The sequence below is a fragment of the Prochlorococcus marinus str. MIT 9201 genome (assembly GCF_000759955.1).
Lineage (GTDB): Bacteria > Cyanobacteriota > Cyanobacteriia > PCC-6307 > Cyanobiaceae > Prochlorococcus_A > Prochlorococcus_A marinus_G.
Genome location: NZ_JNAL01000007.1, coordinates 53,903 through 169,245, shown reverse-complemented (window position 1 = coordinate 169,245; position 115,343 = coordinate 53,903). Strand labels below are relative to the sequence as shown.

General features: G+C 30.8%; 120 protein-coding genes, 4 tRNA genes and 1 other RNA gene (2 of these 125 running past the window's edge). 68 read left to right on the top strand and 57 right to left on the bottom strand.

Annotated features, from left to right (window positions below; genetic code table 11):
- The 4 genes from EU95_RS06275 to EU95_RS06285 all read left to right on the top strand — a co-directional run.
- Positions 1-261 carry the 3' portion of an O-antigen ligase family protein gene (locus EU95_RS06275; RefSeq protein WP_052046856.1) on the top strand. 1,047 nt of this gene lie to the left of the window's left edge, so 261 of the gene's 1,308 nt are visible here — the last part of the coding sequence; its start codon lies beyond the left edge, outside the window; the stop codon is at positions 259-261.
- A gap of 71 nt (positions 262-332) precedes the next feature.
- Positions 333-1,511, top strand: a complete 1,179-nt coding sequence (locus tag EU95_RS09295; RefSeq protein ID WP_052046855.1) for a glycosyltransferase — start codon at positions 333-335, stop codon at positions 1,509-1,511.
- Positions 1,512-1,549: 38 nt separating this feature from the next.
- Entirely contained in the window at positions 1,550-2,203 is a 654-nt protein-coding gene (locus EU95_RS0108790; protein WP_032521744.1) for a sugar transferase, read from the top strand.
- 70 nt (positions 2,204-2,273) lie between these two features.
- A complete protein-coding gene (locus EU95_RS06285) occupies positions 2,274-4,082 on the top strand; it encodes an ABC transporter ATP-binding protein (RefSeq protein WP_032521743.1) in 1,809 nt (602 codons plus the stop codon).
- A gap of 43 nt (positions 4,083-4,125) precedes the next feature.
- On the opposite strand, the gene EU95_RS06290 is transcribed toward EU95_RS06285, so the two are convergent.
- The gene (locus EU95_RS06290; protein WP_193742448.1) at positions 4,126-5,199 is read right to left on the bottom strand and encodes a glycosyltransferase; all 1,074 of its coding nucleotides are present in this window, start codon (positions 5,197-5,199) and stop codon (positions 4,126-4,128) included.
- A 34-nt stretch (positions 5,200-5,233) separates the two neighbouring features.
- Positions 5,234-6,364 (bottom strand): UDP-galactopyranose mutase, encoded by a 1,131-nt coding sequence (locus EU95_RS06295; protein ID WP_032521741.1) that lies wholly within the window; start codon positions 6,362-6,364, stop codon positions 5,234-5,236.
- 32 nt (positions 6,365-6,396) lie between these two features.
- On the opposite strand from EU95_RS06295, the gene EU95_RS06300 reads away from it, so the two are divergent.
- Both EU95_RS06300 and EU95_RS06305 read left to right on the top strand, forming a co-directional pair.
- Positions 6,397-7,101, top strand: coding sequence for a DUF3431 domain-containing protein (locus EU95_RS06300; protein ID WP_032521740.1), 705 nt, complete (start codon positions 6,397-6,399; stop codon positions 7,099-7,101).
- Positions 7,102-7,130: 29 nt separating this feature from the next.
- Complete coding sequence (locus EU95_RS06305; protein ID WP_032521739.1) at positions 7,131-8,567, top strand: mannose-1-phosphate guanylyltransferase/mannose-6-phosphate isomerase; 1,437 nt, start codon at positions 7,131-7,133, stop codon at positions 8,565-8,567.
- 15 nt (positions 8,568-8,582) lie between these two features.
- Here EU95_RS06305 and EU95_RS06310 read toward each other — a convergent pair whose 3' ends face one another.
- The gene (locus tag EU95_RS06310; RefSeq protein ID WP_032521738.1) at positions 8,583-9,614 is read right to left on the bottom strand and encodes an NAD-dependent epimerase/dehydratase family protein; all 1,032 of its coding nucleotides are present in this window, start codon (positions 9,612-9,614) and stop codon (positions 8,583-8,585) included.
- Between the two features lie 61 nt (positions 9,615-9,675).
- Here EU95_RS06310 and galE point away from each other — a divergent pair, with 61 nt between their 5' ends.
- The 5 genes from galE to EU95_RS09340 all read left to right on the top strand — a co-directional run bounded on the left by galE (position 9,676) and on the right by EU95_RS09340 (position 15,994).
- Positions 9,676-10,767, top strand: coding sequence for a UDP-glucose 4-epimerase GalE (gene galE, locus EU95_RS06315; protein ID WP_032521737.1), 1,092 nt, complete (start codon positions 9,676-9,678; stop codon positions 10,765-10,767).
- A gap of 180 nt (positions 10,768-10,947) precedes the next feature.
- Entirely contained in the window at positions 10,948-12,312 is a 1,365-nt protein-coding gene (locus EU95_RS06320; protein WP_080728107.1) for a nucleotide sugar dehydrogenase, read from the top strand.
- Positions 12,313-12,426: 114 nt separating this feature from the next.
- Positions 12,427-13,554, top strand: coding sequence for a GDP-mannose 4,6-dehydratase (gene gmd, locus EU95_RS06325; RefSeq protein ID WP_032521735.1), 1,128 nt, complete (start codon positions 12,427-12,429; stop codon positions 13,552-13,554).
- 37 nt (positions 13,555-13,591) lie between these two features.
- The gene (locus EU95_RS06330) at positions 13,592-14,608 is read left to right on the top strand and encodes a GDP-L-fucose synthase family protein (protein WP_032521734.1); all 1,017 of its coding nucleotides are present in this window, start codon (positions 13,592-13,594) and stop codon (positions 14,606-14,608) included.
- Between the two features lie 414 nt (positions 14,609-15,022).
- Positions 15,023-15,994, top strand: a complete 972-nt coding sequence (locus tag EU95_RS09340; protein WP_193742447.1) for a sugar transferase — start codon at positions 15,023-15,025, stop codon at positions 15,992-15,994.
- A 24-nt stretch (positions 15,995-16,018) separates the two neighbouring features.
- On the opposite strand, the gene EU95_RS06335 is transcribed toward EU95_RS09340, so the two are convergent.
- Positions 16,019-16,924 carry a glycosyltransferase gene (locus tag EU95_RS06335; RefSeq protein ID WP_032521733.1) on the bottom strand — a complete coding sequence of 302 codons (906 nt, stop codon included), beginning with the start codon at positions 16,922-16,924 and terminating at the stop codon, positions 16,019-16,021.
- A 103-nt stretch (positions 16,925-17,027) separates the two neighbouring features.
- Between EU95_RS06335 and EU95_RS06340 the strand changes: the two genes are divergently transcribed.
- Complete coding sequence (locus EU95_RS06340; RefSeq protein ID WP_032521732.1) at positions 17,028-18,179, top strand: glycosyltransferase; 1,152 nt, start codon at positions 17,028-17,030, stop codon at positions 18,177-18,179.
- Positions 18,180-18,255: 76 nt separating this feature from the next.
- Here EU95_RS06340 and EU95_RS06345 read toward each other — a convergent pair whose 3' ends face one another.
- Positions 18,256-19,356 (bottom strand): sterol desaturase family protein, encoded by a 1,101-nt coding sequence (locus EU95_RS06345; protein ID WP_032521731.1) that lies wholly within the window; start codon positions 19,354-19,356, stop codon positions 18,256-18,258.
- 524 nt (positions 19,357-19,880) lie between these two features.
- Complete coding sequence (locus tag EU95_RS09810) at positions 19,881-20,018, bottom strand: hypothetical protein (RefSeq protein WP_193742446.1); 138 nt, start codon at positions 20,016-20,018, stop codon at positions 19,881-19,883.
- 695 nt (positions 20,019-20,713) lie between these two features.
- On the opposite strand from EU95_RS09810, the gene EU95_RS06355 reads away from it, so the two are divergent.
- From EU95_RS06355 to EU95_RS06375, 5 genes are read left to right on the top strand one after another with little or no spacing between them, the layout of a single operon-like run.
- Positions 20,714-21,619: a hypothetical protein gene (locus EU95_RS06355; RefSeq protein ID WP_032521729.1), complete on the top strand. Its 906-nt coding sequence runs from the start codon at positions 20,714-20,716 to the stop codon at positions 21,617-21,619.
- Positions 21,616-22,359, top strand: a complete 744-nt coding sequence (locus EU95_RS06360; protein ID WP_032521728.1) for a sulfotransferase domain-containing protein — start codon at positions 21,616-21,618, stop codon at positions 22,357-22,359. The genes EU95_RS06355 and EU95_RS06360 overlap by 4 nt, the downstream gene beginning before the upstream one ends.
- Positions 22,360-22,363: 4 nt before the next feature.
- A complete protein-coding gene (locus tag EU95_RS06365; protein ID WP_032521726.1) occupies positions 22,364-23,398 on the top strand; it encodes a hypothetical protein in 1,035 nt (344 codons plus the stop codon).
- Positions 23,395-24,171 (top strand): FkbM family methyltransferase, encoded by a 777-nt coding sequence (locus EU95_RS06370; protein ID WP_032521724.1) that lies wholly within the window; start codon positions 23,395-23,397, stop codon positions 24,169-24,171. Before EU95_RS06365 ends, EU95_RS06370 begins: the two co-directional genes overlap by 4 nt.
- 15 nt (positions 24,172-24,186) lie before the next feature.
- The gene (locus tag EU95_RS06375) at positions 24,187-25,518 is read left to right on the top strand and encodes a hypothetical protein (RefSeq protein WP_032521723.1); all 1,332 of its coding nucleotides are present in this window, start codon (positions 24,187-24,189) and stop codon (positions 25,516-25,518) included.
- 53 nt (positions 25,519-25,571) lie between these two features.
- On the opposite strand, the gene EU95_RS06380 is transcribed toward EU95_RS06375, so the two are convergent.
- From EU95_RS06380 to EU95_RS09580, 3 genes are all read right to left on the bottom strand, one after another.
- Positions 25,572-26,819 carry a glycosyltransferase gene (locus tag EU95_RS06380; protein ID WP_032521722.1) on the bottom strand — a complete coding sequence of 416 codons (1,248 nt, stop codon included), beginning with the start codon at positions 26,817-26,819 and terminating at the stop codon, positions 25,572-25,574.
- A gap of 266 nt (positions 26,820-27,085) precedes the next feature.
- On the bottom strand, positions 27,086-27,418 hold the full coding sequence (locus tag EU95_RS06385; protein WP_032521720.1) for a hypothetical protein: 333 nt from the start codon (positions 27,416-27,418) through the stop codon (positions 27,086-27,088).
- A gap of 48 nt (positions 27,419-27,466) precedes the next feature.
- Positions 27,467-27,865: a capsular polysaccharide synthesis protein gene (locus EU95_RS09580; RefSeq protein ID WP_275040485.1), complete on the bottom strand. Its 399-nt coding sequence runs from the start codon at positions 27,863-27,865 to the stop codon at positions 27,467-27,469.
- A 690-nt stretch (positions 27,866-28,555) separates the two neighbouring features.
- On the opposite strand from EU95_RS09580, the gene EU95_RS06395 reads away from it, so the two are divergent.
- The 8 genes from EU95_RS06395 to EU95_RS06425 all read left to right on the top strand — a co-directional run bounded on the left by EU95_RS06395 (position 28,556) and on the right by EU95_RS06425 (position 34,532).
- Positions 28,556-28,813 (top strand): hypothetical protein, encoded by a 258-nt coding sequence (locus EU95_RS06395; RefSeq protein ID WP_032521718.1) that lies wholly within the window; start codon positions 28,556-28,558, stop codon positions 28,811-28,813.
- Between the two features lie 6 nt (positions 28,814-28,819).
- Complete coding sequence (locus EU95_RS09805; protein ID WP_193742445.1) at positions 28,820-28,987, top strand: hypothetical protein; 168 nt, start codon at positions 28,820-28,822, stop codon at positions 28,985-28,987.
- Complete coding sequence (locus EU95_RS06400; RefSeq protein WP_032521717.1) at positions 28,968-29,309, top strand: hypothetical protein; 342 nt, start codon at positions 28,968-28,970, stop codon at positions 29,307-29,309. The genes EU95_RS09805 and EU95_RS06400 overlap by 20 nt, the downstream gene beginning before the upstream one ends.
- A gap of 217 nt (positions 29,310-29,526) precedes the next feature.
- A complete protein-coding gene (locus tag EU95_RS06405; RefSeq protein WP_032521716.1) occupies positions 29,527-30,186 on the top strand; it encodes a DUF4956 domain-containing protein in 660 nt (219 codons plus the stop codon).
- Positions 30,183-32,480, top strand: a complete 2,298-nt coding sequence (locus EU95_RS06410; protein WP_032521715.1) for a hypothetical protein — start codon at positions 30,183-30,185, stop codon at positions 32,478-32,480. Before EU95_RS06405 ends, EU95_RS06410 begins: the two co-directional genes overlap by 4 nt.
- Positions 32,477-33,088 carry a VTC domain-containing protein gene (locus tag EU95_RS06415; RefSeq protein WP_032521714.1) on the top strand — a complete coding sequence of 204 codons (612 nt, stop codon included), beginning with the start codon at positions 32,477-32,479 and terminating at the stop codon, positions 33,086-33,088. The genes EU95_RS06410 and EU95_RS06415 overlap by 4 nt, the downstream gene beginning before the upstream one ends.
- Positions 33,089-33,107: 19 nt before the next feature.
- The gene (locus EU95_RS06420; protein WP_032521713.1) at positions 33,108-34,025 is read left to right on the top strand and encodes a metallophosphoesterase family protein; all 918 of its coding nucleotides are present in this window, start codon (positions 33,108-33,110) and stop codon (positions 34,023-34,025) included.
- 258 nt (positions 34,026-34,283) lie between these two features.
- A complete protein-coding gene (locus EU95_RS06425; RefSeq protein ID WP_032521712.1) occupies positions 34,284-34,532 on the top strand; it encodes a DUF1651 domain-containing protein in 249 nt (82 codons plus the stop codon).
- On the opposite strand, the gene EU95_RS10240 is transcribed toward EU95_RS06425, so the two are convergent.
- From EU95_RS10240 to EU95_RS06440, 4 genes are all read right to left on the bottom strand, one after another.
- Complete coding sequence (locus EU95_RS10240; protein ID WP_275040482.1) at positions 34,533-34,661, bottom strand: hypothetical protein; 129 nt, start codon at positions 34,659-34,661, stop codon at positions 34,533-34,535.
- Between the two features lie 63 nt (positions 34,662-34,724).
- On the bottom strand, positions 34,725-34,943 hold the full coding sequence (locus tag EU95_RS06430; protein ID WP_032521711.1) for a hypothetical protein: 219 nt from the start codon (positions 34,941-34,943) through the stop codon (positions 34,725-34,727).
- Between the two features lie 200 nt (positions 34,944-35,143).
- Entirely contained in the window at positions 35,144-35,479 is a 336-nt protein-coding gene (locus EU95_RS06435) for a hypothetical protein (protein ID WP_032521710.1), read from the bottom strand.
- 237 nt (positions 35,480-35,716) lie between these two features.
- A tRNA-Ala gene (locus EU95_RS06440) sits at positions 35,717-35,789 on the bottom strand.
- A gap of 211 nt (positions 35,790-36,000) precedes the next feature.
- Between EU95_RS06440 and EU95_RS09335 the strand changes: the two genes are divergently transcribed.
- The 3 genes from EU95_RS09335 to EU95_RS0108775 all read left to right on the top strand — a co-directional run bounded on the left by EU95_RS09335 (position 36,001) and on the right by EU95_RS0108775 (position 39,805).
- Positions 36,001-37,083, top strand: coding sequence for a polysaccharide biosynthesis/export family protein (locus EU95_RS09335; RefSeq protein ID WP_052046853.1), 1,083 nt, complete (start codon positions 36,001-36,003; stop codon positions 37,081-37,083).
- Positions 37,084-37,085: 2 nt separating this feature from the next.
- Positions 37,086-38,675: a GumC family protein gene (locus tag EU95_RS06445; RefSeq protein WP_032521709.1), complete on the top strand. Its 1,590-nt coding sequence runs from the start codon at positions 37,086-37,088 to the stop codon at positions 38,673-38,675.
- 104 nt (positions 38,676-38,779) lie between these two features.
- Positions 38,780-39,805 (top strand): hypothetical protein, encoded by a 1,026-nt coding sequence (locus EU95_RS0108775; RefSeq protein ID WP_052046852.1) that lies wholly within the window; start codon positions 38,780-38,782, stop codon positions 39,803-39,805.
- Positions 39,806-39,808: 3 nt separating this feature from the next.
- Here the strand turns inward: EU95_RS0108775 and lexA are convergent, their stop codons facing one another.
- The 6 genes from lexA to EU95_RS06475 all read right to left on the bottom strand — a co-directional run bounded on the left by lexA (position 39,809) and on the right by EU95_RS06475 (position 45,252).
- Positions 39,809-40,426, bottom strand: coding sequence for a transcriptional repressor LexA (gene lexA / locus EU95_RS06450; protein ID WP_032521708.1), 618 nt, complete (start codon positions 40,424-40,426; stop codon positions 39,809-39,811).
- Between the two features lie 57 nt (positions 40,427-40,483).
- Entirely contained in the window at positions 40,484-41,410 is a 927-nt protein-coding gene (gene argF / locus EU95_RS06455) for an ornithine carbamoyltransferase (protein WP_032521707.1), read from the bottom strand.
- Positions 41,411-41,435: 25 nt separating this feature from the next.
- Positions 41,436-43,301: an ATP-dependent zinc metalloprotease FtsH gene (ftsH, locus tag EU95_RS06460; protein WP_032521706.1), complete on the bottom strand. Its 1,866-nt coding sequence runs from the start codon at positions 43,299-43,301 to the stop codon at positions 41,436-41,438.
- A 114-nt stretch (positions 43,302-43,415) separates the two neighbouring features.
- On the bottom strand, positions 43,416-44,510 hold the full coding sequence (gene ribD, locus EU95_RS06465) for a bifunctional diaminohydroxyphosphoribosylaminopyrimidine deaminase/5-amino-6-(5-phosphoribosylamino)uracil reductase RibD (protein WP_032521812.1): 1,095 nt from the start codon (positions 44,508-44,510) through the stop codon (positions 43,416-43,418).
- 15 nt (positions 44,511-44,525) lie between these two features.
- The gene (locus EU95_RS06470) at positions 44,526-45,026 is read right to left on the bottom strand and encodes a DUF3122 domain-containing protein (protein ID WP_032521705.1); all 501 of its coding nucleotides are present in this window, start codon (positions 45,024-45,026) and stop codon (positions 44,526-44,528) included.
- On the bottom strand, positions 45,001-45,252 hold the full coding sequence (locus EU95_RS06475) for a hypothetical protein (protein WP_032521704.1): 252 nt from the start codon (positions 45,250-45,252) through the stop codon (positions 45,001-45,003). The genes EU95_RS06470 and EU95_RS06475 overlap by 26 nt, the downstream gene beginning before the upstream one ends.
- A gap of 83 nt (positions 45,253-45,335) precedes the next feature.
- Here EU95_RS06475 and EU95_RS06480 point away from each other — a divergent pair, with 83 nt between their 5' ends.
- Positions 45,336-46,610: a bifunctional cobalt-precorrin-7 (C(5))-methyltransferase/cobalt-precorrin-6B (C(15))-methyltransferase gene (locus tag EU95_RS06480; RefSeq protein WP_032521703.1), complete on the top strand. Its 1,275-nt coding sequence runs from the start codon at positions 45,336-45,338 to the stop codon at positions 46,608-46,610.
- A 13-nt stretch (positions 46,611-46,623) separates the two neighbouring features.
- On the opposite strand, the gene EU95_RS06485 is transcribed toward EU95_RS06480, so the two are convergent.
- Both EU95_RS06485 and pheS read right to left on the bottom strand, forming a co-directional pair.
- Positions 46,624-47,532, bottom strand: a complete 909-nt coding sequence (locus EU95_RS06485; RefSeq protein ID WP_032521702.1) for an NAD(+) kinase — start codon at positions 47,530-47,532, stop codon at positions 46,624-46,626.
- Positions 47,533-47,602: 70 nt separating this feature from the next.
- The gene (gene pheS / locus EU95_RS06490) at positions 47,603-48,610 is read right to left on the bottom strand and encodes a phenylalanine--tRNA ligase subunit alpha (protein ID WP_032521701.1); all 1,008 of its coding nucleotides are present in this window, start codon (positions 48,608-48,610) and stop codon (positions 47,603-47,605) included.
- 68 nt (positions 48,611-48,678) lie between these two features.
- Here pheS and surE point away from each other — a divergent pair, with 68 nt between their 5' ends.
- The gene (surE, locus tag EU95_RS06495) at positions 48,679-49,488 is read left to right on the top strand and encodes a 5'/3'-nucleotidase SurE (protein ID WP_032521700.1); all 810 of its coding nucleotides are present in this window, start codon (positions 48,679-48,681) and stop codon (positions 49,486-49,488) included.
- On the opposite strand, the gene EU95_RS06500 is transcribed toward surE, so the two are convergent.
- On the bottom strand, positions 49,468-50,001 hold the full coding sequence (locus EU95_RS06500; protein ID WP_032521699.1) for a DUF3611 family protein: 534 nt from the start codon (positions 49,999-50,001) through the stop codon (positions 49,468-49,470). The two genes, surE and EU95_RS06500, sit on opposite strands and share 21 nt — an antisense overlap.
- Positions 50,002-50,069: 68 nt before the next feature.
- Between EU95_RS06500 and EU95_RS06505 the strand changes: the two genes are divergently transcribed.
- The 5 genes from EU95_RS06505 to EU95_RS10235 all read left to right on the top strand — a co-directional run bounded on the left by EU95_RS06505 (position 50,070) and on the right by EU95_RS10235 (position 52,732).
- Complete coding sequence (locus EU95_RS06505) at positions 50,070-50,993, top strand: bifunctional riboflavin kinase/FAD synthetase (RefSeq protein WP_032521698.1); 924 nt, start codon at positions 50,070-50,072, stop codon at positions 50,991-50,993.
- Between the two features lie 7 nt (positions 50,994-51,000).
- Positions 51,001-52,056 (top strand): thiamine phosphate synthase, encoded by a 1,056-nt coding sequence (locus tag EU95_RS06510; RefSeq protein WP_032521697.1) that lies wholly within the window; start codon positions 51,001-51,003, stop codon positions 52,054-52,056.
- Complete coding sequence (gene thiS / locus EU95_RS06515) at positions 52,046-52,255, top strand: sulfur carrier protein ThiS (RefSeq protein ID WP_032521696.1); 210 nt, start codon at positions 52,046-52,048, stop codon at positions 52,253-52,255. The genes EU95_RS06510 and thiS overlap by 11 nt, the downstream gene beginning before the upstream one ends.
- A 111-nt stretch (positions 52,256-52,366) precedes the next feature.
- Entirely contained in the window at positions 52,367-52,534 is a 168-nt protein-coding gene (locus EU95_RS09800) for a hypothetical protein (RefSeq protein WP_193742443.1), read from the top strand.
- Positions 52,535-52,600: 66 nt separating this feature from the next.
- A complete protein-coding gene (locus tag EU95_RS10235; protein ID WP_275040480.1) occupies positions 52,601-52,732 on the top strand; it encodes a hypothetical protein in 132 nt (43 codons plus the stop codon).
- Positions 52,733-52,736: 4 nt separating this feature from the next.
- Here EU95_RS10235 and larB read toward each other — a convergent pair whose 3' ends face one another.
- Genes larB through era form a run of 4 tightly spaced genes read right to left on the bottom strand, consistent with a single transcriptional unit; the run spans position 52,737 to position 55,959 of the window.
- On the bottom strand, positions 52,737-53,393 hold the full coding sequence (gene larB, locus EU95_RS06520) for a nickel pincer cofactor biosynthesis protein LarB (RefSeq protein ID WP_032521695.1): 657 nt from the start codon (positions 53,391-53,393) through the stop codon (positions 52,737-52,739).
- Positions 53,390-53,830, bottom strand: coding sequence for a TIGR03792 family protein (locus EU95_RS06525; protein WP_032521694.1), 441 nt, complete (start codon positions 53,828-53,830; stop codon positions 53,390-53,392). The genes larB and EU95_RS06525 overlap by 4 nt, the downstream gene beginning before the upstream one ends.
- On the bottom strand, positions 53,827-55,047 hold the full coding sequence (gene trmD, locus EU95_RS09575) for a tRNA (guanosine(37)-N1)-methyltransferase TrmD (RefSeq protein ID WP_080728104.1): 1,221 nt from the start codon (positions 55,045-55,047) through the stop codon (positions 53,827-53,829). The genes EU95_RS06525 and trmD overlap by 4 nt, the downstream gene beginning before the upstream one ends.
- Positions 55,048-55,959, bottom strand: a complete 912-nt coding sequence (gene era / locus EU95_RS06530; RefSeq protein ID WP_032521693.1) for a GTPase Era — start codon at positions 55,957-55,959, stop codon at positions 55,048-55,050.
- Positions 55,960-55,997: 38 nt separating this feature from the next.
- Between era and EU95_RS06535 the strand changes: the two genes are divergently transcribed.
- Complete coding sequence (locus tag EU95_RS06535; protein WP_032521692.1) at positions 55,998-56,525, top strand: hypothetical protein; 528 nt, start codon at positions 55,998-56,000, stop codon at positions 56,523-56,525.
- Positions 56,526-56,577: 52 nt separating this feature from the next.
- On the opposite strand, the gene EU95_RS06540 is transcribed toward EU95_RS06535, so the two are convergent.
- From EU95_RS06540 to EU95_RS06560, 5 genes are all read right to left on the bottom strand, one after another.
- Positions 56,578-57,315 carry a Bax inhibitor-1/YccA family protein gene (locus tag EU95_RS06540; protein WP_032521691.1) on the bottom strand — a complete coding sequence of 246 codons (738 nt, stop codon included), beginning with the start codon at positions 57,313-57,315 and terminating at the stop codon, positions 56,578-56,580.
- Between the two features lie 73 nt (positions 57,316-57,388).
- Positions 57,389-58,345 carry a PhoH family protein gene (locus tag EU95_RS06545; RefSeq protein WP_032521690.1) on the bottom strand — a complete coding sequence of 319 codons (957 nt, stop codon included), beginning with the start codon at positions 58,343-58,345 and terminating at the stop codon, positions 57,389-57,391.
- 33 nt (positions 58,346-58,378) lie between these two features.
- Positions 58,379-58,726: a 30S ribosomal protein S16 gene (gene rpsP / locus EU95_RS06550; RefSeq protein WP_032521689.1), complete on the bottom strand. Its 348-nt coding sequence runs from the start codon at positions 58,724-58,726 to the stop codon at positions 58,379-58,381.
- A gap of 54 nt (positions 58,727-58,780) precedes the next feature.
- Positions 58,781-60,241, bottom strand: a complete 1,461-nt coding sequence (ffh, locus tag EU95_RS06555) for a signal recognition particle protein (protein ID WP_032521688.1) — start codon at positions 60,239-60,241, stop codon at positions 58,781-58,783.
- Between the two features lie 47 nt (positions 60,242-60,288).
- Positions 60,289-62,400: an IMS domain-containing protein gene (locus EU95_RS06560; RefSeq protein ID WP_032521687.1), complete on the bottom strand. Its 2,112-nt coding sequence runs from the start codon at positions 62,398-62,400 to the stop codon at positions 60,289-60,291.
- Positions 62,401-62,513: 113 nt separating this feature from the next.
- On the opposite strand from EU95_RS06560, the gene pdhA reads away from it, so the two are divergent.
- Positions 62,514-63,587 (top strand): pyruvate dehydrogenase (acetyl-transferring) E1 component subunit alpha, encoded by a 1,074-nt coding sequence (gene pdhA, locus EU95_RS06565; RefSeq protein WP_032521686.1) that lies wholly within the window; start codon positions 62,514-62,516, stop codon positions 63,585-63,587.
- On the opposite strand, the gene EU95_RS06570 is transcribed toward pdhA, so the two are convergent.
- Positions 63,588-64,529, bottom strand: a complete 942-nt coding sequence (locus EU95_RS06570; RefSeq protein ID WP_032521685.1) for an RpoD/SigA family RNA polymerase sigma factor — start codon at positions 64,527-64,529, stop codon at positions 63,588-63,590. It lies immediately after the preceding gene.
- 139 nt (positions 64,530-64,668) lie between these two features.
- On the bottom strand, positions 64,669-66,234 hold the full coding sequence (locus EU95_RS06575; RefSeq protein ID WP_032521809.1) for a bifunctional ADP-dependent NAD(P)H-hydrate dehydratase/NAD(P)H-hydrate epimerase: 1,566 nt from the start codon (positions 66,232-66,234) through the stop codon (positions 64,669-64,671).
- Between the two features lie 47 nt (positions 66,235-66,281).
- Here EU95_RS06575 and mnmA point away from each other — a divergent pair, with 47 nt between their 5' ends.
- Positions 66,282-67,439 carry a tRNA 2-thiouridine(34) synthase MnmA gene (gene mnmA / locus EU95_RS06580; protein ID WP_032521684.1) on the top strand — a complete coding sequence of 386 codons (1,158 nt, stop codon included), beginning with the start codon at positions 66,282-66,284 and terminating at the stop codon, positions 67,437-67,439.
- Here mnmA and EU95_RS06585 read toward each other — a convergent pair.
- Positions 67,432-68,919 carry an acyltransferase gene (locus tag EU95_RS06585; protein ID WP_032521683.1) on the bottom strand — a complete coding sequence of 496 codons (1,488 nt, stop codon included), beginning with the start codon at positions 68,917-68,919 and terminating at the stop codon, positions 67,432-67,434. The two genes, mnmA and EU95_RS06585, sit on opposite strands and share 8 nt — an antisense overlap.
- A gap of 86 nt (positions 68,920-69,005) precedes the next feature.
- Here EU95_RS06585 and EU95_RS06590 point away from each other — a divergent pair, with 86 nt between their 5' ends.
- The 3 genes from EU95_RS06590 (at position 69,006) to sodX (ending at position 70,529) form a co-directional block, all read left to right on the top strand.
- Positions 69,006-69,578 carry an FKBP-type peptidyl-prolyl cis-trans isomerase gene (locus EU95_RS06590; RefSeq protein ID WP_032521682.1) on the top strand — a complete coding sequence of 191 codons (573 nt, stop codon included), beginning with the start codon at positions 69,006-69,008 and terminating at the stop codon, positions 69,576-69,578.
- A 76-nt stretch (positions 69,579-69,654) separates the two neighbouring features.
- On the top strand, positions 69,655-70,128 hold the full coding sequence (gene sodN / locus EU95_RS06595; protein ID WP_032521681.1) for a superoxide dismutase, Ni: 474 nt from the start codon (positions 69,655-69,657) through the stop codon (positions 70,126-70,128).
- Positions 70,128-70,529, top strand: coding sequence for a nickel-type superoxide dismutase maturation protease (sodX, locus tag EU95_RS06600; RefSeq protein WP_428844178.1), 402 nt, complete (start codon positions 70,128-70,130; stop codon positions 70,527-70,529). The genes sodN and sodX overlap by 1 nt, the downstream gene beginning before the upstream one ends.
- On the opposite strand, the gene EU95_RS06605 is transcribed toward sodX, so the two are convergent.
- From EU95_RS06605 to EU95_RS06620, 4 genes are read right to left on the bottom strand one after another with little or no spacing between them, the layout of a single operon-like run.
- Positions 70,488-71,159, bottom strand: coding sequence for a hydantoin utilization protein A (locus tag EU95_RS06605; protein WP_032521679.1), 672 nt, complete (start codon positions 71,157-71,159; stop codon positions 70,488-70,490). The genes sodX and EU95_RS06605 overlap by 42 nt on opposite strands.
- Positions 71,160-71,214: 55 nt before the next feature.
- Positions 71,215-72,102, bottom strand: coding sequence for an indole-3-glycerol phosphate synthase TrpC (gene trpC, locus EU95_RS06610; protein ID WP_032521678.1), 888 nt, complete (start codon positions 72,100-72,102; stop codon positions 71,215-71,217).
- Between the two features lie 12 nt (positions 72,103-72,114).
- Positions 72,115-73,554, bottom strand: a complete 1,440-nt coding sequence (lpdA, locus tag EU95_RS06615) for a dihydrolipoyl dehydrogenase (protein ID WP_032521677.1) — start codon at positions 73,552-73,554, stop codon at positions 72,115-72,117.
- Positions 73,555-73,561: 7 nt separating this feature from the next.
- On the bottom strand, positions 73,562-74,404 hold the full coding sequence (locus tag EU95_RS06620; protein ID WP_342665517.1) for an RNA methyltransferase: 843 nt from the start codon (positions 74,402-74,404) through the stop codon (positions 73,562-73,564).
- Between the two features lie 187 nt (positions 74,405-74,591).
- Between EU95_RS06620 and murA the strand changes: the two genes are divergently transcribed.
- The 4 genes from murA to EU95_RS06640 all read left to right on the top strand — a co-directional run bounded on the left by murA (position 74,592) and on the right by EU95_RS06640 (position 78,997).
- Positions 74,592-75,962, top strand: a complete 1,371-nt coding sequence (gene murA / locus EU95_RS06625; RefSeq protein WP_032521673.1) for a UDP-N-acetylglucosamine 1-carboxyvinyltransferase — start codon at positions 74,592-74,594, stop codon at positions 75,960-75,962.
- A gap of 528 nt (positions 75,963-76,490) precedes the next feature.
- Positions 76,491-76,572 (top strand) — tRNA-Leu (locus EU95_RS06630).
- Positions 76,573-76,577: 5 nt separating this feature from the next.
- Complete coding sequence (locus tag EU95_RS06635; protein ID WP_032521672.1) at positions 76,578-77,753, top strand: aspartate aminotransferase family protein; 1,176 nt, start codon at positions 76,578-76,580, stop codon at positions 77,751-77,753.
- Positions 77,754-77,764: 11 nt separating this feature from the next.
- Positions 77,765-78,997: a bifunctional folylpolyglutamate synthase/dihydrofolate synthase gene (locus EU95_RS06640; RefSeq protein ID WP_032521671.1), complete on the top strand. Its 1,233-nt coding sequence runs from the start codon at positions 77,765-77,767 to the stop codon at positions 78,995-78,997.
- On the opposite strand, the gene EU95_RS06645 is transcribed toward EU95_RS06640, so the two are convergent.
- Both EU95_RS06645 and EU95_RS06650 read right to left on the bottom strand, forming a co-directional pair.
- Complete coding sequence (locus EU95_RS06645; protein ID WP_032521670.1) at positions 78,994-80,349, bottom strand: FAD-binding oxidoreductase; 1,356 nt, start codon at positions 80,347-80,349, stop codon at positions 78,994-78,996. The two genes, EU95_RS06640 and EU95_RS06645, sit on opposite strands and share 4 nt — an antisense overlap.
- A gap of 36 nt (positions 80,350-80,385) precedes the next feature.
- Positions 80,386-81,621: an amidohydrolase family protein gene (locus EU95_RS06650; RefSeq protein ID WP_032521669.1), complete on the bottom strand. Its 1,236-nt coding sequence runs from the start codon at positions 81,619-81,621 to the stop codon at positions 80,386-80,388.
- 128 nt (positions 81,622-81,749) lie between these two features.
- Here EU95_RS06650 and EU95_RS06655 point away from each other — a divergent pair.
- The 6 genes from EU95_RS06655 (at position 81,750) to ftsZ (ending at position 86,797) form a co-directional block, all read left to right on the top strand.
- A tRNA-His gene (locus EU95_RS06655) sits at positions 81,750-81,822 on the top strand.
- A 72-nt stretch (positions 81,823-81,894) separates the two neighbouring features.
- Positions 81,895-83,289 carry a tRNA (N6-isopentenyl adenosine(37)-C2)-methylthiotransferase MiaB gene (gene miaB / locus EU95_RS06660; protein WP_032521668.1) on the top strand — a complete coding sequence of 465 codons (1,395 nt, stop codon included), beginning with the start codon at positions 81,895-81,897 and terminating at the stop codon, positions 83,287-83,289.
- Between the two features lie 11 nt (positions 83,290-83,300).
- Complete coding sequence (locus tag EU95_RS06665) at positions 83,301-84,365, top strand: D-alanine--D-alanine ligase family protein (protein WP_032521667.1); 1,065 nt, start codon at positions 83,301-83,303, stop codon at positions 84,363-84,365.
- Between the two features lie 10 nt (positions 84,366-84,375).
- Entirely contained in the window at positions 84,376-84,786 is a 411-nt protein-coding gene (locus EU95_RS06670; protein WP_032521665.1) for a hypothetical protein, read from the top strand.
- Entirely contained in the window at positions 84,783-85,508 is a 726-nt protein-coding gene (locus EU95_RS06675; protein WP_032521664.1) for a cell division protein FtsQ/DivIB, read from the top strand. Before EU95_RS06670 ends, EU95_RS06675 begins: the two co-directional genes overlap by 4 nt.
- A gap of 179 nt (positions 85,509-85,687) precedes the next feature.
- Positions 85,688-86,797: a cell division protein FtsZ gene (gene ftsZ, locus EU95_RS06680; RefSeq protein ID WP_032521808.1), complete on the top strand. Its 1,110-nt coding sequence runs from the start codon at positions 85,688-85,690 to the stop codon at positions 86,795-86,797.
- A 16-nt stretch (positions 86,798-86,813) separates the two neighbouring features.
- Here ftsZ and ffs read toward each other — a convergent pair.
- Positions 86,814-86,910, bottom strand: an RNA gene (gene ffs, locus EU95_RS09400) — signal recognition particle sRNA small type.
- Positions 86,911-86,957: 47 nt separating this feature from the next.
- Here ffs and panB point away from each other — a divergent pair.
- Positions 86,958-87,731 (top strand): 3-methyl-2-oxobutanoate hydroxymethyltransferase, encoded by a 774-nt coding sequence (gene panB, locus EU95_RS06685; protein ID WP_032521663.1) that lies wholly within the window; start codon positions 86,958-86,960, stop codon positions 87,729-87,731.
- Here panB and hemW read toward each other — a convergent pair.
- Positions 87,724-88,947 carry a radical SAM family heme chaperone HemW gene (gene hemW / locus EU95_RS06690; RefSeq protein ID WP_032521662.1) on the bottom strand — a complete coding sequence of 408 codons (1,224 nt, stop codon included), beginning with the start codon at positions 88,945-88,947 and terminating at the stop codon, positions 87,724-87,726. The genes panB and hemW overlap by 8 nt on opposite strands.
- A 97-nt stretch (positions 88,948-89,044) precedes the next feature.
- On the opposite strand from hemW, the gene EU95_RS06695 reads away from it, so the two are divergent.
- The 7 genes from EU95_RS06695 (at position 89,045) to EU95_RS10135 (ending at position 94,113) form a co-directional block, all read left to right on the top strand.
- Entirely contained in the window at positions 89,045-90,154 is a 1,110-nt protein-coding gene (locus EU95_RS06695) for a PIN/TRAM domain-containing protein (RefSeq protein WP_032521661.1), read from the top strand.
- Positions 90,155-90,194: 40 nt separating this feature from the next.
- Entirely contained in the window at positions 90,195-90,857 is a 663-nt protein-coding gene (locus EU95_RS06700) for an ATP-dependent Clp protease proteolytic subunit (protein ID WP_032521660.1), read from the top strand.
- Between the two features lie 26 nt (positions 90,858-90,883).
- A complete protein-coding gene (locus EU95_RS06705; protein WP_002807795.1) occupies positions 90,884-91,495 on the top strand; it encodes an ATP-dependent Clp protease proteolytic subunit in 612 nt (203 codons plus the stop codon).
- 110 nt (positions 91,496-91,605) lie between these two features.
- On the top strand, positions 91,606-92,595 hold the full coding sequence (ilvC, locus tag EU95_RS06710; RefSeq protein WP_032521659.1) for a ketol-acid reductoisomerase: 990 nt from the start codon (positions 91,606-91,608) through the stop codon (positions 92,593-92,595).
- Positions 92,583-93,608, top strand: a complete 1,026-nt coding sequence (cbiB, locus tag EU95_RS06715) for an adenosylcobinamide-phosphate synthase CbiB (RefSeq protein ID WP_032521658.1) — start codon at positions 92,583-92,585, stop codon at positions 93,606-93,608. Before ilvC ends, cbiB begins: the two co-directional genes overlap by 13 nt.
- A 44-nt stretch (positions 93,609-93,652) precedes the next feature.
- Complete coding sequence (locus tag EU95_RS06720) at positions 93,653-93,898, top strand: chlorophyll a/b-binding protein (RefSeq protein WP_032521657.1); 246 nt, start codon at positions 93,653-93,655, stop codon at positions 93,896-93,898.
- A 2-nt stretch (positions 93,899-93,900) separates the two neighbouring features.
- The gene (locus EU95_RS10135; protein WP_032521656.1) at positions 93,901-94,113 is read left to right on the top strand and encodes a hypothetical protein; all 213 of its coding nucleotides are present in this window, start codon (positions 93,901-93,903) and stop codon (positions 94,111-94,113) included.
- Here EU95_RS10135 and EU95_RS0108760 read toward each other — a convergent pair.
- The 4 genes from EU95_RS0108760 to EU95_RS06740 all read right to left on the bottom strand — a co-directional run bounded on the left by EU95_RS0108760 (position 94,108) and on the right by EU95_RS06740 (position 95,449).
- Complete coding sequence (locus EU95_RS0108760; protein ID WP_032521655.1) at positions 94,108-94,365, bottom strand: hypothetical protein; 258 nt, start codon at positions 94,363-94,365, stop codon at positions 94,108-94,110. The genes EU95_RS10135 and EU95_RS0108760 overlap by 6 nt on opposite strands.
- Positions 94,366-94,421: 56 nt before the next feature.
- A complete protein-coding gene (locus tag EU95_RS06730) occupies positions 94,422-94,667 on the bottom strand; it encodes a hypothetical protein (RefSeq protein WP_032521654.1) in 246 nt (81 codons plus the stop codon).
- 54 nt (positions 94,668-94,721) lie between these two features.
- Positions 94,722-94,979 (bottom strand): hypothetical protein, encoded by a 258-nt coding sequence (locus EU95_RS06735; RefSeq protein WP_241466705.1) that lies wholly within the window; start codon positions 94,977-94,979, stop codon positions 94,722-94,724.
- A 194-nt stretch (positions 94,980-95,173) separates the two neighbouring features.
- On the bottom strand, positions 95,174-95,449 hold the full coding sequence (locus tag EU95_RS06740; protein WP_011132955.1) for an HU family DNA-binding protein: 276 nt from the start codon (positions 95,447-95,449) through the stop codon (positions 95,174-95,176).
- 622 nt (positions 95,450-96,071) lie between these two features.
- On the opposite strand from EU95_RS06740, the gene EU95_RS06745 reads away from it, so the two are divergent.
- Positions 96,072-98,105, top strand: coding sequence for a glycogen debranching protein (locus EU95_RS06745; protein WP_032521653.1), 2,034 nt, complete (start codon positions 96,072-96,074; stop codon positions 98,103-98,105).
- A 1-nt stretch (position 98,106) separates the two neighbouring features.
- On the opposite strand, the gene EU95_RS06750 is transcribed toward EU95_RS06745, so the two are convergent.
- A tRNA-Gly gene (locus EU95_RS06750) sits at positions 98,107-98,177 on the bottom strand.
- 112 nt (positions 98,178-98,289) lie between these two features.
- On the opposite strand from EU95_RS06750, the gene EU95_RS06755 reads away from it, so the two are divergent.
- The 5 genes from EU95_RS06755 to plsY are packed head-to-tail and all read left to right on the top strand — an operon-like array spanning position 98,290 to position 102,453.
- Positions 98,290-99,636: an MFS transporter gene (locus EU95_RS06755; RefSeq protein ID WP_032521806.1), complete on the top strand. Its 1,347-nt coding sequence runs from the start codon at positions 98,290-98,292 to the stop codon at positions 99,634-99,636.
- A gap of 9 nt (positions 99,637-99,645) precedes the next feature.
- The gene (locus tag EU95_RS06760) at positions 99,646-100,401 is read left to right on the top strand and encodes an MlaE family ABC transporter permease (protein WP_032521652.1); all 756 of its coding nucleotides are present in this window, start codon (positions 99,646-99,648) and stop codon (positions 100,399-100,401) included.
- Between the two features lie 4 nt (positions 100,402-100,405).
- Positions 100,406-100,810 (top strand): DUF3119 family protein, encoded by a 405-nt coding sequence (locus EU95_RS06765; protein ID WP_032521805.1) that lies wholly within the window; start codon positions 100,406-100,408, stop codon positions 100,808-100,810.
- A 36-nt stretch (positions 100,811-100,846) separates the two neighbouring features.
- The gene (locus EU95_RS06770; protein WP_032521651.1) at positions 100,847-101,857 is read left to right on the top strand and encodes a DUF3086 domain-containing protein; all 1,011 of its coding nucleotides are present in this window, start codon (positions 100,847-100,849) and stop codon (positions 101,855-101,857) included.
- 5 nt (positions 101,858-101,862) lie between these two features.
- Positions 101,863-102,453: a glycerol-3-phosphate 1-O-acyltransferase PlsY gene (gene plsY, locus EU95_RS06775; protein ID WP_032521649.1), complete on the top strand. Its 591-nt coding sequence runs from the start codon at positions 101,863-101,865 to the stop codon at positions 102,451-102,453.
- On the opposite strand, the gene pyrF is transcribed toward plsY, so the two are convergent.
- Genes pyrF through EU95_RS06790 form a run of 3 tightly spaced genes read right to left on the bottom strand, consistent with a single transcriptional unit; the run spans position 102,440 to position 104,756 of the window.
- Complete coding sequence (gene pyrF / locus EU95_RS06780; RefSeq protein ID WP_032521647.1) at positions 102,440-103,168, bottom strand: orotidine-5'-phosphate decarboxylase; 729 nt, start codon at positions 103,166-103,168, stop codon at positions 102,440-102,442. The two genes, plsY and pyrF, sit on opposite strands and share 14 nt — an antisense overlap.
- Positions 103,169-103,174: 6 nt before the next feature.
- Positions 103,175-104,413, bottom strand: coding sequence for a tyrosine--tRNA ligase (gene tyrS, locus EU95_RS06785; protein ID WP_032521646.1), 1,239 nt, complete (start codon positions 104,411-104,413; stop codon positions 103,175-103,177).
- Between the two features lie 19 nt (positions 104,414-104,432).
- Positions 104,433-104,756, bottom strand: a complete 324-nt coding sequence (locus EU95_RS06790; RefSeq protein ID WP_002807348.1) for a DUF1825 family protein — start codon at positions 104,754-104,756, stop codon at positions 104,433-104,435.
- Between the two features lie 150 nt (positions 104,757-104,906).
- Between EU95_RS06790 and EU95_RS06795 the strand changes: the two genes are divergently transcribed.
- Both EU95_RS06795 and EU95_RS06800 read left to right on the top strand, forming a co-directional pair.
- On the top strand, positions 104,907-105,518 hold the full coding sequence (locus tag EU95_RS06795) for a hypothetical protein (RefSeq protein ID WP_032521645.1): 612 nt from the start codon (positions 104,907-104,909) through the stop codon (positions 105,516-105,518).
- A gap of 23 nt (positions 105,519-105,541) precedes the next feature.
- Positions 105,542-107,014 carry a leucyl aminopeptidase gene (locus tag EU95_RS06800; RefSeq protein ID WP_032521644.1) on the top strand — a complete coding sequence of 491 codons (1,473 nt, stop codon included), beginning with the start codon at positions 105,542-105,544 and terminating at the stop codon, positions 107,012-107,014.
- Positions 107,015-107,026: 12 nt separating this feature from the next.
- Here EU95_RS06800 and msrA read toward each other — a convergent pair whose 3' ends face one another.
- From msrA to purC, 7 genes are read right to left on the bottom strand one after another with little or no spacing between them, the layout of a single operon-like run.
- Positions 107,027-107,629 (bottom strand): peptide-methionine (S)-S-oxide reductase MsrA, encoded by a 603-nt coding sequence (gene msrA / locus EU95_RS06805; RefSeq protein WP_032521643.1) that lies wholly within the window; start codon positions 107,627-107,629, stop codon positions 107,027-107,029.
- Positions 107,630-107,644: 15 nt separating this feature from the next.
- Positions 107,645-108,823: a lipid-A-disaccharide synthase gene (gene lpxB, locus EU95_RS06810; RefSeq protein ID WP_032521642.1), complete on the bottom strand. Its 1,179-nt coding sequence runs from the start codon at positions 108,821-108,823 to the stop codon at positions 107,645-107,647.
- A complete protein-coding gene (gene lpxA, locus EU95_RS06815; protein WP_032521803.1) occupies positions 108,820-109,662 on the bottom strand; it encodes an acyl-ACP--UDP-N-acetylglucosamine O-acyltransferase in 843 nt (280 codons plus the stop codon). Before lpxA ends, lpxB begins: the two co-directional genes overlap by 4 nt.
- Before the next feature lie 4 nt (positions 109,663-109,666).
- On the bottom strand, positions 109,667-110,125 hold the full coding sequence (gene fabZ, locus EU95_RS06820; RefSeq protein ID WP_032521641.1) for a 3-hydroxyacyl-ACP dehydratase FabZ: 459 nt from the start codon (positions 110,123-110,125) through the stop codon (positions 109,667-109,669).
- Between the two features lie 17 nt (positions 110,126-110,142).
- Positions 110,143-110,979: a UDP-3-O-acyl-N-acetylglucosamine deacetylase gene (lpxC, locus tag EU95_RS06825; protein WP_032521640.1), complete on the bottom strand. Its 837-nt coding sequence runs from the start codon at positions 110,977-110,979 to the stop codon at positions 110,143-110,145.
- Entirely contained in the window at positions 110,980-113,112 is a 2,133-nt protein-coding gene (locus tag EU95_RS06830) for a BamA/TamA family outer membrane protein (protein WP_032521639.1), read from the bottom strand.
- A 38-nt stretch (positions 113,113-113,150) separates the two neighbouring features.
- Complete coding sequence (gene purC / locus EU95_RS06835; protein ID WP_032521638.1) at positions 113,151-113,879, bottom strand: phosphoribosylaminoimidazolesuccinocarboxamide synthase; 729 nt, start codon at positions 113,877-113,879, stop codon at positions 113,151-113,153.
- 136 nt (positions 113,880-114,015) lie between these two features.
- Between purC and purD the strand changes: the two genes are divergently transcribed.
- A protein-coding gene (gene purD / locus EU95_RS06840) for a phosphoribosylamine--glycine ligase (RefSeq protein ID WP_032521637.1) crosses the window boundary here: on the top strand, positions 114,016-115,343 show its 5' portion. The gene runs 4 nt beyond the window's last position; the window shows 1,328 of its 1,332 coding nt (coding positions 1-1,328); its start codon is at positions 114,016-114,018; its stop codon lies beyond the right edge, outside the window.

Sequence of the window (115,343 nt, the reverse complement as noted above, 5' to 3'; positions counted from 1 at the left end):
TATGGAGTCCCATCAACTATTATTTTTTTTACAACGATAAATATAATTCTTTTGAAGTCCGGAAAATTTATTTTTAACAAAAAAAGATTTGATTATATAGCTTTATATGATAAGGCGTTCTGGGCTGCTCTTTTTTTCTTTGTAATTTCACAGTTAGTAGATATTCAATACTTTGATGGCAAGATTAGTTTATTAATTTGGATATTAATTGCAGGACTTAAAAATATAATTGAGGAAAATAATAATAAAGCTTTATCTTAATTATCAAATAAGATAATATTAATTGTGTTGTATAAAATTGATTTCAATATAACAATTTAAAAGTACACCAAATGAATTTAGTAGATGCAAAGATAGCGCTTGTTCACGATTGGTTTTTGAAAAATTCTATTGGAGGAGCTGAAAAGGTTACTTTATTTATAGATAAATTACTAAACAAAAATTACTCACAACCTGATCTGTTTGCATTAGCTTCAAATATTGAAGAATCCAAAAAAAATATTTTTCAAAACAGAATAATTAAAAAAAGTATTATTGAATCCTTTCCATTTGGAAAGACAAAAGTGCAAAATTATCTTCCTCTACTGCCTTTTGCTATTGAACAAATTGATGTTAGTCAATATGATCTAGTAATAAGTTCCAGTCATGCATTTGCAAAGGGTATCATAACAAGTCCTGATCAACTTCATATAAGTTATATTCATACGCCCATGAGATATGCCTGGGATCAAATGAATACTTATCTAGAACAATCAAAATTATCTAATTATGGATTAAAATTTCCTATTAAATATGCTTTATACAAATTGAGGCAGTGGGATTTTTTGAGCTCTCAAAGAGTAGATTATTTAATATCTAATTCAAATTTCACAGCAAAAAGAATAAGAAAATACTGGGGCTTAACTTCAGAAGTAATTCACCCACCTGTTGATATTGAAAGGTTTAATTTCAAAAACATTAGGGAAGATTTTTATTTAAGTGTTAATAGACTAGTACCTAACAAAAGAATTGATTTACTTATAAATTCCTTTAACAAATTAAATCTTCCTCTAATAGTTATTGGAGATGGTCCTGAAAGATCAAAATTAGAAAAAATGGCAAACTCTAATATAAAGTTTCTAAAACAAGTATCAAATATGGAAGTAGAAAATTATATGAGTAGATGTAGAGCTTTTGTTTATGCTGGTTTGGAAGATTTTGGTATTGCACCAATTGAGGCAATGGCATCAGGTGCCCCTGTAATTGGATATGGTAAAGGTGGAATCTTGGATACAGTTATTTGTTTTAATGAATCAAATAAAAAAGATTTCTCAAATGGAATCCTTTTTAAGAAGCAAACGATATCGGATATGGTAGATACAATCGATTGGTTTGAAGATAAAAAAGTTTGGAAAGAGTTTGATCCGCAAGATCTAAATAATTATTCTGAAAGATTTAGTCCAGAAATTTTCAAAACAAAATTTGACTTTTTTATTAATAAAGTCTGGCAGGAATTTAAAATAAAATCATAAAAAATCAAACTAAATTTTTTATCAAAAAATAGTAAATTATGAAAAGAAAGAAAAAACAATATTCTAAAAAATATTTTTATAAAATTTTTAAAACTATTTTCGATTTATTTTTTTCATCAATTATTTTAATAGTTGGATTACCAATCTTTTTGATCATCGCTTTACTTATTAAATTAAGCTCAAGAGGACCCATATTCTATTTTCAAGAAAGAATTGGTAAAAATAAAAAGACTTTCAACTGCATAAAATTTAGAACTATGCATCCTGAAGCTGAAGATATATTAGAAAATTTAATTACAAATAATGAAAAACTAAGGAAAGAATTTGAAGAAACTCATAAATTAAAAAATGATCCAAGGATTACAAATATAGGCAAATTCCTAAGAAAAACTAGTCTAGATGAAATACCTCAATTTTTAAATGTTATCAAAATGGAAATGAGCATAATTGGTCCAAGACCAATTGTTAAAAACGAAATTCAAAAATATGGTGAGTCATACAATAAGGTAATTTCTTTAAAACCAGGCATAACAGGTTTATGGCAGGTAAGTGGGAGAAATAATCTAAGCTACAAAAGAAGGGTTATACTAGATTGCTTATATGTAGATAATATTAGTCCATTATTAGATTTAAGAATAATCATAAGGACATTCGGTGTTATTTTTTTTCCAAATGATAGAGGTGCATATTAAATAAATTATGCAGAAATTTAAGTGGTTACCTTAACCATAAAATTTTTAATAAATATGCTTTTATATATTTATGTATAGCAAAACTATCCAACTAGTTTTTAGATTGCTAAAAATTCTTTCTCAAGAGAGAAAGATATCATTGTATAAAATTATTCCATTAGCAATTATCACAGGGATATCTGATGTATTAGTTGTAGGATTAGTTTCTAGGTTATTTGTTGTTTTGGTAGGCAAAGAAAATAGACCTTCTATTCCTTACTCAAACTTATTTTCAACTGATCCTTTCTTAAAATTAGTAATTTTGATATCTATCTATGTTTTATTTAATTGGATAGCTTCATTTTTGCGCTTAACCTTAAGAGCATTTCAAGAAAAACTTAGGGCTTCAATATTTATTGATTTATCGCAAATCGCGCAAAGAAATATTTTTAATCAAAAATATGACTTCTTCTTAACCGAAAAGAGTGAAGAACTAAGTTCAAAAATTGTATTAAACATACAAAGAGTTTCCGAAAAATTTGTAAGGCCTGTCCTTCAAATTGTTAGTGGTTCTTTCATAGTTCTATTTATATTTATAGCAATACTAGGTTTTGCAAAAGCTGCTGCTTTTTACTTAGTTATTTTTTTAGTTCTTGGCTATACTTTTTTATCTTTAACAGTTACTCCATTCATAAGAAAAGCTACAAGACAAAGGATTGTATTAGAGTCAGAAATCAACAAAATCATGACAGAGTCAATGCGAACAATTATTGATGTCCATTTAACGGGTTCTGAAACTTTTTTTCAAGATAGATATTCTAAAGCGGGGAAAAAAGCTCTCCCTTTCCTTTGGAAAGGCGAAACTTTGCCTGAATTACCAAGATCTTTAATAGAACCTTTTGGTATTACATTAATTTTTTCAATAGGATTATTCCCTTACATAACTAATAGTAATCCTGAAAACTTTGTGGAGATCGTTCCCTTTTTAGCGACAATTGCAGTTGCATCTCTAAAATTAACACCTCCACTACAAGATCTTTTCAGAGGGATTACAGATCTGAGAGGAGGAATTCCAGATTTAGAAGAATCTTTGAAAATATTGGAATTATCTCCAATGAGAATTAATAGCAATTCAAAACTAAAAAATAGATTTGAGATGCCAAAAAATTCCATTAAGTTAAAATCGCTCTCTTACAAATATCCATCATCTGATAATTTCAATTTAAACAATATTGATATTGAAATCCCCATTGGTGGAAAAATTGCCTTTGTTGGCAAAACTGGAAGCGGTAAGAGTACAACAGCAAATCAAATCCTTTGTTTATTAAGGCCTACGTCAGGAAATATACTTTTAGATGATAAAGAGCTCACGAATGAACAAGTCCCCAATTGGCAGTCTTTATGTTCCTATGTTCCTCAATCCATAAATTTACTTAATGGAGACTTTATCACAAATGTTGCTTATGGATTAGAAAGTCATGAAATTAATGAACGTAAAGTAAAAGATTCGTTAGAGGCTGCTCAATTAAAAGATTTAATTAGTGGTTTACCCGAAGGATTAAGGACAAAAATTGGAGAAAATGGTATTAGATTATCTGGTGGGCAAAGGCAAAGAATTGCTATTGCTCGAGCATTTTATCTAGATGCAAAATTATTAATTTTAGATGAAGCTACTTCTGCTTTGGACAATAAAACCGAATCTGAATTAATAAATGCATTATCCCAAATGAAAAACAAGTTAACAATTATTTTCATAGCTCATCGATTAACAACAATCAAACAATGTGATTGTATCTATGAATTTGAAAATGGAGAAATAAAAGCAAAGGGGAAATTTGATGAACTAAAAGAAAAATCTAAAAGTTTTGCAGAAATGATAAAGATATCTGAAAAATATTAATTAATAATATCAAAAGATTTGTTTAAAAATCTTTATTATCTATTTATTTTCTATTAATTTGATCCCTATAAATTTGCATATATTGTTGCACCATAGAATTTCTTGAAAAAATACTTCTTTGCCTATTGAATGCAGAATTTCCTAACTTTTGTCTAAGGATTTTACTTTTAGATAACTTCTTAAGATAACGAACAGCCGTCTCAATATTTTCCAAATTGTATAAAAAACCTGATTTTCCATTTTCTATTGTATCCCTATTACCTACAACATTACTAGCTATTATAGGAAGCCCTACAGACATTGCTTCTAAAATACTTATTGGAAGACCTTCATATAATGAAGTAGATAAAAAAATGTCTGCAGAATATAAATACTTGTATACATCTTTCTTTTCCCCTAATAAATTAACATTCTTTATTTTTCTTTTTAAAATAATATTTTTTATTTCCTTCCAAAGAGGACCATCTCCAATAATATAAAAATCTAAACTTCTTATCTTTTCAGCTATCTTTAAAGTATCTTTTATATTTTTTTGACTCACAAATCTACATACTGATAGAACCTTAACTCTTTGAGCTTTTAAACTTTTATTTGTTAAATTATTCTTTGCTTCATAATTCTTCTTTAGCATATTATCTACACCATTATGTATGACTTTATATTTATCACCCAAATAAATATTTGATTTAAGTGCATAATCTTTCTCACTTTCCGAAACAAGAATTTTTATTGAATCTAGACCTCCTAATAAAAATTCATAAATAATGTATAGAAGCCTCATTAATTTGTTATGACATTTTAAGTGAATGCCATGAAAAGTATAAATTAATGGTCTTCGGATTAAAATTATAACTAATCTCGAAATTAATCCTGCTCCTTTTCCGTGTGCATGAATAATATCAATAGATTTAGATTTTATAAAATTAACTAATCTTAAAATATCAATAAAATTTAATTTTCTTTCAGATATTTCAATATTAAAATTACTATCTAAATAGTTTTCAAAATTACAATTTTTAGGAATTCCATAGAATGTATTAAATTCATTATTCAAATTTTGCCCTAACGTAAACATATGTTTTGTACCCCCACCTAGACTAGAGCTAGAAGAAATCATAAGAACATTTATTTTTTTTTTAATAAGCATCTAATTATTCTAGCCCTTTTAAAAAATCATTCGCTAATTTCAAATGGATATTAACTGCTGGAATCATATCTATATATTTAAATAAACCAGTTCTTCCACAGAAAGTGATTTTATCTTGCGATTGTGAAAGTCTTCTATAATTTTCGTATATTATTTTTGAATTTCTCGTTTTTATAGGATAATAATATTCTCCTGGATTTTCCTCAATAGAACAGGGCTTCTCAAAAGTTATTGTATTCAAATTATTTATTCTTCCAGGAGAATTAGGAAATAAATTCCATTGTGTTTTCCTGGTATAAATTGAATCATCCGTAAAATTTATAACAGGTGCTGGTTGTTCATATGAATCTTTCAAGATATTTCTAAAAATTATTGACCTGTATGGAAGTTTTCCATACTTAAATTGATAAAACTCATCAATAGGAATACAAAGAAATGCATGATCATATTGAAATTCGAGACCCTTATGATAAGAGGTATTTAAATTTACATTAATGTTTTTATGATCTAACATTCTTTCAATCATTTTTGAATATCCATCTTTTGGTAAGGCTTGAAAATTATCATTAAAATATCTAGTATCGTCATTTGTTCTAATTGGCAATCTTGCCCCAATACTTATTTCCAATTGTTTTGGATCTAAGCCCCACATTTTTTTTGTATATGGTCTGAAAAAAATATTTGCTAATTTATTACCAACATTTGCCTCGAAAAATTGATCCGTATTTTTTGGGCATAATGATTTATTTCTTATTTTATTTAAAAAATTTTTAACTTCATCCTCATTCTTAAAAGTGATACCATAAATATCCTGCAAAGTAATTTTATTAATAGGTAATGGAGTTGTTCGCCCATCTTTTAATAACGCTCTTACCCTATGTTCATAATTAATCCAATGAGTAAACCTGCTTAAAAAAGCTAACCCTTTAGAACTTACATTGCAATGAAGAAGGTGTGGCCCATATTTGTGTATTCTCTCATTATTAGAGTTTATATAATCATATATATTTCCTGCTATGTGGTTTCTTTTCTCTAAAATTTCAACTTTTACGTTATTTTCAGCTAATACTCTGGCAATTGTTGACCCTGCTAGTCCAGCTCCTGCAATCAATACTTTCTTAGAGGGAAGAGTCATTTACTATAATACCAAGAACTAATTTTTAAAATATGCGAAAAAGTTTAATAATTTCAAGGTTTAATGAGAATATTAGTTGGCTAGAAGAAATCAAAGAATTTAAAATCATAATATATAACAAAGGAAAACAATTATCAAACAAAAAGTTTCGGAAAATAATAGATCTGAATAATGTTGGGAGAGAATCCCATACATGGCTTTATCATATTGTTGAAAATTACAGGGACTTAGATGATATTAATATATTTTTGCAAGGCAGAATTGATGACCTTGGTTGTATGGCACATCAAGATCCCAATGATTACTTAAAGGGAATAGATAAAACTGGATTTTCTGCTAGTCGATACGGTTTATTAGGTCCCCTTCATTGGGGATGGAATGTTGGTATAGAAAAAAACAAAAAATATAAAAAACAATGGGATTCAAAAATGATATCAAGATCAAAAATTGGCTTTAGAAAGTTCGCAAAAGAATTATTCCCAGAAATCCCAATAATCGTTCCTACTTCATATGCAGGATGTTTTGCCGTAAAAAGAGAAATAATATTACAACACAATATTTCTTTTTACAGAAAATTATTAGATATTCTAAGTGAGAACAAGAATCCAATAGAAGGTCACTACATGGAGAGATTATGGTGTTATTTATTTACTCAAAATAAATTAAGAAATAAAGCAATTATTGATGTTCTTAAAACAAAAATTGAAAGATTAAAATTACGTAAAATGTATACTTAAAACATAAGAATTTTTTTATATTCACAATCATGGGGAAAAATATTATTCCAATTATTTTATGCGGAGGTTCTGGCTCAAGGTTATGGCCTTTGTCTAGGCAAAGTTTTCCTAAGCAATTTCTGGAATTAAGTGAAAATAAGAAATCATTACTTCAAAACACTGCATTAAGAATAAATGATTTGAAAAATGTAGTTGATCCAATATTAATTTGTAATGAAGAACATAGATTTTTAGCTGCCGAACAGATGAGAGAGATTAATATTAAGCCTTCATCGATTATTTTAGAACCAATTGGAAGAAATACAGGGCCTGCTATTGCTTTAGCAGCTTTAAAAGCACTTGCTAATGAAGACAATCCAATAATGATAGTATTATCTTCTGACCACGCGATAAGAGACGAACAAAAATTCCTAGAAATAGTTGAATTAGGTATTTCATTTGCCTTAGAAGAGAAAATAGTAACTTTTGGTGTTGTTCCTAATAAACCTGAAACTGGTTATGGATACATAAAATCCATAAATCCTTTTGTATTGAATCATATTAAAGGAGAAAATATCGAAAAATTCATAGAAAAACCTGATTTAGCTTCAGCAAAGAAATTTATTAAAGACCGCCGTTTTACATGGAATAGCGGAATTTTTATGTTTCAAGCTCAAACAGTAATTGATGAGATGAATAAATTTTGTCCTGATATTGTAAATCTCTGCACAAAATCGTTAGATAATAGTAGTAATGATTTAGATTTTCAAAGGATAGGTAAAGAATTCTTTAAAAAATGCCCTAATGTTTCATTTGACGTATCAATAATGGAAAAAACTAATAAAGGAATAGTTCTTCCTCTTGATGCACAATGGAGTGATGTAGGTAGTTGGCAATCCGTTTGGGAAACTGCAAATAAAAATAATGAAGGTAATACGATAATAGGAAAAGTTTTACAAGAGGATACTAAAAACTCTTATTTAAGAAGTGAAAAAAGATTATTAGTAAGTATTGGTTTGAGAGATATAATAGCGATTGAAACAAGTGATGCAATCTTAATTTCTGAAAAATCAAAGTCGCAAAAAGTAAAATATATTGTTAATCAACTTAAAGATAAAAATATTATGGAAGGCCAGAAACATAATAGAATTTACAGGCCATGGGGATATTATGAATCTTTAGCAGAGGATTTAAGATGGCAAGTTAAATTAATAAAAGTTAAGCCTGAAGAAAAACTTTCTCTACAAATGCATCACCATAGATCAGAACATTGGATCATAGTAAAAGGAACTGCAAAAGTTGAAATTGAAAAGAATATCGACATTTTAACTGAAAACCAAAGCATATATATACCACTTGGATCAAAACATAGACTTACTAACCCTGGCAAAATTCCACTAATTTTAATAGAAGTTCAAAGTGGCTCTTATGTAGGGGAGGATGATATCGTTAGATTTGAAGATATATATGGTCGTATTAACAAATAAATTCTTAATCAAAAATCAAATATTTTTTTTTTCAAAATAGTAATCCTTGTACCAATCTATAAATATTTCTATTCCTTTAATTAAACTTGTTTGAGGTATAAAGTCTATCCAATCATTTACTTTAGAACAATCAGCATAAGTTGTTTCAACATCTCCTGGCTGCATTTCAGAAAAGTTTTTAATGGCTTTAATGCCAATGATATCTTCTAAAACCTCTATAAATTTCATTATTTGAATTGGTTCTGAATTACCTAAATTAAATATTCTAAATGGAGCGAGTGATGTAGATGGATTTGGTTTACTTCTATCAAATTCATAATCTGGAGTAGCGGGTTTATTTGAACATCTAATTATGCCTTCTATAACATCATCGATATATGTAAAATCTCTTTTCATTTTTCCATAATTAAAGATATTAATTGCTACTTTTTCAAATATTGATTTTGCAAATATCATTGGTGCCATATCAGGCCTACCCCAAGGTCCATAAACTGTAAAAAGTCTTAATCCAGTTATCGGTATTTTAAAAAGATGACTATAACTATGAGCTATAATTTCATTTGATTTTTTTGAAGCGGCATAAAGACTTACTGGATGATCTACATTATGATCTTCATTAAATGGAACAAGGGTATTAGCCCCATAAACAGAACTGCTTGATGCAAATAAAAAATTTTCAATTGAATATTTTCTGCAACATTCCAAAATATTACCAAAACCGATAATATTACTATTTAAATAAATTTCTGGATTATCAATGGAATATCTAACTCCTGCTTGAGCAGCCAAATTAATTATTATTGAAGGCTTATAATTATTAAAAATCTTTTCTAATTTTAATTTATCAATTAAATCAACTTCAAAAAAATTCCAATTTTCAATATCAGAAGATAATTCTTCTAAAAATTTTATACGATTTTTTTTTAATTTAACGTCATAATAATCATTTAAATTATCTATACCAATAACTTTCTTGCCTTCAGAAAGTAATCTTTTACATAAATGAAAACCCACAAAACCTGCTGCACCTGTGATTAAATAGGTCATCTCACCTGGGAATACTAAGTTTATTATATGCTAGTGTTAGAAAATCTATCTTTGATGGAATATGCCAACAGTTTTTATTACGGGCGGTTCAGGTTTTATTGGCAGTCATACATGTTTAAGTCTTTTAGAGAATGGTTATGATGTAATAGCAATAGACTCTCAGATAAATAGTAATAAGTTTACTTTAGAAAAAGTTTTTGAAGTTCATAAATCATCAAAAAATCCAACTAAAAAATTGTTCTTTGTCGAAGGTGATATCAGAGATGAAAAACTGTTAGATGAAATATTCAAAAAAGCTATTTTGAGAAAAAAACCAATCGAAGCAGTCTTACATTTTGCAGGTTTAAAATCCGTAGGAGAATCAATTAAAAATCCTATTAAATATTGGGACATAAATGTTGGCGGCTCAATAAGTCTATTTAAATGCATGCAAAATAATAATTGTAATACGATTGTATTTAGTAGTAGTGCCACTATTTATGGAGTAAATCAAAAAAGTACATCTTTAAAAGAGAACTCCTCAATTCATCCCATAAATCCATATGGAGAAAATAAGGTTACCATTGAAAAGATATTAAAAAACATCTTTGATAGCTCTATAAAAAAATGGAAAATTGCAAATTTAAGATATTTTAATCCTATCGGCGCTCATTCAAGTGGACTTATTGGAGAAGAGCCCGAAGGAATACCAAACAATATATTTCCCTTTATATGTCAGGTTGCATCAGGTAAGATAGATAAATTAGAAATATTCGGAAATGATTGGCCTACAGAAGATGGAACATGCATAAGGGACTATATACATATTATGGATTTGGCTGATGCTCATAAATCAGCATTGAACTATTTATTAACAAAAGACTCCCAATTTATCAATTTGAATATTGGGACAGGAATTGGAACATCTGTTCTGGAACTTGTAGAAACATTTATAGATATTAATGGTTGTGATTTTAATTATATTTTTGGGGAAAGAAGATCAGGAGACAGTCCAAATGTAATAGCAAATAATGACCTCGCCACAAATCTTTTAGATTGGAAACCCAAAAAAAATTTAAAAGATATGTGTAGGGATGGATGGTTATACCAATCAAATCTTAATAAAGAATTTGTTCTAAATAGTGCCTCATCAAATCTCCAGAAACTTTTTTAAATTTTAAAAATTAAAAAATCTAATTTCACAATTAATCTCCAATTAATAAAAACGATGAAGATATTACAAAGTAAGTGATTAGCAAATTTTTAATTTATTTATAATTATAAAATACAAAAAATTATATAAAAAGTGCAAAAGATTTGCTGTATTGGAGCTGGATATGTAGGTGGACCTACAATGGCGGTAATTGCAGATAAATGTCCCGATATCACAATAACAGTTGTTGATATAAATAAAGAAAGAATAGATGCATGGAACGAAGAAAATTTAGAAAAATTACCTATATTTGAGCCTGGTTTGAGCGAAAAAATCAAAAAATGTAGAGGTCAAAATCTTTTTTTCTCATCAGAAATTGAAAAGAATATTCAATGTGCAGATATGATTTTTATTTCTGTAAATACTCCCACAAAAAAGAAGGGATTAGGGGCAGGTCAAGCAAGTGATCTTAAATGGGTGGAAGCTTGTGCAAGGCAAGTTGCCGAATTTGCAACTGGATATACGATAGTCGTTGAGAAAAGCACACTTCCTGTAAAAACAGCTGAGGTTATAAAAAATATTCTCGCAGCTTCGCAAACAAATTTAGAAAAAACTAATAAATCATTTGATGTTTTATCTAATCCAGAGTTTCTTGCCGAGGGGACAGCAATTAAAGATCTTGAAGACCCTGATAGAGTACTCATTGGCGGAGAGAATCAAAATGCGATAGATATCCTTAGTAATATCTACAATAATTGGGTGCCTAGAAAAAAAATACTTCATACAAATATTTGGAGCAGCGAGTTAGCTAAACTCACTGCTAATGCTTTTCTTGCACAAAGGATTAGCTCAATAAACTCCATAAGCGCACTTTGCGAGGCAACAGGGGCAAGTGTTAGTGAAGTATCAAGAGCTATAGGCAGTGATAAGAGAATAGGTTCAAAATTCCTCGATTCTGGTCCAGGCTTTGGAGGTAGTTGCTTTAAAAAAGATATCCTTAATCTTGTTTATCTATCTAATTATTTTGGATTACCAGAAGTAGCCGAATTTTGGGAGCAGGTTACTATTTTGAATAACTGGCATCAACATAGAATCTCGAAATTAATAGTTAAAAAACTTTTTGGTACTATTACTGAAAAAAAAATATGCATTCTAGGATTTTCTTTTAAAGCAAACACTAATGATACTAGGGAGTCTTCAGCTATAGTAATTTGCAAGGATTTGTTAGAAGAAGGCGCCAGATTAAGTATTCATGATCCAAAAGTTAGTGAAAAACAGATTAGCTCAGATTTAGGAGTTGAACCAATTGCAAAAGAAAATTATCCTGCCAATAAAGAAAACAATTATGGAGGTTGGGAATTTCATAGTGATATATTAACTGCAGCAAAAGGTTCTGATGCAGTAGTAGTTCTTACCGAATGGGAAGAATATTCCACTATTCAGTGGGATCTCATAGCAAAATCGATGAGAAAGCCTTCATGGGTTTTTGATTCTAGATCGATTGTTGTTAAAGAAAAAGTCCTTAAAGCAGGTTTAAATTTATGGAGACTGGGTGATGGTAATTAAACAACAAAATATAACTTTATTTTTTTTTATTGTAAAAATAAAATAATAAAAATTTAAAGGAAATTTATATTTTGATCTCCCTCACTTAATATACTTAGATAGAAGACATTTCTAATGAATTTAGATAATAGAAAATATTCATCTCGAGTAGCATTAATAACTGGCATAACTGGTCAAGATGGTAGTTATTTATCTGAATTTTTATTAAATAAAGGTTATAAAGTTCATGGCATCAAAAGAAGATCTAGCAGCTTTAATACAGAGAGAATTAATCACTTATATCAAGACCCTCATATTGATAATCAAAACTTTATTCTTCATTATGGAGATTTAACAGATAGCACAAATTTAATAAGAATAATTCAACAAATCCAACCCGATGAAATATATAATTTGGGTGCACAAAGTCATGTCTCTGTTAGTTTCGAGAGTCCTGAATACACTGCTAATAGTGATGCTTTAGGAACTTTAAGAATATTAGAGGCGATAAGAATATTGGGACTAAAAGATAAAACAAAAATTTATCAAGCGAGTACGAGTGAATTATTTGGGAAAGTCAGAGAAATTCCCCAAAATGAGAATACACCCTTTTATCCAAGAAGTCCTTATGGAGTTGCGAAGCTCTATGCATACTGGATAACTATTAACTACAGAGAAGCTTATGGACTTTTTGCGTGTAATGGTATTTTATTTAATCATGAATCACCCCGCAGAGGTGAGACTTTCGTCACAAAAAAAATAACAAGAGGGTTAACGAGAATAAATAATGGATTAGAAAAATGTATTTATCTTGGTAATATTGATTCAAAAAGAGATTGGGGCCATGCAAAGGACTATGTAGAGATGCAATGGCTTATGTTACAACAAAAAGAACCAGAGGACTTTGTTATCTCTTCTGGTAGAACTATGACTGTTAGAAATTTTATCGAGCTATGTGCCAAAGAAATTGGATGGTCTAAATCCCATGATGGGCCTTCAATAATTTGGGAAGGTAAAGGTAAAAATGAAATAGGTAAAAGAGCAGATAATGGAGAGATAGTTGTGAGGATTGATCCAAGATATTTCAGGCCAACTGAAGTTGACATATTATTAGGTAATAGTGATAAGGCAAAAAATAAGCTTGGTTGGCAACCTAAAATATCAATTGAAGAATTAATTTCAGAAATGATTAAGCATGACGATAATGAAGCAAAAAAAGAAAGCCTTCTTTCCAAGAATGGATACAACCATAATGATTTTTGAATAAATTGCATACAAAAATGATTTATAAAAAAATATTGTGAAAAAAGGTATCCAAGAAAGAGACAGAATATTAATAACAGGTGCGAATGGAATGGTCGGTAGTGCAATTAGTAGACTTTTTGAGAATAATAAATTTAAAGATAATTATCCAAAAGTAACAATCTTAAAACCTTCTAGAAAAGAATTGGATCTTAGTGATGCAAATATGGTTTTAAATTGGTTTGCCAATAATAAGCCTGACATTGTAGTAAATGCCGCAGCAAAAGTTGGAGGTATACTTGCTAATTCAGAAAGTCCAAGTGACTTTTTATTGGATAATTTAAAAATTCAAAATAATTTAATAGAAACATCATATAAATTAGGAGTAAGAAGATTCTTATTTTTAGGTAGTAGTTGTATATATCCGAAATTTTCCAAACAACCTATCAAAGAGGAGTATCTTTTAAGTAATTCTCTAGAAGAAACTAATCAATGGTATGCATTAGCAAAAATTGCCGGAATAAAGCTTTGTGATGCATTTCGATATCAATATGGATTTGATGCTATTTCATTAATGCCTACAAATCTATATGGACAAAATGATAATTACAACCCTAATAATAGCCATGTTTTACCAGCTTTAATTAGTAAATTTTATTATGCAAAAACTAATTCTATAAAGGAAGTTACATGCTGGGGAACAGGTAAGCCTCTAAGAGAATTTCTTTATGTAGATGATTTGGCAAAAGCAGTTATTTTTGCCCTCGATAATTGGTTTCCTGAAGAAAATGATGCCCCTAAAGACTCTAAAGGTAATAAATTAACATGGCTTAATGTTGGGACCAAAGACGAAATCAAAATAAAAAATTTAGCAGAAATAATTGCAAAAAAATTAGACTACAAAGGAAGAATTATTTGGGATATTAATAAGCCAGATGGGACTCCAAGAAAAAAATTAGATAGTACAAAGTTTTTAAATTTAGGATGGAGTCCAAAATATGATCTAGAAAAAGGAATAGAAAGAACTATTTCATGTTTTAAAGAGGAATTAAAAAATAAATCTTTGAGAACTTAAGATGGGATCAATAAAATAATTAATGATTAATTCTTAAAGTAAACTTATAAATTTTATTTTATGTTAATACCTTGGTTGAAAGTAAGAAAACATACTTTATATGCCGCATTTATGGATGTGATAATTTCTTATATAGTTTATTTAAAATTTCTAAATCCAACTCAAACTTATATAAAGGGAATTTTTTTAATATCAACCTTTTTATGGATTCTAATTAGTTATGTATGTGGCCGTTATTCTTTATTTCCATATATCAAATGGCAAAATTTTTTTTCAGGAATAGTTATAGGGAATATAGTATCCACTTTACTGACATTTGCTTCAAGCTTTTCTATTCAATATTTTTTATCTTTAATTTTTGGAAATTTTATTTATGTTAATCTTTTAAATTATTTTTTATTAAAATTAATTTTCTTGAGCATTATCTCGCAATTTATATTCAAGTTCTTTTTCAAAATCGCATTTAAAAAAAATCGGCATATTTTCGTAATAGGTGATATTGAATTAATAAAATCTAAATTTTTACCTTTTGAAAAAGAGAAATTAATTAACTTTAATCTTATTAAACACGACAATAATTCAATAAGTAATAATCTAGGAGTTAGTGAAATTATTATTGCAAAAGATACTCTTGATAATAATGAAATAGATTTTTGCAATAATAATTCTTTAGATGGTGTTTTAATCTACAGTGTTATCCAATGGGTTGAGAAATATCTAAATAGAACCCCAACAGAACTATTAACAGTTTTAGATTTTTACCAATTTAACTATATTTCTCTTTACAAGACTGTTCAATTGAGACTTAAGAGAATGAGTGATATTGTTTTTAGCCTGATCCTTATTTTTATTACTTTCCCAATATGTTTAATTGTTATGCTGCTAATTAAATTAGAGGATAAAGGACCAATTTTCTACTCACAGAAAAGGAACGGCTTCAAATGCAAACCGTTTAAAGTTCTTAAATTCAGAAGTATGAAATTGGATGCAGAAGTGAATGGTCCACAATGGTCTAAGAAAAAAGATGACAGAGTAACCAAAATCGGAAAGATAATAAGAATCTCAAGGCTAGATGAAATTCCACAATTATTAAGTGTTATTAAAGGGGATATGAGTTTGATAGGACCAAGGCCAGAGAGGCCTGAAATAGATTTAATGCTTAAGGAACATATCAGTTTATATTACCAGAGATATAGTATTAGGCCTGGTCTTAGTGGATGGGCCCAAGTAAATTATCCATATGGCGCCTCAGTAGAAGATGCAAGGAACAAATTAAGTTATGATATTTTCTACATAAAAAATTTCTCCTTCTTATTTGATATCATAATTTTTTTTAAAACAATTAAACTTGTTTTCAATATTAAAGGTTCAGAACCAATTAGTTAACTATAATTCTTTATGAATATAACTCTAATTTTTTTTTAATTTTAATCTCGTTATCCTTACTATATATTTATTTGAAATATATATTTTAGAAACTAATAAAACAAAATATTCAAGTAATCTGTATTTAATTAATTTATAGTAATGCCTTTTATTTGAAAGTAAGACTTCAATCAAAAATTTCGATAAAAGTTTTACAAAAACTAATATTTTTAGGGAATATTTATATTTTTTTAGTTGCTTAAAATGTTTAAATAAAAGATTTTTATTATTAATATTAGAACTTACTCCATCTAAGAAAAAATTTGTGGATATTATAGGAATATAAAGAGATCCTAATTTATGCTCTATTAAAATTTTTTTTAAAAAATAATCTGCTTCAAGGTTTTCTATATCATAATTATGATTTTTTAAGAAGTCATATCTTATAAAACACGCCTGATGACAAATATAAAAATGCATAAAAAATAGCCAATTCTTTAAAAATTTTATTTTAATTTTCTTTGGGTCTGGTACTAGATAACTTACATTAGAAATATCACTTATAAATTTAGCTGAGCACCAAACAAGGGGATATTTTAGATTATTAGTTTTATTTATTGATTCAAAAACTTGTCTTAATACGTTTTTATTATTTAAAGTATCGCCAGAATTCAAATAACAAATATATTCTCCCTTCACATAGGGTTTTAAAGAATTCATTGCATCGTAAATACCTTTATCCTTTTTATTAAGCAATTTTCCAATATTTAAAGAAAATTTAGAATTTAAATCATCTATATTTAAAGGATCACCACCATTACCAATCAGGACTTCAAAGGCTTTAAAATTTTGTTTATCAAGAGATTTGAGGGTATTAAATAGTTCTCTATTGTTGTTAAATGTGACGCATATAAAAGAAAAAAATACTTTTTTGGAAATATTTTTCTTCATTGAAATTATTTATCTATTTAATTATAATAAAGTTAAAATTTAATTCTAAAATAATTAATAAGAATACCTCTCTTATTATAATTAAGAGACAAAAGAATTATGAATGAATAATTTATATATAATTTCTACGCGTTTTCCCTACCCAATAAGAAAAGGTGATCAAGTAGTATTAGATGCAAAAATTAAATTTTTATCTAATAAATTTAAATTATATGTAATAACTCCTTATCCAAAAATTAGTATTAAAAATATCAATGAAAATGGTAATTTAAAGTTTATTTTTTATAAAAAAGATATACTTGATAAGTTTTTGGGTTTATTTAATTGCATCATAAAAAAATATCCATTTCATTTCTCTTTATTTTATTCTCGTCACGCAAATAACATTGTAAAAACCATTTTAAAAAAAAATAAAAAAAGATTTTTCAATCTTCATCTTGCTAGATCAGCTATTATTTGTTTTGATTGTTTGCCAATTAATTTAAGTATCGATTTTGTTGATTCGTTAAAATTGGCTTTAAAAAACAGATCTAAAATATCATTTTTAACCGAAATTTTTCTTCAATTAGAAATAAATTTATCCAAAAAAATTGAGAAGTATTTGGTTGACAAATCCTACTATTCAACAGCAGTATCAGAAAGAGATGCTTCAGAAATAGATCCAAAAGTGAATGTGGTGCCTAATGGAGTTAATAAATTAAAACTGAAAAGTTTCAGAAATTCAAAAATCATAAGGATAGTTGTAAGTGGTAATTTCTCTTATCCACCTAACAAAGAATGTTTTCACAACTTAATTAGATATGTAGAAAATTGTAGTCATAAAAAACAATTGATAATCATTGCTGTAGGCAAGAATAGTAATCTTTTAAAAATAAAAAAATATCAGCAAAGTTTTATAAAACTGATTGGTGAAGTTGATTCTTTATCTGAAGAGATTGCTAAATGCGATATTTCTGCTGCAATAACTAATCTTGGAACAGGTATTCAGAATAAATGTTTAGAAGCGATTTCAGTTGGTCTTGTAGTATTTGCGAGCAAAAAAGTTATTGAAGGTTTAATTCAACCTGTACCTGAAGGTATTATTTTGATAAATAATCAAAAGGAATTTGACATCGCAATAGAGAAAATGGGGGATTTAAAAAAAAGGGAACAAATAGGAATTAAAAATTACAACTATTGTAATCAATATTATTCCTGGGAAGATAAATTCGATACTTTTTTAAAAAGAACTAGAAATCTTGAAAAAACTCTTTAGAAATACTTCTTAATCCCAAGAAAAATAAAAAATATAAAAATAATTAATTAAAGCTTGAATATCTGATGAATAAGATTTAAGCAATTTTTAGTCTTTTTAATATTTTTATTATTGGAAGAAATGTATAACTGTAAATAGGGTGGTGTTTATTATATTCTGTATTTTCTATTCCAAATCCTTCAATATCCTCGATATTTGATTCGTCTAGGTAAGTATTAAATAATCTGTCCCAAAAAGAAAAAACATTCCCAAAATTACAGTCATAGTGATTTTCATTTGTAGAGTGATGTAACCAATGAATTGATGGGCTCATGAATACATATGAGACGATTTTAGGATATATTATTTTTATAGAACTATGTGCTAAGTTTTGTTGGAATGCAAAAAAGGCATTGTAAATAACATAAATTACAAATGGTAATACGTAAGACTGACTTAGAGTCTTTAATAGGAATAATGATGATAATGCACTAAGTGGTAAAAATATAATGGAGTTGATAGCTGCTAAAATTTGAGAAATTCTATAGTTACTCAAAATAGTCATTTCTGTCGCCGAATGATGAAACTCATGTAAATCCCATAGTAAAGGTATTCTGTGAGCTATTCGATGAGAAAAATAACTAACTAAATCGGAAATAAGGATACCAGAAATAACTATTAAAACAGCCTGAAATTCACTATTAGTTGGAGGCAGTACTTTATTATATATATCGGAAATCAATTCACTGAACGTTGAACTAATATTGGATATACCTAATGTTGTAAAAGTAGTAATAAATAAGAACTGGCTAGATATTGTTTTTATTAGAAAATACCAAATATCTGCAAACTTAAAACCCTCTGAAGTACTAATTCTCCCTAAACTTGAGTTAGGAAAGCCCCCTATTTTTCTGTTTAATTCAATTGCAGTAAAAAGGAAGAGTGGTGTAATAAGTATAAAGAATTTAAAAAAGGGGAATATTATCTTAGTGAACGAATCTTCTCCTTGTATAAAAGATTTTAAAAATTCGTAAGAACCAAATTCTCTAAAGAAATCACTTTTGGACCCTAAACTTAAAAGAGCAGCCAAACCAAGGAATGATATTAATAAAAACCAAAACAAAAGAGAAGAAAATTTGAAATTTTCCTTAAAACCATCTTGCTTTTGATAAATTAAACCTGAAATCTGGGTTTTCATTTTATTAACCTAACTTTTAGGTATTGGTTTAAATTAGAGGATAAATTAGTTTAATGATATCAACAAGGAAAGTTTTTAGTTGGCAAAAAATTTATTTTTCATACATTTATTCGAAAAAAAGAATAATTATTTAATTTTTTATTGTTTGAAATTAGTTTTTGTGATAGTAATTTAGTAATATTTTGATTTTAAGTGCTTGTAAATAATATTTTTTATGGGAAGAATTTGTTTTTTGCTCAAGTAATATCTAAGCAAATTTTTAATACATTTTCATTTTTAGCGATTTTAAAATTTATGCCGGAAAATGAGTTTACTCAATTTATCTCTTTACTTAGTTTAGTAACTATTATTTCACTAATCGCTGGAGCAGGAGTAGATACAAGATTTGTTTATTTGCAAGCAAAACATAAAGTTTGGAAGAAATACATACTCGACTATATTTGTATAAGATCATTTTTAGCAATTATAATTTCATTCTTCATTGCTACACCGTTATTAATAATTCAAAACTCTCTTCTTTTACGTCAAGCATGCTTTTTATCTTTAGTTTTTTGTTTATCATCGATAAGTAGCACTCTAGAATTATATTTATTAACTTCAAAAAAATATAAATTATTATTTAACTCATCCTTTTTCGCTCTAATAATATCTTTTTCAGCCAAATTAACCTTTTTAAATAAGTTATCTCCCTATGACTTTACTTATACATTTGCGTTAGAAAATTTAATTTTTTTTATATTAATTTTCTCATTTATAAAGGCTAATAAACTTATTCATTATTCTAAATGGGGTTATCTTTTAAGATTTTTTACAAGAAAATCTTTTGCCATTTTATTAGGTGAATTTGGAATAGTTTTCTTCCAAAGAAGTATGATTCTTTCGGTAGCTAATTTTCACTCTGAGGGGATAATAAAGATAGTAAGTGCATCGCAAAAGGCTATTGAACCTTGTTTGCTTGCATCTGGAACTTATTTAAAAACTAATTTATCAAATAAATTTTTTAAAGAAAGCTTCACTAAAAAAATTTCTTTAGCACTACTTTTTAGCTCTTTGATATATAGTTTAATTTTTATTTTTATAAGTACTATTTTTCTAGATTTAAATAAATCATATTTCATAATTTACTTATATGGTTTATTTAATCTTTTGTTTTTATTACTAATACAATCTCAAAGATTTAAGACAAATTATTTACAAAATCAAAGTAAGTTTTTTTTATATATTTTCCTAAGCTTCTTTACTTATATTTTTTCATTGTTAATTTATTTTCTAACAAAGAATTTAATTTTTTTATATTTATTATTGCCTCTTATTACTTTAGGTACTATTCTATTCCTAAGTAAGAAGAGAAAGCGATATGGAAAACATGGCGAAAATAAAATGTTTGGAAAAGATAAAATTCACTAATGACAAAAAAAAATATATTAGTGAATCTTTAAATCAAAAATTAATTAAACAAGCTCTTTTGATATCATTTCAATTCTGGTCAGAAAAACTTAAAAATAATTTAAAATTTCCCAAAAATCTATACCCAAAATATTATAAAGCCTATAAGTCTGCTACTGAATGCGATATTTTTCAAAAAGGTGGGATTGACATTAAGGATCATATAAATATTTTTGTATTACTTTCAATCATTAAACCTGGCTTATATTGCGAATCTGGAGTATTTAAAGGATCATCTATTCATAGTGCTTTGCATGCTTTAGAACCCAAAATTGTTTATGGTATTGATCCTAAGCCTAAATTAAATAAAAGAATTAAAAGTCTTCTATTTAATGAAGTCGAAACAAAATTAGATTTCAATGAGTTTGAGTTTGATACAAACACCAAAAAAAAAGTTGTATTTTTTGATGATCATATAAATTCCATGCAGAGAATAATAGATGCTAAAGAAAAGGGCTTCAAATATATAATTTTTGATGATTCAACTGGTTTTGAGGGAATAGGGCAAAGAAGATACCCTGCCCTACCAACTGTCGGTATGCTTAAATATAATAAATTATTCAATGAAAATGATTTTTTTTCTTGGAGTTTACCAATAAATAAAATGAGCTGGAAAAGCAGAGCTAAAAGTCCTAAATCACTTCTAAAAAAATATATTAAAGTAACAGCAAGAATTGATAAAAGATGCAAAGATGAAATGAATCAGGCAGAAAAATATATTAAAAAAATCATAAATTTCCCAGATTTATCAGAACTTCTTTTTGCAAGCGAACCTGGAATGATAAATAATACTCAAAAGTACATAATTTTATTATGAAACTAGATATTTTAAGATCTTTTTTTTTTAAAGCTTTTTCTATTGACGAATCATATTTTTCAGTATTTAAGCCTAAAAATCCTCTATTTATAGTTTCTTACCCAAGAAGCGGCAACACTCTTTTAAGAATTGCATTAGCTGAATCTCTTAAAAGACAAGAACTTAAGATAGAAAATATTGACAAATATTCAATAGATCTTTTTCAAACAAATTTTCTAAGTTTGCTAAAACAAAATAAGTTACAAATGCAACTAGTTAAATGGCATGGATTTCCTATGCCACTCCATGAAGGTGCTAAATTAATTTACATTCACAGAGACCCAAAAAATGTCTGCAAATCATACTATTCATACCTAAGATATAGACATAAAAAAATTAATAAATCATCTAAGGATTTTATTGAAAATTTTCTAGGAAAAAATAAGGATATTTTTGGATCATGGGAAAACCATTTCTTATTATGGAAAGATTTTATAAAATCTGAGAAAGGACTAATTATTGATTTTGATGATTTAATTCATAATAAAGAATTAGTTTTTGATGAGATTAAAAAATATTGTAAATCTGATTACTTTAATAAAGAATGGTTTTTAAAATCTATAAATAAAAAGAGAAGTTTCAAAAATAAAGGTGGTGTTGATTTTTTCAAATCCAAAGCAGGACATGAAGATTTCAATAAAGCTATAGAAGAATATGAAGATAAGTTCATTGCCTTAAATCACTTAAGAAATTGCACTTAGATTTATGGAAAGTATTGAAAAAATAAATAATTTTACAAAAGAATATATACAAAGTTTTAATTTTTCAAAAATATATAAAAAAAATAAATATATAAATGGAGATTCATTTTTAGATAAATTTTTATTTTCAACTTTAACTGGTTCAAACTTCAAATTAGAGGAAGAAAAGGTTGACTTGATTTTTACTGAAAACCAATGGAGATTTCTAGGAGATTCTAATAAAATAAAAAATTCTGGTTTCATCGCTTTTATGATATTTGATATCGTAAATAATCTAAGCTTTAATTTTTTAAAACATCGTGAAAAAGAATTCTTAAAAAATAAATCTGAGGAATTATTTGATTCTCTTTATATAAACGGTAAAACTGCTCATGATTCAAATAAAAAAAATTCTAAGAATATTAATAATGTTTTAAATATATTGGCAATGCGTTTGTACTTAAAAAGCTCAAAAATAAAATTTGATAAGTCTGATTTAGTTCAATTTTATTCATCTCAAATGAAAGAAGGATGGTTTCCTTATATAAATCCAGGAAGATTTGTTAGACATTTATCAAAATATAGTCCTCATAAATTAACGAAAATCATCCTTAGGGATAGTAATCCAAGATTTTTTGATATAAGTCATCACTGCTATATTTTGCTATGCCTTATTAAAGTTTATTCCAGAAATAATGATAAAAAATTAAAAAAATGTCTTAATAAAGGTTTAGATATATTGAACGAGTGTATAATTAATAATAATCTTTTATTTAAAGAAACAAACACTAAAATTCATAGGTTCTGTAATTTTGGAGATACTACTTTATATTATATTTTCTTAAGATTGACCAAATTAGCAATACTTAAAGGCCTAAATTATAACAATGATTCTATTGAAAAAGTAATAATTAAGATAAAAAAAATAACTAATATTAATGAGTCTTCAATCATGCCAATTGAAAAAGAGTCCCCCTCCTTTGGATATGTGCTACCTGCTTTGTGGATGGATGAAAAATATAAATTAATTCATTTAAAAATTCTTCTTGATGAAAAGTGAAAAATAAATTAACTAGTTATTTATCAAATATAAAATTCACATTTAATGTGGTTATTTCCTATTTTCTGAGAAAATCTATAGTTTTATCAAAATACAATATTAAACTTAAAGCAAATTGGATTGACAAAACTTTTAAATTTTATGTATTTGCAAATTATGGTTATCTGTTTGCAAATTATATAATTAAATCTAATAATGTAAAAACCTTCATTGATATTGGATCTAATCAAGGTTTATATTCTATCCTGGCAGCAAAAAACAAAAATATTAAAAAAATTTATGCAATTGAACCTAACATAAATACTTATAAATATTTAAAGGAAAATATCTTATTGAATAATTCTGGAGAAAAAATCGAAGCTATCAACAAAGCAATTTCTCAAGACTTTAAGGAAGTCGAATTAATATTCAATAAAACACATTCTGGCAAAGCCATGATAAACCCAAATACTGGAAAAGAATTTAATACCAAAAATAAAAATAACGAATATCTAAAAATCGAATCAGTTCAAAAGGAATTTTTTAATAATTTAAATAACTATAGTTCTATCTTTTTCAAAATTGATGTTGAGGGCTATGAAGAGAAAGTAATCGATATCATTTTTGCAAATTTAGAAAATTCTTGTATTTCAGGATTTTTTATAGAATTTTCTGTTTATAGAAAAGAGACTTCAAGTATAATAAAAAAATTATTGAACAAAAATTTTTTAATTAAGAACATTACTAATAGTTATGATGGTCAATTTGATTTATTATTTGAAAAAAAAAGTTAAAAAGTAATTTTAATAATGCATATTTTTAATGGTATATTGATAATTTTTCTTGGTACTTATTTATTACTATCTTTTTCAAGAAGCTTCATTTCAATTTATTCTTTACTCATTATCAAATTAATACTGCCTGTTGGAATTTATTTTATCTACTCAGGTAATTATTTTGAAAATAATTTATTAGCTTCATTTTGGATATTATTTTTATTTGGATCAATATTTGGATTCAAGTTAGGATTAAGATCCAAACTTATAAAAAATTTAGTCCAAAAAACTAGTGCAATAAAAAAATTTAGAATTACAAGAAATCATCTATCGAAGCTTTTAAATTTTGCTTTTTATTCAAACTTATTACACTTACTTATTACTATAATATTGAGTTTCCTTCAAACTGATAATGATGCTTTTCAAGGCACTAATATATCAGTTTTAACAAAATCAAATCCTTTAATTTATTTAATTTCAATATCATTAAGATGGTCTTCAATTATTTCAATTTTCTCATCAAAGTATATTTCTAATAGAAGTAATTTTAAAACTAATAATCTTATATTTAAAATTTTACTTCTATTTGTTTTTACTGAATATATTACTTCTTTTCAATTTGTTAGCGATACTTCTTTAACTTCATACGCAAATAAATTATTCCAGCCTTTATTATTTATTCTCTATTACAAATTTTTTGATGCAAATCATATTGGTCTTTTAAAAAAAATTTTTAGCTTAAGGTTAAGTAAAAAACTTATTGGAATTATTGTTCTTATTTTCGTTTTTTTAGCAGCAATAATAACCTTCTCGAGTATTTTCTTGGGAGATCCTATTGGATATTGGGCTTTTAAATTTGCTAGCAGAGTAGATGGTTACTTATTCTTAAATTCTGAAATGTTAGATAAACTTTCTCGAAACTATAACAACATTTTTGCATATATCGCCCATCCTTTTTTAAAGCTGATTGGTCTTTATGGATATAAAGCACCTATGGGGACTTTTTTACTTTCATCAATATTGGATACTGACATCGCTAAAACTATTGGTGGGCCAAATATTCATCTTCCAATTCTCATTGGTATAACTTATCTTAATATGTCTATGTCATTTTTAATAATACCTTTTATGCTAATTTTGTTTTCAGGAATATTTGGCTTAGCATTATCATATTCTTATAAAATCCTTTGGGATAAAAATAATATTTTTTCAATAAGTCAAAGTTTTATAAGTCTTTTTATATATTTCTCGACGATGCGATTCATAACAGAACCCTCTGTTTTTAGTCATTCATTAATGGCTTTTATTTGCTGTTTTGTAATATATAAATTTATTTCAAAAGTCTCCTTTAGAAGTGTTATGTAAATCAAGTAAAAAATTTCCTTTTTAATTATCAATAATAATGATTATTTATATTCTTAGATATTTTTATAAAGATGAATATATTCTTCAATTGGTTTATAAAATTCATAAATATCATGCACATTTTTCTGACAGTAATCAGAAATTAATGAGTATTCTTTTTGACTTAAATTTAAAAACCAATTTATACCATCTGCTAATGATTGAGGTTTATTTATATCAGCAATAAAGCCAGTTTTTTTATGCTTTAATAACTGAGCGGGACCGGAGTTATTAAAAATAATGCAGGGAGTTCCGCAAGATAAAGATTCGATTATCGTTTTACCAAATGCTTCTAAAATAGAGGGAGCCATGAAAAAACTTGCTCCTGAGTAAATTTTACTTAGCTCTTCATTTGAATCAATTTCTCCCAAGTATGTTACAGAATATTCTTTCAAAAGAGATCTAGATTTTGGACTAATATTTCCAAAAATAGCAATTTCGTAGGAACTCCTGTCAGTAAATTTTAAAGAATAAAAAAACTCATCAAAGCCTTTATATCTCAAGTCAATATTTGAAGCACCTATCAAAAGAATTTTTTTTCTTTTTTCAATTTTATACTTATCATATAAATAATTTCTATTCCTTGGATAAAAACTTTCGAAATCTATAGTGTTGATAATTGTTTGCGTTTTAAATCCATTTAAAATTTCTGAATTTCTTGCCTCTTCAGAAAGCCATTTTGATATCCCAATAATTTTTGGATTAGATTTCTTTATAAAATATCTTTTTAATCTTGAAATAGAACGCATAAAAAATGGAACTCTAGATTGGTCTGGAAATTTATTAAAATAACTATTTTTTATTAATTTGTAATCATAATAATATCCAGCTGAGAATGGCCACATATCTCTTATAGTCCATATAATTGGTTTTTTAATTTTTGCTATTTGAGGGAATGAAATTAGTCCATTAATCCAATGAAGATGAATTATATCTGCTTTTTTGTACCAGGGATGCCAAAAAATTCCAAAACCTATTAAATTCAGATCAAAATTATAAAAATCTTTTTTAACTAATAAAATTGAAAATAATTTATTTAAGGCACGCAAAATTAAATATTTAAATTTTTTCAAAGGTGAGTTTAAAACTATATCTACTTTATAAAAAAAATCAGGTTTTCCATTTAATAAAAGAACACGAGAATCAATTCCTTTTTCAAGAAGTTGTAAATGTAAGAAATATGCACCTTTAGCAGCACCTGAATTTAAGTTTCCAGATAATATGTGCAATATTAATTTTTTTCTTTTAATTTTTTCTGGCAACTTAATTTTTTAGTTAGCAAAAATTCTAATCGCGCCAAGCGGGCTCGAACCGCTGACCCCACTGCATGCCATGCAGATCACCAATCAAGCTATAACAAGGTTTTGCAACTGTTTTCACTGATTAGCTTGCAGACTGGCTCGCAGAGCTACCATTATAACAATTCATGAAATAATTAATCTTTTAGGTATTTAATAAAGAAACTATATATAAATTTTTAGTACGCAAACTTCAAATTAGAATTTAAAACTTTTAGGGCAGAATAATACTAAATAATTTTTTTTATGAGCTTAATAAATAGCCTTAAAAAGTAATTCTTTTTTATTGGAGAAGAAACCGATATAGGTTTAACAAAAGCATGTTTAAAAATATAATTTCTTTTAGAAATTGAAATTGCAAAGAATGCATTAGAATTCTTGTATTTTTTTGAATCCAATTTTGGGAATATATTTCTGAAATTACTTGGTAATTTCAAAACATAAGGAGTTTTATTATTAAGAATTTCTTTAATTAATTTTGTATCATTTTCAATTCCAAAATTATAATTTGCAAGTGTATGTGATGAACCAATTTCTTCGCAATAAAGGAATGGAGTTTTCAACCATTGATTTTTAAACTTCGTTTTTTTCTCAACTAAATTTTTAAATAATCAATCCATCCAGAAATAATCTTTTGCTTTATAATTTTTCATCCAAAAAGAATCACAAGCCTTTTTCCACTCTGAAATTAAATATCCATTTTTCTCAGAAATAATAAACCAACTTGCAGGACCTAAATCAGACTTCAAATAACTACCATGCCCATGATACATCCACATTCCTGTTTTACTCACAGCATCAAAAAACCAATGACTTAATGGCTGCATACAAAGCAAAGTGGAATCAGCCCAAATTCCACCATGATTTTTTAAAAGGCTAAGTCTTATAATATCGGATTTCGCTTGTGGAGTAATTATCTTATGTTTATCATAAATATAATCAATATCCTTTACGTAATTAATTAAATTATTTTGATCAATAAGAATAACACTCCAATCTGGATTATTAATAATCCAAGATTATAATACCTCTCTTTGCAACCAAGGGGCTTTATCCCATCCTTGAAGCCATAGTAAAAATATATTTTTTTCAAAAATCATCTATAAAATAGCTATAGATATGATTATCTACAGCTATTGTAATGGCTCGCAGAGTAGCTCGCAGAAAGTGCATATTAATACTTATTTAGACACTAAAACATGATGTATCCTTATCTATTATTGGTCAGACTAATCATTATAACTAGCGAAAACCTTGATGGAGCCAAGCGGACTCGAACCGCTGACACCCTGCATGCCATGAAGGGCTAAAAACAGGTGAGTCCCATTACTATAACACGCGTTAGAGATTATAACTAAATGTAAATTACGAAAATTAGTGCGAGAACTTGATAGGATATAAGACACATTGCAGTAACTGATATATAGCCCATTTTATTACTTTAAATAGTGCTTCAATTAGGGAAATTAGCTGCGCCTCTATTTCCCCCTTGAGTATCACAAATACTCCTACATATTATATTAATTAATGCTATAAATATAAGTAAATGTATTCTCTAAAGTATAGATAAATACATTATCTAATCCATTGCACCTACTGTTATATCCGAAGAAGAAAAACCACTATCTCCGCTTGAAGCAAAGATTTCCCAAGCCTATAGAGTTAATGAAGCTGTAGAAGATGAGCAGCGAGAAATTGAAGTGAGACTCAATAAAATAGAGGGATTGAAACCATTACTTCCAAATCGTAAATATGGGCAAAAATGGGAAGATTTGGAATATGGAATAAGTGCAAGAAGTTTAATTGAAAAAAGTGATACTCCTTTAGCTATTGATCTAAAAATTAACTCTGGATATTGGGAAAAGATAGAAAAAGCTGAAAAATCACGTTTGAAATATTTTCATGAAATAGACAGAAATATAGAGAAATTAACCAAAAAAAGATTTTCAAACTTTTAATAAAAAATGATTTCAAAAGATCTTTTATTTTTATCTGAAAAACTTACAGAATTTAAGGCTTCTCAAATAACTATTTCTATCTTTGCAATTATTGTTTATCTCACTTTTAAAGACATGCAAATATCTTGTTTAGATTTTGAATTAACGAAAGATTATGGCAAATCGAGCAACTAAACAAGAAACTGAATTAAGAGTCGCACATGCTGCTGAATTAGTTGCTGAAGGACAAGCTTATTCATCTATTACTTCCCTTGTTGCCACGAAATATGGAATATCAAGAAGAAGAGCAAGGCAGATCACTTCTAATGCTTATCTTTTGCTGAAAGATGATATTGAGGAAGGTGACTTAAATCGTCCAGAAATGACGGCAAAATTAATCTGTACTTTAGAGACTGCAATGCATAGAGCAATGCAAGAAAAACAATATTCTGCAGTTGCAAGTAATGCAAAAGTTCTTATGAAATTAATCGGTCTAGAAGCAAAAATAAAAAGTTAGAGCGGGTGCTTGGGGAGTAATAGAAGTAAGATTTGAATATTTTCGGACAGATTTTCGTCAAAGTCGGCATAAGCAATTCAAAAAATATTCTCATTGTTTTCGAGGGAATTTATATTAAAAATTTATTTTAAAAAAGTAAAATTCTTATATTTATAGTTATTTAATGACATTTATTGGTAAATTACATGAATAAGTAAATCCTTTGAATTAAAAGTCTATGCTCGATGAATTTATTAATTTAATCTTCTCTGGTGTTTCACTTGAATTTATTTTAAGGTGCTTTATATCAATTTTCATCGGGGGCTTTATAAGCTTATCTCTGATATTATCTGGGCAAAACTGGGCAAAAAGCTTCTCTAACGTAACAACATTTTGTATTTTGCCAATTATCGGTCTGGTAATTACAACTGTAATATCTAAAAACATAGCTTTGTCACTAGGGATGGTAGGTGCGTTATCGATTATTAGATTTAGGCATCCTGTAAAAAGTCCACTTGAACTTTCAATTTATTTCTTGTTATTGACTGTGGGTATTACAATATCAACAAGTATTGGGAAAGCAATTGTCTTATCAATATTATGTATGACCATAGTTTATTCTTATTCATTTTATAAGAAAAGGCAATTTTCAACAAAGCAGGGTTATTTAGATCTCTCTTTTTCCAGAGAGGAACCTCAATTTATATTGGAAATAACTTGTTCAGGAAAAAATGCATATTTATCGGAGAACACATATCTTTTATTCAGTAATGAGGACTTTGCAAAAAATAAATTTACATATAAACTTTCATTTTTTAATAAAAATGAACTAAATAATACTAAAGATTATCTTAGTAGAATTCAGGACATAGAAGATATTAAATATTATATTTCATGAAAAAGGCTTATTTAATATTTCTTTTATCAGGTTGTTTTAGTGTACTCCTCTTATCTTTTTTTAACCATAGAAACAAGTTATCAGTATTAAAAGAAAATATTAATAATTTAGATCAATTGATAGATGATTCAATAAGGCCTCATTGCTCTTTTGAATTTAATGGTATTTCAAATAATTCAATTAATTATTTTAAAAAATTAGTAATTACTATTCCAGAATCTAGAAGGTGGTCTATAAATCTGTTAAAAGCTTTTAATGAAGATTCAAAGATAATTAAAGAAAAATATAAAAAAAGATTCGCTGCAAATATTGCTTTTAAGAAATCAAATGGAAAAACATGCCAATTACCTGCCAAAGTTAGGATTTCAGGAGATTGGAAAGATCACATTCAAAGCAAAAAAGGAGATGTTATTTCATCATTAGATGTCACTTTAACTGAAGGAAATATTAATGGAATAACAAAATTTAAACTATTTATCCCTTCTACAAGGAATAGATCATCTGAAGTTATTGTGAGTTTGTTAATGAAAGAAATGGGATATTTATCTCCAAGGACCAAAATGACCAAAGTGAGTCTAAATGATAAAACTTTTGAAATGATTTTTCAGGAAAAGGCTGTTAAGGAAATGCTTGAAAATAATAAGTTAAGAGAATCAGCTATTATTGAAGCTGATGAATCTTTAATGTGGGAAATAAGATCCGGTAATGGCCCCTCAAGCAACGGTAATATATTCCCTCGAATAGTAAATAAAGAATGGATTAAAAGAAATTCTATAAACCAAAGAATTGGATTAGAAGGTTCCAATATTTTTTCTAAAGCTATATTAGAAAGTTGGAATCATGCTGGCAACGACAAAGAAATCACTTTTAGCGATTTACTTTTATCGAATGGAGATATTAAAAGCAAAAGAATACTCTCAAGATATAAAGCCCATCTTATTTCTTCTGGAACAACCCATGCTCTTTACAACCACAATAGGAGATTTTATTATGATCCAATTAGTAAGTCCTTATTACCTATTTATTACGATGGGGACTCTAAAGTAAAAAATTTAGAAAAAGAATTTAATTTCACTAAAGATTTTAAAGATAGATTTCTTACAAGAGATATAGAAACTGAGGACTTTAATCGAGCAATTAATGAAATTAAGCAAATTAATCTAACTTCTTTCTCTTTAAAGCTAAAAATTAATGGAGTTAAATTAAAAGATTCGGAATTAAAAAACATAAAAGAACAATTAATTCGTAATTTAATTTATCTAAGAGATTCAAATAAAATAAACTTAAAAACTAAATTTAAAGATAACCCTTTAATTAGGAAATTTCATAATAATGAAAACTATGGTTTAGCTTTATATTCACAGAAAGATAGCAATTTTTACTTATGCAGTATAGAAGAAAAAATATGCAATAAAAAAAATCTTAATTCTTTTGAATTAAACAAATTATTAGTGGGTGACTATTTAAAAGATAATTTAAAATATTATTTTATAGGGGATAAATTTGACCCCATTAAAAAACGTTATTATGACAATGTTCCGAATAACTTAAATTTAATAAATCCCATAAAAAATATTTATATTAAGAAATTTGGTAATCCAAAATTAACCATTGATAAGAAGAAAAAATTAATCTCAATAATTTTTAAAAATTTTGATGAAAAAATCTTGTTTACTAATAGTAAATTAGATGGTTGGTATATTAAAGTTTTTGCTAATGCAGATAATACTTTTAAACCTAGTAAAAGTAGAATAGATAATAATTTGTTGACTAGTCTCATAACAATAAAAGATTCAAACGTGAAAAATTTGAAAATTCATATTGATGGTGGCCAACATGAAGATAGCTTAAACATAATGAATAGCTTCGGATCTATAGATGAACTAGTTATTAAAAATAGTTTTCAAGATGCAATTGATTTTGATTTTTCTGATCTTAAAGTAAATATGATTAATGTTCAAAACTCAGGAAATGATTGTATTGATACCTCAGCAGGAAAATATTTTATAAAAAATATAAATCTAGATGGCTGCAAAGATAAAGGGGTTTCTGTAGGAGAAGAATCTTATTTAAGAGTATTAAATGCAGAAATTAAAAACAGCAATATTGCATTGGTTTCAAAAGATTTTTCTAAACTAATTGTTAATAATGCTTATTTAGAGAATAATTCGATATGTGCTGCTGCTTACAATAAGAAAAAGGAATTTGGGCCTTCATATATTGCAATTCCAACAAAATCATGCCCTAAAGGCAAATTAGCAATACAAAACAAATCGATTTTAGAAAAAAAATGATACCCCGCATAGAGCAAAAATTAGAATTAAACAAACATAATTATTTAGATTTACTGAAATGGATAACCCATAATGGCGGGAAGGTTCTTTATCCTGAAAGAACAATATGTTCTAGATATTTTGACAATAATAATATGCAAATGTATTTCGATACTGTTGAAGGTCTTATCCCAAGGAAAAAAATAAGAATAAGAACATACGGTTCAGATGACTTTATTTCTTCAAATAGTCAATATTCTTTAGAAATTAAGCTTTCAAATGAGCATTGTAGATTCAAGGAAACAAACTCAAATATAAATTTAGGATCCTTGTTAAAAAATGGCTATTTTGATAACTTATATGGAATTTGCAAACAACTTATAGATGTTTCTTACGTACGAGAATATTTTCTTGTTAAAAACATAAGAGTAACTATTGATAAAGAAATAAAATACAGATTAATTAATTTAAATAATAATTTTAAAAAATCATTCTTTGAAGATCAAAGCTATGTTTTGGAAATCAAAGCAGATATAGATACTAATCTTTCGTACTTATTAAATAATTTTGATTTTCCTAGATCTAGATTTTCAAAATATGAAAGAGCCTTAGATTCTCTTCTTAAATAAGATTTACATCAACAAGAATATGATTAACTTAAAAAGAAAATCATTAACTATATTTCTCATTGTACTGGCATTTAATATAGTTTTTTTATATTGCTATAGCAATCCAAAATATTTCTTTTCTATTATAAATAATTTAGAAAGAAAACTAAAAAAAGAATTTTATTCACAAAAAACCAATAATCCTGAAGGGATTTGTCCCAAAATAATTTCTAATCTTCCAAAAAATTCTACTTTAATTATTGGCCATGCTTACGGATCACATAGGAACTCTGATTTAAGAGGAAATGTTGGCATTGCTCCAAAAGTTTATGATTTTTATTTAAAAAATATAGAAAGAATTTCATCAATAATATTTAGTGGCGATGTTTTAAAAGAACCAAGTATTAAGAAGTGGAAAGATTTCTATTCAAAATTTCAAGGAGATATAAAAATATTTATTGCACCTGGGAATCATGATATTGGAGGTAAAGTTTTTGATTCTGCCTTGAGGGATGTTTTTACAATAATACCTCACAAGAATCAAGCAGGATTGAATTTCCCTTTTAGATTAATTTTGAATAAATCACTTTTCATCATTGGAGATAGTAATAGCGAAAAAGACTCGTTAGAGAAAATTATTTCAATGATTGAGAAAGAAAAAGAGTTTGAAATTATATATGTAGTTATTCATCATGCTTTTCCTGAAGGATTAAGCCAAGCAGCAAATGCACCAGGAAAGCATAATTTTATTAAAGATTCTTATTTTAAAGATAAATTTGAAAACATTAATAAAAAAATTATTTTCTTATATGGAGATGGTGGGGCATTCCCAAATAAACCAAGGTTTAAATGTATAAAATTAGCAAATAGTTATCATATGATAAGTGGCATTGGTGAATTAAAAGGAGATACAATTTTTGTAATAAATAATAAAAATTTGTATAGAATGGAAATTTAAAATTTAAATAATCTTGATAAATTTTTAACTTCAATTATTTCTTTTTGAGAAATATTATTATTAATAGAATACATTACATATTTTTTCTAAAAATTTCGCATTTTATTTCGCAATAAAATTAGCTTCGCACACATACATTTAGTCGTATCAATAGATCACAAGATTTGAGTTCCTTCGTAACTAGAAGGTCATCATATAATTAAGGACTTTCAGGACTAATAGGACTCTTATATATGTATCGGTAAATATAATAATTTTATGGAAAAGTTTACTTTGATAAATAAGGATAGATCGAGAATAAAAGTATTTGAACCATTTGAAGATGTATCAAAACCTAGTCCAAATATTGATGCAATGATGATTAGTTATGGCTGCGTCTATAAGAGATCAAGTAAGCCAGTTATGAAGGGTTCAAGAGTTGAAACTATAGAAGGTGCTAGACAAGAATATAAAAAATTATTAGAGGAAGGTTGGAAAAAAACTTCAATATTTAATAGCTATTTTTAATTAAAAAATTGATCTAGCTCTATTAGCCCTGCGAACAGCTTGTCTTAAAATATTCCTTTTTATTGATAAATCAGAAATACAATAAAGAGCAAATAATAAAATTAATTTTCCCAAAATTGGAATCTGCATTATCTAAAAATAATTAATCCTATTTAAAACTAAACCGATACATATAAGCAAGTCCTTAGAGTCCTATGGTTCCTGAACTAACTCTTTAATCCAATACCATTTTGTCTCAACTTTATTTCTAACTTTTAAATCTCCAATTATCAATTTATGTTTTTCTAATTGGGTTAAAGTTTTACGCGCTTGTCTATTAGCATCTTCAATACCTTTTAATAATGGAGCTACGTCATTGTATGTAGTTGGTATATCGTTAGCTGATCTTTCTTGTACAAGTTGGTAAACCATTTCTTGTCGATCATTTAAATTATCTACAACTTCTCTAATTTTTTCTCAACACAATAATTTAAAAACGATTTTATATCGCCACAATTTCTTTTTCTTCCGTCCCCACCTTCAGGATTTTTTAGTTTCTTTTTTGAATCTTTATGTGGCGGAGCTACGTCAAAATATTCTTCTTTAATTCTTAAAAATAAATCTTTTGCGTTTTATGGTTTTGGACTTTTTTCTAAAAATCTACAAGCTAATTCAACACGTTTTGTGAGGTCATAAAGTGTGGTTGATCTTCTATTACTTCTGCTATCTAAAAATGCTTTTTTATTAGCAGCCCAACCCTTTAATTGACCTTTAATAACTGGTGCATATTCTGATTGATTAGAGAATTTTTTATAAGCTTCTTTCAAAGAATCGTCATTGTGATACATGAAATCTTTTATCTCAACAATCGCATTTAGAATATTTCTCTTATTGTCTTTTCTCCAACCAATATTAGTTAGGAGAGTACTTCTGCCGTTTTCATCATTTCTATCTATTTGCATAACCATCTTGCCGCCGACCTCTCTACCCCTTAAATTCCACCCTTTTCCGCAATCGCCGCGAATGTCGGCTCTTAAACTTTTGACCCAATCTAGAGTTGTTGCTATAACTTAACTTTCATTAATAATCCCATTGCGAGAATTATTGCGGAATTTAGCTATATCGTCAACTATCAACCTATATCAGTCTAATCATTAGATTTATGAGAATCGCCCGAATCTATTGCTATCACTAATAAAATTCAATGGAGCCAAGGGGATTTGAACCCCTGACCCCCTGCATGCCATGCAGGTACTCTACCAGCTGAGCTATGGCCCCATAGAATTGAAAATACCCTAAGAATTTTTCTTAGTTAATTAATTTTCAAAAATTAATTGATCTAATCTTACAACATTAAAGTTGAAAGTTATTAATTATTTTAATCATGTTTTTATATGTAAAATTTCTTTTTTTTATTTGAATCAGAAACCCCAATTTGTTAGAATAATCAAATCAAGTAAGTCAGCATATTAAAAATAAGAAATAGTTCATGTTTTTACCAAGATTCTTGAAATGTAAATATTTCCTATTTATTTTTGCCCCTTTTTTAGTTAATTTAAATATTACAGCGGAAGAATTTTCTAAACTTCAAGATTCATCTTTTCTTGAATATAAAGACGAATATATTATTGATGCTGGTGACACACTTTTTTTAGATTTTAAAGGTTTAGAAGATATTTTTAGCGGTAATTATGTAGTGCCACAAAATTCATTTTTAAAATTACCTGAAATTGGAAGAATAAAAGTAAAAGGTAAAACATTGGTTCAATTACAAGATATCTTAGAAGCTAAATATTCTGAGTTTCTTTATAATCCTAATATTGAATTATCTATTTCTAATCACCGAGACCTCTCTATTAGCCTTAGGGGAGAAGTGAATAAAACAGGTCTTTTCTTCTTAAACTATAAACTAGAAGAAAACTTTAATAAAGCAAATTTAGAAGAAAACAGATCCGGTTTTTCGCCCCAAACTGCCCCTAGACTTTTTGATTTAATTCAATTAGCTGAAGGTATTACAACTAATGCAGATCTTAGAAATATTGAGGTAACAAGAAAGAATGCGGAAATCAATGGTGGTGGATTAGTAAAAACCAAGATAGATTTAATTTCCCTACTTGAATCAGGTAACCAATCTGTAAATATTATTTTGCGTGATGGAGATGATGTTTTTGTTCCAAAAAGCGAAAAAGTTTTGTTAGATCAATTAGTCAGTGTTAACAGAAGCAATCTTACACCTGATTTTGTTGATATTTTTGTAAATGGTAATGTAGAAAAAACTGGTCTTTTAACCTTAAGACAAGGTGTGAGTCTAAATGAGGCAATAGCAGCAGCTGGGGGAATAAAATCAATGTCAGGTCAGATTGAATTTATTAGACTAAGTAGAGACAGTGAACCAGAAAAAAGACTTATAAGTGTGAGAAAAGCTAAAAAGGGTAGTAGAAATAATCCAATACTGATAACAGGAGATATAATTTTTGTAAGAAAGAGCCTAGCCGGTAAAGCAAGTACTGTAATACTTGATTATTCAAGACCAATAGTTAATGCTTACGGTATTTATAAGATTTTTGAATAGAAATGGAAGATTCTAATAATACTGTTAATCAAAATTATGATTCTGATAGAGATGAAATAGATATAAAATCTTTTTTTAAAATATTTAAAAGGGGTAAAAATTTAATTTTTGGAATTGTTTTAAGCTCTACTTTAGTAACAGGACTTTATTCATTTATCACAAAACCTAAGTGGTCAGGAAGTTTTAATATTGTTGTAAAGAAAAATTCTCAGGATAGTAGTGGTATAAATCCTTTAGAAAACTATGGCATTTTCAACGAAATAATAAATAATGACGAGAATGAAACACAAAGGCTAATTTTAAAAAGTCCTTCTGTTTTGATGCCAGTATTCAATTTTGTAAAGAACTATTATGAATATAAAAATATCAATATAGACAAATTATCCTTCAAAGAATGGGTGGATGATAATTTAATAATTGATTTTGAAAATAATTCCTCCGTTTTAAAAGTGGAGTATATAAATGAAGATAAAAAACTCATAAAAGAAGCTCTTGAATTAATATCTTCAAAATACAAAGCTTATTCAAAGAGAGATACTGAAAAACAAATTACAAAAACAATTAAATATTTGAAAAAACAAACTAAATTGATGAAAGAAAAATCGCTTAATTCAATGAAAGCTTTTAATGAATTTTCTATTAATAATGGACTAGGAAGTATCGATGGATTTGTTGGGTTAGGTCCCTCTGTTTCTTTAGGCGGCGATCCATCAGGTAGAGAATTAATGAATAAGTTAGGTAATCCCGGTGCAGAAAAATATACCGAAAATTTAAGAGCAAATAAAATTTTTCAGGCAGACACAATATCGAATAGTAAGGCAGGCATGAGATATGAAGCACAATTTGAAATGTTAATGGATTATGAAGCACAATTCGTTGATTTATCTTCGAAATTGAAACCTAACTCCAATACCTTAAAAGAATTAAAAAGTAATATAGAAAATTTGAGAGATTCTCTTAAAAGGCCAAATGAAATTTTATTAGAGTATCGAAGGCTTAAATTAGAAGCTTCGAGAAACGAAGGTATTCTTCAAGAACTTGAAAGTTCTTTACAAGTTTTGGAATTGAACAAAATCAAAGCCCCTGATCCATGGGAAATGATTTCTGTACCAACGATAGATAGCAATCCTATATTTCCAAAAAAAGAAAGGCTTATTATTGGAAGTTTGATAATTTCTTTAATTATTGGCTATTTAATTGCTTTTATAAAAGAAAAATCAACAGGTAAAATATTTGAACTAAGTGAATATAAATTTTTGATAAAATATAAATATTTGGATACTATTTATAGAAATAATATAAAAGTAAATACTAATATTATCGATAACTTAATTGACATTAATGATAATGTTGCATTAGTAGAACTATCTGACAATTTTTTAGGAAATCAAATTCCTAAAAAGCAAGAACTTTTTAAAGAAGAAAGGGAATTTTGTTTCGTTAATCTCAAAGATATAGAAACTTTATCAAAATTTAAAAAAATAATCCTAATTACTGAAGGAGGTATTATAGCAAAAGCAAATATTCATTTAATTGAAAAGTATTTGATACCATACGAAAAAACCATCTTGGGCTGGTTTTACTTGGATTAATTATATTTTTCATTATGATTCATAAAATAATATTTTATAGATATAAGAAATACTTTCTGATTTCTCTTTTAAGTTTTTTACCGTTAATCATATGCAATTCCATTTTGAGTAGTGATTATAGAAATCAAGCACATAAGCAAGATCTTAATAAACTTAAAAAGCCAAATATCAAAAACAAAGAGGCACAAATATCATCAATTATATGGGAAAGTGTGGAAACTAATTCAAATTTATCCAATACTAAATGGGAAAAAGTTGATGAAAAAGATTTTAAAAATAATCGATATAAAACTAATGAATCTAAGAAAAAGTCCTATAAAGTTTCTCTTAATTCTCTTAATAGATCAATCGTATTTGACAACAGAATAATTGGTCCAGACATAAGTTGGCTTGTCCCTCCGGGATTTAAATGGAGCACAAAATATAAGTTTGACTTTTCTACTAGAGGTCATAATAGAAGAAAAAAAGGAGAACCTTTATTAGGTTGGAATGGAGGAGATGCAGTAGGACAATTTTATTATCAACCAATTTTTATCAAGGATTATAGTTTTGGTTTAAATTTAGGAATGAGAAGTGTTTACTCTGGTTCTGGCCCAGGCGGTGAAACAGCTGTAGGAGAAGGCTTATCATTAGGATTTAGAACTGACAAAAGTTTATCAAGCACATCTGGAGTTTCTCTTGGAGCAGAACAATTAATTCACTTTGATGATCAAACTGACACAGGTAGAGATCTATATATTACTGTTTCAAAAGGATGGTGGTCTAATAACAAAGATGGAAATTTTCCACTCAATATTGCCACTTTTGGTTTAGCAACTGGAAAAATGGCTGAAGGTAATATTAAAGGATTATGTAGTGATCTTTTGGGAGGTTCTGGTACTGAAGTAGATCATAAAAGAAGGCTTTGTTGGGCTCCAGTATTTACATTATCTAGAGTATTTAATCACAAATACTCTACTTTTTTTGAATACAACAGCAAATGGTTTCTATTGGGAAGTTCAATATCGCCTTTTCAAGAAATTCCTTTAAGGGGAACTTTTGCATTACAGCTTTCTGATCATATAGATAATTACAGACTTAATAATTTTGAAGAACTAAAATGGGTGTTTAGATTAAGTTTGGGATTTTAGAATTTATATTTTTCTCCAAACAGCTAAAAGTTTTCCTTGGAATACAACATTATCTAAATCTAATTTAATTGGTTCATAAGCTGGATTTGCAGCTTCTAAATAAATATTTTGACCTTTTTTTATAAAATATTTCAAGGTCGTACCTAATCCTGGAACCATAGCACTAACAATCATTCCATTTCTAAGCGAATAAGCATCTTTAATAGGTTCCATCAAAACCATATCTCCATGAGCAATACAAGCATCTATCATTGAATCGCCATTTACTGTTAAAGCAAACACATCTTTTTTTTGTAATACTTCAGAAAAATCCAAATTTTCATTCACATCAGAATAAGTTTCAATTAAACCTCCTGCAGCAACGGAACCCATAATTGGAACTCCCCCAGTAATTTCGTCTACTATTTGCATTGTTCTAGCTTTGCCTTCTTGCCATGATATATATCCTTTCTCTTGTAAATGTTTTAAACGACTTTGAATTGGAGCGGGAGATTTTAGACCCATAGCTTGCATCATTTGTCTTATCGAAGGACTATGTTGGAAGTCCCTCATATAGTTTTTTATCCATGAATAAAGCTCATCCTGAGCATCTGTAAGCTTATTCCCTTCAGAAGTTGCCATAAAAACATTTGTACTCTAATACATTTGTACCTCTTTGAAAGATAAATTGCAATATTTTCATGAAAGAAGGCATGAAAGAAGAGCTTGTTGAGCATGCATTCTATTTTCTGCTTGATCAAAGATTACACTTCTTTTACTTTCAAAAACTTCATCAGTTATTTCTTTAGCCCTATAAGCTGGAAGGCAATGAAGAATAATTGCATCTTTATCAGCATTTCTTACTAAATTTTTATCGATAGTAAATCCAATAAAGTCTTTATCTTTCTCTTCTTTTTGATTTTCTTCCCCCATAGATGACCAAACATCTGTATATAAAACATTTGCCCCCTTAACTGCATTAATAGGATCATTTGTGATTCTCAATAAATCTTTATTTTTATATATTTGATAAGCTTTTTTAATAACCAAAGGGTTAGGTTCATAACCTTTAGGGCATGCAATCCTTACTTCTACGCCTAATAATGCCCCACATAAAATAAGAGAATTTGCGACATTATTACCATCACCTATAAACGTCAAAACAACGTTTTTAAAATCCAACAATTCCTCTTTTATTGTCATATAATCAGCCAAAGCTTGGCAGGGATGTTCCAAATCTGTAAGAGCATTAATAACTGGCTTAGAAGACCATTTAGCATATTCTTCCAAATCAGATTGTTTGTAGGTTCTAATAGCAAGAACATCGCAATATCTGCTTAAAACTCTAGCTGTGTCTCTTATTGGCTCGCCCCTACCAATTTGTGAAGTATTAGGAATTAGATCAACTGTATTGCCACCAAGTCTTGACATAGCGACTTGAAAACTAACTCTTGTACGAGTAGATGACTTATCAAAAATCAGTCCCAAAACATTATCTTTAAGTTTAATATTTAGATCTTTATTTTTGAAGGCTTTTGCAATCTCTAGAATGTTTACTAACTCTTCTCTTGAGGTATCCAAGCTTGATAAAAAATTTTTATTTGCAAGCTTGATTGGTTTTAGCATTTAACTTTCTATGTAAATCTAAATTCTACAATGCAGGCATTTTGCTTTCTGCTAGGAGACTTTTAAGATCTTCTCCCTCTATAACTTCTTCTTGGAGTATTTTCTGAGAAATCGATTCAAGAAGTGGTAAATTATTCCTCAAAATATTAAGTGCAGTTTCATGAGCATCATCAACTAGATCTCTAACCTCCTTATCTATAGCTTGCGCAGTAGCGTCACTAACCGACCTTCTAGGGTTATTCCCATTACCTAAAAACTGACCTCCACCTTGTTTATCATATGCAAGAGGACCAAGTATATCACTCATCCCAAATGTTCCAACCATCTGTTCTGCGATATCTGTTGCTCTTTGTAGATCATTAGAAGCACCAGTAGTAATTTTCCCAAAGACAACTTCCTCTGCTGATCTTCCTCCAAGGAGTGTCGCAATTTGTCCTTTTAGTTCCTCTTTAGAATTCAAAAACCTTTCTTCAGTTGGTAATTGTAGGGTATAACCAAGAGCACTCATTCCTCTAGGTACAATTGAGATCTTTGCGACTTTTGAACCACCAGGCATAAGGTGACCAACTATTGCATGTCCAACTTCATGGTAAGCAACAACTTTCTTTTCATCGTCCTGCAATACACGACTCTTCTTTTCCAAACCAGCCACAACTCTCTCAATCGCTTCGCTTAAATCCTGTTGTTCAACGCTTTTTCTTTTAGCTCTTGCAGCTAGTAGAGCAGCCTCATTAACCATATTCGCCAAGTCAGCCCCAGCAAATCCACTTGTGGCTTGAGCAATAGAATCTAAATCAATAGAATCTGCTAATTTTACCTTTTTAGTATAAATCTCTAAAATTGTCTTTCTTCCAGACAAATCAGGTCTATCTACTAATACTTGCCTATCAAATCTTCCAGGCCTTAACAAAGCCGCATCAAGAACCTCTGGCTGGTTAGTTGCTGCAAGAACTATAACTGGTTTATCTGCTGAAGCAAAGCCATCCATTTCAGTGAGTAGCTGATTTAGGGTTTGTTCTCTTTCATCATTACCACCTACAACACCCATAGATCCAGAACGACTTTTTCCTATAGCATCCAATTCATCAATAAAGATAATGCAAGGAGCTTTTTTCTTTGCTTGTTCAAAGAGATCTCTTACTCTAGCCGCACCTGCGCCCACAAAAAGCTCTACAAATTCAGAACCTGAAATTATAAAGAAAGGAACCTCAGCTTCTCCCGCAACAGCTTTTGAAAGAAGAGTTTTTCCTGTTCCTGGAGGACCTACAAGAAGTACCCCCTTAGGTATGCGTGCACCGATGTCTGTGTATCTCTCAGGTTTTTTTAGAAAATCAACTATTTCCGTTAGTTCGTCCTTAGCTTCATCGACTCCAGCAACATCAGCAAAAGTTACTTTTGATTCATCATCGGGCACATAAACTTTTGCTTTACTTTTGGTGAAACTAAGAGCTCCTTGAGCACCTCCGCCACCCATACTTCTTCTAGCGAAGAATTGTAAAACAAGGATAAAAATTAAAGGTGGCACAACCCAACTCAAGATGGTTGAGAAGAAATTAGGTTTTTTGGGAGGTGCAGCAGCGAATTCCACACCTTTACTTTCTAACCTTTGAGGAAGGTCCATATCAAAAATTGGGGTTGTCGCTAAAACAGAAGGAGCGCCTTCTTCAGCTCCATTTAATTCATATCTAATTTGTTCTTGAGTGATATATGCACGTTTAACTTCACCGTCATTAACTTGATCTATAAATAGAGAGTAAGGGACCCTAGGGATTTGCATATTTTGATTAGGGAACAGGCTACTAAATAAAAGTAATGCTCCAACTCCTATCAAAATGATATTTACAATTCCAAATCTTCTATTAGGTTGATTATCGTCTTGTCTTATTGGCATAGTTGTGGTCAAATTTGAACTTATTATAAACTAAACGAAGAGTTTCCGTATCTGTATTGTTTTTTTTGGGTAAGAACCGTACGGTACTTTGACCCATAAAATTTAGTGTAAAAATTAATTTTTGAATGAACTCTTTACACATATATCATTTCCAATCAAACTAAACTGAGAATCACTTAATTTAATAATTTCGTGCATTTCTCTAAATTCAAAATCACTTAGAGGATTCATATTATTTTCACCACCTAAAATTTTTGGGGCAATAAAAGTAATAAGTTCCTGTATACAATTAGATTGAATAGCTGCAGTAGCCAATCCCGGGCCACATTCCCAAAGAACTTTATTACATCCTCTTTTTGCAAGAATTTTTGAAATTAATTCTGGATTATCTGATGATACCTTTTTAACCTCCACACATTTCGGAATCCTTGAAAGGTAACTTTCATTTGCTGTAGAAGAATCATAAATAAGTAAAGTTTTTGCCTTACTACAATTCCAAAGATTAGATTTTAAAGGGAGATCTAAACTTTTTGTGAAAACAACTCGCAAAGGCTCAGGATTTTTGTAACCTCTAGTAGTCAAAAGTGGGTTGTCTTTTCTTAATGTGTTTCCTCCAATGATTATCGCATCAAATTCTGCTCTAAAAGAATGAACTAATGACCTTGATTCAACATCAGTAATCCATTTACTTTTTCCATTTTTTAAAGCTATTCTTCCATCTATACTCATTGCCCATTTAAGAACACCAAATGCCTTTTTAGTAATATTTCTATGAATGAAAGCCTTATTTAGATCTAAGGATTCTTTTTTGCATAATCCCAAGTGAACTTGAATTCCAGCTTCTTTTAGAAGCTTAATACCTTTACCAGAGACTCTTTTGTCAGGGTCTTCAATAGATACATATACCTTTTTTATCCCAGAAGATATCACCTTATCTACACATGGAGGTGTTTTACCTTGATGGCAACAAGGTTCAAGATTCACATACATTGTCCCACCTTTAGCATTCTTTTTTAGGTTATTAAAAGCCATTGCCTCTGCATGAGGCATCCCTGCCTTGAAATGAAACCCTTCTGCAATAAGGTTTCCATTCTTATCAAGTATCACTGCTCCCACATTAGGGTTAGGACTAGTTGTGTTTTTGCCTAAAGAAGCCAAAAAAATTGCTCTTTTCATCCATTTTGTATTGCTTATATTTTTTTCAGACATCTCCAAAAATCAAATTCAGTTTATTGATCTCCACTCTTTAACAACGAATGGCGGAACAGGTAACTCAGAAAAAACTCCTGACAAAGATAATCTTAATGGTCTATTTTTATCTAAATTTTGAATCAATTCATCAAGATCGAATTCTGCTGCAGCTTGTCTGCCATCATTTGCCAATTCCACATTAAGTAATGTTTTGTCATCTAAAAGCCACTGTTTTCTCCCTGATTCAACCCTCAAGTCAGTGGGATGATCAATCCTGAGATTTCCTGGATATCCTATTACTCTCAAAATCAATTTATCTTCAAAAAGAGGTGATTTATAAGCTACTAATTGCCAAGTTTCAAAATCCAAGTCCCTTAAGAACTCACTGCTAGCATTCATTAATTCCCCATTTATTTCTGTTTCTGCCACTTCTGCAGATACTTTTAATGGATTAAAAATAAAGGATAATAGTAAAAGTAAAGGTAATATTCCTTTTAAAAAAATATTTTTATTTGATTTTGTAATTTTCTTCATTTTCAGAATCCATCAGGGCATCTAGAGTTACAGCTGTTCTTACAATAGCTTGGTATCTTTTAATTATTTTACGATTTTTTTCTATAACTCGAGATAAAGTCGAAGCGTCTTTTTCAGAATAGCTAGATGTTAAATCACTAGAATCTTCTTCAATAAACTCAAATTCACTATCTTTATTAATTAGAGTTAACAATAAATCATGTAATCTCTTTCTCCTTTCAGACAATTAATTTACTATTATAACTCGAATAATAATAAGATAAATTTATAAAACATTCAAACAATTTAGTTCCATTTCATTAAATATTGATGACTGAAGTTAATAGAATAATTCATGTAATTGGGATTAATTCTTATAAATTTGAAGATCTATCTTTCAAATTACAAAATCTATTTTTAAATACAGATAATATTGCAGTTCCCAATTCATATTTTGAAGAAATTAAATCATGGGGCGATAATGATCTAGAAAATAAGAAGTCATTTTTTTCGAGCAAAAGTAATAACGAACTTGTTAAATGGCTTAGATCTCAAAAGACTGATGTTATTTTAATTTCAAGAGGAGATCCACTTTGGTTTGGTATTGGAAGGATACTACTAGAAAATTTCTCAAAAGATGAATTACTTTTCTACCCTTCAAACACATGTATTCAATTAGCATTTAGTAAGTTAAAGATCCCATGGCAAGATACTGTTAATGTAAGTATTCACGGAAGAGATTCGACGAAGTTAATTGAGGCGCTTAGAGCAAGACCTTCAAGTTTGACCATTATTACAGATTCTAATAACAAAAGTTTAGAGGTAATCAAAAAACATTTATCAGAATTAAATCTGATTGACTTCTATGATTTTTGGCTCTGTGAAGAGATAGGCTTCGACAATGAAAATATACGCAAATTAAATCTTGAAGAGTCATTACCCTCTGATATATCATGTTTAAACATTGTTGTTCTTACAAAAACAAAGAAAATTTTTTCAAATAATAATATCCCTCTTTTCGGAATCAATGACAGTATTTTTAAGACTTTTGATGATAGACCAAATTTATTAACTAAAAGGGAGATTCGAGTTCAGATCTTAGCCGATTTAGAGCTGCCGGAAAATGGTGTCATTTGGGATATAGGAGCAGGTTGTGGATCAATTGGTTTAGAGGCATTAAAATTAAGGCCAAATTTAGACTTGATTTGTATCGATAAAAGGATTGGATCAAAAGTACTAATACTAGAAAACTCAAAAAGACTTGGCGTAAAACCTAAATTTATTTTTGAGGAAGACATTATTAAAACCTTGAACACGAGAAATTTAAGTTCTTTTGAAAAACCTAGTAGATTAGTAATCGGTGGATGTGATAAAAAAACTAAACTTCAAATTATTAATACCATGGCTCAAGGCATGAAAATTGGAGATATTATTGTTATCCCAATAATTGACATTGAAACTATTAAAGAGTTGAGAGAGGAATTAGAAGATAAAAATTTCAAAACAAGTTTAAATTTAATTCAGACCTATAAAAGCTTAAGTATCTCTAAGGGAATGAGATTAGAACCAAATAATCCTATTTTTCTAATAAAAGGAAAAAAATAAATTTTAGTGATTGTTATTTGTCAGGTTTAGCCACATGGGGTAAACCCCAACCTAGTTTATTTCTTAAAACTTGGAAAAATTCATGATCTTCAAGTCTTATAAACTTCACGGAGTGTTTACTTTTTCTTATTAAAACCCTATCTTCAGGCCAAACATAACAACCAGCATTCCCATCAACAACCATTACTAATCTTTCAGGAGTGGCCGGGAAAACAGTTACTGGTTCTGAATCATTAAAAACTAGTGCCCTTGATGCCAACGAATGTGGCGCAATTGGAGTTAATTGTACTACTGGACAATCAGGTGTAATAACTGGCCCTCCAGCACTCAGAGAATATGCAGTAGAACCAGTTGGAGTAGATAAAATTACTCCATCAGCTGAAATGTCGACAGGAGCATGTCGCCCTATAGAAATCTCAAAGTGGCACATACTTGTAAGAGGTTCTCTATGAAGAGCCATTTCATTAAGGCAAAGAGACTCCCATCTCCTTTGATCATTCCTCATTACACTAATGATAAAGCAAGTTCTTTCTTCAATATCCCAATTTCCAGCAATTATTTTATCTATAGCCTCATCTAGATTAGATAAATAAGCTTCCGCAAGAAATCCTAAATGACCAGTATTTATTGTAAGAATTGGAATTTTAGCAGGCGCTGTTTGCCTTGCAGCAGAAAGAACAGTCCCATCTCCGCCAAGAACAATTGCGAATTCCATTGACGAATCAAATCCATCGGGAACACAATTCGTATATCCCAAAGGACGAACATGTTGATCAGGATTAGCGAAGCCAACCATCCCTCCAGAGCTACTAACTCTTACAACTTCAAAATTAGATTTTTCCAATTTTTTCTGAACAGAAGTTGCAGTTTGAACAGCTAGTTCCTTTCCATCATTTACGATTAGTCCTGCTTTACGTACCAATCAAAATTTTAAAACTAGGACTATCTTAAACTAATTTGTTGGACAATCCTAATTTAAGAATTAAATACTATTAGAACTGTTCTAAGAATCTAATATCATTAGTATAAAATTTTCTGATGTCGTCAATCTGATGTCTTACCATACAAAATCTTTCAACTCCTAATCCAGCTGCAAATCCGGTCCATTTCTCAGAATCTATTCCTAATTTTTCTAGAACCTTAGGATCCACCATTCCGCATCCCATTACTTCTAACCATTTACCTTTCCATTGAACATCTACTTCTGCCGAAGGTTCAGTAAACGGGAAATAACTAGCTCTAAATCTTACAGGAATATCTCCAAAAAAGGTCTTTAAGAATGTAAGAACTGTTCCTCTTAAGTGACTAAAATTGATATCTTGATCGATACATAAAACCTCAACCTGATTAAATACAGGGGAATGAGTAGCATCTACAGCATCTCTCCTGTACACTCTCCCCGGGGCAATAATTCGTACTGGAGGAGGATTTTCCTCTAAGAACCTTATTTGTACTGGAGAAGTATGGGTCCTTAAAAGTTGATTTTCATCTAAGTAAAAAGTATCCTGCATATCTCTTGCGGGGTGATTTTTAGGTATATTGAGAGACTCAAAATTATAAAAATCAGTTTCTATTTCAGGGCCACTCTCAACTGAGTATCCTAAACCGCAAAAAATATCTATTATTTCATCTTGAGTTGAAATTAAAGGATGTTTATTTCCAGGGAGTGTTCCAGTTGAAGGGATAGTTACATCAATTGTTTCTGTTTTAATCTTTTTTTCTAAAGCTTCACTATCTAGATGATTTTTTCTTTCATTTATTAATTCTTGCAAATTTATCTTTATTAAATTTGCCTTCTGGCCAACAATTGGTCTATCAGCAGCAGATAATTGACCCATTGTTTTCAAGATAATTGACAACTCACCTTTTTTTCCTAGCATGGAAACTCTTAATTGATCCAGTTCTTCATGAGTATTAGCATTATCTATATTATTTTTTGCTATTAGAGAAAGATTATTTAGTTTTTCCTCAATTTGACTTAATGATTCAATCTGACTCACTGATATAGTAAAAATAAGTATTACTTTATCTTACTTAAATATCGTCCATAAATAAAATTTATTGATTAATGAAACCGTTGAATATATTAATTAGCAATGATGATGGTGTTTTTGCAGCGGGGATAAGAGCTTTAGCAAAATCAGCGCAAAAAAGGGGGCATAATGTAAAAGTAGTATGTCCTGACCAAGAAAGATCAGCTACTGGTCATGGTCTTACTTTACAATCGCCATTAAGAGTGGAAAGAGCAGATGAATTATTTGAGAAAGGAATTGAAGCCTGGGGATGTTCTGGCACGCCTGCGGATTGCGTCAAATTAGCACTATCTGAACTATTGGATAATAAACCTGATTTAGTTCTATCTGGAATAAATCACGGGCCCAATTTAGGAACAGATATTTTTTGTTCAGGAACAGTGGCCGCAGCCATGGAAGGCACTTTAGAAAATGTTCCCTCCATGGCAATAAGTGTAGCTAGTTTTAAATGGAAGAATTTTGAATTTGCTGGAGAAATTGCAATGAATATTGCAGAACAAGCCATCAAGGATAGTTGGCCACCCTCTCTTCTATTAAATTTGAATATACCCCCTTGCGAGGAAAGCAAAATAAAAGAATTATCCTGGACAAGGTTATCAATAAGAAAATATAAAAATCAATTTTCTAAAAGAGAAGACCCGAGGGGTGATGATTATTACTGGTTAGCTGGTGAGGTAGTTTTAGATCTCAAATCAAAAGGTTATGGTCCCAAAAATTGGCCTAGTGATGTATCTCAAATACAAGATAATAAAATATCACTTACACCTGTAGAGCCAGATTTATTTTGGAGGGGTAATTTAGAAGACTTACCTAAAATTAAAAATTCATTTGTAAATCCGTCTTAAAAGCCATAAAGAAAAGCAAAGTCCAAAAAAATGAGCAGCAATAACTTGTGTGTTACTAAGAACTGATAATATTTCAAGTCCAGTAATTGGGATGTCAGATGTCGCTGTTATCAATTGTCCAGTGGTCTGAGAGGATGCCTGTATAAATAGTGCGCCCATAAGAGCTTGATATCCAATTAATCCAAACAAAATTCCTAATAAATCGACTATGAGACCTCTTTTTATTAATTTGCTGGTTTGTCCTCTTGAGGGTCTTGCGTTGCTTGCGATTGCTCGTCCTGTTCTGACTATTAACCAACCTTGCCAAAGACTAAAAAGTAGTAAAATCAAAGATATTGTTGTAAGTGACAAACCAGGCGCTAACCCTAGCTGCCCTTCGCTATTATTTACAACATTTGAAAAAAGCAAAACAGCTGCAACAACAGCACCTAAAATGGATTGAACCCAAAAGCGTATCCATCCAATGCGCCGCATTCCAAATGAAAGGGACTGAAAATCAATTTTGTCAGACATTCATTTGATTGAATAAATTATAATCTATTCAAATTTGCCATCAAAATCATAAAATTGCACGTAATCTTTTGATCTCTTTAATATCACCATCTGAAGTTAAGAATCCTACTTCAATAGCCATTGGAAGTTTTGATGGTCTACATGCTGGCCACAGAAAATTAATTAAAAGTGTAGTTGAAGAAAATCATTATGTCCCGACAATTGCCAGCTTCTGGCCTCATCCCAGAGAAGTTCTTTACAATGAGACGCGTCTTAGACTTGATCTCCCTTATGAAAAACTACCTATTCTTGAAGATCTCGGGATTGAACAATTAGTTCTGATTCCTTTCAATAAGGAACTATCCAAATTAAGTGCAGAAATATTCGTAAGAGATATTTTGATTAATCAATTACAAGCAAAAAATATTTCTGTAGGTGCTAATTTTAAATTTGGTTACAAAAGAAGTGGAGACATAAGTACTATAAAAAATACTTTAAAAGATACGGACATAAAACTAAAAATAACTCCAATTTTAAAAGACAAAGAAGGTAGAATCAGCAGCAGCAGAATAAGAGAATTATTAGAGAAAAGTGATCTTAAAAATGCTTTCAAAATGCTTAATAGGCCTTATAGTTTTAATGGAAAGGTTGTTAAAGGTAAAGGGATTGGAAAAAAAATAGGATGGCCTACCGCGAATCTTGAAATAGATGGCAGGAAATTTCTTCCTGGAGAGGGTGTCTACGCAGCTTGGACAACTATCCAGAATTCCAATCAAAAAATTGAATCTGTTATGAATCTCGGCTCTCAGCCAACAATTAATCCTATATTGCCATCTGCAGTTGAAGTTCATTTAATAAATAAAGATATAGATCTATATGGTTTAAATCTTTCTATAGAACCAATTGAAAAGCTTAGATCTCAAATCCAGTTCGAGAATTTAGATCAACTCTCAGATCAAATAAAAAAAGATAAAGATCATGCTCTGAGAATTTTTAAACACAACAAAAAGTAAATTACTAATGCTGAATTTCAATACTGCGAAAAATGAAGATTTAAGAATTTATCAAATTATTGACGCGAATCTTGATAGAGCTAGAGAAGGATTAAGAGTACTAGAGGATTGGTCTAGATTTGGTCTAGGAAAAGATAAATATGTAAAAAGGTTTAAAAATTTTAGACAAATTTTAGGGAAAAATCATCTAGAAGTTTATAAACAATCTAGAAATCATGTTGAGGACAAGTGTAAAGGATTGACTCATAAAGAACAAATCAACAGAAAAACCGCAGAGCAAATTATTAGTTCTAATTCAGGTAGAGTGCAAGAAGCATTAAGAGTCATAGAAGAATTCTCAAGGCTACATAATCATGAGCTTTCAAAAATCGCTTCAGAAATTAGATATGAAATTTATACTATTGAAATTGACTTATTAAATTTAAGCCAATGTAAGAAGTCTGAGCAAATATTAAAAGAAAATGACTTATATGTAATTACAGATCAAAAAGACAATTTACTAGAAATAATAGAAGAGATATTAATTGCGGGAGTAAGAATCATTCAACATAGATTTAAAACGGGAACTGATAAAGATCATCTTCAAAAAGCAATTCAGATTAAAAACCTATGTAAAAGATATGATTCTTTGTTCATTGTTAACGACAGAATTGATATTGCTCTAGCATCAAATGCAGATGGTATCCATTTAGGTCAAGATGATTTTGACTTGAAAACCGCAAGAAAATTATTAGGATATTCAAAAATTATTGGTATAAGCGCAAATAATGAAATTGATATATCTAACGCTATTAAGCAAGGTTGTAATTACATAGGAATAGGACCAATATTTGAAACTACAACAAAAAAAGACAAAAAACCTATAGGTATTGAAAAGATCAAAACATTAACAAAAGATTTAAATATTCCTTGGTTTGCTATTGGAGGAATCAAATTAAATAATATTTCATATTTAAAAAAAAATGGGGTTAAAAAAGTTGCCTTAGTTTCGCAATTAATGAATTCTAAAGATCCTAAAGAAGACGCTATTATGTTTATAAAAGAGTTGTCTCATGAAAATTAAAGTAAATGGAGAAGAAAAAAAAATAGAACTTGATCAAGAAAATGCTTTACTGTCTAAAGTCCTAGATTTAATGGGATATAAACCCAACACAATTGTTGTAGAGTTAAACAATTTAATTGTTAATTCAATAAAATGGGAAAAAGTAAAACTTAAAGATGGTGATAATCTAGAAATTGTTTCAATAGTTGGTGGTGGTTAAAAGATAAAATTTTTCACACTAAAAATCTTCATAATTTTTTAAGTTTAGACTTGAAACAATAGCCAAATTTTTTCAATTTTCGTTTTATATTTCTATTACCTTAAAAGAACAATGAAAGAAAAAATTGATAGTAATTCAAGGTCCTTAAAATGGGAGCAAAATGGGGAGTTAGCCCATAAAGACTTATCTGAGTTAATAGAAAGATTAAAGAATGTAGAAAATGAACAAAACTCTTCTGAATTGTCTAGATTAGGTACAAAATCAAACATTAAAGATTAAATTTGTTACTAAGATCTTGTTTTTAAAAAAATTTGTACCAAATTAAAGTTACTGAATAATAAATAAATGCCTAAAAGATTTCCAGAGTGGGTAAATACAGAAGTCGTAATAAAGGCAATCAAATTGAGAGAAGAAGGAATGCTCTCTAAACAACTAAATTTATGGATAGAAAACCTATTAGAAATCGAAAAAAAGTAAATATTTAAGAAATACTTTTAATAATTCTAAGAGCTGCCATCGCTGCACCGTAGCCATTATCTATATTCATAACTGCAATACCTGGGGAACAACTAGACAACATGCTATTTAAAGCAGTTTCTCCATCCTTACTAACACCGTAGCCGACTGAGACAGGTACCGCGATTATCGGTTGTGCCAACAATCCTCCCACAACTGTCGCCAAAGCCCCTTCCATTCCAGCACAAACTATTAAAACATTATATTTATTAATTTCTTCCAACTGACTCATTAATCGATGAAGTCCTGCTACTCCAACATCAATAAAGGATTGACTATTCACTCCATAAATTTTAAGCGCTAATTGTGCCTCAAGTGTTACGCCCAAATCACTTGAACCTCCTGAAATTATGGCAACTTTTTTATTTGTATTTATTTTATTCAGATTCTTCCCAATTATTAGGCAATTTGCTTCTTCATAGAATTGTGCATCATCGTACAAATCTAAAAGATAATTAGCCTTTTCACTATTTATCCTGGTAATGAAAACAACCTCATTTTTACTTAATACACTTTCAGATAATCTCTTTAATTGGTCGATACTCTTATCTTGACCCCAAATAGCCTCAATAAGTCCAAGTCTCTCCCTTCTTTGAAAATCAAACTTGATATCAAAATTCATCTTTGCTTATCCAACTCTCCCTCATAAATCAACTCAAAAGGATTTTCTTCTAAATTGAGAGCAGCTTTAACATTATCTTCAAATTTTTGTTGGACTTCATTTACTTCTGACATTGGTATGCTTTTCCATAATTTTTTACTTTCCCAATTTACCAATATTAAAGCTTCTTCTTTTTCTTTATCCCAAAATAATTGTCTCCCTAAAAAACCATCTTGAGAAGATAACCATGGCTCCCATACTTCGTTTTCAGCATTCAACCATGCTGCTTTTACATCAGCAGGGACTTTAAGTCTTAATTCCTCTGTGACCATTTCACCTTGATAATTATCCATAGTAAGAGCTTTTAAATTGGGAATATCAGATTGAAGAATTAAAATCACTAAGCAGATTAATACTAAACAAAATCTTTGAAATTTTTTTTTCAAATTTAATTTCATTTTTTTTCAAGTAGTACTACTGAATGGCAACTTATACCCTCCTCTCTCCCTTCAGGACCTAATTTCTCATTCGTAGTTGCTTTAATCCCAATTAAATTTTCATCAATATTTAAGATCTTAGAAATGTTTTTTTTCATTAATTTTATATGTGGCATGATTTTTGGCCTTTCTACAACAAGGACACTATCAATATTATTTATTTCCCAGCCATCTCGTCTTATCAAGTCAATTACTTGTGATAACAAAAATAAGCTATCAGCATTTTTCCATTTTTCATCAGATGGTGGGAAATATTTTCCTATATCGCCTAGAGAAAGTGCTCCCAATAATGCATCCATTATTGAGTGACTTAAAACATCAGCATCACTATGACCATCCAATCCTAAATTTTCGGGATGATGCATTTTTACACCTCCAATAATTAAGTCTCTATCAGCTACTAGTCTGTGAATATCGTATCCATTACCTATTCTAAATTTCATAAATTGATTAGATTCTATTATTATTCTCTTACTTTGTGGCAATTTTTTATAGTTTTCATTTGAAATTAAGTCACTTCTTCTCTCCAATGTTCTTTCAATACTTTTTTGCCTTCTCCACAATTTAATCTCTTCATGGTTACCGCTTACTAAAATATCTGGCACTTTCATATCTTTAAAACTTAATGGCCTCGTGTATTGAGGATATTCTAATAAAGAAGAATTATGACTCTCATCCATTAAGGAGTCCGGATCACCAAGAGTTCCTGGTAATAATCTAGTCAACCCATTAATTATCGATATAGCAGGTATTTCACCTCCAGAAAGTACAAAATCGCCTAATGATATCTCTTCATCAGCTAAACATCTAATCCTTTCATCAAAACCTTCATATTGACCACAAATAATTATTATTTGATCCAAAGTGGACCATCTCGTAAGATCTTTTTGCTTTAAGACTTTACCTTGTGGTGTCATCAACAGAGTTTTACTTTTAGGTGATTTTCTAAGTGATTCATATGCCTTATAAATGGGTTCAGGTTTTAGTACCATTCCTGCCCCTCCTCCATAAGGCTTATCGTCTACTTGTCTGTAAGAACCTTCACCAAATTCTCTTAAATCATGCAAATTTACATTTATCAAATTCTTATCTAAAGCTCTTGTTATGACCCCTAAATTATTTAATAATTCAAAGGCTTTAGGGAACAAAGTAATTACATCAAAATTAAAACTACTCATCTAGAAGTCTTCCTCATAACCAAATTCAATTAACCTTTTTTCTTTTTTTCTCCAATTTGGAACAACTTTCACAAACAACTCTAGGTGGACTGGACCATCAATCAATTCTGACATATTTGACCTTGCTGATTGACCAATAATTTTTAACATTGAACCTTTCTTCCCAATAAGAATTGCTTTTTGAGTTGATCTTTCAACAATAATAGTAGCCAAAATAGCTGTAAATCTTTTGCCATTTTTTCTTTTCATTTCCTCTATCTTTTCTATCTTTACTGCAACACTATGAGGTACTTCTTCTCTTGTATTTCTCAAAACCTGCTCTCTTACTAAATCAGATAATAAATTATCTAATGGTTGGTCACATATAGTCTCTTCGCTATAAAGTTTTGGTCCCTCTGGAAGATAATTAAGTGCCATATCGATTAGTTCAGAACATCCTTCTCCTTGAGAAGCACTTACAATTTGTAAGTTTCTATTTTTTCCAAAAAATCTTCTATATTGTTCCAATCGTAAATTCCTAAATTCTTTATTAACCAAATCCCACTTATTTAGTGCAACAATAAACTCAGTTTTATTTGCTATTAAAAAGTTCAATATATATTCATCGCCTCTCCCAGGTTCTTCACTTGAATCAATAACAAAAATTACCATATCTACACCATTAATTGCAGATTTTGCATTTTTTACTAATATCTCTCCAAGTCTATTATGAGGTTTATGAACACCTGGAGTATCGACAAAAATTATTTGCCCATTTTCTTTAGTAAGTATCCCTTTTAATTTATTTCTAGTAGTTTGCGCTATTGGAGAAGTAATTGTTATTTTTTCTCCAATCAATTTATTTATTAAAGTAGATTTACCCACATTAGGCCTTCCTAGTAAAGTTACGAACCCAGATCTATAATTGTTCAAAGACTATTAATGCATCAATAATAAAATTCTGATCAAAAATGACAAAAAAAACCATAAATTTAAAAGAAGCTTCGTTTACCCAAGCAATAAATATTTCAGCACAGTGGTGCAAAGAATGGGAAGAAGATTTACTTAGCGATGAGGTTTTAGCCGATAGAATATCAGAACTAATTAAAACAAAAATTGGACTCAGAGGATTTTTTGCTTATGCTTTATCAGATAAAGAATGTTTTTTATTAGATAAACTTCCTTTTTCCTTAATTTTCAAACTTAACGAAGGTGGTGAAGCTGTAGTAGAAATCGTAGTAAAAAATTTAATAATGAGCAGCGCCCAAATTATTATTCATCGAAGAAAAAATAATCATGAATATGAAATGACTTCAGAAAAAATTTCAGATAGATGTAAAGAAATTTTGAGACTACTAGAAACAAAGTGTGTTACAAAGACTGTGAATCAAGTCCTTCAAGACTTAGACAATATGGGGAATAGTTTTGATAATTCAATAAAATATGATTCAGAACAAAAGGCATTTATAAGAAAACAAATTCTTGATATCGCCCAATAAAAAAAGCGTAGAAAAAATCCTACGCTTCGAATTAGATATTAAGTTTATTTATTTAGTCTCTTCTTCCACCACCTTGAAGTGCAATCATTAATCTCAATATGAACACGAAGAGATTTATGTAAGTCAGATACATACCTAAAGCTCCTGCTAAGTATTGATCATCATTGTATCTTCTAGGCATTGTATAGAAATCTACAAAAGACATTGCAACAAATAAAACGGTTCCGAAACCTGCAATTATCAATTCAAGTCCTGAACCTCCAAAAACTCCAGGAGCAAAGAAACCTCCAATTAATTGGACAAACATTGCTATGAGAAGTCCTATCAACCCAAGGCCAACAACTCCAGATAGTGCCTGACCAACACTATCACTCATTCTTTGCCCAGTATAAGAGGCAATGACGAAAGTTATACCTGTAGCTAATGCGGCTGTTCCAACCGAACCAATACCAATTGTTCCTATTGCTAAAGCTACTATTCCACTCAAAGTGAATCCAGTTAGCAAACTAAATCCTGTTAGTAAAGGTAAGGCCTTTGCATTATTTGCATTATTTGCAGCGCTTGTCGCAATAAAAAACAAAATAAGTTCGGCAATTAAAGCTAAAATTGAGAGAGGCTGGAAAAGTCCTGGGTTTGTCGCTATCAGTGATACACCGGCTAAAACACCTAAAGAAGTCAGTACCATACCCCCACCCACGTAGGGTAAAGCCTTTTGCACCACATTAGGTCCAACAATGGAACTAGTTTGTGCTTCACGAATAGCTTGATTAAAATTACTACTTGCTGGCATTTTTTTAAATTGTAATAGTTTTATTCTACTTGATTTTTAAAATTTCAGGGTACGGATCACCATAGCTATGGGGTCATTGATAAGCCTCAATAATTTTCTGAACTAAAGGATGACGCACTACATCTTCAACAGTTAGATAACAAAATTTTATACCTTCGGTTTCAGAGAAAATTCTTGATGCTTCGATTAGGCCACTTTCCTGATCTTTTTTTAAATCAATTTGAGTAATGTCTCCATTAACAACCATTTTCGATCTCTCGCCTAATCTGGTTAAAAACATTCTCATTTGAGAGCAAGTTGTATTTTGTGCTTCGTCCAAAATAATCAAAGAATTTTCCAAAGTTCTGCCTCTCATAAATGCCAAAGGAGCAACTTCAATAATTCCTTTATCGATCAACGAATTTGTTCTATCAAATCCAAAAATACTATGTAAAGAATCAAATAGGGGTCTTAAATATGGATCTACTTTTTGTTGCAAATCTCCTGGCAGAAATCCCAAACTTTCACCAGCCTCTACGGCTGGTCTGGTTAAAACAATTTTTTCTATTTTTTTCTCGTTTAATAGTCTTGCAGCACAAACAGTTGCCAAAAATGTCTTACCAGTTCCTGCTGGGCCAATTGCAAAGGTAAGGTCAAAGTTTTCAATTGATTCAACATATTCTTTTTGTCTTAGAGTTCTTGGTCTCAAATATCTTCCCTCTTTGGAGCGAGCGAGAACTTTTTTCCCAAGTTCAGCATGGGAAGATGACTCTCCCATATTTAAAGAACTTAAAGCAGCTTTAAGATCTACCTCTGGGACTTCTAAACCTTGTTCCCAAATAGGTCTTGTCAGCTCCACCAATGCTGATGCTCTTTCAATTTTAGATATTACACCGTTCATTTCAAGTTGTAAGCCTCTTATGGTTAAAGAAACTCCTGTAAGAGACTCAAACTTTTTTAAGAATGAATTCCCAGGTCCAGATAATGCTGTTGCAGCATCAGAGCTGGGCAAATCAATTGTGAAGTGACCAATTTTGGAAACTTCTTTCATCTAGTTATTATATTTGAAAAAAAATTTATCAAACTACTTGCTTTCAGCTTCATTACTATCACTTTCATCAACTTTAGTTTTAGCTTTAGCTGCTTTTTCCTTCTCTAACTTTGCTTTGCCAATTGCGATAGAGGGTCTTTCTATTTTTTCCAATAACCCTCCTTTTTCTAATAAAGTCCTAACAACATTAGTTGGCTGAGCACCCTGAGTGAGCCTTGCTCTTAAAGCTTCGGTGTCGAGCCTAGTTTCCTTAGTTCTTGGGTTGTAAAAACCTAGTTCTTGTAAAGGTCTACCATCTCTTCTGGAAGTACTATTGCATGCAACAATTCTGAAACTTGCCTCTTTTTTCTTTCCAAAGCGCTTAAGGCGCAATTTAATCATCTTAAATCAATGCGTTTTTAATAATAATATCATTTAAAGGTAAAAATTTAGAAATTATAAATCAGCAAAACCTTTTTTCTTCTTATTATTTTTTTGTTTTTTCATTGGTTTATTACTACTCATTCCTCCCATTCCTGGCATTCCTCCCATTCCTGGCATTCCTCCCATTCCTGGCATTCCTCCCATTCCTGGCATTCCTCCCATTCCTGGCATTCCACCATTTGACATTTGTTTCATAAAACCTCTCATTCTTTGAAAATCAGCTAAAACTTTATCTACATCTTTTGCCTCATAGCCACTACCCTGAGCGATCCTTTGTCTTCTTGAAGGCTGAGCAGCAAGCACCTCAGGTTTTTGTTTCTCCTCAAGAGTCATTGAGGATATCATAGATTCTATTTTCTTCAGTTGGTCCTCTCCATCTTTTATCATCCCTTCATCGATTTTATTCATTCCAGGTATTAATTTTATTAATCCACCAAGTGATCCCATCCTTTTAATTAATCTCATTTGCTTAACAAAATCATTAAAATCAAAAGTTGCTTCTTGAAGTTTCTTTTGCATAGCTTCTGCATCAGCAAGCTCAACTTCTTTTTGGGCTTTTTCAACAAGTGTTAATACATCACCCATTCCTAAAATTCTGCTAGCCATTCTTTCTGGGTGGAACGGTTGCAGTGCCTCTATTTTTTCACCTACACCAATAAATTTGATAGGTTTACCACTAATTTTTCTTATTGACAAGGCAGCGCCTCCTCTTGAGTCGCCATCCAACTTAGTTAATATTGCTCCTGAAATGCCTACTTTTTCATGAAATGACTTTGTCAAGTCAGCAGCTTCTTGTCCAATCATAGAATCAACAACAAGTAAAACTTCATCAGGATTAGAAACTTCTTTTATCCGAACCATTTCACTCATCATTGAATCATCAATTTGCAATCTTCCTGCAGTGTCAATAATTATCGAATTAAAATCATTTTCATTCGCATAATTCAACGCTTCCTTAGCAATCTCTTCTGGTTTACTATTTTTTTCTTTAGCTGAAAAAACTTCTAAATCGTATTGACTTCCTAATGTTTGAAGTTGTTCTACAGCTGCTGGCCGATAAATATCTGCAGCTACTAAAAGAACTTTTTTTTCTTTTTCCTTCAAATAGAGGCCTAATTTTCCTGTTGCAGTTGTTTTACCAGCCCCCTGTAGTCCAGCCATTAAAATAACGGTTGGACTATTTTCATTTTCTTTTAATGGAGAATTTTCATTTCCCATTATGTTAATCAATTCTTTATTTACAACTTCTATAAATTTTTGACCTGGGTTTACCCCCCTAACTACTTCTTCTCCAATAGCCTTATCTTTGACATCAGATATAAACTCTTTTACTACAGATAAACTAACGTCTGCATCAAGTAGTGCTCTTTTTACTTGATTCAAGGCATCATTGATATTATTTTCACTAATCTTTGCTTCGCCTCTTAAACCTTTTACTGCGTCTTCAAAGCGTGATGAGAGTTCATCAAACATTATTAAAAAGAAATTTTAAATATTATAGATGATCTTGAAGTTTCTATTTATAAGCCGCTTACAAAATCAACTAATTTCCATGATTTATTAGAAAAACCTAAAATATATTTAACTTTTAACGGATTCAATATCGTTTCATTAACAAGTTCTCCAGAACTCTTTACTATTCTTTCTAGATAATTTAATTCTACTAAAACAACAATCCTTGAGGAGGTTTGAGATTCTAAATCTATCTTCATTATTTGAGAATAAATTTCTTTATAAATTCCTTTCTTGATATCATTTTTTCTTTCTTCAATTGTCCTATCAATTAAACCATTGTTAACAATCTTGGAAAGATTAATTTCACTCTTTCCAGCTAAATAATTACTTTTACTTTGAAGCCAGGCATTAATTAAATTTCTTATCTCATCTAAAGAAGGAGAGCTATTAGTTATTTTATTTACTTTAAACGATACATTTGGAGTAATTTCCCCAGATATTGAGTTTGATTGCTTTGGAGATTTAGATTTCTTCTTTATTTCTTGAATATTATTTTTCTCGCTAACCTTTTTATCTCCAACTATAAAAGGTTGATCTACAACAGGATTACCTTGAATTGAATTTTTGGAATTATTTCTTAAAAATCCAATCCCAATACCAAATGTGAATAGGATTAAAAACGCATATATATAAATTAGATATGGTGACTGACTAAAAATTTTTTTGTGACTTAAAAATTCGCCAAAACTAAACTTAAATTCTGCAATTTTTTCGATTAAGTAACTATAAACCTCTATAGGTTTATTTTTAAAGTTTTTCTTATTGAACTTATTCTCTTCGGTATCAAACTTTTCGTATTCTTGTTTAATTTTAATGCCCCCTGGCCAAGGCAATTTCCTTTCATCAATATTAATCAATGCATTATCAACATTTTCAGTGATGTTTATCGAAGATTCTTGTCTTAACTGTTCGTTTTGAAAATTTGATTTAATTGTAGTCTTGATTGATTTCTTTTCTAATTTTTCAATAAATTCCTGAATTTCCCTATCTTCAAACCAAGAATCTAAATCCACCTCTTTTGAGTCAATATCTCTATAACCAACTAAAACATCGTTCTCCAACCAATTTTTACAGAAAATACATATCGCTTCTAACTTGTTTCCTGGATAATTATTAAGCCAATCTCTTAAATTCTCATCAGAACTACTAGAGAACCTTGCAGAAGCTTGATCAATATCCGCCAAAAGTAGATCTAGACAACCAATAAGAGGCATTGAATCTAAACCTGATAAATTAAGCTTCTTTAGTATTCTCCTTGCTTCAAATAATTTTTCAGGTTTTCTTCTTGAAAAGCCAATAGCTGTTAAGGATAGGAAAGCTAAAAATCCTGCTTCTAATGATCCTCTTTTTTGTAATTCAAGAAACAAATCTATTTGTTCTTGGACTGTCAAAAATGGTTTTATTTGTTGAAAAAAAGTTTCAAATTCTTGCTGACTAAGATAATCCTTATACTCAGATTTATTATTACCCTCTAAACCACCTCTTTTAATTATTAAATTTTCCAACATACTTAAACCTTTTTTATGAGACTCCTGATCATTTAAATCCCTACTTAGTAGATCTAGAATCCTGTAAGGAAGAAGAGAAAGCAAGTCTTCTTCAAGCTCTTTTCTTCTATCACCAAGTTTTCCCATTCTTTGAAGAAGTTGAATACCCTCTTGTAAAAAGTCTGCCGCGTTCGAATAAGATCTAAGCTGTTGTTCTTGAATCGCAGAATCTCTAGCTGTTAAAGCAGCCAATAATGTTAAATCAGCTTCTCTACTACTTCCTAAAGCTGGAGTTTGTGGAGGCTGCAACGCTTTTCTTGTGATTTTAAAAGCTTCTTTAGAAGAACCTGATTCCCAAAGAAGTATTAATCCTGCTACTTCTCTATTTGAAGAAAACTCCAGTCCAGACTCACCATTTAATAACAAATTTTCATATTCTCTCCTGCTTTCTGGATCTGTAAGTAAATCCGCAGTTAGTCGAAGTAACTCAGATCTTTGGGTTAAAACTTCGTAAGTAAAACCTTCATCGGGTGTCTTATCTAACCGTAATTGAAACGCCCTTAATATTTCCTCAGATGATGCAGAGGGGCTTACGCCAATTAAACGAAAATGGTCTAAAGGAAGTTCCAAGCAAATATCCTATTGAAAATTCTTAGATAAATTTTATCAAGTTAAAAAATTTTTTCATAAGGTCTTACAGAGTTATTAAAAAAAATCATGAAAATTGCCCTTCACGGCTTAGAATGTTAACAAATCAAAACTTCATTAAGGTATTTTTCTTGGAAACACACGTAGAGAGAATCTCAAATCTTCAAGACTTTAAAAAAGCCGAACTAGATCGAGAAACAGGATTATTTCTTTATGAAGATATGACTCTTGGTCGAAGATTCGAAGATAAGTGTGCAGAGATGTATTACAGAGGAAAAATGTTTGGTTTCGTTCACTTGTATAACGGTCAAGAGGCAATAAGTACTGGCGTAATTGGCGCTATGAAAAAAAAACATGATTGGTTTTGTAGTACCTACCGCGATCATGTTCATGCACTAAGTGCAGGTGTTCCCTCCTTTGAAGTAATGAGTGAACTTTTTGGTAAAGCCACAGGTTGCAGCAAAGGCCGAGGAGGTTCCATGCATTTATTTTCAAGAGAGCATCACTTACTTGGAGGATATGCATTTATTGGAGAAGGAATTCCAGTTGCTTTAGGAGCAGCCTTTTCAAGTAGATACAAAAAGGAAGTTGCTTGTGATAAAAGCAGTGATTCAGTAACTGCAGCATTCTTTGGTGATGGAACTTGCAATAATGGACAGTTTTTTGAATGTTTAAACATGGCGCAATTATGGAAATTACCCATAATTTTTGTTGTTGAGAACAATAAATGGGCCATCGGTATGGCTCATGACAGAGCTACTAGCAATCCTGAAATCTGGAGAAAAGCCTCTGCTTTTGGAATGCATGGCGAAGAAGTAGATGGAATGGATGTATTAGCAGTTAGAGGAGCAGCACAAAGGGCAATTGAGCGTGCAAGAGCTGGAGAAGGGCCAACACTTTTAGAATGCTTGACTTACCGATTTAGAGGACATTCTCTTGCAGACCCAGATGAATTAAGGTCTGAGAAAGAGAAAGAGTTTTGGGGGAAAAGAGATCCCATTAAAAAATTAGCGCAAGAAATTATTGAGGGTAAATTTGCAACGGAAGAAGAATTAAAGAGTATTGATAAGAAAATTGATACCGAGATATCAGAATCTGTTAAAAATGCTTTGGAAGCGCCTGAGCCCCCTTCAGAAGAATTAACTAGATATATTTGGGCTGAAGATTAATTAAATTCCGCTAGGCAATTTTCTAGTTAAATTTCTTAACTTTCTTAATGCCTTCAATTCAACCTGTCTAACTCTTTCTCTAGAAACTTCTAATAATCTTCCTATTTCAGCAAGTGTGTGTCGCTCATTCCCATCTAATCCAAACCTTAATTTAAGAACATGCTGTTCTTGCTCACTTAGGTGACTTAACCACTTCCCAAGTTGCTCTTGATGCATTTTCTGCTCAACTTGATCTAAAGGCTCTTCATTATTACTATCTGCAATTAAATCTCCTAAAAAGCTTCTGCCATCATCACCATTAACTGGTGCATCTAAACTACTTGTTGATAAAGCCTGTCTCAAAACAGAATCTAATTCCTCCACATCAATTTCCATTGCTTCTGCAATTTCAATTCTGCTTGGCATGGCACCAAGTTTGTGTGCTAGATCCCTACTAACTTTTCTTATAGATGCTAATCTCTCGCTTAAATGTACCGGCAACCTGATTGTTCTAGATTGACAAGCAATTGCTCTTGTCATACTTTGTCTAATCCACCAGAAGGCATATGTAGAAAACTTATATCCTCTTGTCGGATCAAATTTTTCAACAGCCCTTTCTAAACCAAGAGACCCCTCCTGAACTAGGTCAAGAAGTTCTAAACCTTTACCTTGGTATTTCTTCGCTACACTTACAACTAATCTAAGATTTGCTTTCATCATTCTCTCTTTTGATCTTCTGCCAATTTTTATTGTTCTTTTTTCTTGTTTAGAGAATTCTTTATTTTTTTCGTTTAATTGACCATCTTCAGTAAGTATCATCATTTTCTGAACTTGATTACCCAATTCAATTTCTTCAGAAGGAGTTAATAAAGGTACTCTACCGATATTTTGCAGGTACCAACTTATAGGATCATTTCCTCTTCTTTTTTGTGGTTCTGCTTGTGTTGGAATAGATGAAACCATTTTTAACCCGCATAAGGTATTAAAACTTTCCTACATTTTTTTAGAAATAGCCGAATATTTAATGCGCGCTTCAGATTTCATGTAATATTTGTATATTTATGTGTTTAAAACTATAAAAAACTCGCCTTAATTGTTTCTTTCAAGATATTTGTCTCATTTTTCTATTTCTCATTAATTTAGATAATTCATCCCCAATAGCGAATGCATTTGACCCAGTTTTGCACTTTGATGAGGCAAATGAATGTAAAAGAACGTACTTAGCAAAAAAATCAGTTGTTATATTTCTGCAGATGGTTGAATCAATGGCAGAACTGCCCGCTACAAATCCAGATAAGAGATCACCCAATCCAGCCCTAGCTGTCTGAGAATCGGTCCCAAAAAGTTGCCATACCTTTTTTTGGTCAGCAACTATACTGTTAGCTCCCTTTAACAAAATACTAATATTAAACTCTTTTGCCGCTTTAAAAGCCATTCCGAGATTAGTTTCACATTTAATTTGTGGGAATAACCTTAAAAATTCTTTGCTATGAGGTGTAATCCATGTTTGGTACTTTCTTTCTAAAAAAAATTTAGATCCTAATTTAGATTCTGAAATTCTATTGAGCGCATCTGCATCCAAAATCAATAATCCTTCAAAATCCATAAAGTAATCTTTTGATTTTTGCCAATCATCATTATCAATTCCTATTCCAGGGCCTACAGCTATTGAATCATACACACTTAGATCAATATCCTTTAATGCACTGAATAAAGATGCAGTACCATTTTGATTCGATTGCATAGTTCCTTTTAAAACTATTTCTGGAGCAACTTGCCAAACAGAATCAGCAATTGACTCAGGTAGGATTGCAGAGATATAACCTGCTCCGCTTGATATGGCACCTTTTAATGTCAAGTATGCAGCTCCTGGATACTTTCCACTTCCGGCGATTAATAATGTTCTCCCTCGTCTATACTTGTTAGAATTTTTGGGTAGAAAAGGTAGATCAATATTTTCCACATCACTATAGGTAACCTTAAAAATCTTTTTTTCGATATTGAATAATTTTTTAGGAGGTATCCCAATATCGATATGCTTCAATTCTCCAATAAAAGGTAAAGCAGAATCTTGCAACAATCCAACCTTACAAAGACCAATGGCTAATGTGTAGTCTGCCTTTACAGCATTATCTGAGAAAGGCTGCCCTTTATCTGGACATAATCCTGTAGGAACGTCTATGCTTACAACCTTTCCTTTTTTATTATGAAATTTCTGAAGAAACAAATTAATTAATTTGCTATCAACTTTTCCTCTTTGATTATTTCCAAAAACCGCATCAATCCAAAGTTCTTTGCCCTTTGCATCAGGAGGTTCTTGTAAATTTTTTACACCAATAGATGTAAGATAATTAATATGGCTATTTGTTAGTGTTTTTTTTACAGGGAATGGGCACCATACCTTGACTAGATACCCTTTCAAAAAAAGCTCTCTAGCTATTACTGCACCATCCCCGCCATTATGCCCAGGACCTATAAAAACAGTTATTCCATGCTTTAGAAGAGGTTTCTTTTTTAAGAGCCATCTACTAATTTGGATACCAGCTTTTTCCATCAATGCTTCTTGTGGCATTCCAACAGAAAACATTTCTTTCTCTAATATCAACATTTGCTTTGAATCAACAATTAAATGTTTAAAATCAATTGTTGGCCATACAATTTTGTTCATAATTAGTACAAAGCAATTGAAGAACTGTTCAAAAAATTTAAACTTCCATGTTAAAGACACAAAAGGATAAAAAATTAGAGAACTTTTTTTCTTCTAATAATAAAACTAAAAAGAAGAAAAATATTATTGTAGGTCTTTCTGGTGGCGTAGATAGCTCCCTTTCAGCTGCTCTTCTTGTAGAAAGAGGCTGGAATGTTGAGGGACTAACTCTTTGGCTAATGAAAGGACAAGGCTCCTGTTGTTCTGAAGGATTAGTAGATGCTGCTGGCCTTTGTGAAGATTTGGGAATTAATCATAAAATAATAGATTCAAGAGAAATTTTCGAAAGGGAGGTAATTAAAAAAACTACTGAAAGCTATGAGAAAGGATTCACTCCACTGCCATGTTCGATGTGCAACAAGAATGTGAAGTTTGAAGAGATGCTTAATTACGCAATAAACAAAAAAGAATTTACTCATATTGCGACCGGACATTACGCAAGGATAAAAAAATCATCTTATGCTGAAACACTTGATTGCAAGAGCTTTGTATTTAAGGACTTCCTTCTTCTAAGAGGTGCTGACGAAAACAAGGACCAAAGTTATTTTCTTTATTCTCTTTCACAAGAAGTACTAAGCAGATTAGAATTTCCTCTTGGTGAAATGAAAAAAGAAGAAACAAGAAAGGAAGCCCAGAGATTAGGCCTTAGAACTGCTCAAAAACCAGAAAGTCAAGATTTATGTTTAGTTGAGCATTATGGATCAATGCAGAGATTTATCGACAAACACATTGAACCCAATGGAGGAGAAATTGTGCATGTAAATGGGAAAGTCCTGGGAACGCACAATGGAATTCAGCACTTTACAGTAGGTCAAAGAAAAGGTTTGGGCATCGCTTGGCCTGATCCATTATATGTAAAAAGTTTAGACAGGGTAAAAAACATAGTTTATGTAGCAGATAAAAGTGATCTATTTAATAAAGAAGCAATAATTACTAAGGTTAACTGGGTTTCAATCGAGGAACCTAAGCAAGAGATACAAGTAGAAGCACAAATAAGATATAGAAGTCATCCTGTAAAAGGAACTTTAATCCCTTTGAAAAATTTAGATAATCCAACTAAAACATTTAAATTAATATTTGAAGAAAGTCAAAGTTCAGTAACACCGGGACAAGCTGCAGTTTTTTATACAGGAGAAATTTTATTAGGTGGCGGATTAATTAATTAATTTTACAAAATAAATTTAATCCCATAAAAAATATAAACAATAACAAAATAGGTTTATCTCCAAATTTTGTATAGAAGGTCTTGTCGGATGAAAAATTGGGGAAAACTACTTTATTTTGCTCCACATTTAAATCTAGAAGTTTAATTATTTTCCCATCATCTTTAACTAAACCCGAAGGACCAGTGTTTGATACAAGTAGATTATCTTTTTTATTTTCAATACTTCTCAATCTTGCCAAAGACAGGAATTGATTATAAAGCTTAGTTGGATAGGGATCTAAATTTGCTGCAGTTATTATTAGTTTTGCACCGCTATTAATAGCCTTTCTTATTTTCAATCCATCACTAATTTCATAACAAATAGCTACTGCCAGAGGTTGTGTAAATTTTGGATCAAACAATCTTGAATCAGAGCCAGGTTGAATTCCTCCTACAGCAGATAATCCTCTTGAAAAACTATCTAGAAATCTAGGTATTTTTTCACCTAATGGAACAAGTCTATGTTTATCTATAAATGAGTTTAAAGATTTATCTCCAACTTTAAATCCGAGTAAAGAACTTCTTAACTCATTATTAAAATATCGGAAACCTCCTGCCAAGGTATTAACCTCAAAGCCTTTAGATAAATAAAAATTACTATTTAAAGTCCCTTCAGGAGCAACAAGAAGTTTCACTTTGTTTGATAAAGCATACTTTTGAGCGATAAATAGCTTTTCTTCAATAAATTCATCATTTATTTTTAATTTTTCTCTTGTTGGTATATTAGTTTGCCAAATAGCTACTGGATATTCATAATTTCTTTTAATTGGAGTTGTTAAACCTCCAAATAAATGTAAGAAAATAAAAACCAAAAGTCCTAAAAGAAATATTTTTTTAAAGTAAAGTTTTCTTTCCCATCTACCTTGAATATAAAAAATCCAAAATCCAATCAATATTTGTAATACGCATAAACCACTTGCACCAATCCATCTTGCTAAACCAGCAAGATAAATATCACCTGGGATAAGACTCTCTCCTAAACCTATCCAAAAAAAAGGTGTTTGAGAAAGTATCAATTCACCAATACCCCAAGTCAAAGCTAAAAAAAATACTTTTACTGTTAAAGATAATATTTTCATTTTGAAAACATCTTCTTTCCAGAGAATGATTTCAACTAACAATCCCCATAAATAAACTAATATCCCACCCAAAAAAGCGCAAAATAATAATATTAGAATGGTGATTATTAAACTTGTAAGCCATGAAAACCCAAGCCATGACAATGGATGAAGATCATAAAGCCAAGAATGACTTATCAAGATAAAGAAAAAACCCCAACAAAAATTTGCTATTCTCCTATCACTTCCCTGCCATAAAATAAATAATGATATCGGCATAAAAATCAGCCAAAAATGATTTGAAACTGAAATTCCTCCTAAAATCCCCCCTAAACAAGGGTAAAAATATTGTCTTAGACTTTTTATTTGAGTTGGGATTAACAATCTAAAATTACGAAATTAAATTTATAATCACCCATTTATTGTACCTTCATTCAGTAGACTAAGATTTAGTAACTTTCAAAATTTAAGTGAAAGAAGTCTTTATCAGTTTTGCAGTTTTTGTTTTTTGTATTTCATTAACTCTTTTCAGTCAATTTAATTCACCTCAAGTTGTTAATGCTGCTGAATCAGAAACCCAGTCAGTTCAAAGAACACCTGTTGCAAAATCATCAAATGTCTCAAATAATAATTTATTTGAGCTAGACCCATCTGATCCAAATCCTATACTTTTCGCTATGGCAGAAGAAACACCATCAGACAACAATTCAAGGACTACAGAAAGTGGTCTAATTATTGCAGATATCGTAAACGGGGAAGGAGATGAAGCTAGTGCTGGACAAACTGTTACTGTAAATTACACAGGAACACTAGAAGACGGGACACAATTTGATACCAGTATCGGCAGAGCTCCATTCAGCTTTCCCTTGGGTGCTGGACGAGTAATAAAAGGTTGGGACGAAGGTGTAGCAGGCATGAAAGTTGGAGGCAAAAGAAAATTAACAATACCTCCGGAACTTGGATACGGATCAAGAGGAGCTGGAAATGTAATTCCTGCTAATGCGACTTTAATATTTGAAGTTGAATTATTAAAAGTCAATTAAATTAAGTAAGAAAAATATCTAAGACTTTTCAATTTAGTTAATATCCAAGTAATATATACAACACCAAATATTTGAAATGTTAAGTAAATTATTCAATTCTTTTCTAGATAAAAAATCCCCAATGACAGTCCATGCTCACTGTGATGGTCCTTGTGGTGTTTACGACCCAGCTTCTACGAGAGTTGCAGCTGAAGCAGTTTTATCAATGACAAAAAAACTTATTGCATTAGAAGCTCCTTCTAGCACTGATTCAGCAGAGTGGGCTTCATACAGTAATACATTTTCTAGATATGTTGCAGTCAAAGAAGAGCAAGCAAAAGAAACAAAGAAAGAAATTCTAATTTTGTGGACAGATTATTTTAAACCAGTTCATTTAGAAACTTATCCAGACTTACATGAAACCATTTGGAAGGCGGCCAAATTATGCAGTGCATGCAAAGTTAATATTGACTTAGCCCAAGCTGAAGAACTCATGAGTTATGTAGAAAAAATTCATAATATTTTCTGGGCTTCAAAAGGAAGATCAGACGCTTTTGTAAAAGCTAGTTAATCAGAGTTATTTTCAAAAGTTTTTTTGATATTATTTTATTTTTTTTAGGTTCAAGAAAAACCGCTATCATTAGAGGTGAATCGATGTTTCCTTACCTAAAAGAAGGTGACATTGTATTTTTTAAAAAATATAAAAAGAATAAATCAATACTTAAAAATCGACAAATAGTTATTTTTAATCATCCAATTAAAAATAAAAACCTAATAAAAAGGATAAATTCAGTAAACCAAAATAACGTTGAGGTTATCGGCGACAATATTGAATTTAGCGAAGATAGTAATAAATTTGGATTAATCAATAACGAAAAAATAATTGGGATTGTCACCTCTAAATTAATTATTCCTAAATTAAAAAATTTTTTAATTCAAAAAAACAGAAGCACTTCTTTGAATCCAAAATAATCCCAAAGAAAAGGAAAGCCCTCCTGCTATGGCTATTAATCTTTTAATAAATTTTTGACTTGCTTTAAAGGTAGTAAAAGATATTAAACAAGTAAAAAGATTCATACTTATGAGTGAACCAATCAAATATGAAATCAAGTATAAGCAAGCGCTTGTTAAAGGTAGTGCTAAAGCAGGAAGAACTGCAAGAAAATGTGAACCTCCAGCTATACCGTGTAGCAAGCCTAAACCAGTCAAAGCATGTGAGTGCTTATTATTATTTTTTTGTTCCTTAACATGAAAGTGAAAGTGACGATGGGCAATTCCATTCTCATGCTTATGGGAATGCGAGTGGATACTTAATTGAAAAGAATTTTTTATAGCAAATACTCCAACAATTAGAAGTGAGATTCCAACTAGGAATTCGGCGATACTGGAAAATTTATTTAATGGCGTAATATCCTTAATAAAAATCGCTAGAAAAGCTAACAAGAGGACTCCTGATGAATGTCCCAAGCCCCATGAGAAACTATTTTTAAGAGCTTTTTGGGGATTATTAATCGCTGCTGGTGCCATTGCAATTAGATGATCAGCGCCACTAACTACATGCACAAATCCTGCAACTATACCTGTTAAAATTACAGCCTGCATATATATTCAGTACAACTTTGTTTATTAAACTTTATAGCACGATTTGAAGTCAAATTTAAATTGAGTTAAATAATCTCTTGAAAGATTTTTCAATGTCACTTTCTCTCATAAAAGTTTCACCAATTAATACCCCCTTGATTCCAATAGATCTAAGAGATTCTAAATCTTGGGCACAATTAATTCCAGATTCACTAATGGGAAGAATATTTTGTTTTAACAATATATCTGAATATATATTCATCAATTCTATTGATGTTTTTAAATCCGTTTTAAAAGTCTTTAGGTCCCTATTATTTATTCCAATCAATTTAAAAGATTTTAACTTTAGTATTCTTTCTAATTCATTAAAGTTATGGACTTCAACAAGAACACTCATCTTTAAATTATCAGCTATTTTCTTTAGATACATCAAATCGTCATCACTTAAAATCGCTGCGATTAATAATATTGCGTCAGCACCAGATACCCTTGCTTTATAAATCTGATAAGCAGAAATAATAAAATCTTTGCAGAGTAGGGGGAGTTTAGTTGATTTCCTTACAGTTTCAAGTATTTCATAACTGCCTTTAAAAAACCTTTTGTCGGTCAGCACTGAAATACATGCTGCACCTAATCTTTCATAACAAGAAGCTATCTCTTCAGGATTAAAATCTTCTCTGATAACACCTTTGCTAGGACTAGCTTTTTTTATTTCAGCAATCACTCCTGGTTGTCTTTTAGACTCGAAGATACTTTTATAGAAATCTTTAGGAGCAGGCAGTTTATCAATCTTTTTTATTAGATCTTCCAAAGAAACTATTTTTTTAAAATTTTTAATTTCAATGTCCTTATGCCATACAATTTCTTCGAGAATATTTTTTGCTTGTGCTTCTCTATGAGGTACAGCATATTCTAAATTTTCAACCCTAACTGTTGGATTTGGAGGTCTACGTCTTATTTCCATTAATTCAAAATGCTATTTTATTTGAGAAGCCGCTTGTTTATATGCGACCTCGACTACTTCACTTAGAGTGGGATGAGTATGTACTTCTGTAGATAATTCAATTACATCTTGGTTCCTTGCAATAGCGTTCGAAATTTCTTGAATTAAATCAGCCGCATGTAACCCAAAGATGTGCGCACCTAATACTTTCCCATTATTTTTATTGAAAATTAACTTTAACATCCCATCACTTTCCAATTCAGCTAATGCTTTTGAATTAGCCTTAAAGAAACTTTTGACAACTCCCAATGTGAAATTTTCTTTCGCTGATATTTCTTTAGCTTCAGCTTCAGAGAGACCAACTGAACTAATCTCAGGATGAGTAAAGGTTGCAGCAGGAATACTTTTATAGTTAATTTCGACATTACCGCCGCAAATATTATCAACTGCAATAGTACCTTGGGCTGCCGCTGTGTGAGCCAGCATTAGTTTGCCAGTTACATCTCCAACAGCCCAAATGTTTGGTATTATTTTCTCACCATTTTTAACCCTCATTTGATCATCTATTGGAATGAAACCTTTTACCGTTTCGATCCCTACCGACTCAAGATTTAAGTTATGACTATTTGGACTTCTGCCCGTTGCAACTAATACAGCGTCAACTTCTAAAGTTTCTACAAGTTCTTTAGATTTTGCATCTGTCAATTCTATTTTTACAGGACATCCAGGTGTTATTTTTGTCGCAAATACATTTGATTTTGTATCTATATCTCTTGATTGAATAAGATTCTTCTTAGCAATCTTTGTAATATCAGGATCAAATGTTGGCATAATATTTTCCAAAGCCTCTATCATGGTAACTTCACAACCTAGCGCGGTATAAACATCAGCAAATTCCAATCCTATATATCCACTTCCAATAATAGCTATCCATCTTGGAAGCCACTCAAGTTTAACCGCATCATCACTAGTAAATACAGTCCTATTATCCAAAGTTATTCCACGGGGAACAAAAGGAGAAGAACCAGTTGCTATAACAATATTCTTACATGTGAAGATTTTGTCAATTCCGTTTTTATCTCTTACACCTACTTTTTGATTTCCTTCAATTCTGCCAATACCCAAAATAATTTCAACTCCATTTCTTTTGAGAGTTTTTGTTAAATTTTCTCTAACATTTAAAACTAAATTGTTTGCATGATTTGCAATTTTTGATCTCTCAAACCTTACTGGAGAAGCATGAATACCAAATTTAGCTAAATGTTCATGATCAGCTATTTCTCTGACTTTTCCACTCGCAGCCAAAAGAGCTTTAGAAGGGACACAACCCTTATTAACACAAGTACCTCCCATATCAGAAGATTCTATTATTGCGACTTTCAATCCCTTATTAGCAGCATGTTTGGCGGCATCAAAACCTCCATATCCTGCTCCTATCACAATTAAATCAAAATCAAAACTTGAATCAGCCACTTTTTAATTACGTATTAGAGGTGTATGCGACTCTTTTTCGTTCTAGTAATAATGGAACAGCAACGCAAGCCACATTCAATGATTCTACAATCTCACTATGCGGAATTGTAATTGTTTCATCAAAAGCTTCTTGAATTTCTTTATGAATACCTTGACCCTCATTACCCAAAATCAAAACAGTAGATTTAGTCCAATCAATTTCCCAGTATGGTTTTGAAGATTTTTTTAAATTTTTATTGCTACTTGTAGAAAAAACCTTAAATCCTTCATTTGATAATTCAGTTAGAGACTTTAATAAAGAATTTATTATTTCTTCTTCTGTACCCTCAAATCTTTGAAATGGAAGGTGAAAGACAGCGCCAGATGATGCTCTTAAAACTTTTTGGCTTAATGGGTGCGCACCTCCAGCTAAAAAAATTGCATCAACGCCCGCAGCTAGTGCAGTTCTAAAAAGATTACCCATGTTACCAGGATCTTGTATCCTATCGAGAACAAGAACAAAGTCATCTTTAATATTAAATTGATAATTAGGAATTGATGAAATCTCTACTAATGCTGCTACCCCATCTGGATTAATTGTTGTAATCGCAGAAGCTAAAACCTCCTCTGAAACTAGAGTTATCAATGATTGATCAAGCTGTTCGCCAAGATTTTCATTTTTTCTAAGCCATTTTTCAGTAACTAAAATTTTGGAAGGAGCATTTCTAGACTTCAACAATTCTTCTAGAAGATGAGTTCCCTCTATGCAAAAAAAGTCTATATCTTTGCGAGATGATCCGTTTTTAAGTGATCTAAATCTTTTAACTAGATTATTGTTTTTACTAGTTATTTTTAAAAAAGTATTTTCTATGAGAAATTTAAAGGTTTTGTTTCATTTATATCTTAATTACATAAAAATTTTGATCAATGATTTTTCAAAATTAACCTTACTAAAAATACAATAATATATTTTTACTTTTAATTAAGATTCAAGACGTTACATAAGGTGGACTTAATAATATTCGTTTGTCATCATGAATCTAATAAATTAAATCTTAATGATTTGCGTAAGCAAAAAGAAGTCATATCCTAAATCGGAAAATTTAAAGATTTTTGGCCAAGGCAAATTAAATGGAATCGTTGAAATAAGTGGTGCGAAGAATTCGGCCTTAGTTTTATTAGCAGCATCACTACTAACTAATGAAAAAATAATTCTAAAGAATGTTCCTCGTCTTACTGATATCGAAAAAATGGGCAACATCCTTAAGAATTTAGGAGTTAATTTAGTAGAAAGAAACAATAAATTACAAATTGATTCAAAAAATATTTCTATTAAAGAACTTCCATATGAACTTGTTAATGGACTAAGAGCCAGTTTTTTTTGTATAGGTCCATTATTGAGTAAATTTGGAGAAGCTAAAGTACCCTTACCTGGAGGTTGCAATATTGGTTCAAGGCCAATAGATGAGCACATAAATGGACTTAAAGCATTAGGAGCAGAAATTATTATTGAGGAAGGAATTGTCAAAGCGAAAATAAAAGGAAAGAAAAATAAACTGCACGGTACCCATATAAAATTAAAGTGCCCAAGCGTAGGTGCAACTGAAACTTTAGTTATGGCTGCGACTTTAGCGCAGGGAAGAACTACTATTGAGAATGCTGCAAGAGAACCTGAAATACAGGATTTATGCCAAATGCTTAATAAAATGGGGGCAAAAATCTACGACTCCGGGAAAGAAAAAATAATTATTGACGGTGTTAATAAACTTAGTGGTTGCACACATAAAGTGATTCCAGATCGAATAGAAGCTGGAACTTTTTTAATAGCTGCTGCTGCGACTTCCTCCTCTATAACCATTGCCCCTGTGATTCCTCATCATCTTGAAGCGGTTACTAATAAGCTTCAAGAGAGTGGGAGTAAAATTACCATTAAAGGAAATTCAATTACAATCAATCCACGAGAACTCAAGTCAGTAGATATTAGTACAGCCCCTTTCCCAGGCTTTCCAACTGATTTACAGGCACCATTTACAGCTCTAATGACAATTGCTAATGGTAAATCAAAAATCACAGAAACAATTTTCGAAAACAGAATGAATCACATTCATTTACTTAATAAAATGGGAGCACGAATAAAATTGCGTAAAAATACAGCTCACATTAAAGGAGTTAAAACAATTTATGGTATGGATCTAGTTGGATCGGATTTAAGATCATCAGCAGCATTAATAATTGCTGGGATAATTGCAAAAGGTAGTAGTAAAATCTATGGTTTAGAACATTTGGATCGAGGTTATGAAAATTTCGAATCAAAACTAAAAATACTAGGTATCAAAATAACAAGAGAGTTTAATAAAAATACGTTTACGCAAAGTGAATTTAAGGGTGGGAAAGAATCTGAAGACACTGAGAAGTATAAAGTGGCCTAAATTTACTTAAAATTTTTGAGAGTTAATTCAGACATAAGCAATATTAATTAATGAAATACAACCAATAAATAACAACAACAACACTAAAAAGCGGTTAGACCATAATTTATTTAAACCAATGAATTTAAATTCATTCATACCCAAGTTCCACCATTAGATCCAAAAGCTGTCAATGTAGCAACAGCAATAAATAAGTACGGGACGAATTTTAAAGATAATTTTTTTGCTTGAATTTTAGACATTGAATTTTTTTATTAAAATATAACATAATATTACTAACTATGAAGCTTTCATCCAAACTACATGATATTTTTCTCTTTAAGATACATATTTGTATCAAAAATGTATAAAAAATTCATTTTTTCTTATTTCTTGTTAGGAAGTCAATAAATTAAGTTTCTATGTTTTTTTTAAAGAATTTAATTGTCACCTAAGTTAATCTTTATCCGTCACTTTTAACCGCAAAACTCATAGTCAACAATATGATTTTTGTTATAATTGATTAGTTCATTATTATTCAAAAGCCTTGGGAGCGTGGTGGAATTGGTAGACGCACCGCACTCAAAATGCGGCACCTTCGGGTATGTCGGTTCAAGTCCGACCGCTCCCACTTTGATGAATACTTATAGTAGATTCAATATATCCTTTAAAAAAGGAAAAGGTTGTTGGCTTTGGGATAAAAAAAATAAAAAGTATCTAGATGCTGTTGCGGGAATAGCTACATGTAGTCTTGGGCATAGCGATAGAGTTTTAAGAAGAAGGTTATCAACTCAACTAAAAAAGATTCAACATATCTCGAATCTCTATAACATAGAAGAACAAGAACAATTAAGCAGAACTTTAACTAATATGAGTTGTGCTGAAAGCGTTTTTTTCTGCAACAGTGGTGCAGAAGCAAATGAATCAGCTATTAAATTAATTAAAAAATTTGGAAATATAACAAATCAAGGTAAAGAGTCAATAATTCTCGCAGCAGAGTCCAGCTTTCATGGCAGAACATTGGCAGCCTTGAGTGCAACTGGTCAGCCAAAATATCAAAAAGGTTTCGAACCAATGATGAAAGGGTTTAAGTTTTTTGAATTTAACAATTTTGATTCGGTAAAAAAATTATTTCAAGACTGCGAGAACAATGATCAAAAGATTTCAGGTGTGTTGGTTGAACCAATACAAGGAGAGGGTGGTGTAATTCCTGGGAGTAAAATATTTTTTAAAAGCTTAAGAGATATATGTGATAAATATAATGCTCTTCTTATTTTAGATGAGGTTCAAAGTGGGGTGGCTCGAACCGGGAAAATGTGGGGTTATGAAAATCTAGGAATTGAACCTGATGCATTCACTCTTGCTAAAGGGTTAGGAGGAGGGCATGCAATTGGAGCACTATTGGTAAAAGAAAAAGCTAATATTTTTTCTCCAGGAGATCATGCAAGCACTTTTGGAGGGAACCCTTTCGCATGTAGGGCTGCTTTAACTGTATTAGAAGAAATAAATAGAAGAAATCTTATCAATAATGTTTATCTAAGAGGGGAAGAATTAAGAGCTGGTTTTGAAGGATTATCAAAAAAATTTCCAAATATTATTAACGGGAAAAGAGGCCTAGGTTTAATCCAAGGTCTTGTTATAAATAGTAATTATGCTGATGCAAAAGAAATTACGGTAAAAGCTTTTGATAAAGGATTACTTGTAGTACCTGCAGGAGGAAACGTTGTAAGGATTGTTCCACCATTAGTTATATCTCGAAGAGAAATTAATATTCTTTTGGATAAACTAAATTCAATTTTTGAAGAGTTTTAAAAATTTAAATTTTGAAAAATACAAATTTAAAATTTTTTGAATTAATATCTCCCAAATATGAAAGGGATAACATTAAGTTAGGTTTATCAAGAATTAAAAAAGTACTTCAAGAACTTGGTAGTCCTTGCAAGAATATTCCTGCGATACAAATTATTGGAACTAATGGGAAAGGATCAATCGCGGCGTATTTAGAAAGTATACTTTTTGAAGCTAAGAAAAATTTTGGTGTAACTACATCTCCTCATCTTTTTGATATATGTGAGAGGATTCGTGTTAATAAAAAAAATATTAACAAAGTTGATTTTGAAAGAATGTATAGATTTATAGAAAAAAATTTTTCAACATATGAATTGACCCCTTTTGAAAAAATTATTTGCTGCGCACTAAATTTTTTTGACAATGAAAGAGTTGAATTGCTCATTCTTGAAGCTGGCTTAGGTGGAAGATTAGACGCGACAACGGCCCATAAATCTAGACCAATAATTGCTATTGGTAATATTGGCTTAGACCATAAAGAATTCCTTGGAGATACTATCGAAAAAATTGCCAAGGAAAAACTAGCCGTTATTGAAAAAAACTCAATTGTCGTCTCATGCAACCAAAACAGTCTAGTTAAAAATTTAATAAACAAAAAAGTTGAAGAAGTTGGAGCAGAAATTATCTGGAAAGGTTCAATTTCAAGCAGCTATCAGCTTGGATTAAAAGGAATTTTTCAAAAGCAAAATGCTTCAGTTGCAGTTGGAGCGATTGAAGCTCTAAATAAGTTGGATTTTAAGATCAAAGAAAAATATATTTATGAAGGTCTTAAGAATACAACTTGGAAAGGAAGGCTAGAAATAATAAATTACTTAAAGAAAAAAATTCTTGTAGATTGTGCGCACAATCATCCTGCCGCAAAAGCACTTTCTAATGAGCGAAGCAATTGGGAGAATGAAGAAAAAGGAATTTATTGGATTTTAGGTGTCCAAAGACAAAAAGATATGAACGCAATATTAAAAACACTTCTAAAGAAAAATGATCACCTATTACTTGTTCCAGTCCCAAACCAACCTAGTTGGCAATTAAAAGATCTCTCTCAGATTAAAGAAATTGATTGTATGAACATAATTGAGTTTGAGAAATTTGAATTTGCCATTGAGTATTTATTTGCCCTTGAAAAATGGCCCTCTAATCATCCTGTTTTAACAGGTTCTATTTTTTTAGTAGCTGAATTTATTAAATTTGCAAATAAACAGAACAGTTAAATATTAAATTGTTCCTTTATTGCCCAGCCCTCTAATTTTCCAGGATTTAGTAGACCCTTGGGATCAAATTTTATTTTCGCTTTTACTTGATCAGCATCAACCACTCCAAGGCCACCACTTTCTACCGTTAAAACATGGGGATTAAAAATAAACGCACCAAGGTTCTTACAATCTTCCATTATTTCATTTAATTCTTCCGGCCCATTCCACTTTAATACTGGCAAAGCAGCTAATCTTGGTGTTCCTTGCTGAGAAACTGCCTCTAAATGCCAAAGAACTTTTTTACCCCATTTTTTTCTCAAAAAATTAATTAATTTTAATTCATTATTCTGTGGCAATAGCATCTGTAAATATGTCCAATTTTTATCCCTAGACCTCATATGAAGAGTTGTATGATTCCATACGACTTCAGAAACTCCATTGACGAGTTTTTCTTCTTCCCCGAGGAGAGTAGATTCAACTTTGAATTTTTTACAAATTAGCTCTATCGTTTTTATTCCTCCAAGAGTAGATTGGACTAATATCTTATTACTTAAAGATTTATTTCTAAACCATGTTGGCATTTGATCTACAATTTCTTCTTCAAGAATTGCTCCAAGTTTCAGGTCAACTGCAGCGCTAGTTATAGTTTTTAATATCTCTATAGTTTTTTCAAATTCAATACAGTCGATAACTAATGAATACCACTTACGTTTGATATCAGTGGCAAGTATTAAAGAAGTAATAATTCCATTAGTTCCATAAGCATGATTTAAAGGTTCTGATTCTTCAGCATCAAATTTTAATAAGACAGGTTTTTCATTCATTGTCACTGCTTCTAAACCTATAAGATTTCCTGGATCTCTTAAAAATCCCCACTTAATCGACCCAATACCTCCCGATCCACCGGCAATAAAGCCTCCGATTGTAGCGGTTTTCCAAGTGCTAGGAAGTAATCTTAATTCTCTACCATATTTCTCTAATTTTTTATTTAAATCTCCCATAACACAGCCAGCTTGTACTTTCACAAAACCTGTATCAGGATCAAATTCTTCTAACTTATTAAAATAACTCATCTGCATCACAACTCCTTTAAACAAAGGGACCGCTTGTCCGTAATTACCTGTACCTGAACCCCTCAGAGTAATAGGGATAGAAAATTCCCAACAAATTTCTGCTACTTTTTTTACCGCATTATGATCACCTGGTCTTACTACTAAATCAGCAATACATCCATCTAATTTTTCAGTAAGGATTGGAGAGTAGTTATAAAAATCTTTGGAAAGTCTTTTTAAGTCGGATTGGCTTTCAATAATCTCTAAGTTTTTGACTTCCTTAAATTTTTCTAAAATTGTAGGATTATTTGATGTCATTAATAAATTTTTTTGTTTTATGTATAAGTTAGTCGATTAGCGATATAAATCGCCTTTTATAAATACTTTTCTTTTTAAAGAGCACGAAAAAACATCTGCCCAACTTTGTGCTTCTACAATTACAAAGTCTGCAGGGCAACCCTTTTTAATTAATCCATCCCATTTTAAGTTCAATAATCTGCTTGGAGCTAAAAAAATAGCTGATAGAGTCATTCTTTCCCACGGATTTAGTTGAAGCATAGGAACAGCGCAAGACAACATGTAAAAAGGATCAAAATTACCAAATGGGTACCAAGGATCTTGCACATTATCACTCCCTAGAGATACATCCACATGTGATTTTTGTAATTGATTTATTGGCGCAACTGGTCTCTTTAATGAAGTATTTTTATTGTCTCGATTGAGTAGCCAAAAATTTGTCAAGGGTAAGGCTATAACCTTAATATTTTTCTCAGCCATTTGTTCTCCTAAATTTAAAATCTCACCGGGGTTAAGAGAAATAAGACTGCTCAAATGACTACAAGTAATCGGAATACTCTTAATTTTTAGCTTTTCGATTGTCTCTAATAAAATTTTTAATCCTGCCCCAGGCTCAATAACTGATTCATCAATATGCAAATCAATTTCTAATTTGTATTTACTCGCGAGAAGAAGCATCTTCGCAAGAAATTTGCTTGTATCTTTTTTATTAAAAGGGGGAACAATAACACTCCCTAAAATGCCTCCATGAGATGAAAACATTTTTGCCAACTCTTCTCCACTAGAAGTATCCCAGAATTCCAGTGGAGCTAAAGCAACGAATTGTAAGCTTATCTCAAATGAAATTTTTTTTTGTAATTTAAAAAGCTCAATCCAAATTTCAATCGATTGACTCTTATAGGTATCAATATGACTTCTAATAGCGCGGTATCCATTTTTTATGGCAAGTTTTAATGATTTATTAACTCTCTCAAGAACCTTGTCAGTAGTTCTAGTTTTGTGTTCTTCAAGATTTACTGATAATGCTCCTCCATAGTTTGATTCCAGATTAGGAAAATCTTCCCATGTGAAAGATTTATCAAAATGCGAATGCGGTTCAACAAATCTTGGAAATAGTATTTGTTTTGGTTTACTGTCTTTATCTTTGAGAGATTTCAACTCAGAAACAATCCCATTCTCCCAAGCAATGGAAACGGAACATAAACCCTCTGAATCAATATTGAGGTTATCAAAATCTTCTATTAAACAGAGGCTTCTGGGGATAAGAACCTCAGCTTTGTCAAAATTACTCAATTTTTAAATTTTCTTTTATTTTAAAACATTAGAAAACTTTGCTGAATTATAAAATAATTCAAATTTAGCTAAAAGATATAAATTACTATGAAAAATTACCCTTAAGTTGTTAAATTTATAGATGTGAGGCGGGCGTCGCCAAGTGGTTAAGGCAGCGGCTTGTGGCGCCGCTATTCGGGGGTTCGAATCCCCTCGCTCGCCCTCAAAAAAATTGCAGCAAAATTATTTAACTTGTAATTTTGAATTAAAGAATCATAAAAAATTCCTAGCAAAGTGCTAACAACAACGAAACCAGACGAAAAAAAATCTCAAAAGAATTCAACTACTGCCAGTTATTGGATAACCACATTTGGATGCCAAATGAATAAGGCTGATTCTGAGAGAATGGCAGGGACATTAGAGAAAATGGGATATACCAGAGCAGATCATGAATTAAATGCCGATTTGGTCTTATACAATACATGCACTATCAGAGATAATGCAGAGCAAAAAGTTTATAGTTTTCTAGGAAGACAAGCAAAAAGGAAGCATAAGACACCTAGTCTTAAGATTGTTGTTGCTGGATGCCTTGCTCAGCAAGAGGGAGAGTCCTTACTAAGAAGAGTTCCAGAACTTGATTTAGTGATGGGGCCTCAACACGTAAACAACCTTGAAAATCTTCTTGGGAAAGTTGATTTAGGAAATCAAGTTGCTGCCACAGAAGAAACCTTTATTTCTGAAGATATCACAAGTGCCAGAAGAGAAAGCTCCATTTGTGGCTGGGTTAATATCATTTATGGATGTAATGAAAGATGCTCGTATTGTGTAGTACCCTCTGTTAGAGGAAAAGAACAATCAAGATATCCAAATGCGATAAAAAGTGAAATACAAAAATTAGCTGATAATAATTTTAAAGAAGTTACTCTTTTGGGTCAGAATATTGATGCATATGGTAGAGATCTCCCAGGAACTACAAAAGAGGGGAGAAAAGAAAATACTCTAACTGACCTTTTATATTATGTTCATGATGTTAAAGGAATTCGCAGAATAAGGTTTGCTACTAGTCATCCAAGATATTTTTCAAAAAGATTGATTCAAGCTTGTTATGAACTTGATAAAGTTTGTGAACATTTCCATATTCCCTTCCAGAGTGGAAATGATGAAATCTTAAGGCAAATGTCCAGGGGATATACTATTAAAAAATACAAAAATATTATCGAAAACATAAGAACATTAATGCCGGAAGCGTCAATCACAGCTGACGCTATAGTTGCTTTTCCAGGAGAAACAGAAGAACAATATCAAGATACATTAAAACTAATATCAGATATTGGATTTGATCAAGTAAATACAGCAGCATACTCACCAAGACCAAATACTCCTGCCGCTCTTTGGTCGAATCAACTTTCGGAGGAAGTAAAAAAAGCCAGATTGCAGGAAATTAATTATTTGGTCGAGAAAACTGCAAAGAGTAGAAATCAAAGATACATCAATAACATCGAAAGCGTTTTAATTGAGGGTTTAAATCCAAAGAATTCCTCGCAAATCATGGGTAGAACTAGAACCAATAGATTAACTTTCGTAGAGATTCCAAATAACATCAACTTTAACTTTTCATTGGGAGATGAGATAAATGTCAAAATAAATGAAGCAAGACCTTTTTCTTTAACAGGTGAACTTTATTTATAAATTATTTTTTAATGATCGGGGAAAAGAAAAAGTGTATTGGATTAATATTTGGTGGGTATTCTAATGAACATGAAGTATCAATATCCTCTGCTAAAACAGTTTTTCAGGCCTTTAATTCAGAAATAAATAAACAACGTTTTACTGTTAAAGCCTTTTACATAAACAAATTTGGAGATTGGCTGAATAGTCAACTTTCAGAAAAGATTCTAATTGGTGAAATTGAAATCAAAACAATAAAACAAGGAGTCTTTAATCAAGAAAAAATTAACTTCCTAGACGGAATTGAATTTCAAAATGTTGATGTTTGGTTTCCTCTTTTACACGGATTTAATGGTGAAGACGGGTCAATTCATGGCTTACTAAGATTCACAAAGAAACCTTTAGTCGGATGTGGAATTTTAGGTTCTGCTCTTGGTATGGATAAAATATTGATGAAAACAATATTCTCAAATTTTAAACTTCCACAGGTTAATTATCTAGTTTTTCAAAATCCAAATCTCAACAATAACGAAGTAAAAAATAATTTAATTAATGAAATTTTAAGAAAATTAAATTTTCCTATTTTTGTTAAACCATCGAACTCTGGATCATCTCTTGGCATCTCCAAAGTTGTAAATAAATCAGAAATATTGCAAGCATTGGAAAAGGCTCAGGCAATTGATCCAAGAATCTTAGTGGAGGAAGGTTTAGAAGTAAGGGAGATTGAATGCGGAATAATTGGTAAGACACAACTCTTAACCTCTGAGATAGGCGAAGTAAAGTACGAAAGTGATTGGTTTGATTACGATTCAAAATATTATTCAAATAATAAAATAACTATCCCAGCCGAAATAGATTATAAAATCACAAAAGAAATTAAAGAAATTGCTATTCAAAGCTGTAGAGCACTAAATGTTTTCGGTTTTGCAAGAGTAGATTTCTTTTTAGAAAAATATTCAAATAAAATTTTTTTAAATGAAATAAATACAATTCCTGGTTTTACAAAAAAAAGTATGTTCCCAATGCTTTGGAAAGCTTCAGGTTTAAATATTGAACAACTTGTGGCTAAACTAGTAGATATATCTCAGGATTTATAATTCAAATCAAATGTTGCATGGACTTCTTTGGTTACCATTACTTTTAATCTTCGTATTATTAACTGCTCTTGGATGGTTAGAAAGAAGAAGGCAAAATCTTTTTAGGAGTTGGGCTAGTGGTTCTGAACTTTGTAAGTTAGATAGTTCTGGTGCAGCATCTCTAAAAGATGGGGAATTAAGATGGAGCGAATTTGAGGCTGGTAAATTTGAAGAAAAAGATAGCTTCATAATTAAGAAACTTGAATTAGTTGAATTAATGGCACTTACTTCAGGGGAAGCTCCTCTAACAAGTGAATCCCAAGGTAAATGCAGATTGAGATTAGTGGGTAATGGTAAAGAAATGGATGTACCATTTTCAGATGCAGAGCAAGCGAGAGAATGGATGGAGCAATTGATGGAAAAAGCTCGATGTGATTTGTGAAAAACTACAAAAAAATCAAAAATAGAAGTTTTTTTTTTCTAATTTCACTTTTATTTTTAACAAGCTCAATATTTATAAAAACTCTTAAAAAAGTTGATATGAAAGACATTATTATTTCTGGCAGTGAATTATTTACGCAGAATGATGTAGTAAATAATTCATCTTTAAAATTTCCGATCCGATTAATTTTTATTAAAACTAATTTTTTAGAAAAAGAGTTAAAACAAAATTTATCTCTCAAAAATGTTTCAGTCAGTAGACAGATATTTCCTTTTGGTTTGAAAGTTCATGTTAATACAAGAACTCCGATAGCCTACGGTGAGAGAATATTTAATGAAGAAAAAATACTAGGCTTTATTGATAAAGATGGAATTTTTATAAATAAACAAAATACGGAAGAAAAAAATTTGGACAAATTAACGATAGAAGTATTTGGATGGGAAGAAAAATTTAAAAAAATATTATCCGAAATTTTCATCGCTCAAGAGAATTATGAATTTGAAATAATTAAGATAACTTTTTCACCCAATGGGTTTCTCACTGTTGAAGAAAAAGATTTAAAAACAATATTCTTGGGATTTAAACCAAATTTAATTAACTATCAATTAGAAATAATCAATAACCTAAAAAATGAATTTAAGAAAAATAGCTTTTCAAGAAAAATTGATAATATTGATCTTACTAATCCAAATAAACCAAAAATAAAAGTGTTCAAACCCTAATATTTGAAAATAGATTTTGAATTATTTTTTTTAATTATTGTAGTGTTGATGAGGGCTTAGCATTTAAAACAAAATATTTAACAATTAAATATTTTAAGGATTTTCCTCAACAAATTCCTACAGATGAGCTTAGTAAGTTCATAATGCACCCAATACTAGTTTTAGATCCCTATTTAGAGATGAGCTTCGGTAACAATCCAAACTTTGATCAATCGAGAGAAATTCTTCCAAGTCAAAACGCCAAAATAGAAGTAATTGGTGTAGGCGGTGGTGGAAGTAACGCAGTTAACAGAATGATAAATAGCGATTTAGAAGGAGTTTCCTTTAGAGTCCTCAATACCGACGCACAAGCACTACTACAGTCTTCAGCTGAGCGCAGGGTTCAATTAGGACAAAACCTTACCAGAGGTTTAGGTGCAGGTGGAAATCCAAGTATTGGGCAAAAAGCGGCCGAAGAATCTAGAGATGAGCTTCAGCAAGCTTTAGAGGGATCCGATCTAGTTTTTATAGCAGCTGGAATGGGTGGTGGAACTGGTACAGGAGCAGCTCCAGTAGTTGCAGAAGTTGCGAAACAAAGTGGGGCCTTAACAGTAGGAATAGTCACTAAACCTTTTTCTTTTGAAGGCAAAAGAAGGATGCGTCAAGCAGAAGAGGGAATTGCAAGACTAGCTGAAAACGTAGATACTCTTATAGTCATTCCAAATGACCGATTAAAAGACGTTATAGCAGGAGCTCCACTTCAAGAAGCTTTTAGAAATGCTGATGATGTTTTAAGAATGGGTGTTAAAGGTATCAGTGACATAATTACTTGCCCAGGATTAGTTAATGTTGATTTCGCAGATGTAAGATCAGTTATGACTGAAGCAGGTACTGCGCTACTAGGAATTGGTATTGGTTCGGGAAGATCAAGAGCACTAGAAGCAGCTCAAGCAGCGATGAATAGTCCTTTACTAGAGGCTGCTAGAATTGATGGGGCTAAGGGCTGCGTTATTAATATTACTGGTGGTAAAGACATGACTTTGGAGGATATGACCTCCGCATCTGAAATTATTTATGATGTTGTTGATCAAGAGGCGAATATCATTGTCGGTGCAGTTGTAGATGAAGCTATGGAAGGCGAGATTCAAGTAACTGTAATTGCTACAGGATTTGAAACAAACCAACCTTTAAATCAACAAAGAATAAAAAACAGATTGTCGAATCAACCCTTATATAATATTTCCGATAATAAAGATTCAGGAGCAAGTATTCCTGAGTTCTTGAGATTAAGGCAAAATAAAAAAATATAAATAAATAAGCAAATAGAGTGACTCGGTTATCTCGCCTGCCTCAAGCATCCCTTGTGGCTGCTACCTTCCGGTCCTGACCAGGTTTAGGCGTTAAAACCGCGAAAGGCCGAGTCAAAGCTATAATAGCAATCCTCGAATAAAAAAGATACATAAAATTCTTATGTTACCCTCAGAGCTCGTTAAGTATAAAGAAAAATCTCAAAAAATAATTGCATTAACCGCATGGGACTCTATTTCAGGATCCATAGCAGAACAAGCTAATGTTGATCTCGTTTTAGTAGGGGATTCTTTAGCAATGGTCTGTTTAGGATACAAATCTACATTGCCATTAACTTTAGAAAACATGATTTATCATACTAATGCTGTTACGAGAGGGTTTAAAAAGAAAGTTGAAGAACAACCTTTAGTAGTTTCCGACATGCCTTTTCTAACTTATCAATGTGGGGAGGATAAAGCTGTGGAGTATGCAGGGAAAATCATTCAAAGCACTTATGCAAAAGCTGTAAAAGTAGAAGGGGCTGAACCAGAGATACAAAAAGTTATTTCTAGATTAATAAGAATGGGAATCCCTGTTATGGGTCATATTGGTCTTACACCTCAAAGCTATTTAAATCTAGGATTAAAGAAACAAGGAGAAAGCTTAGATAGTCAAGAAAAAATCAAGAGGGAGGCCTCTATTCTTGAAAAATTAGGATGTTTTTCAATAGTTCTTGAACATATACCTGATTTTCTTGCTAGAGAGATACAAAAAAACTTAAAGATTCCCACAATAGGAATTGGTGCAGGTAATCATTGCGATGGTCAAGTGAGAGTTACTGCAGATTTATTAGGCCTTAATGATAATCAACCACCATTTTGCCAACCGATTATTCAAGGGAAGAAATTATTTAAGGATAAATTAAAAGAATGGATAGACTTAGAAAGGATTAATTAATCTCATCCCACCACTTAAACATAGAAATAAGAATTTGATTGCTTAAGTCCATTCCTTTGGGCTCACTTAAAAAGAATCTATTCCCTTTTCTAATAAGTAGCCCACTTTCAAGAAATCTTTCCCATTCTTTAAGCAATTTACAAAAGTTATATTCAAATTTTTTGGTTTTCCAGTTTTGTTCTTTAAACACCTCGTAGACATCTAAGCCCTCTTTAAGTCTCAATCCCAACATCATTTTCTCATCAAGTTCTTTATAGACAAAATCCATATTAACGAGAGTTGAATCTAAATCAACTTCGTATTGCTTAGTTACCCATTCTTTATATTCTTTACTAACTCTTGGTCTAGTCAATTTTTCCCCCCAAGGTGAACTAGTGGAACCTTGGCCAAAACTCCACCAACCGAAACCTCTCCAATAAACTCTATTATGTCTAGATTGATGCCTAGGCAGACAATAGTTTGAGATTTCATATCTTGAGTAGCCTGAGTTTTTTAAAATTAAATGAGTTGACTCACTATTTCTAAAAGCTATTTCATCACTTGGAAGTTCTAATTTTCCTAAGTTAAACAATTTTTTAAAAACAGTTCCATTCTCAATATTTAAATCGTAAACAGATATATGTGGTGGTGAAAAAATTAATGCTTTTTTTAAGTCATCTTGCCATTCTTTAAATCCACTAAATGGTAAGTTTTGAATTAAATCTAAGCTCCAGCTTCTTATTAACCCAAAATCAAATACTTCCTTCAACCATAAACAAGATTTTTCAGAATCTTCTCTCAAATGCCTTCTTCCAGAATTTTGAAGTATCTGATTATTAAAACTTTGTACTCCAAGACTAAATCTATTTATCCCAGCATTTATGAATCCATAAAGATCATCCTTATTAAAACTAGCCGGGTCAACCTCCATAGTGATTTCAGCACCATAGTCAACTCCATAATTTTCTTTAAAAAGATCAATTAACTCTTTAATTTGTTTGGGATGCAAAATTGAAGGTGTACCTCCGCCAATATAAATTGTCGAAAGAGATGATTTATGCTTAATTGACAATATTTCCTTATATAAAAAGTGCAAATATTCTTTAACAGTTTTGCTTCCATAACCTTGTAAAGTTTCAACTTTGTTTCCTAATGGAATAATTGCAAAATCACAATAAAAGCACCTTCTATGGCAAAAAGGAATATGAACATAAGCACTTCTTGGAAACTTATTCATAATTTAAATTCATTTTTAAAGCTTCAAAAAAGTATTAAGGATCGAAAAAAATTAATTCCTTATTTACTCAATTAATAAATCCTAGTAGATTATAGATATGACAGATATTTTAGTATTAATATTATTTGTATTTTCTGGGGCTGCTTCAGGATGGCTTGGTGTTGATTTATTGCCTGTGGACATCCTCAAACAAGTATCTAATGTGGAGGGTTTTAGAATTGTTTTAGCTATAATAGGTTTATTTGTAGGGTTAGCAGCGGGTTTTGTATTTCTTCAACTTAGAAAGACATTTCTTGATCAAATAAGAACAATGCCTACTGACTTACTAATAAGTAGGTCTGTTGGATTAATTTTGGGATTACTTGTTGCGAATCTCCTACTTGCTCCAATACTATTAATTCCCTTTCCTAGAGAAGTTTTTTTTGCAAAGCCCTTGGCAGCAATATTAAGCAACATTTTCTTTGGTGTGCTTGGTTATAAGTTGGCGGATACCCATGGAAGGACGTTACTAAGATTGTTCAATCCAAATAATACTGATGCATATCTAGTCAATGAAGGGATACTACCTGCTGCAAGTCCAAAAATTCTAGATACCAGTGTAATTATTGATGGCAGAATCAATGGACTATTAAGTTGCGGCCTATTGGAAGGACAGTTAATTGTTGCTCAAAGTGTAATTGACGAATTACAAACTTTAGCTGACTCAAGCAGTAATGAAAAAAGGTCTAAAGGCAGAAGAGGTCTTAAGTTATTGAAAGAATTAAGAGATTTATATGGGAGAAGACTTGTAATAAATCCAACAAAGTATGAAGGCAATGGAGTAGACGAAAAACTTCTGAAAATTACTGAGGATATGGCAGGAACTTTAATTACCGCTGATTATAATCTCTCTCAGATTGCTGAAGTTAAAGAATTAAAAGTTATGAATTTGAGTGATTTAGTTATTGCTTTAAGGCCAGAAGTACAACCAGGAGAATCACTTAATATAAAAATCGTGAGAGAAGGCAAAGAAAAAATGCAAGGTATTGGATATTTAGATGACGGAACAATGGTTGTTATTGATGAGGCAAAGAATTTTGTGGGGAGCAGATTAGATATTGTCATCACAGGAGCATTACAAACTCCTACTGGAAGAATGGTCTTTGGAAAACTAATTAATAATCCTGAGTCAAACAAATCTTTTAAATCACCAGCGACACAGGGCTAAATCTAGCTAGAATCAAATCAATCTTAATTTCGTCATACAAATGACTGTATCTGCTCCTTATTACGGAGAAAACACCGTTATGAGGACTCCTCCACCTGATCTTCCCTCTCTTTTACTGAAAGAGAGAATCGTTTATCTTGGTTTACCATTATTTTCAGATGATGATGCAAAAAGACAACTAGGAATGGATGTTACTGAGCTCATCATTGCGCAACTTCTTTATTTAGAGTTTGAAGATCCAGAAAAACCCATCTATTTCTATATCAATTCAACAGGGACAAGTTGGTACACTGGTGACGCAGTTGGTTTCGAAACAGAAGCTTTCGCTATTTGCGATACAATAAGTTACATCAAGCCTCCAGTACATACAATATGTATCGGACAAGCAATGGGGACTGCTGCAGTCATCCTTTCATCCGGCACGAAGGGGCAAAGAGCGGCTCTTCCACATGCCTCTATTGTTTTACATCAACCTATAAGTGGAGCAAGAGGTCAAGCAACCGATATCCAAATAAGAGCTGAGGAAGTTTTAAAAAATAAAAAGTCCATGCTTGAGATTCTATCTCGTAATACTGGAAAAACTATCGAAGAACTCTCTAAAGACTCTGATAGGATGAGCTATCTTAATCCTCAAGAAGCCCTTGATTATGGTGTTATAGATAGAATACTCACAAGTCAAAAAGATTTACCGACTAAAATTTAACTCTCACAAACAACTATTTTAAAATCATGCCAATAGGAACTCCAAGCGTGCCATATAGACTTCCCGGAAGTCAATACGAAAGGTGGGTTGACATATATACAAGACTAGGTGTGGAAAGAATTCTTTTTCTTGGACAAGAAGTGAATGATGGTATTGCTAATAGTCTAGTTGCACAAATGCTTTATCTAGATTCTGATGATAATTCCAAACCTATCTATTTATATATAAATAGTCCAGGAGGATCAGTCACTGCTGGATTGGCTATATATGACACTATCAAATACGTAAAAAGTGATGTAGTAACGATATGCGTAGGACTTGCAGCCTCCATGGGTGCGTTCCTATTAGCCGCTGGTACAAAAGGTAAGAGAGTTGCTTTGCCTCATAGCAGAATAATGATTCATCAACCCCTAGGAGGAACTTCTCAACGCCAAGCAAGTGATATTGAAATAGAAGCTAAGGAAATTTTAAGAATTAAAGATATGTTAAATATGTCTATGGCAGATATGACAGGCCAATCATTTGAGAAAATCGAAAAGGATACTGATAGAGATTATTTTCTAAGTGCAGAAGAGGCAAAAAACTATGGCTTAATTGATAGAGTAATCACACATCCAAGCGAAGCAAATCAGTCTTAAATTTTCTAAATAAATATTTTAATATTCATTTTTAAATTAATAATTTTTTGGTTTATTTACACCTTTAATGTCTAAAATATTAATTATCAAATGCAAAGAAGTTACAACTAATGACCCAACTCTTTTACGACACAGATGCAGATCTAAGTCTTTTAAATAATAAAACAATAGCTATTATTGGATATGGTTCACAAGGTCATGCGCATGCCCTAAATCTTAAAGATAGTGGCATGGATGTAATTGTCGGGTTATATAAAGGAAGTAAGTCTGAAAGCAAAGCCATTAGCGATGGTCTAAAAGTGTTTAGTGTTTCTGAAGCTTGCGAAAAAGCAGACTGGATTATGATTCTCCTCCCAGATGAGTTTCAGAAAGATGTTTACCTTAAGGAAATAGAACCAAACTTAAAAGAAGGAAAGATATTAAGTTTTGCTCATGGTTTTAATATTAGATTTGAACTTATCAAACCTCCTAGTTATGTAGACGTTGTAATGATTGCACCAAAGGGACCTGGACACACTGTTCGTTGGGAATATCAGAATGGTCAAGGTGTTCCTGCATTGTTCGCAGTTGAGCAGGACTCCTCTGGGAATGCAAGATCATTGGCTATGGCTTACGCAAAAGGAATTGGAGGAACACGAGCTGGGATACTTGAAACAAATTTCAAAGAAGAAACAGAAACAGATTTATTTGGCGAACAAGCAGTATTATGCGGAGGCTTATCAGAACTCGTTAAATCAGGCTTCGAAACTCTTGTAGAGGCAGGGTATCAACCCGAACTTGCATACTTCGAATGTTTACATGAAGTCAAACTAATTGTTGATCTAATGGTTAAGGGTGGATTATCTCAAATGAGAGATTCCATTTCTAATACTGCAGAATATGGTGATTATGTAAGTGGCAAAAGGCTAATCAACAGCGATACAAAGAAAGAAATGCAAAAAATTCTGAAAGATATTCAAGATGGAACCTTCGCTAAGAATTTTGTAGAAGAATGCGATAAAAATAAGCCCTTAATGACAAAATTAAGAGAAGAGAACTCAAAACATGAAATTGAGAAAGTAGGAAAAGGTCTACGCTCTATGTTCAGTTGGCTGAAATAAATTTATTTTTAATATTTCTTGGATCGATTTGTTTTGATTTGTTAATCGGCGATCCAAGATTCTTAATCCACCCTGTTCAAATAATTGGCTTTTATATAAAAAAAATATCTGATTACCTCATAAATAATTTTGGAGAGAGTAAAAAGATATTATTTTGGGGAGGTTCCTTCGTCGCTATATCTACTATCGGAATTAGTTTTAGTGTGGGAAAATTGATAGAACTTTATTATGTGCAAGCAAGAAATGATTTTTTTAGTGGATTATTAATTTTTTTTGGACTTGCAAGTTGTATTGCAACGAAGGGACTTATTTCAAGTGTGAAAGAGATTGCAGAGCTAATAGAAAACAAGGAAATTAATGACCAAAATAAGAGAATAATCAAAGAGAAGGTTCAAAAGATAGTGAGTAGGGATGTCAGGTCATCTTCTATTAAACATCTCTTGAGATCAAGCACCGAGAGTCTTACCGAAAATTCTGTTGATGGGATATTTGGGCCGTTATTTTGGATTTTTATTGGAATTGTCTTTATGAAGTTTTCAGTTTTTCTGCCAGGCCCTTTGTCACTTGGATTTTCTTATAAAGCTGTAAGCACTTTAGATTCAATGATAGGTTACAAATATGATTATTTTAGATATTTAGGTTTTTTCAGTGCAAAAATCGAAGATATTCTTACGTTTGTACCTTCAAGATTAGTTTTAATCACATTACCTTTGGTAAGTGTCAAAGTTAATGAATATATATCAATCATAAAAAACAGTTATCTTGATGGTAAAAAATATGATTCGCCTAATGCTGGGATTTCAGAAGCTATATTTGCCTATATTTCTGGTATTAAATTGGGAGGAAAAAGTAAATATAAAAATGAAATTACAAAAAAGCCAATAATCAATGAAAATGGAGAAGATTGCAATCAAGAAAAAATTAAATTAATTTGTCATTTAATTTTAAGACTCCAATTTTTATGGATAATAATTTTTGTCTTGATTTTTTCTATAGTATCGAATTTAATTTGATAATAAATTAGTTTAAAAGTTATTAATATAAACAAAAAGGTTTTATGAAAGAAAAAAACTCTCAATTGGAAAATCAAAATAATGGTTTTACTAATAAATCATTAACCGATAATGAATACTCAAAATGGGTAGACAATCAGGGTGATGAAGTAAAGGATGTTTTTGGATTTAATAGCAGTGCAGAGCTTGTAAACGGTAGAGCAGCTATGATCGGATTCTTAATGCTCATTTTAACCGAGTTGGTTTTTAGTGGCAGACCTGTTACTTCTTCAATTTTTGGTATCAATTAAAAATGGAAGAAAAAAAATCTAAACCTATAAAAGTAATCCTATACATATCTTTATGGGTAATAATTTGGGGAACATTCGGTTCTTTAATAGATTATCCTCTATATAAAAATAAAATCTACTTAGAAGGAAGCATATACCAGTATCTTACTTTCACAATTACAGCAATAATATCAATAATTAGTGCAAGGTTTTTTTATAAAAAATTTGAGTTATAAAAATTTGTACCTAAATTTCTTAATAATTTTTGCTGGTTCTTTGTTGTCATTTGACTCGTAAAGTATCCACTGATGGGTCTCTGTATCATGATCACAACCATAATTTCCAGGTAGATTATCGTAACTTGATAGATATGAATGACAATTCTGATCTGCCTCAAAAGCAGAGTCATAAGCTGTTAGAAAATATATCAAGATCAGAGAAGTTATTAACAAAAAAAATACTTGAAAAACTAAATTTACTAACTTCATAAGAATTTCTAAAATTTAAATATATCATTTAAAAATTTTTTTCGATCTAAAAATATTTAACGACCAACATTAAAAACAAAGTCATGGAATTCTTGATTCTTTAAATAAAGTATGACTAGCAATATTAAAAACATATTTAAGCCTAATACTATTGATCCAAAAATATTTATTTGTTTTTTGCCTGGTAAAGTGTAAGTAAATTTCTTGCCTTTAAGAAAAGCTGCTAAGCCTTTTTTTTCTTTTTTTGGTTCTTTTATTTCAGCATCATTTTTAACTTCATTATTAGAGAAACCTTTTACCATTACAACCTAAAATCCAAATTTATAATATTCCAAAAAAAGAAATTATTTTAATTATTAACAATTTTTAATCACATAAGGGATCATAAATGAAATTCTCTCATTTGAGAAATTTTTTAAAAAATAAGCTTCAATAATTGCCGACTGCAGACCCAATAAACTTGATTGACATTTGAAACTATTTTGGTCAAAGACAACTAATTGAAGTTTTTCTATCTCAGAAACTAACTCTTTACAAACTTTGTTTTGAGAATCTTTAGAGCAATCACTAGAGTCTTTTAAGATTTTGTATTTTGTTGGTATTATTTCTGCCATAACAAAATTAGATAACAACAAAAATTTTAGAAATAAAAAAGTTAAACATTTCATTACTTCTTTAGCACTCAATATTTGATATGCATTGTTAAGAGTTTTGGTTATTGAGCTAGTGGTATTTTATTGAAATTTTAAAAAAAAAAGGTGCTCTTTTAGAGCACCCTGGTATTAAAGAAAGAAATAGATTAAAAAGTTTACCCTTGAACTCTATCCTTAAAAAGTTTACCGGCTGAGAATGTTGGAACTCTTTTAGCAGGTATTGCTATTTTTTCGCCTGTTTTAGGGTTTAATCCCTGTCTTGCAGAACGATCTCTTGGTTCGAAAGAACCAAATCCAAGTATGGAGACTTTTTTGCCTTCCACTACTGAATCAACAATAGTTTCAATAGCTGCATCAACAACTAAAGAAACATCCGTTTTTGTGAGCTCTGTGCGAGCAGCAACAAGATTTACTAAATCAGCTTTGTTCATTGAATTGTTTGTAAAGCAGAGATTTAAAGACAAGAGTTTGAATCAAGCCTAAAAACCTCGAACTTGCATATCATATGGAGCAAATTCAAATACGGCAACCGAAAATGCCGGCGGCGCAAAGCTTTATACAAATCTTAGGGACATTTTTATCTAAATTATTTATTTTTATGACCGCACTTTTTTATCTAATAAAAAGTATCCTTTTTAACTAGACAACAGTCAAATCCATTGGTAGCACAAGATTTATACTTAAGAAATCTAACTTCATTTATTAAAGAAAAAATGTCAAAGGGAAATGAAGTTAAGAATTTGAGCTATTTATTATGTTTTATTAATTTTCAGTTATATGTCCTTCTCATCACATGAAAAGCGTAATTTGTATTTTGAAATCAAGAAAAATCTGTTTTTCTAATAATTCAACTTTCTCTCTAAATCGTTATATGAACTATGCAGATGGATAAATAAATTGCAATTAATTAAAAAATCTATACTCTCTAAGATCTAATAAAGTTGATTAGTGAAATCTAAAATTTGAGTTTTTTTTTTAATTTTGCATCTATTATTCAAATAACAGCAATTTAATAATTATCCCAATATTTAACTAATCAATGATAATGAGAAAGTGATTCATAAAAATAAAGGTAAACCATTTCCTTTAGGAAGTTCTCTAACTGCACAAGGGGTTAATTTTTCCCTTATAGCCACAAATGCTGAATATGTAGAAATCTTATTGTTTGAGAAAGAAGACTCTATTTCCCCAAAAACTATATTGAAATTAGATCAGAACCATAATACTGGTCCCTACTGGCATGTGGAAATAAAAAATCTTAATGAAGGTTGTATCTATGCTTTTAGAATAAAACAAAAAAATAGTGAAATTAATAATAACTATGAAAAAAAAGTACTACTTGATCCATGTTCGAGGGGCATTACTGGATGGGGAAGTTATAAAAGAGAAAATGCATTAACAACTCAAGAAAATACTCATTCTTGTCTTAAAAGCGTTGTTTGCGATAGAAAATTATTTAATTTTAAAGATTATCCAAGACCGAAACATTCTTGGGAAGAAACAATTATTTATGAACTTCATATCAAATCCTTCACTGAATCAACTTATACAAATGAGAGTTGTTTCAAGAAATTTTTAAAAAAAATTCCATATCTCAAAGAACTCGGTATTACAACAATTGAATTACTTCCAATTTTTTGTTTTGATCCAACTGATGCACCAAATGGTTTGGAGAATTTTTGGGGTTATAGTCCAATCAATTGGTTTACCCCTCATTTTGAATATCTTTCGAATGAATCCGCCGAAAAGAATAGAGAGGAATTTAGAAGATTAGTAGAAGAATGTCATAAAGAAGATATTGAAGTCATCTTGGATGTTGTATACAATCACACGTCTGAGGGAGATTCTCAAGGACCGACAATATCTTGGAGAGGTATAGATGAAAATCTTTATTACTTTATAGGAAAAGATAAAAATTATCAGGATGTCTCTGGATGTGGTAATACTATTGCAGCAAACAGAGGATTAGTTAGAAAACTAATAATTGAATCATTAAAATGTTGGGCGAGTGAATTTGGAGTAGATGGCTTTAGATTTGATTTAGGAATTGCTCTATCTAGAGGTGAAAATCTTTCGCCACTCGAAAATCCTCCAATTTTTGAAGATATAGAATGTGAACCAGAACTTATCGATATCAAATTAATAAGTGAACCATGGGATTGTGGAGGCTTATATAAATTAGGTGATTTCCCATCTAAGAATACTTTCACTTGGAATGGTCATTTTAGAGATGACTTGCGGAGATTTTGGAAGGGGGATAAAAATACAGCTTGGAATATGAGCGATAAAATAAAAGGTAGTCCATCCATATATGAAGAGAAAAATATTTTACCAAAATCAATAAATTTCATTACTTCACATGATGGATTCACTTTAAAAGATTTAGTAACTTTCAATAGAAAACATAATTTTGCCAATAGAGAACAAAACAGAGATGGTGATAACCATAACAATTCTTGGAATCATGGTATGGAGGGACCAACTACAAACTTATTGATCAATGATTTAAGAAAAAGACAACAAAAAAATCTCATTCTCAGTTTACTTATCTCTAAAGGTGTTCCAATGATTCTTATGGGTGATGAGATAGGAAGATCACAAGGCGGCAACAACAATTCTTGGTGCCAAAATAATTTATTGGGCTGGATGAATTGGGGACATGGACAACAAGATTTGGAATTATTAGACTACTTTAAATACGTTATAAAAATCCGAAAAAAACTAATAAATATTTTTAATCCATCATTCTGCTCTAAAAATCAAACCAATGAAAATATTCCAACATATCATTGGCATGGAACAAAGTTAGATAGCCCAGATTGGAGTAGCTGGTCTCACACAGTTGCCTTTAGCATTAATAAAGGAAATACCAATCCTCTTGTCTGGATAGGTTTAAATGCATATTCAAAAAGTATCGATTTCCCCTTGCCGAAATGTAAATATAATTGGTTAAAAGTTATTGACACAAGCATGCCTAAAATTTTTGACCCATTAACTATCAAAGAGAAATCTATTTCAATAAAGAGTAGAAGCTCTTTATTAATCATTTCAGAAGAATTATTTAGGGCAAAAAATAATATATCCTAAAAGCGGGCGGCGGGAATCGAACCCGCATCTTCAGCTTGGAAGGCTGAGGTTTTACCACTAAACCACGCCCGCATTAAGTAATAGAATTACCATTGCAATAATACATTATCAAACAATCAACAAAGTAGAAAGATTGGAAAATTCACACTCGAAAAAAAATATTTCTAGATCAACAGCCAGATTAATGTTTTCTTATGGGCTAGGAGATGCAGGCACAGGTTTAGTAGCAACGCAATTTGGATTTTTTCTTTTTAAATTCTTTATTTCAGCTGGTTTGCCGGTAATAATTGCTGGATCATTATTGATGTTAATAAAGATATGGGATGCAATAAATGATCCTTTAATTGGATGGTTAAGTGATAGGACTAAATCAAGATGGGGGCCTAGAATCCCTTGGATGGTAGCGGCATCTGTTCCTCTTGGTTTCTCTCTAGCTGCGATATGGTGGACACCCACAGGTTCAGTACTAAATAAGACTATTTACTATGCCATAATTTCTATCATTGTAATGACTGCGTATACAAGCATTAATCTTCCTTTTGCAGCTCTATCAACTGAGATTTCTCAAAAAACCGCAATAAGAACAAGGTTAAATGCTGCCAGATTTACTGGTTCAATAATTGCAGGATTAACTGGTTTGATAATTGCTGGAATTGTTTTAGGTTCCCGAGGATCTGCAAATAATGAATATTTTTTGATGGGTAAAATCAGTGGATGTATTGCAGTTACAACAACATTAATATCCTGTTGGGGATTGGCTCCATTTGCAAAAAAAGCAAGAAGGCCTTCAGGAAAAATTGAAAACATAACACTTCAATTCAAACGGATTTTCAGGAATAAAAAATTTCTTAAAGTTATTACGCTTTATATTCTTCTCTGGTGCGCCTTACAATTGATGCAAACTGTAGCTTTAATCTATGTAGAGGATGTACTAAAGGTGCCAACAGATATTGCAATGTGGATCCCGATACCTTTCCAAATTAGCGCCTTAATTGGTTTACAAGTATGGACAAGAGTATCAAATAAACTTAATAGAATTTCAGCTTTAAACTATGGTGCGATTATGTGGATTATTTCTTGTACGGCAGCGCTATTTTTACCTGCCTTATCCAATTCTTCAGGTATTGGTAACGGTCTATTTATAAATGCAAATAACATAATTTTGTTTACTCTTTTAATTTTCATAATCTGTCTTATTGGAATTGGAGCTTCAACTGCTTTCCTTATCCCTTGGTCACTACTTCCTGATGCAATTGATGAAGATCCAGAGAAACCAGCAGGATTATATACTGCTTGGATGGTACTTATTCAGAAGGTTGGAATCGCATTGAGTGTTCAATTATTAGGATTTTTGTTGTATTTGTCTGGTTATCAATCATGCTTTGTTGATAAAGATACTTTGAGTATTATTGAGCAATGTACCTCAGCACAATTAACTATTAGATTATGTATTGGATTTATACCCTCAGTTTTGGTAATAATTGGAATTTTAGTAATGCGGAACTGGGATCAAAAATCAATTACGAACTAATATAAAGATATGTATTACCCTAATTTTTTTAAAAGAATACTAAGCAGCTTAATCATTGGCGGGCAAGCAATTAATTTTATCTTTAGAGGTAAAATTTCCAAAAATGATCTTTTTGATCAACTTATGGAGTCAGGTCCAGGGAGTTTGTTAATTGTATTAATTACGGGAATTGCCGCGGGCACAGTTTTTAATATTCAAGTTGCATCACAACTTACAAGTATGGGGGTTTCAAGTGAAATTGGTGGTTTATTAGCAGTAGGCATGGCGCGTGAAATGGCTCCTCTTCTAACTGCTACTTTAATGACTGGGAAGGTTGCCACTGCCTATGCTGCTCAACTGGGTACTATGAAAGTCACAGAACAAATTGAGGCAATAACCATGTTAAGGACCGAACCAGTCCAATATTTGGTAGTCCCAAGATTACTATCTATGGTAATAATGTCTCCAATACAGTGTCTTTTGTTTTTATCTGTAGCTTTATGGAGTGGACAAATCTGGAGCACAATTTTTTATAAAGTTCCTCCTATAGTTTTTTGGACATCTGTAAAGTCAGGTAATGTTAGTTTAACTAGTTCAGACTTAACTTCAATGCTAATAAAATCAGTAGTCTTCGGTTTACTTATTTCAATTATTGCTTGTGGATATGGACTCACAACTAAAGGCGGTCCAAAAGAAGTTGGAACAAGTACAACAGGCGCAGTTGTAATGACTCTCGTTACTGTATCTTTAATGGATGTATTACTAACACAAATTTTATTTGGATGATTCTATGTTTAACACTAAATCAAAAAAAGAGGAGCCAGTAATAATATCTCCATCATTTCAGTTGCCAATTATTCTAATAGTTTTAAGTTTTATGCTTTTGTTTCTGAATATTGGTTCTTTACCAACAATAGTTTTTGCTTCTTTTAGCTTTTTTTTATTACTTCAGTCATTAACCTTAAGAATAAAAATAACAAATGATGATTTTATCGTTTTACAATTAGGGAAAGAGATTAGAACTTTTCCATTCAAGAATTGGATATCATGGAAATTCTTTTTCCCTACAATCCCAGGTATTTTTTATTTTAGAGAAAAATCCAGTCCTCATTTATTGCCAATATTATTTAATCCAAAGCAATTAAAAGATGAGCTCATAAAAAAAGTTGACTCCCTGGAAATTAAAAATTCCTAAAAATCATTTTTTACTTAATCATCAAAATTAATTTAAATGACCAATACAGAAATTTCCAATAATAATCCTGAAAAGGAATTAACAATAGATAAATCAATTTCAGATGATAAAACCAAACAAACTAGTAAGAAAAATACAACGCAAAATAAAAAAATTACCCCTAAAAACAACAAATCAACTAAGTCTTTTGATGAAATTTCTGATGAAATTTTTAGAGATCTCGTTTCAAAAAAAGACTCTTTAGTTAAAGAAATAAAAGAGTTAGAAACAAAAAAAAATGAATTAGAACAAGATATTGAATCAAACTTTAAAGGACAGTCAGATAATATTGCTAAAAGAGTTAAAGGCTTTCAAGAGTATTTAACTGGAGCTTTGGTGAATCTTTCACAAAACGTAGAAAAACTTGAATTAGTTTCTCAACCAATAATCGTAAAACCATCTCCCCTTGATGAGAAAAAGCAAGATAATGGTACAGATAACGTGATTAAAGTTCCTGCTCTTTCTGAAACATTTAAGCCAGATGAAGAGATTATAAAAAGTTGCTTTTCAAGTTTCACAGAACAACCTGATTTTTATGCTGAACCTTGGAAATTAAGACGAAGTCTTAATTCATCAGATATAGAAATTATGGATGACTGGTTCTTCAACATGGGTGGCAGAGGTTCTCTTGAAAGTAGAGGATCTCGACAAAAAAATGCCTTATTATCAGCAGGTTTAATATCTATTCTTGGTGAATTATATGGAGATCAGTTTCAGACTCTTATTTTAGCTTCGCAACCTGAACGATTAGGTGAGTGGAGAAGAATTCTTCAAGATTCACTTGGTCTCACAAGGGATGACTTTGGACCTAATAGTGGGATTGTGCTTTTTGAAAGGCCTGAAGGTGTCATCGAAAGAGCTGATAGATTGGAAGCCAATGAAGAATTGCCATTTATTATCATTGATGCGGCAGAAACCTCTGTTGAAATTCCAATACTTCAATTCCCATTATGGGTAGCATTTGCTGGTTCAGACAATGAAATTTACGAAGATCTTGAACTAAACTAATTTTTATGAATATCTTAATAATTTTTTCAAGTTATCTTTTAGGTTCACTTCCGACAGGTTTTTTAGTTGGAAAATATCTTAAAAATATAGATCTAAGATCTATAGGTTCTGGATCTACAGGGGCCACAAATGTCTTAAGAAATGTTGGGAAGTGGCCAGCACTTTTTGTGTTTATCATTGACGTTGGGAAAGGCCTTATTGCCGTAAAAATTGCTCAATATTTAACAGATCAAGGATTAATAGAAGTTATAGCAGGCCTATCCGCTATCTCAGGTCATATTTGGCCAATATGGCTTAGAGGTAAAGGAGGGAAAGCGGTTGCGACTGGATTAGGTATGTTTTTGGCTCTTTCTTGGAAAGTTGGACTAGCATCTCTTGGCATTTTTTTAATAGTTCTAACGAAAACTAAATTTGTTTCTTTATCCAGTATTTCAGCTGCAATTTTACTTCCTGTTTTTATGTTTTTTTACCTCGGCAATTTTATACACTCATACTTTCTTATAAGTTTAATTGTGGCATTATTAGTAATCTGGAAACATAGAGCAAACATTAAAAGATTGCTCAAGGGAGAAGAATCTAAAATTAACCAGAATTAATAGATTTAAATATTTCTTTTAGAGCTTTATTAGGATCTTTAGCTTTTGATATTGATCTACCAATGACTAATTTCGAAGCACCATTATCTATAGCTTCATTGGGAGTCATAATCCTACTTTGATCATCTTTATTTTCAATCTTTAATCTAATACCTGGTGTAATTAGTTCAAAATTATTTTTATAAATTGATCTCAACATTTTCACCTCACAAGGGGAACAGACACATCCATCTAATCCAGCATCAAAAGACAACTTTGCAAGTCTCAATACACTGTCTTCAATTGAATTATTTCTATCAAGATCAGTTTGAAAATCTTCAAGAGAAAAGCTTGTTAAAACAGTTATTCCTACAACAAATGGAGGTTTTACACTCACAGAATTAGCCCCTTCCAAAGATGCTTTTTTCGAATCCTTGAGAGCTTTTAGACCTGCTGAAGCATGAATAGAAATTATATCAACTCCTAATTTTGAAACTTGGAAACATGCTGCACTCATGGTATTTGGAATATCATGAAATTTTAAGTCTAAAAAAATTTTTTTATTTAAACTTTTTAATATTTCAATAACTTTTGGACCTTCCCTCACAAAAAGCTCTAAACCAACTTTCACCCACTTAATATTTGGACATTTTTCAAGAATTAATTTTGCTTGACTTACATCTAGTCCATCAATTGCCAATATAATTTTATCTTCTGAATTAAATCTGTTATTCATCAATTTTTAGTTTCCAAACCTCTTAATTATTTTTTTTCCAATTTGCAAAATTTTCCCTTCCAAATCATTTTTAGAATCAAAAACTAAATCAGGATTTATTACTTTCTGACTATCAATCTTTACGCCCCCACCTTTAATAGATCTTTTGGATTCGCTGCTAGATTTGAAAAGTTTGAGCGCACTTAACAAGTAAAAAAACTTAACTGGAAAAGCTATTTCTTTTAATGAAATCTCTGGAATTTCTCCAACTTTTTCTTTGTGTCCAAGGAATAATTTTTCACAGTTAGATTGCGCCTTTAATGCTTCTTCAGGACCATGGAATAAAGTAGTAACTTCTAAAGCCATTTTTCTCTGTAATTCACGAGGATTTGATTTTTCAAGAAAACTTAAATCTAATTCTGTAAGTAATTCAAAATAGCTAGGAATTATATTGTCTGGTACCTTTTCTAACTTTGAATACATTAAAAGAGGATCATCAGTCAAACCTACAGTATTATTTTCAGATTTACTCATCTTCTTAATTCCATCTAAACCTGTCAAAATTGGCAACAGGATACCAAATTGAGGTGCTTGTTTAAAATGCTTTTGAAGATCTCTTCCTATTGCAATATTAAATTTCTGATCTGTACCTCCAAGCTCAATATCTGATTGAACAACTACCGAATCATAACCTTGTAGTAGTGGATATAAAAATTCATGTAAAGCAATTGGAACTTCTGAAGTGTACCTTTTATTAAATTCCTCTTTAGCTAGCATTTGACTAACTGTTGCGATCCCCATTAATTCAATTATCGAATTAAGATTTAAATCTTTTAACCATTCACTGTTATATCTAATTTCTAATCTATCTTTTGAATCAAAATCCAAAATAGATTCATAAGCTGGCTTACCCATTCCTAGTTGGGTCAAATATGTTTTTGCATTATCCTTGACTTGTTTTTCCGATAACTGCACTCTTGTTTTATTTTTTCCAGTTGGGTCTCCTATTTGAGCAGTAAAATCACCAATAATTAAAACTGCAATATGTCCATTATCTTGGAATGCCCTAAGTTTTTTAAACAATATGCTATGACCGAGGTGTATATCGGTTCCAGTTGGATCGATTCCGAGTTTAACCCTTAATTTTTTATTATTAATTTTCGCATTTTCAATTATCTCCGAAAAAGTATGATCTATACCCTTAATGGGAAAGTATTCGTCTATTCCTCTTGACAGCCATGATGGCAATATTAATTGATCAGACATGTAACTTTAACTGATAAATTTAAGAAGTTTTATCAAGTTCATCCTTCATTCTTATTAAGGTTTTATTCATCTGATCAAACATTTGATCAGGAGTAATCCCAAATTGGCTTAACTGTGTTTTTAATTGTTCCACAGTCATTTTTGCTTGAAAATCTTCAGATAATTCAAATCTCTTCATAAAAACCTTATAACGATCCATTAGAGATTCCATTTTTTTTATGAACATTTTTTTACCTTCTCTATCAAATTTTCCATAATCAGAGCCAAGTTTCATAAGTTCTTGATAATCAGTAAAAAGCTTTTTAGCTTCTTCTTGAACGATGTCTGACTCAAAAAATCCCATTTCTATTTTTTACTTCGCAAGATTAAGGCTCAACTACAAGATAACAAGAATCTCATAAATTGATTAGAACATTAATAAATTTTAGTTTATAAATAATTCTTTGATTTATATCTTTTCAGAATTAAATTTAGTAAACATGTTTCATAAATATTGGAAAAATTCAACATAAATAATATTTCAAACCAAAATAAACAATTTGAATTATTTGGTTCAAATGTAAATACATCAATTAATTTTCAACACTCAAATAGTCTAAAAATCAAAGGCAAAATCTTAGCTGAATGGAGAGATAGAATCCATAATCACCAATTCAAAATTTCAAAAGATACTCAAAATAAAACTTTGCACCAAACAAGTCTTCCTATAAAAACAATTTCCGATGAAAAAAAAATTGATCCCTTTTCCCTGCAGCCATTATCACTAAATTTTTGGAGAACCAATCAATATATTCACAATGGTCCAGCAATGTATTTTGTAATTGATACTATGGGAAGTTCAAAAATCATCCTCTATATAGGAGAAACAAATTCAGCAAATAAAAGATGGAAGGGGGAACATGACTGTAAAAATTACCTCATAAACTATAAAGAAGCCCTATCTCATAACAACCTCTCAAGTCACCAAGATATTCGTTTCTTCTTAGATGTACCTAAAGAAGTAAAATTAAGACGTAAATTAGAACAGCAACTGATATATTTATGGTTACCACCTTTTAATAAAGAAACTCGAAATAGGTGGGCAACTACTTTCACAAACAACTAAAAGTTAATTAAATCTCTTTACAAATGCAATTTTCCACATTCCAAAAAAATCTAGAAAACTGGCAAGGTGCTTCATTAATTTTTGGAGTTTTAGAGGAAGAAATTGCGAGCCAACTTGAAAACATAACATTTGTTATTGACCCAAAATTATTACAAAAAAAAGTTACTCAAAAAAAATTCAAAGGAGAAAAAGGAAAAACTTTAAGCTTTGAATTTTTAGATCAAAAATTAGAGACTTTAATCATAGTTGGTCTTGGCAAAACAAAAGACCTCAATAAAAGTGATATAGAAAACTCCATAGGAAATCTAATAAGGAATACTGTTGATAAAAATGAAAAAATTAGCATCTTGCTACCTTGGGAACTAATAAATTCACAACTAGAAATACATCAATTAGCAGAGTTAGCCAGATTATCTGCCTATAAGGACAATAGATTCAATAAGAAAAAAGATGAAAAGAAAGTTCTTAAAGAAATAGAGTTCTTGAATTTAAAAAAATCTGAGAATATTAGCTTTGAAGAGACAGAAAAAATATGTGAAGGTGTTGAACTTGCCAGAAGACTTGTGGCCGCACCTCCAAATAGTCTTACGCCCCAGGAAATGTCTATACAAGCTTCTCAAATAGCTAAAGATCATGGTTTAGAAGTAAAAATTTTAGAGGCAAAAGAATGTGAAGATTTAGGAATGGGAGCATATTTAGCTGTAGCAAAAGGTTCTGATCTAGATCCTAAATTTATACATCTTACTTTGAAGTCAGAGGGTCCAGTAAAAGAAAAAATTGCTCTTGTCGGAAAGGGTTTAACCTTTGATTCTGGAGGATACAACTTGAAAGTAGGAGCCTCTCAAATTGAAATGATGAAATATGATATGGGCGGGAGCGCTGCAGTTTTAGGAGCAGCAAAAGCACTTGGAGCAATAAAACCAAAGGGACTCGAAATACACTTTATTGTGGCAGCTTGCGAAAACATGATCAATGGATCTGCAGTACATCCGGGAGATGTAGTTAAAGCATCTAATGGTAAGACAATTGAAATTAATAATACTGATGCTGAGGGTAGACTCACATTAGCTGATGCTTTAACTTATGCATCCAATTTAAAACCAGATTCAATAATAGACCTCGCCACTTTAACAGGAGCTATTGTTGTTGCATTAGGGAATGATGTAGCTGGATTCTGGAGCAATAATAATGATCTAGCAAATGATCTAAAAGCTGCATCAGCCCAGGCTGGAGAAGAATTATGGCAAATGCCTTTACAAAAATCGTATAAAGAAGGGTTAAAGTCTCATATAGCTGATATGAAAAATACAGGTCCCAGAGCAGGTGGGTCAATAACTGCTGCTTTGTTTTTAGAGGAATTCTTTGATAAAAAGATAAAATGGGCTCACATCGACATAGCTGGAACTTGTTGGACTGATAAGAATAAGGGTATTAATCCATCAGGTGCGACAGGTTTTGGAGTTAAAACTCTTGTTCAATGGATTAAAAATAAATAATTATATTTAAAATTATTCAACCCAAAGATTTGTTGATCTTGCGTTATCTCCCCATAGCTTATCCAACCTCTGATCTCTCCCACATGAAAATCTATAGAACTTATATTTTAATTCATTTCTCTCAGCAAAATCCTGATGATAATCTTCAGCCAACCAAAATTGACCTTTCGATTTTAGTTCTACTGATATCTTTTCTAGTGGCACTTTCAGTTCATTAGAGGCCGAAATAAGTGCATTTTCTGCATCACTTTTCTCTGTTGAATCTTTGTAAAAGATCACCGGCCTGTAAGAATCTCCACGATCACAAAATTGTCCCTTACCATCAAGAGGATCAATATTTCTCAAATAGAGCCTAAGTATCTCAGGTAAGCTTACTAATTGAGAATCATAATTGACCAAAACCACTTCCTGATGCCCTTCATGATTTTCATAGCTAGGATTTTGTAAATCTCCTCCTGAATAGCCACTTTGTACAAAATTTATCCCCTTTAAGGACTCTAAATCATGTTCTAAACACCAAAAACAACCACCTGCAAGAAGCATTTCCCCTGCAAAAGCGTTTGCAGGGTTAATTAATATTGAAAGAGCAATTATTAGAGGTAAAAAATATTTCATTTTTTTATTATAAGTTCAAATAATAGAATTAATAATCTCTTTTGCAGCTCTTTTAACTACACCCTCTTCGCCTAACTCTTTTTTTAAAAAAGCATAACCTTTGTTAATCTTTATTTTTTCTGACTTTTCTTCAAGAATTCTGCAAGATTTATAATAAATTTTCTTTTCATCAAACTCCCTTTGTACAAATTCAGGGATAACAAATCTATTGACTAACAAATTCACAGGAGAAATAAATCTTACTTTGAAATTGAGAATTTTTTTAGCAATAAAAGCAGTTACCTTACTTACTCTATATCCAACAATCTGCGGGATTCCATATAAAGCTAATTCCATATTAACTGTCCCAGATTTGCAAAGAGCAATTTTTGTAAGCGAATAAATATAAGGCTTTAATCTTGCGTTATCTTCTTGAGAAATCACTTTACCTTTAACTTGATATTTTCTGAAGGCCTTTTTGAATCTTTCATCAAAAACTTTCCTACAGGAGGGAATATAGACAATTAAATTTGGATATTTTTGTTGTAATTTTCTGGCCACCAGCATAAAAGTAGGTAGTATATATTTCAATTCTTGAGACCTTGATGCGGGCATTAAAAGTAGTATGTTTTGATTTGGTCTAAGGTTCAGAATAGTTCGAGAATCTTTCTTTAAAGGAAGTTTTTTAGTCAAATCAATCATTGGATGTCCAACCCACAAAACATTTCCACCCCTTTTTTTATAGAATGCTGCTTCTTTTTTGAAAATCGCAAAAATCTTATCAGAAAAATTTATTAAATTTGTTGTAGTATTATTTCCTACCCTCCAAGCCCACTCTTGAGGAGCAATGTAGTAAAAAATTGGAATTCTAGTCTTCGATCTTTTTAATTTAATTCCAATTTTTATATTAGGACCCATATAATCTATCAAAATCAAGCAGTCTGGAGGATATTTTTTTAGTAATTTATAAAATCTTCTTTGAATTATTATTGTTGGAAGAATAAGAGGTAAAGCCTCCCAAATCCCAATTGCACTTATGGATGTAGTATCTTGTAAAATTTTCACACCTTCTTTCTTCATCCTGTCCCCACCTAGTCCACAAATTTCTAAATCTATAGATTTTTTTTTTGCCTCATCTAATAATGCTTTTGATAACAAACTTCCATGCAAATCTCCAGAAACTTCTCCAGTACTTATAAATATCTTTTTATTCATAAATTCACAACTGGCATTGGTCCGCGTCTTTCCTTTGATATTGATTCTTTTAAAAAATTACATAATTTTGAAGAGGAAAGATCTAATTCTCCTTTCATTGCCTTTTCTAATGTATTGGAAATCACATCACTAGATTTAAAAAGGAGATTCCAAGTACTTTGAAGTAACTTTAAGTCAAAATCTTTGTTTTCCATCAAACCACTTCTTTTAATTCCAATCCTATTCAAACCTCTCAATCTTCCTGGATGTCCTTCAGCCAAACAAAAAGGAGGTACATCTCTATCTACTCTAGTCATTCCTCCGATCATTGCTAAATATCCAATGTGTACAAATTGATGAATACCTAAACAGCCTCCAATGATAGCCTTATCTTCAATTTTTACATGACCTGCTACTTGAACACTATTTGATAAAACTATCCTATTACCAAGTTCACAATTATGTCCTATATGGGTATAAGCCATTAACAAATTATTATTGCCAATAATAGTTTTTTCTCCTTCATTAGTTGCCTTATTAATAGTTACGCATTCTCTAAAAGTATTATTATCTCCAATAACAACTTCGGTAGAAGCCCCTTTATATTTAAGATCCTGAGGATCCAAGCCTATAAAAACATTTGGGAAAACTCTATTATTTATACCAATTTTAGTTCTTCCATTAATAACTGCATTAGGACCTATTTCAGTTCCTTTCCCGATGGTTACATAAGGACCAATAATTGCTCCTTGAGAGATAGTGACCCCATCATGTAATTCGGCACTTGGATCAACAAAAGCATTGGGGTGAACCTTTACACCACTAAAACTTGAGTTAAATTTACTATTTTTATTCTCCATATCACTAATCAACTAATGAGAACATTAATTCTCCAGCACATACCAACTTTCCATCGACGTGTGCCTCACCCTTAACCTTGCCAAATCTATGTCTTTTAATACTTAATAATTCACAAGAAATTATCAATTGATCTCCAGGCACAACAGGTTTTCTGAATTTAACATTATTGATTCCCGCAAAAACGAAAAGTCCTTTGGGTAGATCAGGCATTTGAGTTACTATTATTCCGCCAACTTGAGCCATTGATTCAACTATAAGAACTCCAGGCATCAGGGGCCTTTCAGGAAAATGCCCTTGAAATTGAGGCTCATTTAAAGTTACATTCTTTATTGCGACGGCCCTCTCCCCAGGGATATTCTCTATTACTTTATCCACAAGAGCAAAAGGATATCTGTGAGGTAATAAGCCTAGTATTTGCTCTGAGGAGAGCTGATTATTTTCACTTGATAATTTTTTTTCCAAAACAATTAAAGATTGAATTAAATTTTTAGCGATGAGGCCAATAAAGCATTTAAAGAATGCGATCCCTTATAAACTAAAATTTGAGCCCTAGGTAACCCTACCAAAGCCAAGTCCCCAATTAGGTCTAAAATTTTATGTCTTATTGGTTCATTATCAAATCTTAATGGTGGATTAACCCATTCATCACCATCGCAAACAAGAGCATTTTCTAAACTACCTCCTTTTATTAGTCCAAGTTCACTTAACTCTTGAAATTGATCCTTAAAACCAAATGTTCTTGCTGGAGCAATCATTTCAACAAAACTTTTTGGATTTAGATCAATAACAAAAGTTTGATTTCCAATTGCTTTATAGGAAAAACTTATGGTAGATATAATTGTAGTTTTTTCAGAAGGAGTAGCTGCTATAACTGAGCCTTCTTTATTTAAGATTATTGATTTATTTATCTCTCGAAAAAAATTATCTGGTTTAGGTGCTTTTTTAATCCCTACTGCTTCAAATTCTTTAACCCACTGAATTGCTGATCCATCTAGAAGAGGGATCTCTTTTCCATCAACCTCAATATGTATATAACTTAAACCACACCCAGCCATTGAAGATAATAAATGTTCAATAGTATATAGATTTCTACTTCCTAACTTAACCGCCGTGCAAAGCATCGTACTCCCAATTAAATCTTGAGTTAGCTTAAAAATCTCGTTAGGATTGTCCCTGAAAGAGACATAATAACCTTCTTTCTCATAAGAAGAAATTCTAACTCTCGTTTTTTCTCCACTATGCAGTCCTATACCTTCTCTGGATATAACACCAGCTAATGTATAGCAAGAATCATAATTAGAAGGCCAAGAAAACACTTAAAACTTCCATCCAACTCCAAGTGTATATCTCCATTCTCCGGACAGGTCCTTACTTGCAACATCAAATCTCAACGGCCCAATTGGCGTTTTCACTCCCACTCCCCCTCCAAGCGAAAAACCAGAGCCTGATTTCTGCAATAATTTACCAGGCTTCCCTGGGACGTCCTTTTGAGAGCCTAAATCACTCCCTGCATCAACAAATAAAGCTCCTGATATCATTCTCCAAACTGGAAATCTATATTCCACAGTACTTTCGACAAAACTTTTACTTACACCTAAATCACAAGATCCCCAACCTCTAACAGATGATGTACCCCCCATACAAAATGCTTCGTAAGGAGGCAATTCACCAAGAATAGTTCCTGTCTTAAATTGAAAACCAATTGCTTGAGGACAATCTTCACTAGCAGCATTACTTGACCTACATGCTTTGGTTAAATTTATCAATTTTGTTGGTATAAAAAATGAATATGAAGCTCTCATTCTATTGAAAGTTGGAGAATTTTCTCCCATCGAAACAAACTGTTCAGTACCAAAGGTAAATTTATTTCCTGAGGTTGGATTTGCAGAATTATTCAAATTATTTCTAGACGTACTTGCAATAACACTTACCAAAGTATTTTCTTCAGGACATGTCCCCTCATTTGGAGTAAATCCAATACATATAATATCGTTAATATTTCCTGAGGTTGGCGTCATATCACCATATGGTTTTTTGTTACCACTACCATCAATCATCTTTACTTTCTTAAAATTCATTCCTGCAAGAACTCTCCATTTAGCTGGCTTAAATGTATCTCCACCATTGAGAGGCCTTGAGAAAGAGAATCCACCACCTGTTTTTTCTAAGACTATTGATGAAAAACTATCCGAAGTTGAGGTATTTGTATCATCTACAGCGTATATACGTCCATTATCTTCACTTTTAAACTCTTGCGGATAATCTCTACTCAGAAAAATATTTGTTCTAAAGGAAGTTTTATGTTTATCTCCTTTAATCCAAGGATCAGATAAAGAAAAATTGTAGGTAGTTGAATATTCTCCGAAATTTAAGTTGAGATTAGTGGACCATGCTCTACCTAGTGCATTCGTTTCTTGCAGACCAAGTGAGGCAAAGATACCTGAACTATTGCTATAACCAAGGCCACCAGTTAGAGAGCCTGTTCTTTGCTCGCTCAAATCTAGAAAAATTATGACTTTACCCGGATTTAACTTATCAGGACCAAGAGAGACCTTTACATCATCAAATAATGATGTTGCATAGAGCCGACCAATATCAGCTTCCAAAATTTTTCTGTTAAAAATGGTGCCAGGTTGAGTTTTTAATTCTCTTTTTATGACCCAGTCTTTTGTTTTTCCTTTTCTCGGTTTTCCATCCTTCAAAGATTCACCATCTGATCCGATGAACCTCAACTTTATATCAGATACAATCCCTTCAGTTACATTTAATGTAACTATCCCGTTTTCAGAAATTCTATCTGGGCCATTAATTCTAGCTAAAGAATAACCTTCGATTTCGTAACGTTTTTTTATTATTGCAATCTTATTTTGAAGTTCATTTAGGTTAAGAGTTGTACCATAAAAATTGTTAAAAATTTTATCTACGTATGTACTTGAGATAACAGAGTTTTCTGGTCTAAGTTTAACTTTCTTCAAAATTGGATTAGGCACTACATTAACGATTAACCTGACTCCCAATGGGCCCTCTTGAGACTTTATTTGAACCCCTGAAAACCAACCACTTGCATATATTGCTTTTAAATCTTGATTTAAAGTTTGATTATCAACAATACTTCCTGGCTTGATACTCATAGAATCATAGGCAGCCAATTCAAGTTTTCTACCTTCAGGATGGTTTTCCCAACCTTCGATAATTATTTCTGAGATAAGCACACTTTCTTCATTGATATTTTCTGTATTTTCTGCAATAAAGAAGTTTTTCTGTTTATCAGTATCTAGACTTTGCAAAAAACCTATGTTGGTATTATTTATTTCTAAAGTTTTAATTGACTTCTTAATATCATTTTGCAAATACTTAGCGGCTAATTCTGAATGATTTGATATCAAAATCAAGGGATAAAAAGCAATATTTGTAAAAAGATAACTAAATCTTAAAAAGTGTTTTTGCATAGTATTTTTTGATTATGGTAAATAAAGCATTTTTTCAATTAAATGAAGTCATTTATTCTTCGGTTAATTTCACTATAAGCTTCAATTAGACCACCTAAATCATTTCTAAATCTGTCTTTGTCTAGACTTACAATTGTATCATTATTTTGATTAAGATCCCAAAGTCTGCAATTATCAGGACTTATTTCATCTCCAAGTAATATATTCTTTTTTAAGTCATAACCAAACTCCAACTTGAAATCTACAAGTTGAAGATGAATATTTTTAAAAAAACTTTTCAGGATTTTATTAATTTTTAAAGTTAAATCTATTATTAAATCTAAGTCTTTAGATTCTAATATGTTCATTAACTCAATTCTATCTTTTGTAATTAGCGGATCATTCAGTTCATCATTTTTAAGATAAATATCAATTAATGGTTTTGCTAGGACAGTACCAGGTTTTATAGTCGTTTGTTTACATAGAGAGCCATAAGCAATATTTCTCAGAACAATTTCCAAGGGAATTACTTTAATTTTTTGTGCAATCATCGTATTTTCATTTTCAAGTTTAATAAAATGAGTTGAAATCTTGTTCTTAATAAGAAGTTCAAAAATTCTTGCACTTATAAGGCAATTAAGTTTGCCCTTCCCTTCAAATTTAGCTTTTTTTAAAGCATTAAAAGCAGTAGCGTCATCCTTAAATTCAATTATTACTTTATCTGCTTCGGCATGAGAAAATACTTTTTTTGCTTTACCTTCATAAATCAAGTCATATTTATTATTCATAAATTTAAGACCTCATTTGATTACTAAAAGTACTATCTTTAATTAACATATTTATAAGAAGTCAACCTATCTAATAGTTGACTTCATTTTAACTGATTATTTATCAAAACCTCATAACCTTCAAAATTCATATTTTATGAGTATTAATTCAACAATTTCTAAAAACCCTAACAAATTAAAAAATATTTTAGTAATTGGAAATGGCGGGAGAGAAAATTCCTTGGCTTGGGCTATACAAAAGAATGAATTAGTAAAAAAAGTTTACTTAATCCCTGGTAACGCTGGATCAGAAAGAATAAATAAATGTGAAAGAATCAAAATTGATATAAAAAATAAAAATGATTTATTAGAGAAGCTTAACTCTTTAAAAATAGATTTAATTGTAATAGGACCCGAAATAGCCTTAGCAAATGGATTAGCCGATTTTCTTCGCAAAAAAGGTTTTAAAGTATTTGGCCCTGGTAAAGATGGAGCAAAACTTGAATATAGCAAATCTTGGGCCAAAGAATTTATGCAAGATGCAAATATACCAACCGCAAACTTTTGGAAAGTTAATTCTTTAAAAGAAGCCAAAAAGGTTATCTATTCATCATCTATTCCATTGGTGGTGAAAGCCGATGGTCTAGCTTCAGGTAAAGGTGTTTTTATTCCTGATTCAAAAGATGAATGTTTCAAAGCAGCAGAATTAATCTTCAGTGGTAAATTTGGTGACTCTGGTAATGTAATAGTTTTAGAGGAAAAAATTGAAGGCCCAGAAGTTTCAGTTTTTGCTTTATGTGATGGCGAGAAATTTATATTACTTCCAACTGCTCAAGATCATAAACGTCTTATGGAGGAAGATAAAGGTCCAAATACAGGAGGAATGGGGGCTTATTCTCCTGCTCCACTAATAACAAAAGATGTCCTTAGTCGAATAGTTAAGGAGATAATAGAACCTACAATAGATGAACTAAATAAAAAAAATATTGACTATAAGGGTGTAATTTATTTTGGCTTAATGATCACAAAGTCTGGTCCCAAAGTAATAGAATATAACTGCAGATTTGGTGATCCAGAATGCCAAACAATTATGCCTTTGATGGATCAGAATTTTGTATTTCTTTTAGAAAAATGCTCAATGGGAAATTTAACAGGTTCTGAAACAATTGATACTACAGATAAAGTAAGTGGTTGTGTAATAGCAACCTCAAAGGGTTACCCTCATGAATACAAAACAGGCTTTCCAATTAAAATAGGAAATATTGATTCTTTAAATTGTCAAATTTTCGACTCTGGTACCTCTTTAAGTAAAAATGGAGAATTATTGACTGATGGAGGAAGAGTCTTGAGTGTTGTATGCCAAGATAAAGATTTCGATTTAGTTTTTAAAAAAGCATACAAAAATTTAAAAGAAATTAATTTTAATGGTATTTATTTTAGAAATGATATTGGTCATCAAGTGAGAAAAAACTTTTCAAAGGAGAA

Coding starts and splice junctions, on each gene's coding strand:
- murA (WP_032521673.1), top strand. CDS start 74,592: ATGATTTGCGTAAGCAAAAAGAAGTCATATCCTAAATCGGAAAATTTA.
- EU95_RS06645 (WP_032521670.1), bottom strand. CDS start 80,349: ATGACATCAAATAATCCTACAATTTTAGAAAAATTTAAGGAAGTCAAA.
- EU95_RS06305 (WP_032521739.1), top strand. CDS start 7,131: ATGGGGAAAAATATTATTCCAATTATTTTATGCGGAGGTTCTGGCTCA.
- EU95_RS09295 (WP_052046855.1), top strand. CDS start 333: ATGAATTTAGTAGATGCAAAGATAGCGCTTGTTCACGATTGGTTTTTG.
- EU95_RS06670 (WP_032521665.1), top strand. CDS start 84,376: ATGTTGCATGGACTTCTTTGGTTACCATTACTTTTAATCTTCGTATTA.
- EU95_RS06430 (WP_032521711.1), bottom strand. CDS start 34,943: ATGGTTTACCAACTTGTACAAGAAAGATCAGCTAACGATATACCAACT.
- EU95_RS06400 (WP_032521717.1), top strand. CDS start 28,968: ATGGCAAATCGAGCAACTAAACAAGAAACTGAATTAAGAGTCGCACAT.
- pyrF (WP_032521647.1), bottom strand. CDS start 103,168: ATGAATAACAGATTTAATTCAGAAGATAAAATTATATTGGCAATTGAT.
- EU95_RS06730 (WP_032521654.1), bottom strand. CDS start 94,667: ATGGTAAAAGGTTTCTCTAATAATGAAGTTAAAAATGATGCTGAAATA.
- ftsZ (WP_032521808.1), top strand. CDS start 85,688: ATGAGCTTCGGTAACAATCCAAACTTTGATCAATCGAGAGAAATTCTT.
- EU95_RS06570 (WP_032521685.1), bottom strand. CDS start 64,529: ATGGTTTCATCTATTCCAACACAAGCAGAACCACAAAAAAGAAGAGGA.
- EU95_RS06470 (WP_032521705.1), bottom strand. CDS start 45,026: ATGAAGAAAATTACAAAATCAAATAAAAATATTTTTTTAAAAGGAATA.
- EU95_RS06335 (WP_032521733.1), bottom strand. CDS start 16,924: ATGAAGAAAAATATTTCCAAAAAAGTATTTTTTTCTTTTATATGCGTC.
- EU95_RS06300 (WP_032521740.1), top strand. CDS start 6,397: ATGCGAAAAAGTTTAATAATTTCAAGGTTTAATGAGAATATTAGTTGG.
- EU95_RS06290 (WP_193742448.1), bottom strand. CDS start 5,199: ATGATTTCTTCTAGCTCTAGTCTAGGTGGGGGTACAAAACATATGTTT.
- gmd (WP_032521735.1), top strand. CDS start 12,427: ATGAATTTAGATAATAGAAAATATTCATCTCGAGTAGCATTAATAACT.
- EU95_RS06345 (WP_032521731.1), bottom strand. CDS start 19,356: ATGAAAACCCAGATTTCAGGTTTAATTTATCAAAAGCAAGATGGTTTT.
- EU95_RS06720 (WP_032521657.1), top strand. CDS start 93,653: ATGAAAGAAAAAAACTCTCAATTGGAAAATCAAAATAATGGTTTTACT.
- ilvC (WP_032521659.1), top strand. CDS start 91,606: ATGACCCAACTCTTTTACGACACAGATGCAGATCTAAGTCTTTTAAAT.
- EU95_RS06770 (WP_032521651.1), top strand. CDS start 100,847: ATGACCAATACAGAAATTTCCAATAATAATCCTGAAAAGGAATTAACA.
- EU95_RS06540 (WP_032521691.1), bottom strand. CDS start 57,315: ATGCCAGCAAGTAGTAATTTTAATCAAGCTATTCGTGAAGCACAAACT.
- EU95_RS06360 (WP_032521728.1), top strand. CDS start 21,616: ATGAAACTAGATATTTTAAGATCTTTTTTTTTTAAAGCTTTTTCTATT.
- mnmA (WP_032521684.1), top strand. CDS start 66,282: ATGTTAAAGACACAAAAGGATAAAAAATTAGAGAACTTTTTTTCTTCT.
- EU95_RS06535 (WP_032521692.1), top strand. CDS start 55,998: ATGACAAAAAAAACCATAAATTTAAAAGAAGCTTCGTTTACCCAAGCA.
- EU95_RS06320 (WP_080728107.1), top strand. CDS start 10,948: ATGGCGGTAATTGCAGATAAATGTCCCGATATCACAATAACAGTTGTT.
- EU95_RS09805 (WP_193742445.1), top strand. CDS start 28,820: ATGATTTCAAAAGATCTTTTATTTTTATCTGAAAAACTTACAGAATTT.
- EU95_RS06575 (WP_032521809.1), bottom strand. CDS start 66,234: ATGAACAAAATTGTATGGCCAACAATTGATTTTAAACATTTAATTGTT.
- EU95_RS0108790 (WP_032521744.1), top strand. CDS start 1,550: ATGAAAAGAAAGAAAAAACAATATTCTAAAAAATATTTTTATAAAATT.
- EU95_RS10235 (WP_275040480.1), top strand. CDS start 52,601: ATGCCTAAAAGATTTCCAGAGTGGGTAAATACAGAAGTCGTAATAAAG.
- larB (WP_032521695.1), bottom strand. CDS start 53,393: ATGAATTTTGATATCAAGTTTGATTTTCAAAGAAGGGAGAGACTTGGA.
- EU95_RS06735 (WP_241466705.1), bottom strand. CDS start 94,979: ATGGCAGAAATAATACCAACAAAATACAAAATCTTAAAAGACTCTAGT.
- EU95_RS06405 (WP_032521716.1), top strand. CDS start 29,527: ATGCTCGATGAATTTATTAATTTAATCTTCTCTGGTGTTTCACTTGAA.
- EU95_RS06435 (WP_032521710.1), bottom strand. CDS start 35,479: ATGGTTATGCAAATAGATAGAAATGATGAAAACGGCAGAAGTACTCTC.
- EU95_RS06760 (WP_032521652.1), top strand. CDS start 99,646: ATGTATTACCCTAATTTTTTTAAAAGAATACTAAGCAGCTTAATCATT.
- ffh (WP_032521688.1), bottom strand. CDS start 60,241: ATGTTTGATGAACTCTCATCACGCTTTGAAGACGCAGTAAAAGGTTTA.
- EU95_RS0108760 (WP_032521655.1), bottom strand. CDS start 94,365: ATGAAGTTAGTAAATTTAGTTTTTCAAGTATTTTTTTTGTTAATAACT.
- EU95_RS06695 (WP_032521661.1), top strand. CDS start 89,045: ATGACAGATATTTTAGTATTAATATTATTTGTATTTTCTGGGGCTGCT.
- lpxA (WP_032521803.1), bottom strand. CDS start 109,662: ATGGAGAATAAAAATAGTAAATTTAACTCAAGTTTTAGTGGTGTAAAG.
- EU95_RS06830 (WP_032521639.1), bottom strand. CDS start 113,112: ATGCAAAAACACTTTTTAAGATTTAGTTATCTTTTTACAAATATTGCT.
- msrA (WP_032521643.1), bottom strand. CDS start 107,629: ATGAAATATTTTTTACCTCTAATAATTGCTCTTTCAATATTAATTAAC.
- trpC (WP_032521678.1), bottom strand. CDS start 72,102: ATGGAAATAAGACGTAGACCTCCAAATCCAACAGTTAGGGTTGAAAAT.
- galE (WP_032521737.1), top strand. CDS start 9,676: ATGCCAACAGTTTTTATTACGGGCGGTTCAGGTTTTATTGGCAGTCAT.
- EU95_RS06310 (WP_032521738.1), bottom strand. CDS start 9,614: ATGACCTATTTAATCACAGGTGCAGCAGGTTTTGTGGGTTTTCATTTA.
- EU95_RS10135 (WP_032521656.1), top strand. CDS start 93,901: ATGGAAGAAAAAAAATCTAAACCTATAAAAGTAATCCTATACATATCT.
- lpxB (WP_032521642.1), bottom strand. CDS start 108,823: ATGAATAAAAAGATATTTATAAGTACTGGAGAAGTTTCTGGAGATTTG.
- EU95_RS06635 (WP_032521672.1), top strand. CDS start 76,578: ATGAATACTTATAGTAGATTCAATATATCCTTTAAAAAAGGAAAAGGT.
- EU95_RS06415 (WP_032521714.1), top strand. CDS start 32,477: ATGATACCCCGCATAGAGCAAAAATTAGAATTAAACAAACATAATTAT.
- EU95_RS06545 (WP_032521690.1), bottom strand. CDS start 58,345: ATGAAAGAAGTTTCCAAAATTGGTCACTTCACAATTGATTTGCCCAGC.
- EU95_RS06445 (WP_032521709.1), top strand. CDS start 37,086: ATGGAAGATTCTAATAATACTGTTAATCAAAATTATGATTCTGATAGA.
- hemW (WP_032521662.1), bottom strand. CDS start 88,947: ATGAATAAGTTTCCAAGAAGTGCTTATGTTCATATTCCTTTTTGCCAT.
- ribD (WP_032521812.1), bottom strand. CDS start 44,510: ATGTCTGAAAAAAATATAAGCAATACAAAATGGATGAAAAGAGCAATT.
- EU95_RS06665 (WP_032521667.1), top strand. CDS start 83,301: ATGATCGGGGAAAAGAAAAAGTGTATTGGATTAATATTTGGTGGGTAT.
- EU95_RS06355 (WP_032521729.1), top strand. CDS start 20,714: ATGGAAAACATGGCGAAAATAAAATGTTTGGAAAAGATAAAATTCACT.
- EU95_RS06705 (WP_002807795.1), top strand. CDS start 90,884: ATGCCAATAGGAACTCCAAGCGTGCCATATAGACTTCCCGGAAGTCAA.
- sodN (WP_032521681.1), top strand. CDS start 69,655: ATGTTAAGTAAATTATTCAATTCTTTTCTAGATAAAAAATCCCCAATG.
- EU95_RS09335 (WP_052046853.1), top strand. CDS start 36,001: ATGTTTTTACCAAGATTCTTGAAATGTAAATATTTCCTATTTATTTTT.
- rpsP (WP_032521689.1), bottom strand. CDS start 58,726: ATGATTAAATTGCGCCTTAAGCGCTTTGGAAAGAAAAAAGAGGCAAGT.
- EU95_RS06285 (WP_032521743.1), top strand. CDS start 2,274: ATGTATAGCAAAACTATCCAACTAGTTTTTAGATTGCTAAAAATTCTT.
- ftsH (WP_032521706.1), bottom strand. CDS start 43,301: ATGCCAATAAGACAAGACGATAATCAACCTAATAGAAGATTTGGAATT.
- plsY (WP_032521649.1), top strand. CDS start 101,863: ATGAATATCTTAATAATTTTTTCAAGTTATCTTTTAGGTTCACTTCCG.
- EU95_RS06420 (WP_032521713.1), top strand. CDS start 33,108: ATGATTAACTTAAAAAGAAAATCATTAACTATATTTCTCATTGTACTG.
- argF (WP_032521707.1), bottom strand. CDS start 41,410: ATGCTAAAACCAATCAAGCTTGCAAATAAAAATTTTTTATCAAGCTTG.
- surE (WP_032521700.1), top strand. CDS start 48,679: ATGAAACCGTTGAATATATTAATTAGCAATGATGATGGTGTTTTTGCA.
- lexA (WP_032521708.1), bottom strand. CDS start 40,426: ATGGCAACTTCTGAAGGGAATAAGCTTACAGATGCTCAGGATGAGCTT.
- EU95_RS06605 (WP_032521679.1), bottom strand. CDS start 71,159: ATGCAGGCTGTAATTTTAACAGGTATAGTTGCAGGATTTGTGCATGTA.
- EU95_RS06295 (WP_032521741.1), bottom strand. CDS start 6,364: ATGACTCTTCCCTCTAAGAAAGTATTGATTGCAGGAGCTGGACTAGCA.
- EU95_RS06700 (WP_032521660.1), top strand. CDS start 90,195: ATGACTGTATCTGCTCCTTATTACGGAGAAAACACCGTTATGAGGACT.
- thiS (WP_032521696.1), top strand. CDS start 52,046: ATGAAAATTAAAGTAAATGGAGAAGAAAAAAAAATAGAACTTGATCAA.
- EU95_RS06500 (WP_032521699.1), bottom strand. CDS start 50,001: ATGTCTGACAAAATTGATTTTCAGTCCCTTTCATTTGGAATGCGGCGC.
- EU95_RS06375 (WP_032521723.1), top strand. CDS start 24,187: ATGCATATTTTTAATGGTATATTGATAATTTTTCTTGGTACTTATTTA.
- EU95_RS06510 (WP_032521697.1), top strand. CDS start 51,001: ATGCTGAATTTCAATACTGCGAAAAATGAAGATTTAAGAATTTATCAA.
- pdhA (WP_032521686.1), top strand. CDS start 62,514: ATGTTAACAAATCAAAACTTCATTAAGGTATTTTTCTTGGAAACACAC.
- EU95_RS06365 (WP_032521726.1), top strand. CDS start 22,364: ATGGAAAGTATTGAAAAAATAAATAATTTTACAAAAGAATATATACAA.
- EU95_RS06340 (WP_032521732.1), top strand. CDS start 17,028: ATGAATAATTTATATATAATTTCTACGCGTTTTCCCTACCCAATAAGA.
- panB (WP_032521663.1), top strand. CDS start 86,958: ATGTTACCCTCAGAGCTCGTTAAGTATAAAGAAAAATCTCAAAAAATA.
- EU95_RS06790 (WP_002807348.1), bottom strand. CDS start 104,756: ATGGGATTTTTTGAGTCAGACATCGTTCAAGAAGAAGCTAAAAAGCTT.
- tyrS (WP_032521646.1), bottom strand. CDS start 104,413: ATGTCTGATCAATTAATATTGCCATCATGGCTGTCAAGAGGAATAGAC.
- purC (WP_032521638.1), bottom strand. CDS start 113,879: ATGAATAATAAATATGACTTGATTTATGAAGGTAAAGCAAAAAAAGTA.
- EU95_RS06480 (WP_032521703.1), top strand. CDS start 45,336: ATGACTGAAGTTAATAGAATAATTCATGTAATTGGGATTAATTCTTAT.
- EU95_RS06740 (WP_011132955.1), bottom strand. CDS start 95,449: ATGAACAAAGCTGATTTAGTAAATCTTGTTGCTGCTCGCACAGAGCTC.
- EU95_RS06425 (WP_032521712.1), top strand. CDS start 34,284: ATGGAAAAGTTTACTTTGATAAATAAGGATAGATCGAGAATAAAAGTA.
- EU95_RS06800 (WP_032521644.1), top strand. CDS start 105,542: ATGCAATTTTCCACATTCCAAAAAAATCTAGAAAACTGGCAAGGTGCT.
- EU95_RS06525 (WP_032521694.1), bottom strand. CDS start 53,830: ATGAAATTAAATTTGAAAAAAAAATTTCAAAGATTTTGTTTAGTATTA.
- EU95_RS06410 (WP_032521715.1), top strand. CDS start 30,183: ATGAAAAAGGCTTATTTAATATTTCTTTTATCAGGTTGTTTTAGTGTA.
- EU95_RS10240 (WP_275040482.1), bottom strand. CDS start 34,661: ATGCAGATTCCAATTTTGGGAAAATTAATTTTATTATTTGCTCTTTAT.
- EU95_RS09800 (WP_193742443.1), top strand. CDS start 52,367: ATGAAAGAAAAAATTGATAGTAATTCAAGGTCCTTAAAATGGGAGCAA.
- trmD (WP_080728104.1), bottom strand. CDS start 55,047: ATGAGTAGTTTTAATTTTGATGTAATTACTTTGTTCCCTAAAGCCTTT.
- EU95_RS06755 (WP_032521806.1), top strand. CDS start 98,290: ATGTTTTCTTATGGGCTAGGAGATGCAGGCACAGGTTTAGTAGCAACG.
- EU95_RS06765 (WP_032521805.1), top strand. CDS start 100,406: ATGTTTAACACTAAATCAAAAAAAGAGGAGCCAGTAATAATATCTCCA.